The following is a 115343-nucleotide window of genomic DNA, read 5'->3' on the forward strand; positions in this document are numbered from 1 at the left end:
GGCGTCGTCCTGGCCTTCCGCTCCAGCCGGCGCGCCGCAGATAATCCGTGGGGTGAGGGTGCGACGACACTGGAGTGGACCCTGTCCTCTCCCCCGCCCTTCCATCAGTTCGAGACCCTGCCCCGGATCATCGACGAGCCGGGCCACCACTGAAGCTGCTTTAAGCTTCGAGGATTGCGAGGACCGCGCGAGCGGTCCTCGCTCTTTCCAGGAGGCCCCGGTCAAGCTCTCGGAGTTCGCTCTGCGTGTTTGCCCGAGGCCTCCCGCAAAGGGCGGCGCCAAGCGGCGCGATCCGAAGCCCCACCAAACACAAAACCGTATCGGGACCCCATGACGAGCCTGTCGAACAGCCTATCCGCTGGCGCCGAGCCGCAAGTTCTGTCGCCGGTCGGCGGCGAGGTGTCGGACTTCTTCGCCCTGCTGAAGCCGCGGGTGATGGTACTGGTCATCTTCACCGCCCTCGTCGGCATGCTGGTCTCGAACGTCCATATTCAACCGGTCGTCGGCTCCATCTCGCTACTGATGATCGCCGTAGGCGCAGGCGCCTCAGGCTGCCTGAACATGTGGTGGGATGCCGACATCGACGCCGTGATGACCCGGACCGCCAAGCGTCCGATCCCGGATGGTCGTATCCGCCCGGATGAGGCGCTGGCCTTCGGCATCGTCCTGTCGGTGGGCTCGGTGCTCGTCCTTGGCCTTGCCTCCAACTGGCTGGCCGCCGGACTCCTCGCCTTCACGATCGTCTTCTACGCCGTCGTCTATTCGATGTGGCTCAAGCGCGCGACGCCGCAGAACATCGTCATCGGCGGCGCCGCCGGCGCCCTCCCCCCGATGGTCGGCCAAGCGGCCGTCACCGGAACCGTCGGCGTCGAGTCGTTGGTGTTGTTCATGATCATTTTCATCTGGACGCCCCCGCATTTCTGGGCCCTGGCCCTCATCAAGTCCGCCGACTATGCCAAAGCGGGCATCCCGATGATGCCGAACGTTGCCGGGCCGGATTCAACTCGTCGCCAGATCATCGCCTACTCGATCCTGCTCTTCCCCCTGGGCCTCGCGCCCGTCGCCCTTGGTTTCGGTGGGTGGCTCTACGCGGTCACTGCGTTGCTGGGCGGTCTCGGGATGCTGGCCTTCAGCGTCCACGTGTTTCGCAATCGTGAGGGCGAGCCGGAGCGCAAGGCGGCGATGGGCATGTTCGGGTTCTCGATTCTGCACCTCTTCCTGATGTTTGCGGCCTTGCTCGCCGAGCAGAGCCTCGGCCTTTTCCGCGCGGTGAACCTGTGAGCGATCGCCCCGGCCCGCCGGGGACGCCCCGCCCGCTGACGCCCGAGGAGTCGCAGCGCCGGCGCAAGCGCTCCATCGCCATCGCGGCGGTCCTGTTCGCCCTGGTGACCATCTTTTACGTGCTCACGATCGCGAAGCTCGGGCCGCAGGTCCTTAACCGTCCGATCTGATCGCGCCGGACAACGGAGTACGCTTCTGATGGCCGACCCCAGACATGCGCCACCGCGTGAAACCGGCCGCAAGGCCGGCGTGACGGCCTTGGCCTGCGCAGGCCTCGCCTTCGGGATGATCGGCCTCGCCTTCGCGTCGGTGCCGCTCTACGACATGTTCTGCAAGGCGACCGGCTACGACGGGACGCCGCGTACGGGCCGGGCCCCGACCGCTGCGGCGATCGACGACAGCATGGTGGTCCACTTCGACACCAATGTGTCGTCGGCCCTGCCCTGGCGCTTCCAGGCCGAGTCGCCGAAGGTTGAGGCCCGGCTCGGCGAGACCAAGACCGTCTTTTTCCGCGTGAAGAACACCGGCAGCACGCCTTCCACCGGCATAGCGACCTTCAACGTTCAGCCGGGTCTGATGGGCAGCTTCTTCGTCAAGGTGCAGTGCTTCTGCTTCAACGAGCAGACCCTGCAGCCAGGCGAGACGATGGATTTCCCGGTGGTGTTCTACATCGACCCCGAGGTCCGCAAGGACTCGAACACCGCACATCTGTCGGAGATGACGCTCTCCTATACCTACTTCGCTTCGAAGAACGGGCAGCCCACGGCCGCGCTTGCGACAACGGGCGGCACGGGGACGAAGTCGAATTTTTGACGGCGCAAGCGTGACAACAGCGCGCGACCCTGGGTAAGGGTTTGCCACAACAATCCGGGGCAACCCGGTCAGGACGATGCATTCAGTGGATCGAGGGCCGGTGACGGTCCGGAGGTCGGGGGTAGGAGAAGAGTTCAATGGCCGAGGCGCACGCCAAAAATCACGACTTCCACATTCTGGCCCCGAGTCCCTGGCCGCTGATCGGCGCGTTCTCGGGCTTCCTGATGGCATTCGGCGCCGTGTTCTGGATGAAGAGCCTTCAGATTGGCACCCTGACCCCGGGCCCCTACATCTTCGGCGCAGGAACGCTCGGCGTTCTCTACACCATGTTTGCCTGGTGGAAGGACGTCGTGCACGAGGCCAACACGGGCGATCACACCCGTGTCGTGCAGCTGCACCACCGCTACGGTATGATCATGTTCATCGCCTCCGAGGTGATGTTCTTCGTCGCGTGGTTCTGGGCCTATTTCGAAGCGGCGCTCTACACCGCCGATCCGATCCAGGCCTCGCGCGTCGACTTCACGGGCGGCACCTGGCCGCCGAAGGGCATCGAGGCGTTCGACCCGTGGCATCTGCCCCTTCTCAATACCCTGATCCTGCTCACCTCCGGTACGACGATCACCTGGGCCCACCACGCATTGCTGCATGATGATCGGAAGGGCCTGAAGTACGGCCTCTGGCTGACGATCATCCTGGGCGTTCTGTTCTCCGCTTGCCAAGCCTACGAGTACGCACACGCCCATTTCGGCTTCTCCGGCAGCATTTACTCGTCAACCTTCTTCATGGCGACGGGCTTCCACGGCTTCCACGTCATCATCGGCACGATCTTCCTCGCGATCTGCCTCTACCGCGCCTATCTCGGTCAGTTCACCACCCGACAGCATCTCGGCTTCGAATTCGCTGCCTGGTACTGGCACTTCGTCGACGTGGTCTGGCTGTTCCTGTTCGCCTCGATCTACGTCTGGGGCGCCGGCGTCGGTCACGCGGCTCATTGAGCCCGGCTTGCACCGCATGCCAGTGTTGAAGAGGGCGGCGCGAGCCGCCCTTTTTCATGCTCGTGCCTGAAGCGCGCACCTTCCATGCCCATATGGATTGATACGGCGCAGCGCCGTACGAGGAGTTCTCCATCTTGGACGCATCGCGGCCGAAGCCTTCCCCCGTCTCCGCCGGCTTGCGCGGCCGTTGTCCCCGTTGTGGCGAGGGGCATATGTTCGACGGATTCCTCACATTCCGCCCCTCCTGCGAGGTCTGCGACCTCGACTACGGCAGTTTCAATTCCGGAGACGGCCCTGCTTTCTTCGTCATGTCGATCGTCGGCATCATCGTCGTCGGGCTGGCTCTCTGGATGGAGATCACCTACGAGCCGCCGATCTGGGTTCACGCCCTGGTGGCCAGCACCCTGTCGATCGGCCTCAGCCTTCTCCTGGTGCGGCCGTTGAAGGGCGTCCTCGCGGCCCTACAATTCACCAACAAGGCCGAGCAGGGACGCTTCCGTTAACCATGGCTTCGTCCCTCCGTCCCGGCGCTTGGCGCAGCATTTTGATGCCCAGCCTCGTTTCACTGATCTGCCTCGCGATTCTTCTCGGCCTCGGAGTCTGGCAGCTCGGGCGCAAGGGCGAGAAGGAAGCCCTAATCACGCGCATCCTGGCGCGATCGAAGGTCGTGCCGCCAGCCGCGCTTCCATTGCCGCAGGGTTGGGATCCAGCCCGGGACGAGTTCCGGCGTGTCCGCATCACCGGCCGGTTTCGGCACGAAGCCGAGACGCTGGTCCACGGTCTCGCCGCGGGCGAGGTTCCGGGGCGAGCCCTTCAGGGCTATTACCTCCTGACGCCCTTCCTGCTCGAGGATGGTGGCACCATCCTTATCAACCGCGGCTTCGTGCCCACCGAGTTGAAGGCGCCCGCAAACCGCGCGGCCGGGCAGGTCGAGGGCGTCACCACCGTCACCGGCATACTCCGGGGGTCCGAACCACGAACGATGTTCGTGCCAGCGCCGGACCCGGCACGGAACGAATGGTTTAACCGCGACATCGCCGGCATCAGCGCTTCACGCGGCCTCCCCGATCCCCGGCCCTACCTCGTCGAGGCGGATGCGACGCCGAACCCGGGCGGCTGGCCGAAGGGCGGTCAGCTCCGGGTCGATCTGCCGAACAACCACTTGCAATACGCCTTCACGTGGTTCGGGATCGCGGCGTGCCTCGTCGGCGTGTTCGGGGTCTTCGCTTGGCGCCGGCTCCACGAGGATCAGCCCCCCGCGCAATTGTGACGCGTGCGGCCGAAAACTTGCTTCGGCCGCTCAGTTGTTCCAGCTTATCTTCGGACGAGCGGTTACGTTACGGAGTGGGCCCCATGCGCACCATCCTCCTGATCCTGATAACGATGTGGATCCCTTCGACAGCCTTCGCGGTGGACGCAGCCGCCCGGGATGCCGCGAAGGCCACGGTGGAACGCCAGATCGAAGCATTCCGTCGAGACGATGCGGCTACGGCCTACGCCCAGGCCGCGCCCGCGATCCAGGGGCTCTTTCCCTCTCCCGAGACCTTCATCGCAATGGTCCGACAGGGCTACGGCGCCGTCTACCGAAATCGGCGCTACAGCGTGGATCGAATCGAGGATGCCGGGGACGACGGCGTGGCCCTCGGCGTCACCTTGCAGGATGAGGACGGGGCCGATTGGGCTGCTCTCTACAGCCTGGAGAAGCAGCCGGACGGCGCTTGGCGGATCACGGGATGCCGCCTGACGAGGGCCCCGGGCAGCAACGCCTGACGATGCCCAAGACTTTCGACACGCCCGCCGACATCGTGTAGACGGAGCGCCTTCCCGGAGGCCCCCTTGCTTCACGTCTCGACCCGCGGCGCCGCGGCGCCCCTCAGCTTTTCCGACGCCCTTCTCGCCGGCCTTGCGCGCGACGGCGGGCTCTACGTGCCCGAAAGCTGGCCGCAGATCACCAGACCGGCGATCGCCGGTCTGGCAGGCCTGCGCTATGCCGATGCCGCCAAGACCGTTCTACGCCCGCTCATCGACGGGGAGATTGCGGACGTGGACCTCGATCGCATGATCGAGGAGGCCTACGCCACCTTCCGGCACCCGGCGGTCTGCCCCCTTACCCAGCTCGACGACAACCTGTTCCTGCTGGAACTCTTCCACGGCCCGACGCTCGCGTTCAAGGACGTGGCGATGCAACTCCTTGGGCGCCTGATGGACCATGTCCTGCGCGCCCGCGGTGCAAGGGCTACCATCGTGGGCGCGACGTCGGGCGATACCGGCAGCGCCGCGGTGGAGGCCTTTCGCGGTCTCGATCAGGTCGACATCTTCATCCTGTTCCCAGAAGGGCGCGTGTCCGAAGTCCAGCGCCGGCAGATGACGTCGGTGGGGGCACACAACGTTCACGCCATCGCCATCGACGGCAACTTCGACGATTGTCAGAACATCGTCAAAGCCCTGTTTCAGCACGCTGATTTCGCCGACGACGTTCGGCTCTCGGGCGTCAATTCGATCAATTGGGCCCGGGTCGCCGCGCAGGCGGTCTACTACTTCACCTCGGCCGTGGCCCTGGGCGCCCCCCACCGGCCGATTTCCTTCGCAGTTCCAACCGGAAATTTCGGAGACATTCTCGCCGGCTGGGTCGCCAAGCGCATGGGACTGCCGATCGAGCGCCTGATGATCGGAACCAATGCCAACGACATCCTGGCCCGGACACTCGAGCATGGTGCTTACGAGGTCCGCGGCGTGCAGCCGACCACCTCGCCCTCGATGGACATCCAGATCTCGTCGAACTTCGAGCGCCTGCTGTTCGAAGCTCTGGGGCGCGATTCCACGAGCCTCGGCCGGCTAATGGCCGGGCTGAAGCAGTCGGGTGGCTTTCACCTCGATCCGTCGGTTCTGAAGACCGTGCGCAGCGAGTTCGACGCCACCGCCGTCGCCGAGCCGGAAGTCATGGCTGAGATCGCCCGCACCCATGCGGAGACCGGACACGTCATCGATCCCCACAGCGCCATCGGTGTGCATGCGGCACGCAAGCTCTTGCGCCAGGATCCGCGCACGCCGGTCGTCGCGCTCGCCACCGCGCACGCCGCCAAGTTCCCCGACGCCGTCGCGAAGGCGATCGGCGGGCGGCGTCCTGAGCTTCCGCCGCACCTCGCCGACTTGATGGACCGTAAGGAGACCTTCTCGCGCGTTGCCAACGATCAGGCGGCGGTCGAGACCTTCATCCGCGAGCGCGCCCGCATCACCAAGGGAGCGTAACGGCTCATGAACCAGCATTTCGCCACGCACGGTGCATCGCCCGATCTCAAGATCACCAAGCTCGACAATGGGGTCACCGTCGTCACCGAGGCGATGCCCGGCGTCGCGACGGCGACGCTCGGCGTCTGGGTCGGTGCCGGCTCGCGTCATGAGCGCACCGACGAGGGCGGTCTAAGCCACCTCATCGAACATATGGCTTTCAAGGGCACCAAGACCCGGTCCGCTCGCCGCATCGCCGAGGATATCGAGAATGTGGGCGGCGACATCAACGCCGCGACGAGTGCCGAGGGAACGAGTTACACCGCACGCGTGCTTGGCGAGGATGCGAGCGTCGCCCTCGACGTGATCGGAGACATCCTCACGGGTTCGGTCTTCGATGCCGGCGAGCTTGCCCGCGAGAAGAGCGTGATCTTGCAGGAATATGCGGCGATCGAGGATACGCCAGACGACGTCGTCTACGAGGCCTTCACCGAGGCGGCATTTCCGAACCAGCCAATGGGCCGTCCGATCATCGGCACGCCCGAGACGATCAACAGCTTCGACCGAGACGCGATCGAAGCCTACATCGCCCGGGAATACACGCCCGACCGCATCGTCCTGGCTGCGGCGGGCGCCATCGGACATGACCAGATCGTCGAATCGGCATCGCGCTATTTCGGCGACTTGAAGCCGATGCAGGCGCCCGAGACGGTGCCGGGGACCTATGGCGGCGGCGAGAAGCGGCTGCCGAAGAAACTCGAGCAGGCCAACGTCGTCCTCGGCCTGCCGGGCCTGTCGTTTCGCGACGACGATTACTACGCGCTCCACATCTTCGCGCAGGTGCTGGGCGGCGGCCTGACCTCGCGGCTGTGGCACGAGGTGCGCGAGACGCGTGGCCTTGCCTACGAAATCCAGTCCTTCCATTGGGCATTCTACGATTGCGGCCTGTTCGGCATCGGTGCCGGCACATCGGGGGGTGACCTCGCCGAGCTGATGGACGTGACGCTGGACGCAACGATCCGCGCCGCGGCGGATGCCGACACGATCGAAGTCGCTCGGGCAAAGGCGCAGCTCAAGGTTGCGCTGCTCTCCGCCCTGGAGACGCCCGGCGGCCGGATCGAGCGCAATGCCCGACAGATCCTGGCCTGGGGCCGCGTCATCCCGGCCAGCGAGGTGATCGCCAAGGTGGATGCGGTGACGGTCGAGGACGTCCGCCAGGCTGGTCGCCGCCTGCTGAAGGGCGCTCCGACCCTGGCCGCCATCGGTCCGATCAAGAAGCTTCCGACCCTCGATCGCATCGCGGCGGCGCTGCAGGCGGCGTGAGCTTGGCCGACGCGGCTTGTTTTGGCCGCAAAGGCAGGCGATCGAAATTCATCGGCGCCACGGTTCACAAACGGTGAACGCCGTCGCGCAAGGCGACCGTTCGCCTTGCTCGTCGAGGCCCCCACCGATACGACTGGATGCACAGCTGAGCCGTCTCCCGTCGCCTGTTTCCATCGATTATGCCTCGCCCGGCCGGAACACTCGCCCGTTGCGTAGATTCGCCCCCGTCCTGGCCGCCCTTGCTGCGGCACTGCTGAGTGCCCTGATCGTCGGAGGACCGGCGCAGGCCGTCGAGGCGGTCCGCGTCACCCTCGACGCGCCCGTCATCGATCTCACGCCGATGATCGAACGCTATCGCTCCGATGGCGACCTGATCCAGATCTCCACCGCACCAGGGAAGGACGGGATCGTCCGCCGCATCGTGGTGAAGGCCCGTGAGACCGGCGCCCGTCCCGACTGGATGGTGTTCGCCCTCACCAACGACACCGACGAGCAGGTGGACCGGGTCCTCGTCGCCCCGCATTTCCGCCTCGTGGGCTCGGGTGTTGTCTGGCCGGATCTCGGAGGCTCGCGCATCGCCGCCATCACGGCGAGCCAGGGTATTCGACCGGAGCGCGACGAGAACCCGGAAGCCGATCAGTTCGTCATCACCCTCGATCCCGGGGCGACCGTAACCTATGTGGCCGAGTTGCGAGGGCCGAACATCCCGCAAGTGTACCTTTGGGATCAGGAAGCTTACCGCAAGAAGGCCAACGGCCTGACCCTGTACAAGGGTATCATCATCGGCATTGCGGGTCTCCTCGCCCTGTTCCTGACGATCATCTTCGTCGTGAAGGGCGCGATCATCTTTCCCGCCGCCGCGTCCCTGGCTTGGGCCGTGCTGGCCTATGCCTCGATTGATTTCGGCTTCCTGCAGCGTGTGTTTCCCATCACCGAAGTTGCCGAGCGTGTCTATCGCGCCTCGACGGAGGCGGTTCTCGGCGCGACTCTCCTGGTCTTCCTGTTTGCCTATCTCAACCTCAGCCGGTGGCACGTGCGCTACAGCCACGTGGCGATCATCTGGCTCCTGTTCCTGGCGTGCCTGGTGGGCCTCGCGGTGTTCGATCCGCCCGTGGCGGCCGGCGTCGCCCGCATCTCCATCGCGGCGGTAGCCGGCGTCGGCCTGCTGCTGATCGTCTATCTCGCGGCGCATAACGGATATGACCGCGCCATCCTGCTGGTGCCCACCTGGTGCCTACTTCTCGTCTGGGTGGTGGCTGCCGGGTTCGCGATCACGGGGCAGATCAGCAGCGATCTGGTGCAGCCCGCCCTCATCGGCGGGCTCGTGCTGATCGTCATGCTGATCGGTTTTACCGTGATGCAGCACGCCTTCGCGGGCGGTGGCCTGACCCATGCTCTCGTCTCCGACACAGAGCGGCGCGCATTGGCCCTCACGGGCGCAGGGGACGTGGTATTCGACTGGGACGTACCGGGTGACCGGGTCTTCGCCGGTCAGGAGATCGAGGGACAGCTCGGTCTGAAACGCGGTGCCCTCGAAGGCCCAGCGGCCAACTGGCTCAACCTGGTCCACCCCTTCGACGTCGAGCGCTACTCGGCGGCCCTCGACACGGTCATCGAGGAGCGCCGTGGCCGCATCGTGCACGACTTCCGCCTGCGCTCCACCGCCGGCCCGTACTATTGGTATCGCCTGAAGGCGCGACCTGTAATCGGTTCCGACGGAGAGGTAATCCGGGTCGTCGGCACGATCAGCGACGTCACCGAGGTGAAGACGGCGGAGGAACGCCTCCTCCACGATGCAGTGCATGACAGTCTGACAGGTCTGCCGAACCGCGAACTCTTCTACGACCGCCTCGATGCGGGACTGGCGTTCGCCAGCCAGGACCCCCGACTTCGGCCGACGACGATCGTCCTCGACATCGACCGGTTCAAGGCCATCAACGACGCCATCGGTCTGTCGGCCGGTGACTCGATCCTGCTGACGCTGTCGCGCAGGCTCGGACGCCTCCTCCGACCGCAGGATACCCTGGCGCGCGTGGCCGGCGATGAGTTCGCCCTGATCCTGATCTCGGAGCGGGAGCCGGACCGCATCCTCGCCTTCGCGGAAATGATCCGCAAAGCGATCGCGACGCCGATCACCTATGCGGATCGCGAAATTTTCCTGACGGTCTCTGTTGGTCTCGCCCTCTACGAGGGTGGGGCGAACCTGAAACGGGAAGAGGTGTTCAAGAACGCCGAAATGGCGATGATCCAGGCCAAGCGCGGCGGTGGGGATCGCACGGAGGTGTTCCGTGCCACCATGCGCAACGAGCGTGGCGACCGCATGATGCTGGAGGCTGATCTGCGCCGGGCGCTGGATCGCAACGAGATGAAGGTGTTGTTCCAGCCGATCGTCCGCCTGGAGGACCGCACCGTCGCCGGCTTCGAGACCCTCCTGCGCTGGGACCATCCGAAGCTCGGCCGTATCGGTCCCGCGACCTTCCTGCCGATCGCGGAAGAGAGCGGCTTCATCGTCAATCTGGGTATCTTTGCCCTGGAGCGGACCGCCCTCGAGCTGGCGGCCTGGCAGCGCTCCCTCGACGTGGAACCGCCGATCTTCGCTTCCGTCAACATCTCCTCGCGGCAGCTCCTGCGCCACGATCTCCTGCATGACGTGAAGACGATCCTGGCCCGATCCGGCGTCATCCCCGGCTCACTGAAGCTGGAGATGACCGAGAGCCTGGTCATGGAGAATCCGGAATACGCAGCGCAGATGCTTCACCGCATCCACGACCTTGGCGCGGGCCTGTCCCTGGACGATTTCGGGACCGGCTACTCGGCCCTCTCCTACCTTCAGCGCTTCCCCTTCGACACGATCAAGATCGATCAGTCCTTCGTACGCCAGATCGCGACGGGCCAGACCGCCATTCTGCGATCGATCGTCAAGATGGCTCAGGAACTCGGACTGTCGATCATCGCCGAAGGCGCCGAGTCGGAAGTTGACACCCAAATTCTATTCGAATTGGGCTGTGAATATGCTCAGGGTTTCGCCTTCGGCGAACCGATGTCGATGCTTCAAGCTCGGCAGTTACTTGGCGCAGCGCCTGAAGCTGCCTGAGTGAAATCAGGCAGATGCGGGCAAACCAACGCATCGGGTTAAACCTCCCTTAACCATGATCCGGCATCCTCGGCTTCGAGTTGATGTGCGGGCGGCAAGGTGCGACGCGCCGGCCGAGGGAGATGGGGTCATGGCGCAGGCTGCGTTGCGAATCGTGGACGACGAGATCGACACCGGCCTCGTCCGACGCTTGATGGCGCGCCCACTTCGCGCGGTGCCCGACGTCGCGGCACCCCCCGAGGCCCCGGCTTCCGCACCGGTCGCGATCGCGACGACGGTTACGGCCGCGGCAGGTGAGGTATCGCGGCTCAAGGCCGAGGTCATGGTTATGAAAGCCGTGCTTGGGGCCGAGCGTCGCGAGGCCGAACGGCTCCGCGCCTGCATCAGCCGGATCGACGGCGCCGAGCCGCTGTCACCCGAGGCACAGGCGGTCCGTGACCGTTGGGCCGCCCTCGTCGATCATCTGCTCAACGAACCGCGCTGAGGCGAGGGTTCGCCCGGCGAGCCTTATGCGACGCGCCCACCCCATTCCCCACACCTGAAGGACGACCATGAGCGCCCGCTGCTCGCTCGTCGTCAACGGCAAGTCCGTGCGCGTTTCCACCGGCGACACCCCGCTGGAAGCCGCTCTCGCCGATGGGATGATCGCTGCCACCCCCGGAGCCGGTGGCCAGGGCATCGGCCCTGCTCCACGTCGGGCTCAAACTCGCGCGCATCGCGGTGAGGCCATCAAGCTCGCACTACCTCGCGCGGCTGCCATAGAGCCGCCCGCTCGCCTCGTGCTGCCGAGCCGGCCTACCGCCGTACAGAAGCGGACCGGTACGGTCACCGAGATCACCGCCCTCGGTTCGCATACCTTTCAGGTCGTCGTCACGATCACCCGTCGGCTCGCCCTGGAGCCGGGTCACGGGGTCGACGTCACCTTCGAGAATTTCGCGCCCGTCACCTTGAGCCCAACGCTGCGTGTCGACGGATCGGCCGAGCTCAACGAACTGGTGTTCCATCTGCGGCAGGATCGCGACGGATTCGGTCTCGGGCACGAATTGGTAGACGCTCTCGCTTGCGACCACCCGGTGAAGGTGAAGGGCCCTGTCGGCCGCGGCTACTACCGCGCCGGGGGCGGACGCCTCGTTCTTGTTGCGTCAGAGACCGGCTTCGCACCAATCTGGTCCATCGCCCATGCAGCGCGCTACATCGAACCGGCCCGCGAAATCATCCTGGTGGTGGGTGCGCGCAATCCCCTCGATCTCTACATGCGACCGGCCCTGGATTGGCTGCGCGCGACCGGCGTGACCCGAATCGTCACCGTATCGGATCGTGCCCGCCAGCGCCCGCCCGAAGTTCGTCCCGGTCCCCTCACCGCTCACCTGCCGTCGCTGCGCAGCACAGATGTGGTTCACGTTGCCGGGGATGCCTCGACGGTCGGGGCCGTCGAGGTGCTCGCTGCGACGACCGGTGCCCGGTGCCATCCGATCCTGATCGACGCCGGCATCTGACCCGGCATTCGCCCATGCTGAGGCGATCGAACGAGAATGAGCTGCATCCCCCCGGGAATGCAGCTCATCTGTTTTTCAAGATTGCGGCCGTGACCTGCCCGGTTCCCATCTTAAGAACCGGGCAGACCGGGCGGATCAGCCGAGCCGAACCCGCCAGATTTCCTCGGCATATTCCCGCATGGAACGATCGGAGGAGAACCATGCCATCCGGGCGGTGTTGAGGATGGCCGTCCGCCACCAGGTCTTCGGATCACTCCAAGCCCGATCCACCGAGCGCTGCACGCGCCAGTAATCGTCGAAGTCGACGGTGAGAAGATAACGGTCGTTGTGGCGCAGGTCGTCGATGATCGGTCGGAAGCGGTCCGGCTCCTCGGGCGAAAAGCCTCCAGCCTCGATGAGGTCGAGAGCGGCTTTCAGGCGGGGCGAAGCGGCGATGGCGACCTCGGCGTAGTTCGGCTCGGCCATCCGCGCCTGCACTCCGGCCGCATCCAGGCCGAAGATGAAGATGTTGTCCGCGCCGACATGGTCACGGATCTCAATATTGGCACCATCAAGAGTGCCGATGGTCAGCGCGCCGTTGAGGGCGAGCTTCATGTTCCCGGTGCCGGAGGCCTCCATGCCGGCCGTGGAGATCTGCTCGGAGAGGTCAGCGGCGGGGATGATCGCTTCCGCCAAGCTGACCGAGTAGTTCGGCAAGAAGACCACCTTCAGGCGGCCCGCCACGTCCGGATCGGCGTTGACCACCTTGGCGACGTCACAGGCGAGTTTGATGATGAGCTTGGCCTGGACGTAGCTTGGCGCAGCCTTGCCGCCAAAAATCTTCACGCGTGGCGTCCAAGCGGCCTTCGGATCAGCCTTGATTGCCTGATACAGGGCAACGGTCTCGATCACGTTGAGGAGCTGGCGTTTGTATTCGTGGATGCGCTTGATCTGGACGTCGAACAGGGCAGCCGGATCGACCGTGATACCGGTGCGATCGGCCACCACCTGCGCGAGAGCCGCCTTCCGCGCACGGCGCATGGCCGCGTAGCGGGACTGGAAGTTCGCGTCGGACGCGACGTCGGCCAAGCCGGCGAGCCGTTCCGGCGTATCGAGCACTTCCGGTCCGACCGCCTCGACGGCAAGGGCGGTGAGCTCCGGATTGGCGTTGTGGAGCCAGCGCCGGAAGGTGATGCCATTGGTCTTGTTCACGATCTTGTCGGTGTCGAGGGCGTGGAGCTCCTTGAACACCGTCGAGCGCATCAGATCGGTATGCAGGGCGGAAACGCCGTTGACCCTGCGCGCCCCCAGGAAAGCGAGATGGCCCATGCGGACCCGCTTGCCGTGGGTCTCGTCGATGAGCGACACGGCGGCGAGCTTCTCGGCGGAACCCCGGCCCTGCTTGCCCTGCTCTTCGAGGTGCATCCAGTTGATCAGGTAGATGATCTGCATGTGCCGCGGCAGCACGCGCTCCATCAGCTCGACCGGCCAGGTCTCCAGCGCCTCCGGCAGGAGCGTATGGTTCGTGTAGCCGAGGGTATGCGTAGTGACGTGCCAGGCATCCTCCCAGTTGAACCCGTGATCCTCGAGGAGAAGGCGCATAAGTTCCGGCACCGCGATAGCGGGATGCGTATCGTTGAGCTGGATCGCGGCATGGTCGGGGAGCGAGCGCAGATCGCCGCGCTCGGCCGCATGCCGGCGCACCAGATCCTGCAGCGACGCCGAGGTGAAGAAGTATTCCTGCCTAAGGCGCAGCTCCTGGCCCTCGGCGGACGAGTCGCTCGGGTAGAGTACGCGGGAGATCGCCTCGGCACGGGCACGCCCCGCGACGGCGCCCACATGATCGCCGCCATTGAACCGGGCCAGATCGACAGGCACCTGGGCCTCGGCCTTCCAGAGGCGCAGCGTATTCACATGGCGTCCCCGCCAACCGACCACCGGCACGTCATGGGCCACCGCCCGAACCGTTTCGGCCGGATGCCAATGGCGGCGGATCACGCCGTCAGAGACCGCCGACATCGTGACATGGCCACCGAAGCCGATGGTGTAGGTCGCGTCGGGCCGCGGAAATTCCCACGGGTTACCCTCCGCGAGCCAGGTCTCCGGGGCTTCCTTTTGCCAACCGTCCTCCAGGGACTGCCGGAAGAGGCCGTGATCGTAGCGAATGCCATAGCCGATAGCGGGAATCGATAGGCTCGCCATGCTTTCCATAAAGCAGGCGGCGAGGCGCCCGAGGCCGCCATTGCCCAGCGCAGCATCCGGCTCCGCCGCTTCCACGTCGCCGAGCTGCACGCCAAGTTCGCGCAGGGCCGCGCGGGTGGTCTCGACGAGGCCGAGATTGTTCATGGCATCGGAGAGGAGACGACCGATGAGGAACTCCAGGGACAGGTAATAGACCCGCTTGTTCGGGATCGACCCGTCGGCATCGTGGCAAGCATCGACGACCCGGTCGCGCAGGGCGAGTGCCGTCGCGGCGAACCAGTCGCGCTCACGTGCGGTCGAAGGCGCTTTTCCGATAGCGTAGACCAGCTTGGCCAGGATGGCCTCCCGCAGGTCCGCCACCGCATCGCCGGATGCCTTACGCACCGGTCGGGTGCGTTCTTGCGCCATCGGCGAAGGCGATCGCTGAGCCATGTCCGAGGCCTCCGAGGAAACGGTGACGTCGGAATTGTCTCGTCCGATGAGTTTGTCTTTCAGCACGTGTCAGTCCCCCTCTCGGCCGTGAAACTTGGACGCCGCTGACGAGATGACAACCCTGGGGCTATCATGCGCTCGGGCATTCCTGTTCTGCGTTCGGCCTCGTCCCCTCGTCTCGTCTCACGGACCGGTGCCGTATGGGCTGCACCGGACCCGCGATCGTCCTCTGGTCTGGTGTCCGATCGTCGCGCCGGAGCCGTTTTCCCGCACTCCACCCATCCTGAGAATTCGGTACCCCTTTAGGATGCGGAGCATTGCTTGTGCGAACGTGCCCTGTGGGGCCGCCATCGAGACCACAGTCCTGCACCAGCGTTCAAACCTGCGTCACGGTGTCCGACAGTCCCAGCCAAACCGTGCGGGAATGAGACCACACCACGTTCGAATATTGTCTGAACGCCCTCCGGATCGAACGGGTCGCGCAGGGTCGCGTCTGCGGCTAGGGTCCGGCCCGGACGCGATCGGGACGCGTCGCCGGAGGATTGCATGGCGGATACGGTCTGGTGGAAGAGCGGCACCGTCTATCAGGTCTACCCGCGCTCCTTCCAGGATAGCGACGGGGATGGAATCGGGGACCTGCGCGGTATTACCCGCCGCCTCGACTACCTAGCCTGGCTCGGCGTCGACGCCGTCTGGATCTCGCCGTTCTATCCCTCTCCGATGGCGGATTTCGGTTACGACGTCGCGGATTACTGCGGCGTCGACCCGTTGTTCGGAACACTGGAGGATTTCGACGCCCTGGTGGCGGAAGCCCATTTCAGGCGGCTCAAGGTGATCCTCGATTTCGTCCCGAACCACACCTCGATCGCCCATCCGTGGTTCGCGGACAGCCGCAGCGCACGCACGAGCGCCAAGCGGGACTGGTATATCTGGCGCGATCCCGCCCCCGATGGAGGCCCGCCGAACAACTGGATCAGCAATTTCGGCGGCCCTGCCTGGACCCTCGACGAAGCGACCGGGCAATACTACTACCATGCCTTCCTGCGCGAGCAGCCGGACCTGAACTGGCGCAACCCGAGCGTTCGCGCGGCGATGCACGACGTACTTCGCTTCTGGCTTGACCGCGGCGTGGACGGCTTCCGCGTCGATGTGATCTGGCACCTGATGAAGGATGAGGGATTCCGCGACAATCCCGAGAATCCGGGGTTCAGCTCCGGACAAGCTGAGATCAATCGATTCGCCCAGGTCTACTCCGCCGATCGTCCGGAGATCTTCGATGTCATCGCCGAGATGCGGGCCGTGCTGGCGCCCTACGGGGAGCGCGTTCTGATCGGCGAGATCTACCTGCCCGTCGAGCGCCTCGTAGCCTATTATGGTGCCGATCTGGCAGGCGTCGATCTGCCCTTCAACTTCCAGCTTATCCAGACGCCCTGGAAGGCCCGCTCGGTGGCCGAGCTCGTAATCGCCTACGAGAACGCCCTCCCCCCTGGCGGTTGGCCGAACTGGGTGCTCGGCAACCATGACCAGTCCAGGATCGCGGCACGGGTCGGCGCCGCGCAGGCCGGCATCGCGGCGATGCTTCTGCTGACCCTGCGCGGCACGCCCACCCTTTATTACGGCGACGAGATCGGTCTCGCCCACGTGACCATTCCACCGGACCGCGTCCAGGATCCCTGGGAGCGCAACGAGCCGGGCCATGGCCGCGACCCGGAACGCACGCCGATGCAGTGGGACGACTCGTTCCACGCTGGTTTCAGTGCAGGAGAGCCCTGGCTCCCGTTGAGCCCTGATGCGGCAACCCGGAACGTCGAGTGCCAGTGCGATGATGCCCGATCGCTTCTCACCCTCTATCGCCGCCTCCTGCGCCTGCGCCGGGATCATACCGCCCTCTCGACCGGAGGATTTCGCAGCCTTCCCTCCTCAACGGCGTTCGTCTTTGCCTATGAGCGGCACGACGGTGATGCGACGCTCCGCATATTGCTGAACTTCAGTGCATCGCGGCAAACCATCATCGATACCGCCGAAGACGGTAGCACCTGGGCCATTCTCCTTTCGACGCGCCCGGACCGGCCCATTAGCCGGTCCGATGACGCTATGGTCCTCGAAGCCGATGAGGGTTTGATCCTGCTCCGGGACCCTGCCGGGGCTTACCCCCGACATCACGTCACCGTGTAAAAAGCGGGCACATTCGTCGCAAAACGAGAAAGTTCCTGAACATGGCTTGAATTGTGCAACGCAACGGAACAATAGCCATCACGCTGCGTTCACGAGGTCGACGTCGATGCTGGGCTCTCGCTCTCCGTTCCCGCCCACCGCACGACGCGGGAACGAATTCACGAGCGTGGCGGACCAGCAAGACCCCATCGACCTCCACCACAGCCCCAGATCCCGTCATCAACTCCAGCCCCGTATCCTCTTCGCCACGCCGGAGATGGCCGACTTCGTGAAGACGGGCGGCCTCGGGGAAGTCGCAGGCTCCCTTCCGCGGGCCCTGCGCAGGCATTACGATGTCCGCGTCGTGATTCCGGGATATCGACAGGTCATCGAGCAGTTCGATCACATTCCGGTCGTCGCACAGTTGCCGGCCCAGGCCGGCATTCCACCCAGCGATCTCGGACTCGTGGAGACCAGCGACGGGCTCAAGGTCTATGTCATCCTCAACGCAGACCTCTATCAGCGGGATGGGACGCCCTACGGCAACGCTCAGGGCGACTTCGGGGACAATGACATCCGTTTCGCCCGCCTGAGCCTCGCGGCCGCGGAAATCGCGCGCGGCATCGACCCGACCTGGGCCGCGGATCTGCTACACCTGAACGACTGGCAAGCAGCCCTTGCCCCCGCCTACCTCGCATGGAGGGGGTTGCGGGTGCCGAGCATCCTCACGGTGCACAATCTCGCCTATCAGGGCGTCTTCCCGCGTGAGGCCCTCGGGCGTCTCGGCATCCCCGAGGATGCCTTCCGGATGGATGGCGTCGAGTTCTACGGGCAACTCTCCTTTCTCAAGGCCGGGCTCTATTACGCCTCGCACGTCACGACCGTCAGCGAGACCTACGCCCGGGAAATCATCACGCCGGAATCGGGCTGCGGCCTCGACGGCCTTCTGCGAACTCGAGCCGCGCAAGGTCGTCTCGCCGGCATCCTTAATGGCATCGACGAGAGCTGGGACTCACGCACCGATCCGCATCTCGCCGCACGCTTCGAGATCGACGACTGGAAGGGCAAGCGCGCCAACGCCGAGACCGTCCGCCGACAGTTCGGTCTGGCCGTGTCGCGCGGTCCCCTCTTTGCCGTTGTCTCCCGCCTCGTGCACCAGAAGGGCATCGATCTCAGCATCGGCGCGGCCGAGTCGATCGTAGCCGAGGGCGGCCAGTTGGTGGTGATCGGTCAGGGCGAGGGTCGGTTCGAGGGCGCGCTGCGCGACCTTGCCCGCCGTTACCCTTCCTCCGTCGGCGTGCATGTCGGCTTCGAGGAGCGCGATGCCCGCCGCATGTTCGCGGGGAGCGACTTTCTGCTGATGCCGTCCCGCTTTGAGCCTTGCGGCCTCGCCCAGATGTACGCCCAGCGTTTCGGGTCCCTGCCGATCGTTCACCGCACCGGCGGCCTCGCCGACACGGTCGAGGACGGCGTCACCGGCTTCACTTTCGGTGAGGCTTCCGCGCGGGGCTTCTCCGGCGCCATCCGGCGCGCTTTCGACACCTTCGCGCAAAAGAAGCGGCTGAACGCGATGCGTCGCCACGCCATGTCGCGTTCGTTCGGTTGGGATCAGGCCGCGATGAACTACGCTTCTCTCTACGCTCGCGCCTTCGGCAACACGGCCGGTCTGCGCCTTCGCGCCGCCTGATCTCGGTACGTTCACATCAATGACACGAATACAGCCGGCGGGGACACCCGCCGGCTGTATTCGTGTCTGCGGGTGCCACGTCCCATCCCGAAGGGCGGGACGCGCGGCATACGCTCCTATCCCTCTCGGAGAAAAATCGTCGTCGCGAGGGGCGGAATCGTCAGGGACACGGAATAGGGCTGGCCGTGGCTCGGCACGGCTTCGGCCTGAACGCCGCCCATGTTGCCGACGTTCGAACCGCCGTAACGCTCCGCATCCGAGTTGATCGCTTCCCGATAGAAGCCCTCGGCGGGAACGCCGACCCGGTATCCCTCGCGCGGCACTGGCGTGAAGTTGGACACCACGACCGCAATCTCATTGGGCTCGCGACCTTTCCGGGCCCAAGCGATGACGCTGTTGTCCTGATCGTCAGACACCAGCCACTGGAAGCCACCGGCCTCGGTGTCCCGGCTATGGAGGGCTGGCGTCGCCGTGTAGAGATGGTTCAAGTCGCGGATCAGATCCTTGACGCCCTGGTGCAGCCCGTCTTCCAGAAGGTGCCAGTCGAGGCTCTGGTTGTGGTTCCACTCCTTCTCCTGGCCGAACTCGCAGCCCATGAAGAGCAACTTCTTTCCAGGATGGCCCCACATGAAGCCGTAGTAGGCGCGAAGGTTCGCGAATTTCTGCCAGCGGTCGCCCGGCATCTTGCCGAGGAGCGAACCCTTCCCGTGCACCACCTCGTCGTGGGACAGCGGCAGGATGAAGTTCTCCGAGAAGGCATAGAGCAGACCGAAGGTCAGGTCGTGGTGGTGGTAGCGCCGGTGGATCGTCTCCTTCGAGACGAAGTTCAGGGTGTCGTGCATCCACCCCATGTTCCACTTGAACCCGAAGCCGAGGCCCCCCGTATAGGTCGGGTGCGAGACGCCCGGCCAGGAGGTGGACTCCTCAGCCACCGTCAGAGTGCCGGGTGCATGGGCGTAGGTTGCCTCGTTGGTCTTGCGCAGGAACTCGATGGCGTCGAGATTCTCGTTGCCACCGTAGCGGTTCGGAATCCACTCGCCCTGACGACGGGAGTAGTCGAGGTAAAGCATCGATGCGACGGCATCCACGCGCAGGCCATCGAGGTGGTAATGCTCGAGCCAGAACCGTGAATTGGCGGCCAGGAAGCTGGATACTTCCGTCCGGCCGAAATTGTAGATGTAGGTGCCCCAATCCTGGTGAAAGCCCTGCCTTGGGTCGGCGTGCTCGTAGAGGTGCGTACCGTCGAACTGGCCCAGGCCGTGTGCATCGAGGGGGAAGTGGCCCGGGACCCAGTCGAGCATGACGCCGATCCCAGCCGCGTGGGCCGCATCCACGAAGGCGGCGAAGTCGTCCGGCGTACCGAAGCGACTCGTCGGCGCGAACAACGACACGGGCTGGTAACCCCATGATCCGTCGAAGGGGTACTCCGTGATCGGCAGCATCTCGATATGGGTGAAGCCCATTTCCTTCACGTAGGGAATCAGGCGTTCACCCAGTTCCTGGTAGGTCAGGTAGCGGTTACCCTCCTCGGCGACGCGCGCCCAGGAACCGAGATGAACCTCGTAGATCGAGATGGGGATATGGCGCGGGTCCTTCGCCCCACGCGTCGCCATCCACTTCTCGTCGTGCCACGCAGGATCGTTCGTACCCTGGAGAACCGAGGCGGTCTCGGGCGGCTTCTGGGCCGCGAAGGCGACGGGATCGGCCTTAAGGGGCAGGAGCGATCCATCGGCGCCACGGATCTCATACTTGTAGTGCGCGCCGGCCTTCAGGCCGGGGATGAACAGCTCCCAGATCCCGCCATTCTGCCAGAGCCGCATGGGATGCCGACGGCCATCCCAGTTGTTGAAGTCGCCAACGACGCTGACACGGCGGGCATTCGGTGCCCAGACCGCGAAGCGGAAACCGTCGATGCCGTCGACGGGGCGATGCTGCGCACCGAGGATGCGGTAGGTGACGTTGCTGCCGACCTCGCGCAGGTTGTCGATGTCCTCCTGGCGCAGGGAAGAGCCGAATCCATAGGGGTCATGGCGCGAGCGCTCGACGCCATCCCAGGTCTCGACGGACAGTTCGTAGAGTGGGCGCCCCTCGCTCGGCAGGCGTGCGATGAAGAAGCCGTCCGGGTGCTTGCGCTCGAATGGGATGCGCCGGCCGCCCACGAGGAGACTGGCGGATTTTGCCTCGGGCAGGACGGCACGGATCTCCCACTGACCCGGACCGACCTGATGGGGGCCCAGCACCGAGAACGGATCGCCATGGTTCGCCGCCATGATGGCGGCGATCGCGTCCGGGTGTAGAGAACCGGTCTCGGGCGCCGCCGCCTGCGGCGCCCGGGTGGCAACGGGCGCAACGTCCGCCGATTTTGAGGTGCCGGACGCTTGGCCCGTCCTGCTCGCGAACGTCTCGTCGATGCCCATCATTCAAACGCCTTTCTTGATCTCGTCCAGAATGTTGAGAACCCCACGGGCGGGGATTTCGATCCAGTCCGGACGGTTGTTTGCTTCGTAATCGACCTCGTAGAGCGCCTTCGTCAGCAGGGAGAGTTTGAGGAGGCGGCTCTCGGTCTCGGGATCGGTCACGGCGGCCCGGCTCACCGAGACGGCCTCGCGGTAACCGTCGAGGAAGGCGGCATCGATCATGCCGCGCCACGCGATCGAGGCCCGACGGGCCCGCTCCTCGGAATCCGAGAAGCGGGCTGCGATTCCGCGAGTCACGGTCTCGGCGCCGTACGCGAAGGAGCGCAGCATGCCGGCGACGTCGCGCAGGGGCGTCGATTTGATCCGGCGCTCGTCGGCCGGCCGCGAAGGTTCGCCCTCGAAGTCGACGATGATGAGATCGGCCTCGGCCGCCAGCACCTGCCCGAGGTGATAGTCACCGTGGATGCGGGTCTTCATGGCGCCCTGAGGTGCCTTGGCGGTGAGGGTCTCGATCGCCGCCTCGACCTCGTGGCGGCGACCCGCCAATTCGGTGCTCGCCGCGTTGGAGGCGCGGCCCGCGAGGCCGTCGAGACCGCGGAAGGCCCGCTCCGCCTGGCGGCGGGTGTCATCGCCGAGGGCGTAGAGGTCGGCGTGGTCGAAGGGCTCGGCCGCGAAGGCCGGGTCGTCGGTCTCGACCGCGAATGCGTTGTGCATCTCGGCCGTGCGGCGACCGAGCAGGATTGCCCAGCGCAGATGTGTCTCGAAGGCCTCGGCCGGAGACGGGGCTTCGCTCTCCGGAGCCAGCACTACGGTGTCGAAGTCGCGGCGCAGGCCTTCCAGCATGAGCGTCCAGGCGTCGCCCTGGTTCGGCACAAACTTCTGCAGAACTGCGAGCGCCGTGCGGGTACCCCTTGCGTCGACGTGCTCGAGAACGCCAAGGAGCGCCGGCGTGTTATGGAAATGCGCGGTCTCGGTGAGGAAGCGACCGACCTCGATCTCCGGATGGATTCCGGTCTGCAGGCGGCGCAGCAGCTTGAGCATCATTTTCGATCCGATGGCGATCGAGGTGTTGCTTTGCTCGGCGTTGAGCGACCGGACTTCGCCGGCCTCGACGGTGACGTCGCTGTCGAAGGCGGAGGTGGTCGAGAACACGAGGCGCCCGGTCTCGGTGGGGATCTCGCGACCCTCGCGCATGCTCTCGATCATCGCGACCGCGAAGCTCGGCGAAGCCGCCGCGCCGAGCAGCAGGCCGGTGCGCGGACCGCGGCGTACGCGGGCGACGGCGTGCTGAAGCATCGCCTCGTCCTCGCGGCCCTCATCGACGGCCACCGGTACGAAGTAGTCCTGCCGCTCGCCGGTGGAGAGGTGGACCGCGACGCGGGGCAGAAGGAACTTCGCCTCGCCGGTGCTGTCCTTCAGCGCCGCGCTGTCGGTGACCTGCACCGACTTGATGCGCGAGCCCTTGGCGGCGAACCAACGGCGGGTGGCGATGAAGCGCGGAGCGACGGTCCGTTCGAACGCCGTGCGCTCGCGCCCGGCCATCAGGGTCTCGATGCCGCCGGTGAGAACGAGGGTGAAGAGTTCCGGCAGTTCCGGCTGCGGGCCGATGCTCCCGGCATTCGCCGCGCTGAGCGAGAACCAGTAGAAGCCGTAGGACGGCAGGGTGAGCAGGTAGGGTAGTTCGCCGATGGCCGGGAACTCCGAACCGCCGGTCAGCTCGATCGGCACGGCGCTGCGGAGTTCCGACAGGTCGAGCTGCACCGCCTGCGGCGCCCGCGACAGGTTGGCGACGCAGAGGACGCGCTCGCCCTCGAACTCGCGAATCCAGGCCAGGACCTTGCGGTTCGAGGGATACAGGAACTGCATGCCGCCGCGGCCCAAAGCCACCGAATTGTTGCGGATCGCGATCATCCGACGCGTCCAGTTCAGCAGGCTGGTCTGCGACTGGGTCTGTGCCTCGACGTTGATTGCGTCGAAGCCGTAGATCGGGTCCTGCACGGAAGGCAGGAACAGCTTCTGCGGGTTCGCCCGCGAGAAGCCGCCGTTGCGGTCCGGCGACCACTGCATGGGCGTGCGCACGCCGTCGCGGTCACCGAGGTAGATGTTGTCGCCCATGCCGATCTCGTCGCCGTAATAGAGCACCGGCGTACCGGGCATCGACAGGACGAGGGACTTCATCAACTCGATCTTGCGGCGGTCGTTCTCCAGCAGGGGTGCGAGGCGGCGCCGGATGCCGAGGTTGATGCGGGCGCGTCGCTCGGCGGCGTAGAACGACCAGAGGTAGTCGCGCTCCTCGGCCGTGACCATTTCGAGGGTCAGCTCGTCGTGGTTTCGCAGGAAGATCGCCCACTGACAGCCCTCGGGGATCTCCGGCGTCTGGCGCATGATGTCGGTGATCGGATGCCGGTCCTCCCGGGCGATCGCCATGTACATGCGCGGCATCAGCGGAAAGTGGAATGCCATGTGGCACTCGTCGCCGTCGCCGAAATACTGCGCGGTCTCCTCGGGCCACTGGTTGGCCTCGGCGAGCAGCATGCGGTCGGGATAGCTCGCGTCGAGCGCGGTGCGGATGGCCTTGATGACCGTGTGGGTCTCGGGAAGGTTCTCGCAGTTCGTACCATCCCGCTCGATCAGGTAGGGGATCGCGTCGAGACGCAGGCCGTCCACGCCCATGTCCAGCCAGTAGCGCATGACCTCAATGACCGCCTCGAGCACGGCCGGGTTGTCGAAGTTCAGGTCCGGCTGGTGGCTGTAGAAGCGGTGCCAGAAGTACTGCTTCGCCACTGGGTCCCAGGTCCAGTTCGAGACCTCGGTGTCTAGGAAGATGATGCGCGTGTCCGAGTACGGCGTGTCGGTGTCCGACCAGACGTAGAAGTCGCGCTCCGGCGAACCGGCCGGGGCCTCGCGGGCCCGCTGGAACCAGGGGTGCTGGTCCGAGGTGTGGTTGATGACGAGCTCGGTGATCACCCGCAGGCCGCGCTCGTGCGCGGCGTCCACGAACTTCCGGAACTCCTCCATCGTCCCGTAGGAGGGATTCACCTCGCGATAGTCGCCGATGTCGTAACCGTCGTCGCGCAGGGGCGACGGATAGAACGGCATCAGCCAGATGGCCGTGACACCGAGGTCGCGGACATAGTCGAGCTTCTGCGTCAGGCCCTCGAAATCGCCGATCCCGTCGTTGTTGGAGTCGAAGAACGACTTGACGTGGATCTGGTAGATGATGGCGTCACGGTACCATTGCGGATCGCTGCGATCGATCATCGCGTCGTTGCCTCATGCGTCGAGTTCAAGGGCGTGTCCGGGGCATCCGCACCACTCTCAGCGGTGAGACTGGCGAGCGCGGCGTCCGTCGGCGGGGTAGGCGCCGACAATCGGGCGACACGACGACGGCCCGCCTGGGCCGCCGGGTTTTTTGCTGACACGGGCACGCGGCTTACGCAACCCGGCTCGGGGCGCGAAGGCGCCAGATCACCGCCGAGCGCTCTGCGGGATCGAGAGCGATCCGGTGCGATTTCCCACGCAGCGCGAACTTGTAGCCGAGGAGCAGGTCCTCGACCTCGACCGCGCCGTCATCGGGCTGGCCGAGCAGCCAGAGCGGCACCTCGTAGGTGCATTCCTGGCGGTTGCGCGGGTCGAGGTTGACCAGCACGAAGATGCAGTTGTCCCCGTCCGGCGTCACCTTGGCGTAGCCGATGATCTGGTCGTTGTAGGCGCCGGTGAAGACGACGTTGCGGAAGTCCCATAGGGCCGGGTTGTCGCGCCGGATCTGATTCAGCTTGATGATGTGGTCGCGGATGTTGCCGGGGCGGTGGTAGTCCCAGGCCTTCAGCTCGTACTTCTCGGAGTTGAGGTATTCCTCCTTGCCCGGGTAGGGCTCGGCCTCGCACATCTCGAACCCGTTGTAGATGCCCCAGACGCTCGACAGCGTGGCGGCGAGGGTCGCACGCACGACGAAGCCCGCCCGTCCACTGGTCTGCAGGTAGATCGGATTGATGTCCGGCGTGTTGGCAAAGAAGTTAGGGCGATAATATTCGCCCATCTCTCCGGCTAGCTCGGTCGAATAAGCAATCAGATCCTGCTTGGTGTCGCGCCAGGTGAAGTAAGTGTAGCTCTGCTGATAGCCGGCCTTGGCAAGCTTCTTCATCATCTTCGGCCGGGTGAAGGCCTCCGCGAGGAAAATCACGTCCGGGTAGCGGGCATTCACCTCGGCGATCATCCACTCCCAGAACGGGATCGGCTTCGTATGCGGGTTGTCGACGCGGAAGATCCGGGCGCCGAGCTCGGCCCAGCCCATGACGATGTCGCGCAGCTCGATCCAAAGGGACGGCAGCGCGCCGCCGTAGAAGTGGACGTTGGAGATGTCCTCGTACTTCTTGGGCGGATTCTCGGCGAACTTCAGCGTGCCGTCGGGGCGCCACTCGAACCATTCGGGGTGGTTCTTGATCCAGGGATGGTCGGGCGAGCACTGGATCGCAAAGTCGAGGGCGATCTCCATCCCGTAGGCGTGGCTCGCCGCCACGAGGCGGCGGAAGTCGTCGAGGGTGCCGAGATCCGGGTGCACGGCCTCGTGCCCGCCCTCTTCGGAGCCGACCGCGTAGACCGAGCCCACATCCCCGGGCAGGGCCTTGAGGGTGTTGTTCTTGCCCTTGCGGTTGGTCTTTCCGACGGGGTGTATCGGCGTGAAGTACAGCACGTCGAAGCCGAGTTCGCGGATCTCCGGCAAGCGTCGGATCACGTCGTCGAAAGTGCCATGGCGGTCGACGTCCATCGACTGGGAGCGCGGGAAAATTTCGTACCAAGCCGAGAATCGGGCGGCGAGACGGTCGGCGATCACCGGCACCTTCACCGGATAGCGCGAGAGGTTGTTGCGCGGGGCATGCCGACGGATCAGGTGCGCGTTGGCGGGCGCAAGCATGAGGTCGAGCTGCGCCGACGAGCCAGTCGGCTGCGCCGCGAGTTCGCGCACGAGCGCCTTCAGTCGGTCGCCGTCCGAGCCCTCGGCGTTCTCCACCGCGCCCATCACGAAGTCCACGCCCTCGATGGTCTCCAGACGGACGTCGACCCCGGCGTCGCGCTTCTTCAGGGTGTCGCGGACCCAGGACGAATAGCCATCGCGCCAGGCCTGGATCGTGAACTCGTAGCGAGCGTTGCGAAGGAGCGGGAAGTGACCGCCCCAGCGATCGTTGTCCACGAAGATCATGCAATCGGCCCGCCATTCGGTCTCGCCGACCACCCGCGAGAGAATCTCGGCGTCGATGATCTCGTGGCCGTCGCTGAAGATGTCGGCAGTGACGTGGACGCTCTCGCCGACGACGCGTTTGACCGCCGACCGACCGCCGTCGAGTTCCGGCATCACCGCCTCGATCACCACCCGTCCCTCACCGGTGGGCGTGCTCGGCTTCGGCTCAACCTGTACGTCCGCGCGCTCCGCGGCGAAAATGCGGACTTCTCCCGACGCCAGAGTCAGGGCGACGCCCGGGCGAAAATCGATGGGCTCCGCCTCAGGGGTCCGATCGACGAAATCGCCGAGCATGCCACCGGTCCGGGCCAGAAGGACGCCGGGCTCCACCGGCACCGGAGCCTCCGTCGGATTGTACAGGACCAGCGTGGCGCTGCGCGCGGAGGCGCCATGTCCGGTGTCGAAGCGCAGCAGAGCCGCGTAGGGCGCGTCCGGCGAGGAGATGCGCGCCTGGGCGCCCTCGACGTTGGCAGCCGGAAGTTCGGCCCGCAGTGCGTTAATCGCTGCGATCGAAGCCGAGATGTCGATTCCGGTGTTCGATTCCCGCGCTTCCGGCGTCGTGTCGACCACGTGCAGGGCACGCTGGTAGCCCCATTCGTACCCGATCGGTATCAGCACACCGGCCGAGAAGAACGCCGACAGCGCATAGCGCGCCGTAAGATGACGGGCGATGGCCGCCGCGTCGCCGTCGAGGTCAGCCGCCAAGCGGGCCATGTCGTGGTTCTCGGGGAAAGCGATCGAGGGCGCGATGACGCGCAGGCGCTCGTACTGGTCCAGCGCCCAGGATGCCTTCAAGTCCCACCAGGCGAAACTGTTGAAGAGGTAATCGAACCCGGCGCCGGCGGTGGATTGCGCCTCCTCGAAGGTGCAGCCGAGTGTCTCGGCCGCGAACAGGCAATCCGGCTCCAGCGCCTTGGCAGCACCGATGAGGTCGCGCCACACCGTAGCCGGGACCTTGTAGGCGGCGTCGCAACGGAAGCCCTGGACGCCGAGATCCTGCAGCCGATTGACGTAGCCCGACCAGAAGGCGGTGAGTTCGCGACGCGCACTGTCCGAATGATAGTCAAGTTCGGCAAGATCGCCCCAGACCGTGCGTATCGACGGATCGTCGGGGTCGACCGCGTAGGGGCTCTCGATCTGGCCTTCGGCATCCCGCACGAACAGGTCCGGACGCTGGCTGGCAAGGGGGCCATCCATCGCAGTGTGGTTGATCACGAGGTCCGTCATCACGCTGAGACCGTGCGCCGCAGCAGCGGCGCAGAACCGACGGATCTGCTCGTCGTCCGAAGTTCCGTCCTGGTCGCGGAAGCGCTCGTCCAGACGGTCCGGATCGGCCACGGCGTAGAGGCTGCGCGACCCACCGGTCTGGTGGAAGGGATTGAGATAGACCCAGTTGAAACCGAGGGCGGCGATCCGAGGCAGTTCGGCGGTCCAGGCGGACACCCGGCCGACGAGAAGCGGGAAGAGGTTGTAGATGCGGGGCCCCTCGGCCCGGGGCGCGAGGGCGGCGGGAAGCGGCACCTGACCGGCGGCGGTCCGCTGGGCGGCGGTCGTTGCGGGACTGGGTGCGTTCATGCGTGCTCCATTTCGTCTCTGCGTGCACGGCTCTGGACCCCGGCAGGGACCGCTTGAACCGGCGAGCGGCTGTCCCGAGAAGGCGAAGCCGTGACGGGGAAGGCCGATCCCTCCCCCGTGTCGATCGTGTCGGTGCGCCCTCGCCATGCGAGACGCGTTCGACGCGCCGTCAGCGGATCCGCTTCAAGACGGCATAGGGCAGACGCGCGAAGGCCCGTCCGAGTTCGATCCGGCCATCCTCGGCAGCAATCTCGTCGCCGGTGACGAGATCGATCCAGGCCGAGGCCGGCGTCACCGCCACGCCCGTGCCCGCAAAAGCCTCACTCGACCAGAGGTCCTCGCCAACGAGGCCCGAGACAAGGCGCGGGACCGCCACGACGAGATCGCCCTCGCCCGTCGTCGCATCGGACCGTGTGAATGCGATGACATGCTCCGCCTGGGGACCGGACGCCGGAAGTGCCTGATAATCGGCGTCGGCGTAGAAGCTCGGGCGAGCGGCGCGATCGGCCAGAAGTCTGGCAAGAGTCGCCTGCTTGACGCGCCCGTCCGTCCAGTGTGCCAGCAGGTCGGCGGCGGGCAGGCCCTCCTCGAGCGCACGGGCCAGGGCCGGATAGTTCACGGGGCGCCGGTTGTCGGGATCGACGAACGAGAAATCCCAGAACTCGGTCCCCTGGTACGTGTCGGGCAGGCCCGGCAGGGTCGCCTTCAGCACGGTTCGGCCAAGACCGGCAATCATGCCGAGATGGGCAAGGCGCTTCGCGAAGGGGCGCAACTGAGCCAGGAACGCCGACCCCGGCGCGATGAGCTGAGCGAAGAGGGCGTGGACCGCGCCCTCGTAGTCCTCGTCGACGTTGACCCAGCTCGACCGGCGCTTCGATTCACGCAGGGCCTTCTCGGCATAGGCGTCGAGGCGATGACGGAAATCCTCGATCGCCACGGGATCGTCCGCGTCCAGAAGCTCCAGCGGCCACGCACCGAGGATGGCCTGGAAGAACATCCACTGGTCGTTGGCGTCCGGCACCGGCTCCTTGTCGATCACCGTCAGGTGAGGCTGGGCGAGGTTCGTCCAGGTCTCCCAGGCGGCGGCCCAATCCTGCGGGATTTCCGACAGGGCGAGCAGACGGGAGCGGGCATCCTCACCGCGCTTGGTGTCGTGGGTCGCGGTTGTGATCATCGCGTTCGGCCAGTCGCGCGCCCGCGCCGCCTGGAGCGCATGGAAGTGCTCCGCGTCAAGGCCGTACTCGCCCGGATCGCCACCGACCTCGTTGAGGGCGAGGAGCTCCGCGAAACGGTAGAACAGCGTATCCTCAAGGCTCTTGGCCATCACCGGGCCAGTGAGCTGCTGGAAGCGGCGGCGGAAACGCAGGATCACCTCCGGGTCCGGCCTGCCGGGGCCCGTCACGTCGATGCGGCCGAGCATGGCGTCGGCGGCGAAGTCGTGCACGGAGCGGTCCGGCAGCGCGCTCCAGCGCTTGGCCTTCTTCACCGCCGTCTCGATGAGGCGGATATCCTCGTCCTCGACATCGCTCTCGTCGAGGTCGCCCGGCAGGTAGCTGCGATAGGTCGGGAAGCGGGCGATGGTCTCGATGAGCGCCCGCCGGATGGCGTTCACCGAGAAGTCACGCGTCCGCCGGTCGGCATCGGCCACCGCCTTGAGGTCGGAGGTCATCACCTCGAGCTCGGAGGCGAAGCTGATCTCCAGGATCTCGGCCTTGGCGGCACGAAGCATGAACTTGTAGGGCTCGTCGAACTGAGTTCGGCTCTCGTAGAGCTTGCGGATCTCCGCGCGCTTACCCTTATCGACGAGAATACCGTCGAGCTGATTCAGGACGTCGTAGCCGGTGGTGCCCGCCACGGGCCAGGGCCGCAGACGCTCGCCGGGTTCGAGGATCTTCTCCACCACCACGTAGAAGCCCGGGCCGATGGCGGCCTGAAGAGCGCGCGCGTAGCCAAGGGGATCGGCGAGCCCGTCGATGTGGTCGATGCGCAGCCCATCGATCCGCCCGGCCGCGATGTGGTGGAAGATCGTCTCGTGCGATCGCCGGAACACGTCGGACTTCTCGACGCGCAGGCCAGCGAGGCCGTTCACGTCGAAGAACCGGCGATAGTTGATGTCGCTCGCGGCGATCCGCCAATGGGCGAGGCGGTAGGATTGCTGCTCCAGCAGGCGGTGCAGCGGGCCGAAGCTGTCGGGGTGCCCCTTGGCGCCGTTGAGAAGCTTCAGCGTGCGGCCGATCGCGGCCGCGATGGCCGGCGAGGCCTCGACGGCCTCCACGAGGCGATCCTTCAATTCCTCGGCCTCCGCCGGGAAGGCGCGACGGCGCTCGTCGGTCGTTTCCTCGCCCATGAGGCGCAGGCGCTCGGAGATGCCCAAGACTTCCAGTGCAGCTGCGTCCTCGATGTCGCCGAGGGCCGCAAGCGAGCGGTTCAGGATCGTCGGATACTGCAACGGGCAGATCGGGAATTCGTGCTCGTAGTGCCAGATGCTAAAGGCCCCCTTCTCCGGGTCGAACTTCAGCGCCAAAGTCCCCTTTTCCAGGGCCTCGCCGTAGCGATCGCCGAGGAAGGGCACCACAAGCTTGTTCTTGGCGCCGAGCCGTGACCAGTCGATGTCGAAGGCCTCGGCCGAGGGGGAGAGGCCACCCCATTCGAGCACGGAGAGCCACCAGGGATTGTCGGCGCCGCCCACGCCCATATGGTTCGGCACGATGTCGAGGAGGAGCTTCAGTCCGGCACCGTGCAGCGCGTCCGAGAAGCGAACGAAGTCCTCCTCGCCGCCGAGCTCCGGGTTGATCGTGGAGTGGTCGACGATGTCGTAGCCGTGCGTCGAGCCAGGCCGGGCCTTCTGGATCGGCGAGGCGTAAACGTGGCTGATGCTGAGCTTGGCAAGGTAGGGTACGATCTTCTCCGCATCCGCGAAGGTGAAATCCTTGTGGAACTGAAGGCGGTAGGTTGATCGGGGGGGAGCCGATGCGAGGCGCGCGGCGCCCGAGCGCGGCCCGCGATCCTCGGCGGCAAGGGAGGCGGCGAGCTTGGCGAGGGGCCCCCCTGGGGCGGCGATACTCTCCAGGGTGCGATCGAGCTTACGCCGCCAGTTCGGATAGCCTTCCGTCGAGCCTGGGACGTTGGCTTGGGACAGCTCGGACACGACGTCTTCGTACTGGACCGCCGTCAGCATGGACGGCGCGCGCCCAAGATAACGGGCAGCAGCCTCGAACGGCGCGGCCTCGGGCGGATCATAGCTCGGCAGCAGCTGTTCAGCAGCCAGCGCCCCGGTGAGGCGGGCGCGCTCCTCGACGCGCTCGCGGCGCTCCGCATCGGCCCGCTCGGAATCGTAGAGGCCCAGCGCCTGACGCGTGTCGGTGTCGACGCCCCGCCACCATCCGACGAACGTCGGCAGGTCGTGCGTGGTGATGGCCGTAAGGGCATCGCGGGGATAGGCTGCCGGGGGCTTGAAGCGGGCGCCCTGCTCGCGCTCGAAGGCGAGGATCCGGTAGCTCAGGATGCCGGCCTGCATCAGGGCGTCTGAGAAGCCCTCCGGCGCAGTGCCAAGATCTTCCGCGATCACGAGGCACTTGGCGCGGTGGCTTTCCAGGCGCAGGACCGCGAGCATCGGCTCGAAAGGCATCGCGACGTAAGCCCCCTCCTTGGCAGAGCGGCCGACCGGGATCAGGAATAGGCGCGCGAGCTGGAAGGCGTGGTCGATCCGGATCGCGCCGGCGTGGCGCATGTTCGCCACCACCAGGGCGCGGAAGGCCGCGAGCCCGTCGCGCTCCATCTCCAGGGGATGGAAGGCTGGCAGGCCCCAATCCTGACCCTTCGGCGCCAGAAGATCCGGCGGTGCCCCGATGGAGACGCCGTTCGCGAACCGCTCGGGATGCGACCAGATCTCCGAGCCGCCGCGGTCGGCGCCGACGGCGAGATCGCGGTAGAGCCCGAGACGCATGCCTGTGGCGAGCGCGGTGTTGGATGCGTCCTCCAGTTGGCGATCCGCAAGGTACTGCAGCCAGATGTGGTAGGTCACGGTCTCGGCGTGGGCCTCGGCGAAGGCGCGCACGGCGGGCGTCCCGTTGCAGCGCATCTCCTCCGGCCAGTCACCGAGCCACTGGGCGCCCTGTGCCTGATAATGCTCGGCGAGCGCCTCGAAGGTGCCGTGGGCTTCGAGATCCGGGCCGCCGGCGGCCCGGAAGGCGGCAAAGCCCGCGTCCATCCCGTCGCGCGCCGCGGATTCCTGCCAGAGGGCCTGAAGCACCGGCGAGAGCACGGCCCAGATGCCAGCATGCTCGACGAGCTTGGCCTCGCGCAGGCTCTCCACGCGATCCGCCATGGAGGCGAGGAGAGCGGCCGCCTTCGAGCCAACGAAGCCCGGCAGGACACCGGGCTCGATGAAGAGAGTTTCGAGAAAGAGCCGTGACGACGGCGAGTAGGGCGAGATCTTTGTGCGGTCGGTGGCGAACAGCGCGTGGACGGGGCTGAGGCCCAGGAAGGACGCACCGCGCAGGCCCGCAGCACGCGCTGCCCGCCCCGCATCGGCGTAAGAGCCGATCCCGAGGTTGTCGGGTGAGCGCAGGCCATAGAGTTGTGCCGCGAGCCCCCAATCGCGGGCTCCCTCATCGGCGTAGGCCCGCGGGCGCCAACAGCGCTGCGGCGCCGAGATCACCCAAGCATCCGAGCGATGCTCACCAAGTGCGACGGAGAGGCGGTGATAGCCGGGAGTGAGTGGCGGCAACTCGAAGCTGGAGCCCGTGACCGCGACACGACCCTCGCGGTGATGTCCACGCTCGTCGACCAGACGCCAGGACAAGGTCCCGCCGGCGCCTGCCACCTGGATCGGGACACTCGTGGCGCGGCGGGCCTCGGCTGGCAGCAGCGGCGGGATCAACCCGCTCCGCACGGCCGAGACTTCGGAGAGGCTCGCGGCGATATCCGCATCGGTCTCGGCGGGATAGCCGAGGGCGGTGATCATCCCGCGCCGGACGTCAAGAGCGGTCTCCACCGGCTGCCCGAAGGCGTCGGTGTAGCCGGCGGCGACGCCAAGGAGGTCGGCGAGGCGTTCGAGGTCGCGGCTCATCAGTTCACACCCGTCAGGAAAACACCCGTCCAAGACGGAAGTACGATCGATCCGTTGCCCGACCCGCTCGACCAGATGACGTGACCGCTCCCACGCTCGACGGTAAAATCCTCGCTGCCGACATTGGCCACGAAGCGAAGCCAGCCGCCCGCGTAGGTCCAAGTGCAGTCGACGATGTCGGGCCGCGGGAGGGTCGTCTTCGCGCCGAGGTAGCGGGTCTTCGTCAGCGGCACCACGCTCTGATGACGGATCTGAAGCAGGTTGCGCGTATCGGCGAGCACCGCGCGGTGCGGCGCATCCGAGCGCTCGGACCAGTCGATCCGCGAATCCGTAAACGTCTTCGCTTCGGTGGGGTCCGGGATCACCGACGTGTCGTCGGCGAAGGCGGCGAAGCTCTTGAACTCCCGGCGGCGGCCCTCACGAACGGCCTTGTTCAATTCCCCGTCCGGCGCGAAATCGACGAAAAACAGGAACGGCGCGGTCGCCGACCACTCCTCGCCCATCCACAGCATCGGGATCTGCGGGCTCAGGATCAGCCCGGCCCGGGCAAGCGCAAGCTTCTGCGGATCGCAGAGGTCGCTCAGTCGCTCACCCAACGCCCGGTTTCCGACCTGATCGTGGTTCTGCAGGAAGGTGACGAAGGCCGAGGGCGGCAGGTGGGCTGAAGGCTCGCCGCGCGGATGGTTGTCGAGGGTCGGGAACGGCTCGCCCTGATAGGCGAAGCCTTCCGACAGGCAGCGAGCCAGATGCTCAACCGGCTTGTCGGCGAAGCTAGCATAGTATCCGGCATCCTCGCCGGTCAGCAGCACATGCCAGCAATGATGCAGATCGTCGGCCCATTGTGCGTTGTGCTGGATCGCCTCACCCTGCGGATCGCGCTCAAGCCAGCGGGCTTGGTTCGCTTCGTTCTCAAGAACAAGGTGAATGTGGCGGCCGGGCAGTCTTGCGCGGATCGTCTCAGCGAGTTCTCCAATGAAGTGCTTCTCGGAATCGTCGAGAATCGCATGGACCGCGTCGAAGCGGAGACCGTCGAAATGAAACTCCTCAAGCCAGTACAGGGAATTCTCGATGAAAAAGTCGCGGACAACGCGTCCGCTGGTCTCGCCGTCGAAATTGATTCCGGCGCCCCAGGGCGTCTGGTGTCGTTCGGTGAAGAAGGTCTTGGCGTAAGCGTTGAGGTAATTCCCAGCCGGGCCGAAATGGTTGTAGACGGCGTCGAGGAATACCATCAACCCGAGGGCGTGCGCCTTGTCGATGAGGCGCTTCAGGTCGTCCGGTCGGCCGTAGACGCTGTCCGGCGCGTAGGGCAGCACCCCGTCGTAGCCCCAGTTGCGGGTGCCCTTGAAGTCGGCCAGCGGCAATAGTTCGATGGCCGTGATGCCGAGGTCGCGCAGATCCTCGAGCTTGCCCTCCAGCGCCGCGTAGGTGCCTTGCGGCGTTGCCGTCCCGACATGGAGTTCGTAGAGCACGACCTCCTCCCAGGGGCGTCCGGTCCAGGCGCTGTCGGTCCATTCGTAGGCGCGCGGATCGATCACCTCGCTGAAGCCGGAGACGTCGTCGGGCTGAAACCGCGATGCCGGATCCGGTACGACGAGATCGCCGTCGATGCGATAGCCGTAGCGCGCACCACCGCCGGCGTTCGGAACCGTGAGCCGGCGCCAGCCTGCACCGGCTTCCGGCATCGGATGGTCGGCCCCGTCGAGGACCAGGCTCACTTCCTGGGCCGTCGGCGCCCAGAAAGCGAAGCGAACCCCGTCCTTCGTCACTTCGCTGCCGAAAGCCATGCTGTGGGCGCGCCGCATCAAGCTACCATCTTCCGTCTCTCGCACGCTTCGGGGGACATGAGCGTCCGTTGCACCTTGCAGAAGCCGGCGCGCACCGTGTTGTTCCCTGCGTGATCACCGTCGAGGTAAGGCGTGGCTCGGCAGCGACAACCACCGGCCGAAAGAGTTTTGTGCACCGCACCGGCTTCTCGGCGTCAATACGGGCACGGTCCGACATTTGCCTCATGCGCGACGGACACGCTCGCCCCTGCTCTGAGATCCGAAATGAAAGAAACTGTTGCAGTCCTGGTCCTGGCGAGGGCCAAGCTCTATTTCGCCCGGAACGGTCACGCAGAGCGATGATGCGACGCCGACGGCGCCGACGCCCACCCGACCTCCGAATGCGCTTTGCTACCGCTTTCGAATTCCGAACGCGAAGAGTTCCTCGAACAAGCGCGTCATGAGCTGTGCCTTGAGGGATCGGCGGGATGAGCCCTCGTCCGAGCCCCGGCGACGATTTCGATCCGCCCTGCGCTTATCCCCGATAGGCCGAAGCCGGCCTCGCGCGCAGGACGTAAATTGCCTGCGCATCAAGGCGGATCCCGGCCCCTGGCGGAAACAGAGCCTGTCCGGCCGGTACCGCACCGGTCTGTTTGGTGGTGTCGAAAACGAGCGTCCAGGCGCCGCCGATGATCGGCGCCAGGGTGAAGTCGCAGGGCTCCTCAGCCGCGTTGACGAGGATCAGCAGGCGATCCGCCTGCGGTAGGTCATTCCCGATCTGCATGCCGAAGGCTTGCCGCTCGGAATCCGCCCAATCGCCATCCGCCATCTCAGTCCCGCCCGGGGCAAGCCAATGAACGTCCCGTAGAGGCCCGTCATCGACCAGTGCTCCAGTGAGATAGTCGCGCCGACGAAGGGCGGGCTGTTCGCGGCGAAGGCGTGTCAGGTTGCCGACGAAGGTCGTGAGGCTGAGATCGGGATCGTTCTCCCAGTCCATCCAGCTGGTTTGATTGTCCTGCGCGTAGGCATTGTTGTTGCCGCGTTGGCTGCGCGAGCGCTCATCGCCCATGAGCAGCATCGGCACGCCCTGCGCGAGGAACACTGTCGCCAGGAGATTGCGCTTCTGACGGGCCCGCAGGTTAAGGATGACTGGATCGGTGGTCTCGCCCTCGACGCCGTAATTACGCGAGAGATTGTGTCCATGGCCGTCGCGATTGTCCTCACCATTCGCGAGGTTGTGCTTCTCCTCGTAGGCTACGACGTCGGCCAGGGTGAAGCCATCATGAGAGGCGGCGAAGTTGATGCTCGACAGCGGCCACCGCCCGGAGGCCGCGAAGATTTCGCGTGAGCCGGAGAGACCCTGCGTGACCTTGGCCAGGGTGCCGCGATCGCCGCGCCAGAAGCCCCGGATGCTATCGCGGAACTGATCGTTCCACTCGCTCCAGCCGCGGGGATAGCCTCCGAGCTGATACCCCCCTGCGCCGATGTCCCAGGGTTCGGCGATCATCTTCACCTGGGCGAGGACGGGATCCTGCGCGACGGCCTGAAAGAAGGCCGCCTTGGGGCTGAAATCATACGGGTTGCGACCGAGACTCGTCGCCAGATCGAAGCGGAAACCCGCGACGCCGTAGGCGGTCACCCAGTGCCGCAGGGAGTCGAGGACCATCTGCATGACGCGCGGATGGTCGAGGTCGAGGGTGTTGCCACAGCCGGTACAGTCGATTTCCTCGCGGCGATTGTCCGCTTTCAGCTTGTAATAACTGGCGTTGTCGATGCCGCGGAACGACAGGGTTGGTCCGGTGTGATCGGCCTCCGCCGTATGATTGTAGACGACGTCGAGGATCACTTCGATCTCGGCGGCGGCGAGCTCGCGGATAGCCGCCCGCAGGCCGCCGATGCCGGCCGGGCCGCGGTAGCGTGGATCGGCGGCGAAGTAGTTCAGGGGCGAGTAGCCCCAGAAATTCACGAGGTTCTTCTCGACGAGGAAACGGTCGTCGGCGAAGGATTGAATCGGTAGGAGCTCAATGGCGGTGACGCCGAGTTTCAGAAGATGCTCGATGATCGCCGGATGGGCGAGCGCCGCATAGGTCCCGCGTGCCGCCTCCGGCACGTCCGGATGGGTCTGCGTGAGTGCCTTGACGTGCGCCTCATAGATCACCGTCTGCGACAGCGGTCGTCGAACCGGGCTCACCGCGAGGTCGGGCACCTCCGGCGGCGCCACGATGCCACGTGGCATGAATGCGGCACTGTCGCGCCGGTCGATCTGGTCCGCGCGCTGGAGTCCGCGGCGGTGACCGTAGAGCGAATCATGCCAACGGATGCGGCCTTGAATGTCTCGGGCATAGGGGTCGAGCAGCAGTTTGGCTGGATTGAAGCGGTGGCCCTGAGCCGGATCCCAGGGACCGTGGACGCGGTAGCCATAGAGCTGGCCCGGGAATACGCCGCGCAGGTAACCGTGCCAGACGTCGTCGGTGCGACAGGGTAGCCGGATTCGACGAGTTTCGTGGCGCTCGCCAGGAGCGAACAGGCACAGGTCGACGGCCGTGGCATTCTGCGAAAACAAGGCGAAGTTGACACCGCGCCCGTCGAAATGCGCGCCGAGCGGCGCCGGCACGCCGTCATCGACGCCGATCATGTGGTCAGTTGCGATCAAGAATCTGGTGTCGTCCCGGGTTTAGGCGTCGCCGGACGACGCCGACAGATCATTCCGCAGCGGCGGCGGTACGGGGCGGCTCACGCTCGATCGTTCGAAAGTTCTCGAGTTCCGCCATGAAATTACGCGCCCACCAGTCAACATCCTCGCGCGTCATACGCTCGACCATGGGCTTCCAGCGCTCGAGGCGCTCACCGCGTGGCATGTAGAGCGCGGTACGAATCGCCTCCGCGACTTCGAAGCGGTCATAGGGATTGACGAGAAGCGCCTCGGGCAACTGTCGGGCCGAGCCAGCGAATTTCGACAGCACAAGAACACCGGGATCCTCTTCCGTCTGCGCGACGACGTACTCCTTGGCGACAAGGTTCATCCCGTCGCGCATCGGCGTAACGAGACCGACGCGTGCAGCCCGATAGAGGCCGGCGAGGACAGGACGGGGATAGGCCTTGGTGACGTACTGGATCGGCGTCCAGTTCGGCTCGCCGAGTGTTCCGTTGATGTGTCCGACGGTCTCGTTCACCTCGCGGCTGAGGTCCTCGTATTCCGGAACTTCGGTCCGGGATTTCGGGGTGATCTGAAGATAGACCACGTTCCCGCGCTGGTCCGGGTTGGAGGCGAAGAAACGGTCCACCGCCTCCATCCGCTCCGGCACACCCTTGGAATAATCCAGGCGGTCGACGCCGATCAGCAGCTTGCGCGTCCGCAGGCCCGCCATCGTCTCGCGGACGGTACGGTTAGACCCGGCATTCTCGGCCGCTTCCTTGAAGCCGGCCACATCGATCCCGATCGGGAAGCTGCGGATGCGCGTGCGGCGGCCGTCCACCATCAGGGAGCCACCGCCGAGGGGAATCGCTCGAAGCTCGTCGATGAGATTGCGTGTCAGGTTGTGGACGTCCGGATCGGTCTGCAGACCGATCAGATCGTAATCTGCGATGCCGCGCAGAAGATCGCCACTGGCGGGGAGCGTGTTGAACACGTCTGCCGCCGGCCACGGGATGTGATGGAAGTATCCGATCGGATTGGCGATCCCGAGCCCGCGAAGCTCGGAAGCCAGGGGCAACAGGTGGTAGTCGTGCACCCAAATGATGTCGTCGGGTTCGACGAGGTTCGCGAGAGCTCGGGCGAAGATGCGGTTCACACGCTGATAACCGGCATAATCGGAGCGCGAGAAGGCTCCAAGCCCGAGCCGGTAATGCATGATCGGCCAGAGGGCGCGGTTGGCGAAGCCGCTATAATACTCCCGATGGTCCTGCGGTGACAGATCGACCACGGCGTAACTGATATGCCCCCGATCGATCAGGGTCGGTTCGCTGGATGGATTCTCGACGACATTGCCGCTCCAGCCGAACCAGAGGCCTTCATAGGCGGTGAACGCCTCTTTGACGGCCACCGCGAGGCCACCTGCCGCAACGGCTTTTCCCCCTTCCTCGGGGATTGCAACGCGGTTCGATACGATGACGAGACGTGCCACGAAGCCGGCTCCGGTCCTCACGGGTCCCGCGCAGAATTGCGCGCGACCAGACTGATACATTGGGTGAACGCGCGGAAGCCGAGCGCGATCCGTCGGTGCAGCCAAGCGCGTTCGATGGACCCGGGTCAAGACCTGAATGCGTGGGGTTCACGGCAAACAAACCCACTTCAAAACCCGTCCTGTCTCATTCCGGCGCCCAGCGTTGCATGTCGCAGACATCGCCGAACACCCTACCGAACACCGCAAAGCTCAAGCTTTCGCGCCTTGCCAGACCGCGGCTGAACGGAGCCTGACGCCGGTCGTCCCAGGCCTCGTCCGAGACGCGGTACCCCAAGGCGGAACCCTGTCTCTTCCGCTGCTGTTTAACCGTCGCAAATGCCGTTTCTTTTCAACTCGTGCCGAGGAGTATCACCGTGACCGCAAACCAACCCCCAGGCCCCATGGGCGCGGAGCCGGCGAACCAGGCGGCCGATTGGAAGGCTCTGCGCGGCGATGTCGAGGGGATCACGGATGTTGCGGCGGAGCGTGGCCGCAGCTTCGTCGAAGCGGCTCGTTCGCACGCAACCGACTACATCGACCAGCGCAAGGGCGACGCCGCGCGCTCCGTGACCGACCTCGCGACGTCCGTCCGGGAGTCCAGCAAGACCTTCGAGGCGCAGCCTAACATCAGGGCCTTCTTCGATAGTGCCGCCGATGGTCTCGAGCATCTCGGCACTTCGATCGAGGAACGCAGCTTCTCGGAATTCTACGAGGATGCAGAAGCGTTCGCACGGCGCGCTCCCGTGGCGGTTGCGGTCGCGACTTTCCTTACCGGCTTCGTGGTGGCCCGCTTCATCAAGTCGACGAGTGCCGCACCTCTGAACAGTACCCATCCGACCTCCCATCGCCTCTGAGGACCGTTCGATGACCACCGGTCCGCAATCCAGTATCCAGGGCCTGATCGGCGACGCCCTGCGGGAAACCAACGAACTTGCGCGGAAGGAGATTGCCCTCTTCCGCAATGAGATGACCAGCAACGTCCGAGCGCTGTTCATCGGCCTTGGGCTCCTCGTCGGCGCCGCCGTCTTCGGCGTCGTTGCTCTCTTCGTCCTCGTCGACGCCTTGGTGAAATGGCTTGCCACCATGGTTCACTCGGAGGCCCTCGCCGCCTTGATCGTCGGCGGCGTCCTCCTCGTCGTCGCTGTGGCGCTTGCCTTGATCGGGCGAAATGCCATGTCGCTCTCGACCCTCGCCCCCGTGCGCACGACCCGCCAAGTCCGCGAGGACGCCCGTACATTGTCTGAGAGGGTCTCGGGATGACCGAATCGTTGAACGATCTGGAGAAGGACATCGAAGCGAGCCGTGCCCGTCTCGACCAGACCATTGACCAAATTCAAGAGCGGCTTTCAGTCTCCAGCATCGTCGACGAGATGCTAGGCAACGCTCGGCGTACGCCGCTCAGCGGCGCCTATGATGGGGCTCTGGAGGCGGTGCGGCGCAATCCGGTTCCGGTGCTCCTCATCGCCGCCGGAGTCGGCTGGCTTATCCACCGCATGTCGACCAACCAGACGACGCCGGGAATCCGCCGGCGCGCGCGCCTCGCGGTCGACGGCCTTCCGGTGACGAAGACGGGCGCCGACCGCGTCTACGATCCGGATCTTCCGACGCAGCATCCTGTCAACCATCTCGCCAGCGAAACCCAGATTTAGGCCCTCGCGGACAACCGCACGTGACCCGATCCAGCCCATACGGCCTTCGGCGACTCTCAGGAGCAACCCATGAGTTCGACCCAGAAACCCGGTGACGAGCACCGCTCGCTCCCCGACGATATCGCTCTCGCCGCCGGAATGCCGCGCGGCCATCAGGCCGAAGGCTCCCTGCACGATGTGCCGAGCCCGGGCTCCCACCACTCCGGCACCGAGGCACACAGCATCTACACGACGGAGGGCAGCCATGGTTCCTCGACCACCGACGAGGTGAAGGCCCGCGCCAGCGACCTCCGCGACCGCGCGGCTGAGACCGCAGGCGACGTCCGCGACCGCGTTTCCGACACGGTTCAGGACCTGCGTGAACGGGCTTCGGATGTTTACGACGACGCCCGAGGCTGGGCATCGGACACCCGCCAGGAGGGGCGCCGCCGCATCGACGATCTTAGCGAGCGCAGCAGTGCGCGTCTCCAAGATGGCCGCTCGGCCGTCGAGGACTTCGTATCTGAAAACCCACTCCTCGTTGGCGTCGTTGGACTCGCGGCCGGTCTCCTCATCGGCGCCCTGCTTCCACGGACCCGCACCGAGGACGAGAATGTCGGTCCCTGGGCGGACGAAGTGCGTGACCAGGGCCTTCGCTACGCCCGCGACGTTACCCATCGCGGACGGGACTTCGTCGCGAGCGCCCTCGATCCAGAGAACCTCAACGCCGCCGTTCAACGGGCCGCTGGCAACGAGCAGCCGGAGACCGGCGCTCCCGCACAAGCTCGGTCACCGTCCTCCGCGCCCAAGGCGCACTGATCGATCACGCGGATCTTTCGCGTCAGGCACGAAAGGGGCGGCACACAATCGTGCGGCCCCTTTCCACATCGAGAATTTCGAACGACTCGACGACGCGGAGCCCCGCCGGTATCGCAGAGCCATGAAGATTGCCGACTGCGAGATCCTAATTTTGCCGGGCTATGCCGGCTCTGAAGACGAGCATTGGCAGGCTCGCTGGGCCGATCGGCTTTCCACGGGTCGAATCGTTGTACAAGACGACTGGCATCACCCTGATGCTCAAGCTTGGCGCGCGCGGATCGTCGGGGCTGTGAACGGCGCGACCCGCCCCGTGATCCTGATCGCGCACAGCCTCGGCGTTGTGGCCGCGGTGCAGGCCGCCTCGGACTTCGCGCCGGGCGTTGTGCGCGGTGCGCTTCTCGTCGCCTTCCCGGACGTGGAGACGACGCCGAACCTGCCCGCCAGCGTCACCGCCTTCGCACCGGTACCGCGGTCTCCCTTGCCCTTCCCGTCCCTGGTGGTCGCCAGCCGCAACGATCCCTATTGCAGCTACGCCCGTGCCGAGGACTTCGCTTATGCCTGGGGTGCCGTCGTGGTCGATGCGGGGGAGGCCGGGCACATCAACGTGGCGAGCGGGCACGGTCCCTGGCCGGAAGGCCTGATGCGCCTCGCCGGCTTCATGAAGACCCTGTAGCGATCAGCCCTTCGCCTCATCCGTCAGCGGCTTAAGCAGTTCGCCCGCCACGTCCGAAAGTCGCGGCGGCGCCTCACGCACGAACGGCAGCGGCCGGCAGACCGCCAGCGCGGCAAGGCCGAAGCGAGCCGTCATTAGGCCGTTAAGGACACCCTCGCCCAGCTTCGCCGAGACGCGGGCGGCAAGGCCGAGGCCGAGCACCTGCTGGATCATACTCTCGCCGACCGCCATGCCCCCCGTCACGGTGAGATGGGCGAAAGCGGCACGCGCCAAGCGCAGGAAGCCGAAAAAGCCCGGGCGTCCGCCATAGATCGTGGCGATCCGGCGCAACAGGCGCACGGCGGCAAAGATCACGAAGGCGACATCGACGATGGCACGTGGGCTCAGGGCGGTCACCGCCGACACCTGCTTGGCCGAGGCCGCGATGGCGTTGCGAGCCTGGCGATCGAGGGGCGCGAGCAACTCGTGCTCGGCGAGGCCGATGCGGTCGTCCACATCGAGGATCGCGTCGCCGAGGGTGGCGAGACGAGCACGGCCCGCCGCCAACGCGGTACGCTCGGCGTAGAGACCCGTCAGGTCACGCACAACGGCCTGCGCGGCGGAATGGTCGCGGGTGGCAATCGCCTCGATCGCCTTGGCGCGGACCCGCTCGATCTGGCGCTCGTGCCAGATCCCCGACAACTCCCGGGCGACGAGGGCTAGGAATGCGACTGCCGCGACGGCCAGCAGGACCAGGGCGACGGTGCCGAGCCAGGGGGCGGCGCTGAACAGGTCTGCGATCAGGCGCTCCACCGACAACCCGACGCCGAGGGATACGAGACCTCCGAGAGCGATAAGAAGCAGGCTGAGCCACGGAGCGCGCGCCTTGGGGGCGACAGGCACCGCAACACCGTCGGCCGCATCGACGACCTCGAAGGGCTCCTCGACGATTCGGACATGGGCCGCTGCCGCGGGAGACGGCGCAATGCCGTCGGTGATCTCCTCGGATCCGCTCGGCGGAATGCGAAAGGCACGGGGGCGGTTGCTCGAGCTCATGACTGGGACATCCCGGAGGTCTTAGGCGAGTTTGTCGCCGATGAGGAACTGCATGGCGCGGTCGAGCCGGATCTGCGGCAGGTTACCAGGCCGGCCGAGGGCATCGGGTTTCACGAGGGGCGGTCGGAAGCGGGGAAACCGTAAGGACCCGGGAGGGACGGCTCCTTCCAATACCAATTCCGGGCGCTGCGGCAGCTCACCGGGGAAGATCGCCGCCTCGCTCAAGCCGTCGAAGATCTCGTCCCCGACGCGCTCAGCCGCTTCCGGCGTACCGGATACGGCACGGAGAATCTCGTCTCCGTCATGCACGGTGGTCTCACGCGTTGCCCGGACCGAGGCCAGGGCGACGGTGCCGACCCGTGCGCCCGCCGCCTCCGTCCGCCGCATCGCCCGCGAAACGAGCAGCCGTAGCAGGGCGTCGAGGCGATCGTGGCTCGTCTGGTGCAAATGGTCAGCCTTGGTGGCGGCGAAAAGGATCCGCTCGGCGCGTGGCGCAAACAGCCGGGACAGAATCGTGTTGCGCCCGATGCGGAAGCTGAGAAGCACGGCATCGAGCGCCTCCTCAAGCTCGGCCAGCGCGGCCGGTCCGGCATCCACCGCCGCCAGGACATCGACGAGGACGATCTGCCGATCGACTCGCTGGAAGTGGTTGCGGAAGAACGGCTCGACGACCTTCGCTTTGTAGGCCTCGAAGCGGCGTTCCATCAGTCCGGCGAGACTGTCCGGCACCAGGATCTCAGGCAGGTTGTCGAGAGGCGCGAAGGTCAGGGCCGGCGAGCCGGCGAGATCGCCAGGCATCAGGAAGCGTCCGGGCGGCGTGGTCGCCACGGCTTCGGGACCGGCGCGTAGGGCCGAGAGATAGGTCTTGAAACCGGTGCTGGCGCGCTCGGCCACCACCTCATCAAGGGGGCCGTGCGGGTCGAGACCCCTCAGCATCTCGAGCCAGGGCGCGGCCATCGCTCCGCGGCCACTTCGGCGCGTGCCCGCGATGGTGGCGCGCGACCAGGCGGTGTAACTCTGATCGATCAGTGCGAGGTCGAGAAGCCACTCACCCGGATAGTCCACGACATCGAGCATCAATGTGCCCGGACCGGAGCGCCAGCCTCCGGATCTCTCATACTCGATGGCGAGGCGGAACTGGCTGATCCGGTCGGTCGAGCGTGGCCAAAGTCGCTGCTCGGTCAGGGCAGCGTAGTGGTCCTCATAGGGAAAGCGCGGAATGTCGTCGTCCGGCTGCGGCACGAGGCGCGCCCGGCGCAGGCGGCCCTCGTGGGCCGGCGCAAAGGCCGGAAGGGCATGGGCTTCGACGAGGTGATGGATCAGGGCCGTCGTGAAGACGGTCTTGCCCGATCGCGCGAGACCGGTGACGCCGAGCCGCAGGGTGGGCTGGATCAGCAGGTCGCTCGATGCCTCGGCGAAGGCCTTGACCGCGGAACCCGCACGCGCGGCGAAGCTGTTCATGGCAACCTTCTCATGGGGCGGGTTGGGAAAGGCGAGGCTGGACGCCGCAGCGATGTCGCTGAGGTGGCGCGACCACGACGCCGCTGCAAGACGTGCGGGTCAAGCCTCGCTGCTCAGGGTGCCGTGACCGGTGCGTTGGCGGCGGCAAGGGTGTTGGCATCGAGACGCTCAATGGCGGTCTCCACCAGAACCGGGGCAGCGCGCAGGGCCCCGAGCTCCACGCTCGACATCGCTTGCATGACCGGGCGCAGGTTCGGCAATGGACGTCCGTCGGGTCCGAACAGCTCGAGGTCGTCTTCGACTTTCAGGCCGACGCTGGCGGCGATCCGCGTGGCATAGTTACGGATGCGGGTCTCATCGTTGCCGCAGACCGGCGCCGGCACGCTCAGATCGAGAAGCGGCAGGCTCGACGCGCCCGCCGCAATCGCCGGCAGAGCGGCGGACTCCGCCACGAAACGCTCCTGAAGACGCGCCACCGACCCGGCTTTCGGGGGCGGCACACGCCGTTGGCCCGTCGATGCGGCGCTCAGAACAGCGCTCGGCTCGACGAGAAGCACGGATGGCCTGGCGATCATCGTCGAGGGCTTCACCAAAATTTCGGAAGGGCGGACCAGCAGTGCCGATTTCGATGGGGTCGCCGCTGCCAACTTCGTGAAAGCTGGACCTTTGGCTGTCTCGCGCACCGGGCTCGGACGCCCCCGTAGGCGCGCCAGGGGCGACCAAGGCTGAATCCGCAGAGGGCCGCCCCGTCCCACAATGGCCGCGCGGGAGATGCCGCCGCGCGAATGGCGAGCCAGGAAGCGGGCCCGGAGCGTGCCGCCGATCCCGCGGGGCGCGATCTCCGGAGAAATCCTCGTGCCCGTTCGACGGCTCGCGAGGGGTGCGACCGACCCGCCGATCCGGCACTCTGCGGGAGCCCAGCGCCGCACGATGGCGAGGGCCGACCGGCGGCCGAATTCGCGATAGTAGCGCCGGAGCAGCTGCGCCGCCGCATCGGCGCCATCGGCCGCGGTGGCGAATCCGGTATGACCCTCGCTGTCCGCGCCGATCTCTCCGTTCCAGCGGGCCTTCTTGATGCACCAGTAATTGTTCAGCTTGACGCAACGGGCGACGAAGGCCGGGGCGCCGGACGTGTAGCGGGCCACCAGAGCGAGTGAGGCGGGGCGCAGGCTTTCGGCTGCCTCATAGCGCCAGTTCGAGACGGCCCGGCCCTCGGATTCGAAGACCGGGAAGGGCGCAGAATTCCTTTCGGATGCCGCAGATGCCATCCGCCAGCGCGTCGCGTCCGGTCGAAGATCTTCGATCGTCCCCTCCAGGCGCGGCAGCAGCGTCGAGAGGACGAGGAGCGTGGTCAGGAGCACGGGATCTGCGAAGCTTGTTCGGGATCAGGGCAACGGCGTCCGGGCCAGAAGGGTTCAATCCGCGATGTCGATGTCCCTCGGGGCGACGAACCGCTCCAGCCGTCCCATCCCGGCAGCGACCGCATTCCAGGCGTCCCCGTCGAAATCCAGGACCACCACGGAAGCGGTGGGAAACTCCAGCGCCAGCCGCTTGCGTCCGTCCTTGTCGCCGGAGCCGGCCAGCCGCATCGCCAGATCCTGCAGGCCGGGATTGTGACCAATCATCAGGAGGCTCCCCACGATATCCGGCGTCGACCGAACGACGGCGAGCAAGGCCGTTTCCGGCGCCTCGTAAATCGATGGGACGATCTCGGCCTCGGGCCCCTGCAGGGCGCTCTGTATCGCATCCCAGGTCTCGCGGGTGCGCTGTGCCGGAGACACGACGACCGCCTCGGGAATCAAGCCTTCGACCGAAAGGTACGCCCCCATCTGCGGAGCAGCGCGCTTGCCGCGGTTGTTCAGCGGGCGATCGAGATCGGCGATGCCGGGCGGACGGTCGGACTTGGCGTGACGCAGGAGGATCAGGCGACGCATGCGGGCTTGGACTTTCAGGTGAATCCGACGACGGGATGCGGGATATAGGGCGCTTCGAGGGCACTCACCTCCTCGCTCGTAAGGTCGAGATCGAGAGCCGCGACGGCATCCGCGAGATGGCTCGGCTTCGACGCGCCGATGATCGGCGCGGTCACCACCGATTTCTGGAGCAACCAGGCCAGGGCGACCTGGGCGCGCGGCACGCCCCGCGTGGTGGCGATGGTCGAGACCTGGGCGACGATGGCCCGATCGGCCGCATCCGCGGAGGCGTAGAGATGCCGGCCGACCTCGTCGCTATCCTGACGCGCGCTGCGCACATCCCAGTCGCGGGTCAGCCGACCCCGGGCCAGAGGGCTCCAGGGCAGCACCGCGATGTCCTGATCCAGACAGAGCGGCAGCATCTCGCGCTCCTCTTCCCGGTGCAGCAGGTTGTAGTGGTCCTGCATCGTGGCGAAGCGGGTCCAGCCGTAGCGGTCGGCCGTGAAGAGCGCCTTGGCGAACTGCCAAGCGTACATCGATGAGGCGCCGATGTAGCGGGCTTTTCCGGCCTTCACCACGTCGTGGAGCGCTTCCAGCGTGACCTCGATCGGCGTCCCGTAATCCCAGCGGTGGATCTGGAAGAGGTCGACATAGTCGGTGCCGAGGCGCTTGAGACTGGCATCGATGGAGGCGAAGATCGCCTTGCGCGAGAGTCCACCGGCATTGGGCTGGCTCTTCAGAGGAAAGAAACACTTGGTGGCGAGCACGACGGCGTCGCGGTCGGCATAGTCGTCCAGGGCGCGCCCGACGATCTCCTCACTGGTGCCGTCCGAATAGGCATTGGCGGTGTCGAAGAAGTTGATGCCGAGATCGAGCGCCCGCTTGATCATCGGCCGGCTCTCGTCCTCGCGCAGGGTCCAGGGATGGGGACCGCGCTCGGGAACCCCGTAGGTCATGCAGCCGAGGCAGAGAGGCGAGACGTCGAGGCCGGTGCGGCCGAGCTTCTTCAGATTCATCGGAAGCGTTCCACTGGAGACGAACCTTGCGCGGGCCGCCCGATCTATCTGGGTTCCGCCGATGCGCCGGGCCAGGGGCCGACGCCGATGGTGCGGCTTAGTTACCGCGCTGCTCGCGCCGCATGAGGAAGGCGAGCTTCTCGAACAGCCCGACATCCTGCTCGTTCTTCAGGAGCGCACCGTGCAGCGGCGGGATCAGCTTGCGGCCATCGCGCTCGCGCAGGGTCTCGGGCGCCACGTCTTCGGAGACGAGAAGCTTGAGCCAGTCGAGTAGCTCGGAGGTCGAGGGCTTCTTCTTCAGACCCGGGACCTCGCGGGTCTCGAGGAAGACGCGCAGGGCCTCCTCGACCAGACGGTGCTTGATGCCCGGATAGTGTACCTCGACGATGGCCTTCAGAGTCTCGGCGTCGGGGAACTGGATGTAGTGGAAGAAGCAGCGCCGCAGGAAGGCGTCCGGCAGCTCCTTCTCGTTGTTCGAGGTGATGATGACGATCGGGCGCCGTTCGGCCCGAACCGTCTCGCCGGTTTCGTAGACGTGGAATTCCATCCGATCGAGTTCGGTCAGGAGGTCGTTCGGAAATTCGATGTCGGCCTTGTCGATCTCGTCGATGAGCAGCACCGGGCGCTCGGGGGCGGTGAAGGCCTCCCACAGCTTGCCGCGCCGGATGTAGTTGCCGATATCCGAGACGCGCGGGTCGCCGAGCTGGCTGTCGCGCAGGCGCGAGACTGCGTCGTATTCGTAGAGGCCCTGCTGCGCCTTGGTGGTCGACTTGACGTTCCAGGTGAGGAGTGGCGCACCGAGGCCCTTGGCGATTTCCTCGGCCAGCACCGTCTTGCCGGTACCGGGTTCCCCCTTCACCAGCAGCGGTCGCTCCAGCACGATGGCGGCGTTCACCGCCGTGGTCAGGTCGGAGGTCGCGACGTAGTCGGCGGTACCGGTGAAGCGCATGGCGGAACTCGCGGGATGGGGACGCTGAGACATCCGGGGTTAGAGCGCGGCCGGGATCCCCGCAAGGCACCGTCCGCGGCCGACGAAGACCGGTCGTGCTAGAGCGTCTTTCCGTCGTGCCAGACGCAGTTCGATGCCAGGATGCCGAGGTTGACGTCGGATTTCTGCGGTTGGGGCAGCGTCTTTCCGTCCATAGCGAGATCAATCTTGATCTCGACCTGCCCCTTCGCCTCGTTCTGGCGCCGGGAGAAGTAGCAGTATTGCTGGAACGGCTGGTCTTCGTTCGCACGAAAGTTCCAGCCGGTGACGATTTGGCCGTCCATGTAGGGCACCTGCTTGAACACGGTGAAGGTGGTGTTCACGGGGGCCTTCGAGGCCGGCGCGGCGTCGTTGCCGAGCTGCGCCTTCGTCGGAATCGGCGCTCCACCCGCCTTCGGCACCCCGCCCTCGAGCTTGAGGACGTTATCCGTCAGTGTGACCTCGCCCTTGGTCTTCAGGGTCACGTCGGACAGGGCCGCCTGCATCGCGGCCGCAATCTTCTCCGCCGCCGAATCGAACTGGTTCATGTAGGCATAGCCGTAGGACGCCGCGCCGAGTCCGGCGCCGGCGAGAAGCAGGAAGGCGCCTGCCCCGATGGAGCGGAACAGGAAAGCGCGCGCGGCGATGATCCGCGCCTCGGCCCGAAGGCGTCCGTTCACGCTCTGAGCGAGGACGACATTCTCGGGGGTGCCGGAGGTATGGATGCTCACGCGCCGGCTCCTGCGCTCGCGGCCTGTGCGGAGCCACGTCGATCGATCGGGATCACCGCGCCGCCGGCCGCGGCCGTTGCCGGAGCCGCGGGTGTCGCGGCGGCCGGCGCCTGGGCAGCGACGGAAGGCTCATCCGGCGCGCCTCGAGGCTGGCTCAAGGCCATTTCCTGGCGCAGGGCGTCGGTGATCGAGTCGAGCATGTAAGGGGTCGCGGCCGGGTCGACGGTGGCACCGAGGTCATCCTCGTCCATAAAGGTCTTGCGCACCGACACGGCGCAGAGGGCGAGGATCGTCGACGCGAAAGCGGCACAGACCGCCGGCACGAACACGAAGATCCGCAGGAAGGCGTGGACCTGCGCCTCGCTCACGTCGATCGGGTCGACGCCGTAGACCATGGCGGTGAAGGAGTGCAGCTGCGAGCGATTGACCGAGTTGCGATAGGCCTGCTCGGCGTCGGCGACCTTGCGCTCCGCCGCGCCCCGATCGAGGTCGCCGCGGGCCTTGCGTGCCTCTTCGAGCATCTTCGTCACGGCGCCCCGGTCGGAGCCGGCCTTCGCGACGCTCGCATTGAGGGTCGCCGTGCGCGGATCGGTAACGCACTTCATGTTCGAGTAGCGCTGACCACGGCTGTTGGTGCCGTAGACGCGTTCGCAGCGCTGCGCCGGCAAGCCGGCGAGCTGGCTGGCGTTCTCGGCAGCGCGCTTCTCGATCTGATCGAGCTCGGTCGTGTACTGCGCGACCCGCGCATCCGCCGTGGCGATGCGGTTGTCGATGGTGCCGCGATCAGCCTGTGCGTCCTTCAGGGCGGTCTTCGCCTTGGCGGCGTCCATCAGGCGCGGATGAAACATCATTTCGCCGAGCTGGGACACCGACTTGGTGGTAACGCCGGCCGCGAAGATGATGCCGACGATCGCCAGCGCGCGGATGAAATAGGAGCGCTGCGTGCGGGCCAGAATCCCGAGGGGGACGCGGCACAGCTCCACCGCCGCGTAGACCAGCGGGGCGAGGAGCATGAAGTAGAACGCCTGCGAGTCGCCGTCGCTGTAGACGCCAGCGAACAGCCACGCTCCCCAGAGCGAGGCACCGATGACCATGAACTCGACGAGATAGGCGATCGCGACGTAGCCCCACTTGATGCGGTAGCCCCTCTCGATATGTCGTTCGTGAGTCCAGCGGTCGGACTCCCGGCGCCAGTCTCGGGCTTCACGTTGCACGTCGCGGTTGGGCGGCGTCTTTCGCATGGGGCACTCGTGTCTCGAAACGCGACGCTGCGCGCTTAACCGTCCGTTAAGGCTTTGCCTTATGCGCATATTGTGCCGTTTTTGCGCCGCATCAGCGGTGCTGACCAGCACGGTCTCCCCATCCGAATGGTCGCAGCCGACCATTTTGTTGTTTCCGCGTGTGTGCGCTGTTGCGCCGGGATGGCCCCGGTGCCCATGGTCATGGACGGACTGGGCCGGGGCGCGCCCGTCCATAGCTCCGGCCGCTGGAGACATCCCCGACTGATGACGGACGTGCACGCCGGCTCCTACAAGGAAGCGATCCTATTCCTCGTCACCGCGGGCGTGGTGGTGCCGTTGTTCCATCGGCTGCGCATCAGTCCGGTGCTGGGCTTCATCGGGGCGGGCGCACTCCTCGGTCCCTTCGGTCTCGGACGCTTCGCCGAGACGCACCACTGGGTCTCGACCTTCACCATCGCCAACCGGGCGGAGATCGCGCACCTCGCCGAGTTCGGCGTGATCTTCCTCATGTTCATGATCGGCGTCGAGCTCTCGTGGGAGCGTCTGCGAACGCTCCGCCGCCTCGTCTTCGGCCTCGGCTCCATCCAGGTCCTTGCCTCCTCGGTCGTGATCGGCCTGATCCTCCTGTCCCTGTCAGTGCCGCTCGCCGCCGCGATCATCGTCGGACTGGCCCTCGCTCTGTCCTCGACCGCGATCGTGCTGCCGGTCCTTGCGGACCAGAAGCGACTGAATACCCCGGCGGGCCGCGCAAGCTTCGCGGTCTTGCTGTTCCAGGACCTCGCGGTGGCCCCGGTCCTGTTTGCCATCGCGGTGCTCGGCAGGAACGACGGCTCGGATGTGGGGGGCGCCCTCGCCCTCGCGCTCGGTCAGGCGGCTGTCGCCATCGTGGTAATCGTCGTGGTGGGACGTGTGGCGCTGCGGCCGCTGTTCCAGCTGGTGGCCCGAACGCGCTCGCCCGAGCTGTTCATGGCGGCCTGCCTCCTGGTCATCATCGGCACCGCCGTGACGGCTGCCGCCGCCGGGCTCTCGATGACCCTCGGCGCCTTCGTGGCCGGGCTGTTGCTGGCGGAGACCGAGTATCGCCGCGCGATCGAGGCGACGATCGACCCGTTCAAGGGCCTGCTGCTGGGGGTATTCTTCGTCTCCGTGGGCATGAATCTCGATCCAGCCCACCTCATGTCGGCCCCGGGCGCGGTGCTGGGGCTCGCCCTGGCCCTGATCCTCATCAAGGGCGCCGTCATCGTCATCGCCGCGCGTTTCCTGAAGCTGTCCCGGGCAGTGGCCGTCGAAGCAGCCCTTTTGCTGGGTCCCGGCGGCGAGTTCGCCTTCGTGCTGATCGGTGGCGCCTTGGCGGGCGGGCTCGTGCCCGAGGAGGTCGGGCAGGCCGCCCTGGTCGTGACCACGGTGACCATGATCGCGATCCCGGCCCTCGCCGTGCTGGCGCGCCGCGTCGGCAGGCGACTCTCGACCGCGCAGCTCGGCCGGGCGCGGGCCGAGCCGGTGCCGGATCGTCAGCAGAACCGGGTCATCATCGCGGGATACGGCCGCGTCGGGCGGCTCGTTGGCGAGATGCTGGTCCGGCACAAGATCCCGTATCTCGCCCTCGACGCGGATGCGGCCCGAGTCTCGGAACATCGCCGTCTGGGCAATCCGGTCTATTTCGGAGATTCGGCCAATCCCGAGCTGCTGCGCCGCTGCGACATCGCCAATGCCCGGGCCCTCGTCGTTACCCTGGACAATCCCAGGGCCGTCGAGGCGGTGGTGGAAGCAGCCCGGGCCGAGCGGCGCGACATCACCATCGTGGCGCGGGCGCGCGATGCCCGACACGCCACCGCGCTCTACGAGATGGGCGTCGATGATGCAGTTCCCGAAACCATCGAGGCGTCGCTCCAGCTCTCGGAAGCCGTCCTCGTCGATGTCGGCGTGCCGATGGGGCTCGTGATCGCTTCGATCCACGAACGACGCGACGAGTATCGGGCGATGCTGAAGCGGAAGGAGACCGAGGTCCGGCCGGCCTTTCGGGCTCGCCGCACCGTCGGCAAGGTCGTGGAAGTCCGGGACGCGACGCCTGCGGACGAGGCCAAACCGGTCAGCAAGACCGCCTGAGGAACGAACCCGAGCGCTTCAGAGCAGCCGGCCCTGGCCACGGGGGGGCATCATGGGCACGGACAGGGAGTTCGAAGCGGATGGTTTGGATGGACCGGGGACCGTGCCGCTCCGCCCGGCCTTGAGCCCCGCTGGCGGCTTCGGAGATGCCGGCTTGAGGGCATCGGGCGGCTTCGGCGTTCGGGGTTTGGCCCGACGGACGGACGAATGGGCTGCCGGATCCATGCCGGGCGCGTAGCTGCAGCGATAGACGATCTCGTCCGGCGGACCGAGGCCGGTGTCGAGCGGGATCGTCACCGTATCGTCGTTGAAGCGCCATTTGCGCGTGCCCTTGTCCCAGTAAAGCCAGATCGTCGTCGGATGCCCCTGGATCGAGAAGATCGCCGCCTTCTTGGAGACCGCCCGGATGGTGCGCGGCTCGTACATTCCCTTGGCCCGGTAGGCGTCCGCGAAGGAGGCGGGTTGCCGGTCAATGAAGGTGTTGCGCACCACCTGAATCGTCGCGCCCGGCTCCGAAAGGAACCGCTTGAAATCGCTCAACGAGCGCAACGCGAGCGCCATGTCGGTCACTCCCAACTCAACCCGAAGACCATGCGCCCTGACGACTTGCCCTGACTTGCACGAGACCGTGGGGCCAAGATGTTCGATTCAGATGACAAGTCCCGTTCGCTGGAATAACGTCCGCTTGGCACTATCAACAGAAATCCTGGGTTATACCCAGCTTAACGTATGTGACTCGGCCAGGCGTCGGGCGCGGGTCGGGTCTTGACCACGACACCGGCTTCCCGCGTTGTCACCCCATGCTGCTCCAGTTCTTCACCGCCCTGCGCGACACCAAGGTCCCCGTCACGCTGCGGGAGTTCCTGACGCTCCTGGGTGCGCTCGACCGGGACCTCGCCGAGAAGCGGATCGAGGAGTTCTACCTCCTGGCCCGTACGACCCTGGTGAAGGACGAGCGCAACCTCGACCGTTTCGACCGCGTGTTCGGCACCGTGTTCAAGGGCATCGAGACCCTGGGCGCGGCATCCGAACCGACGCCGATCCCGGAGGAATGGCTGCGCAAGCTCGCCGAGAAGTACCTCACCGATGCCGAGAAGGCAGAATTGCAGGCGCTCGGCTGGGATAATCTGTTCGAGACCCTGAAACAGCGCCTCGCCGAACAGCGGGAGCGCCACCAGGGCGGCAACAAGTGGATCGGCACCGGCGGCACCTCGCCGTTCGGGGCCTACGGCTACAATCCGGAGGGCATCCGGATCGGCCAGGACGGCAACCGCAACTTCCGCGCCGTGAAGGTCTGGGACAAGCGAGAATTCCGGGACCTGGACGACACGGTCGAGCTCGGCACCCGCAACATGCGGGTGGCTCTGCGACGCCTGCGCCGCTTCGCCCGCAGCGGCGCGGCGGACGAACTCGACCTCGACGGCACCATCCGCGAGACCGCCGCCAAGGGCTACCTCGACGTGAGGCTCCGGCCGGAGCGGCGCAATGCCGTGAAGGTCTTACTGTTCCTCGACGTGGGCGGCTCGATGGACTTCCACGTGGCTTTGGCCGAGGAGTTGTTCTCCGCTGCCCGCTCGGAGTTCAAGCACTTCGAGCACTTTTACTTCCACAACTGCCCCTACGAGCGCGTCTGGCGCGAGAACCGGCGCCGGCACGACGAGACACTGCCACTCCTCGACGTGCTGCGGACCTATCCGCCGGACTATCGCGTGGTGTTCGTCGGCGACGCCTCCATGAGCCCGTACGAGATCGCCATGGCGGGCGGATCGGTGGAGCACTGGAACGAGGAACCTGGCGAGGTCTGGCTGAACCGCATCCTCGAGCGGTTTCCGAAGACGGTCTGGCTGAACCCCGTTCCGGCGGAACACTGGGCCTACACCCAGTCGATCGGGATGATCCGCCGGCTGATGGGAGAGCGCATGTTCCCGCTCAACCTCGAAGGCATTGATGCGGCGATGCGGACTTTGGTCCGGTAAATTACTCTACCGCCATCGGAAATCCGGCGCCGGGCTCGGGCGGCCTCGCGCGATGGCGGGCTCCGAGCGCCCCTTCAGCCCTGACGCGCCGGCGTCGTGACGCTGAGCCCGTCCAGCTCCGGGGTGATGCGAATCTGGCAGCACAGCCGCGAGGTCGCGCGCACGTCGGAGGCGAAATCGAGCATGTCCTGCTCCATCGCCTCGGCGGGACCCACGACCTCGGCCCAGGCCGCATCGACGTAGACGTGGCAGGTGGCGCAGGCACAGGCGCCGCCGCATTCCGCATCAATCCCCGGTACGTTGTTGCGGATCGCCGCTTCCATCACGGTCGATCCCACGTCGCCCTCCACGGTCCTGGCCGTTCCGGCGTGGTCGACGTAGGTGATCTTGGGCATCGGGGGCTCCGGGCTCGGACAACGCGTAGTACGGCCGGTTGTGCGGCGCAGAGCCTGCCTTGAAGGGGCAGGCCTCCGAATGCAAGCGCGCTCGCCGACCGGGCGATGTTTCCTGCGCTTACGCCGCAGCGGCCGCGCCGTTCCATCGACGATCCGCGACGCGACGTCCGGGCTCGGTATTTCAGAGGGGTCGCGTCGAGGTCGCGAGGGTTTCGGCGATTGCGGCGGCGAGCGTTTCGGCGGGGACGTCCGTCCCACCGACGCGCAGCGCGTCCTCGATCGCCCCCGAGATCCGGGCGACGCGGACCGCACCGATCCCGAGAGCCGAGCCCTTCAGGGTGTGGGCGAGGTCGGCCCGCTCGGCCGGCTCCCGGTCCGGATCGACGATTCCCGGCAGGAGGCGGTGGCACTGGGCCGCGAAGAGCCCGAGGAGCTCCGCGGCCAGCGCGGCGTCGCCGAAGGTCTGGCGCGACAGGTGGTCGGCATCGAGGAGCACCGCCGCCGACGGGTCTGGGAAATCCGGTTCTCGCACTGCATCCTCGCGCGCCTGCGGCGGCGGCCATCCTGGCTATCCACAGCTGAGCCCCGCCGTCGTTCGCTTCCGTCTACGCGTTGAGGCATCATGCAGAAAGACGACGGCGCGGTACCGGCCCTCGGCTTGGTAACCATTCCGTTAAGGTTTTTTGGGCGCTGCGGCCGGCTCGGGTATCCGAGCCCTGTGCCGAAGTCTAAAGTTCCTTGGTAAATTGGTAAAAGTAACCTTGATCGACGGGCGCGGCCGCCGATCGGGATACGCGTAACGAGGCGTTGAATGGCCACGGAAAAGAAGCTCAAGGACCCGGCCGAGGCGGCTCTGTCGGCGATCGAGCAGGCTCTCAACCTCGACGCTTTCGCTCAGGGCGACGAGGCATCCCGGGTGGAACCCCGCCTGCCGGATGTCGGCGACGGCGATCCCTTGCGCGATCCCAGCGGTCGCCTCGCGCCGCCCCGCCTCAACCTCGACCAGCCCCTCGCCTCGGACCTGCCGCCGCCGGACCGCAACCGGCCGCGCCGCGAGGGCGGCCTCCTGCCGCCCGACCGTTCCATGGTGGCCAACGACGATCGCCAGAACATCGGCATCCTGCAGCAGACCCTGCGCGTGCGCCCCTCGCGCACCCCCTACCTCATCGCCGCCGCGGCGGGCGCCCTCTGGATCGCCGGCCTCCTCGCCCTGGCCTGGGTGCAGTCCTCCGGCGACCTGCGCGGCTTCTTCCAGGGCCTGACCGCGCTTCAGGGCGCCGTGGCGGCGACCGCCCTCGTGGGCCCCGTGGTGCTGTTCGCCATCATGGGGATGCTCGCCGTGCGCGCCCAGGAGATGCGCCTCGTCGCCCGCGCCGTGGGCGAGGTGGCGATCCGTCTGGCCGAGCCCGAGAACTTCTCCACCGACGCGGTGCTCACCATGTCGCAGACCGTCCGGCGCGAGGTCGCGGCGGTCGGCGACGGCGTCGAGCGGGCCCTGGCCCGGGCGGGCGAGCTCGAGACCCTGGTGCGCGGCGAGATCGCGACCCTGGAGCGGGCCTATTCCGACAACGAGATCCGCATCCGCTCCCTCGTCGAGGAGCTCGTCGCTCAGCGCGAGTCGATCATCGCCAATGCCGAGCGCGTGCGCGGGGCCATCACGGGCACCCACCAGAGCCTGACGGCGGAGCTCGACGGCGCCGCCGAGCGCATCGTCTCCGCGGTGAACGGCGCCGGCGACCGGGTCACCAGCGCCCTCGATGCCCGCGGCGAGGCCATCACCTCGGCCCTCGGCGACCGCGGCGACGCCATCACCGCCGCCCTCGGCGAGGCCGGCGACCGGGTGGTCGAGCTGGTCTCCGGCCGCGGCGACGACCTCGTGCAGCGCCTCGCCTCCACCAGCGAGGGGGTGCGCGGCAGCCTCGCGGAGGTCGGCAGCGCCCTCACCCTGTCCCTGGAGACCCGGGCCGACGAGGTCACCCGGGCCTTCGAGCGCACCGGCGGCATCCTCACCACCACCCTGGCGGAGAATGCCGGGCAGGTGGCGCGGACCCTGGCCCAGACCGGTTCCGAGGTCATCGAGGCCCTGAACCGCCAGGGCGGCGAAGTCCGCCAGACCTTCGAACTGTCCACGCGCGGCCTCGAAGAGGCCTTCCTGGCTCGCGGCTCCGAGCTGACGGCTCAGTTCTCCTCCACGGGCGGCGAGATCACCGCGCGCTTCGCCGAGACGGGCGATGCCCTGCGCGCCCACTTCGCCGAGACCGGCGCCGCCCTCACCCACGACATCTCCGTGCGCGGCGATGCCCTGCGCAGCGAGATCGAGACCGCCGGCACCGGCGTGTCCGCCCTCATCGAGGCCCGGGCCCGCGAGGCCCAGACGGGTCTGGCCGCCGCCGCCGGCAGCATCATCGAGACCTTCACGGCCCGCGCCGACGGCGTGCGGGAGGACCTCGTCCGCTCCGTCGACGGCATCGCCTCCGGCCTCGACACCCAGGGCGGCGCCCTGGCCGATCGCATCGAGACCGCCGCGGCCCGCCTGCACGAGACCATCACGGTCCACGGCTCGGAGGTCTCGAACCTGTTCGAGACCCGCGGCCGCGACACTCAGGCCGGCCTGGCGCTGGCCGCCAGCGCGATCATCGAGAGCTTCGGCGCCCGCGCGGACGCCCTCCGGGAGACCCTGATCGGCTCGGTGGAGGACGCGACGACCCGCCTCGACGAGCGCGGCGGCACCCTGGCCGAGCGCATCGAGGCCGCAGCCACCCGCCTGCGGGAGACGATCGACGTGCATGGCGGTTCGGTCTCCGAGCGCATCGACGCGTCGGGCCGCGAAGCCCAGGCCGCCCTGGCCCTCGCCGCCAGCGCCATCGTGGAGACCTTCGGCAACCGGGCCGGCGGCGTGCGCGACGACCTCCTCCGCTCGGTGGAAGGCCTCGCCAACGGTCTGGACCAGCACGGCGCGGCCCTGGCCGAGCGCATCGAGACGGTGGCGAACCAGCTGCATCGGACCGTCACGGTCGAGGGCGCGACCCTGGAATCCACCCTCGGGGCGACCGGCGATCGCGTCGGCGAACTCGTGCGCCTGCGGACGCAGGAAGCCACGCAAACGCTCGAGGGCGCCCTGTCGGCCCTCGGCTACACCTTCGAGACCCGGGCCCTGGAGGCGGTGGACAGCCTGCGCGCCACGGCCGCGACCCTCGAATCCGAGATCGGCAACCGGACGTCCGAGGCCGCCGACACCTTCCGCCGCAGCGCGGAGGAGACCACCGTGGCCCTCGGCGCCAGCACCACCGAGGCCGCGCAGTCCCTGCGCCGCGCCTCCGCCAGCGCCACCGGCGAGCTGGAGGCCCGCACCGTCGAGGCGGTGCAGATCTTCGAGACCCGGCTGGCCGCCACCTCGGCCGATCTCGCGGCCCGGACCGCCGAGGCGGCCGAGCTCCTGCGCAACGCCGCCGACGGCCTCGGCGGCACGGTGGGCAGCAGGGCCAGCGCCTCCATCGAGGCCCTGCGCAGCACCCTGGATGCCGTCAACGACGAGCTGGCCCGGCGCGCCGAGGAGGCCGCCGGCACCATCGCCCGCGCGGCCGACGGCCTCGGCGGCGATCTCATCGCCCGCATCCGCGACGTCGAGACGGTCTTCGACAACCACGGCCGGACCCTGGGCAACCTCATCGCCTCCCAGGCGCAGGACGCCCAGACCCAGCTCGCCAATACCGGGCGCGACATCGTGCTGGCCGTCACCGCGCAGGGCGCGCGGGTGAACGACGCCCTCAACCAGACCGGCGCCAGCTTCGCCGACACCACCGAGACTCGCGTCCAGGCGATCGACCGCGTGCTCAACGACCGCCTCGCGACCCTCCAGGAAACCATCGCCCGCGGCGACATCCTGGCCGAGCGCATCGCCCGCGACACCGCCGCCCTCACGGAATCCGTGTCCGGTCGCCTCGAGGAGATGGACCGCGTCATCACGGTGCAGGGCAAGGTGGTGGCCGACAGCATCGCCGCCCGCACCCGGGAGGCCCAGGAGACCGTCGAGAGCCAGCTCGGCGCCCTCGAGGAGCGCTCCGCCCGTCGTTCGACCGAGATCGGCGAGACCTTCGCCAACCTGGTCGCCCAGATCGACGGCCATCTCGGCGGCCGCGCCACCGCCCTGAACGAAGCGCTGATCGTGCGGACCGCCGAGATGGCCCGCGTCATGGCCGAGGGCGGCCGCGACCTGGTCCAGGCCCTCGACACGCGGGCGGACACCATGGCCCTCGACATCGCCCAGCGCGGCGCCAGCCTCGGCGACGTCCTCGGCGAGCGCTCGGCGGACATCGCCCGCCGCCTCGACGAGCAGACCCTGGAGCTGTCCCGCCGCCTCGACGAGGGCGCCGGCCGCTTCGATGCCGGCGTGCTCGGTCGCCTGGAAGCGATCGGCACCGCCCTCGAGGAGCGCAGCCGCCTCATCGAGGAGTCGTTCGGAGCCCAGGCCTTCGAGGCGATCCGCCTGATCGAGAGCCGCACCCGCGCGGTGGACGAGGATCTGGCGACCCGCACCCGCGAGCTCGTCGACATGATCGTCGAGCGCACCGGGAGCGCCAACCAGGCCCTCGACACCCAGGCCGTGGCCATCCGCGAGGCGTTCTCGCAGCGCGCCGACGAGCTCGTCCGCCTCATCGATGCCCGCACCGCCGCGATGGGCACCGAGCTCGACGAGAAGGGGCGCGCCGTGTTCGGCGCCCTCGGCGGCCGCATCACCGAGCTCGCCCGGCTGTTCGACCTCGGCAGCAATTCCCTCGGCGCGGTGCTGGAGCAGCGCGGCGAGACGATCCTCGCTCGCCTGCGCGACATGGTCACGGAGGCCGATCGCCAGCTCAGCGAGGGAGAGGGCCGCCTCGGCACCACCCTCGACCGCCGGACTTCCGACATCAGCTCGCTCCTCGACGAGGGCGTGCGCACGGTCCACCAGCTGCTCGACGACCGCACGGGGGAGATCCGCGCGCTGCTCGACAACCACGCCAGCTCCCTGGGCTCCAACTTCAGCGACCACATCGCGCCGCTGCACGACACGCTCGACCAGCGCGGCCGGGCGTTCGTGGACACCATCGCGGCCAGCCTCGGCAGTGCCGCCGAGGCGGTCGAGGCGCGGACGCAGGCCCTGGCCACCCTCTTCGAGGAGCGCATCGAGCACCTCGACGAGGTGGTCGACCGTCGCGGCGGCAGCCTCGCGGACTCGGTCGAGGCCAGGACCCGCGCCCTCGCGGAGACCTTCGACCAGCGCATCGGTGTCCTCGACGAGCTCGTGGACACCCGCGGCAGGCGCCTCACCGAGACGCTGGGGGCCCAGGCCCAGAGCCTGGTCGAGCAGTTCGACCAGCGCCTCGGAAGCCTGGACGACGTGGTCGAGCGCCGGAGCGGCGAGATGGCCCAGGCCGTGGACGAGCGCACCCGCGCGCTCGCCAACCTGTTCGACCATCGCATCAACATCCTGGGCCAGCTCGTCGACCATCGCGGCGCGCAGCTGACCGAGACCCTCGAGGGCCGGACCGAGGCCCTGACGGCCCTCCTCGACCAGCGCATCGGCGCCCTCGACGCGATCGTCGACGGCCGCGGCAACCACCTGACCCAGTCGCTCGACGCCCGGGCCCAGGGCCTGCGCGGCCTGTTCGACGAAGTCCTGAGTGCCCTCGACGGCCTGATCGACGGCCGCGCCGAGGCCCTGACCGACCGGGTCGAGACCCAGACGCGCGGCCTCACCACCCTGTTCGACGAGCGGCTCGGCGCCCTCGACCGCCTCGTCGACCACCGCACCGGCACCCTGTCCGACGAAGTCGATGCCCGCGCCCAGGCACTGGTCTCGCTCATCGACACGCGGGTCGGTGCCCTCGACCAGGTGGTGGATGAACGGGCGGGCGCCCTGCGCCAGCAGGCCGAGGCCATGGCGCAGGCCCTGGTCTCCCTCTTCGAGGAGCGCGCCACCGGCCTCGCCGCACAGGCGGACGACCGGACCCGCGCCCTCGTGGCGATCTTCGACGAGCGCCTGGGGGCCCTGGAGGGCCTGGTGGACGGGCGCGCCGGCACCCTGGCCGACCGCGTCGAGGAGCGGACCCGCACCCTCGCCTCGGTGTTCGACACCCAGCTCCGGACCCTCGACGAGACGGTCGAGCACCGGGCCGACAGCCTCTCCCGCCAGACCGAGGAGCGCGGCCTCGCGCTCGCGGCGATCTTCGACGAGCGCCTGCGTGCCCTCGAGAGCCTGGTGGATGGACGCGCCGGCGCCCTGGCCGACCGCGTCGCGGAGCGGACCCACACCCTCGCCTCGGTCTTCGACAGCCAGCTGCGGACCCTCGACGAGACCGTGGATCACCGCGCCAACGTCCTGGCCCAGCAGGCCGAGGACCGCGGCAGCGCCCTCGCGGCGATGTTCGACGAGCGGCTCACGGCCCTCGGCGGCCTCGTGGAGGCCAGCGCGGCGGAGTTCGCCCGCACCATCGACACGCAGGGCCAGGCCCTGACGGAGGCGGTGGACAGCCGGTCGGAGGCCTTCACGAGCCGCATCGACACCCGGATGAAGGTGTTCGCCACCCTCGTCGCCTCGCGCGGCGACGCCCTGGCCACGGCCTTCGATGACCGCCAGGACGCCTACGCGTCCCTGGTCGACCAGCGCACCGCGGCGATGCTGGCGGCCTTCGACGCGCGGGTCGACCGCCACGCGGCCCTCGCCGAGGCGCACAGCCAGGCCCTGGCCGCGGCCCTCGACCAGCGCAACGAGGCCGTGGCGGCCCTGCTCGACACCGGCACCGGCGCCATGACCGAGGCGTTCGACCGTCGCTCGACGGCCCTGGCCGGACTCATGGAGGCCCGTGGCCAGGCCCTCGCCCGCCGGCTGGCGGAGAGCGCCGAGACCATCACCCGCGCCATCGAGACGGGGGGCGGTGCCCTGGTCGAGACCCTCGACGGACGCGGGAACGCGGTGGTCGCCCAGCTGACGGACCAGTCCGAGCGCCTGCGCGAGATCGTGGACGGACCGGCGGCCCAGCTCGTGGAAGCCCTGGCGCTGCGCGGCGACGCCATCGAGCGCGCCCTGCAGGAGAGCGGCGCGCCGCTGGTCGCCGCCATCCGCGAGCGCACCGAAGCCCTGGCCGCCCAGTCCCGCGCCTCCGCCGAGACGCTGCTCTCGGCCATCGACGGCGGTGCGACCCGGGCCATCGCTTCCCTGAACGACGCCAACGCCCAGATGCGCGGCGAACTCGCAGCCATCCTTGAGCGGATCGACGGGGCCAACGACGCCCTGCGCGAGCTCCTGGCGGGAACCGGCCAGAACCTCGGCCACATCGAGGCGGGCCTCTCGCACCGGGTCGCCGACATCCGCGACGGCCTGGCGGCCGTGGCCAGCGAGACGGATCGGGCCAGCGCGGGCGTGTCCGAGCAGGTCCACCTTCTCCGGAACGTGGCCGAGGGCGCCCTGCGGGACGCCGCCGAGCTGGCGGCCTCCCTCGACGAGCGCGGCCGTGCCCTCGACGAGATCGGCCGCACCCATGCGGGGACCCTGCGGCAGGCCGTCGGCCACCTCGAAGGCGCCGCCGGGCAGCTGCAGGGCGCGGCCGGCCAGATCCAGGGCGCCGAGAGTCGCCTCGCGGACCGTCTGGGCGAGCGCGAGGCCGCCATCGCCAGCGTGCTGTCGCGGATCGAGGAGCGCTCCGGCACCCTCGACGCGCAGACCGCGCGCTTCGACGCGATGATCGGCGAGACCCTGCGCGCCGCCGAGGAGCGGGCGCGGGCCCTGGGCACCAGCCTGTCCGAGACCGCCGCGGGCGCCGGGACCACCGTCGCCGCGGCGTTCGAGGGCCTGCGCGCCAGCGCCGACAGCGAGAGCGGACGCACCGCCGAGGCCGTGCGCACCGCCATCGAGGCGGCGTCACAGCAGATGATGGGCGTCCTCGAAACCGCCTCCGGCCGCTTCGGGGACTCCGTCTCCGGCCTGCGCGAGATGGCGGCCGAGATCCGGCGCGAGCTCGATGCCACCCGGGCCGACCTCCAGCGCGGGGTGCTGGAGATCCCGCGCGAGACGCAGGACGCCACCGGCGAGATGCGCCGGGTGGTCTCCGAGCAGCTCAAGGCCCTGACTGAGCTTTCCGGCCTGGTCCAGAGCGCGGGCCGCGCGGTGGACGCGGCGGTTCCGCAGGTGTCGGAGCCGAAGCGCCCCGCCGCCCCGGCGCCGGCCCCCGCTCCCGCCGCGACCGCTCCGGCGAAGGCCGCCCCGGCCAAGCCGGCCGCGGCCCCGGCCAAGACGGTCGCGGCAACGGCGGCGAAGGCCGCGGCTCCGGCGGGCCGCCCCGGCACCTCGATGAACCTCGTCTCCGCCCCCGCGGCGGGACGGACCGGCCCGGCGTCCCGCGCCGAGGCCCGGCCGGGCGAAGGCCGCGGCTGGCTCTCCGACCTGCTGACGCGGGCCTCCCTCGACGAGGATGCGGACCCGGCGCCGGACGCGCCGGCTGCGGCCACGACGCAGCAGGCGGAAGCCCAGAAGAACGCCGCCGAGCGCGGGCGCACCGCCCTCGAGACGATCTCCAGCGACATCGCCAAGATGATCGACCACCAGACGGCGGTGGAGCTGTGGGAGCGCTATCGCCGGGGCGAGCCGAACCTGTTCGACCGGCGGATCTACACGGCGCAGGGCCGGCAGACCTTCGAGGAGGTGCGCCGCCGCTACGCCGCGGACGCCGATTTCCAGCGCACGGTCGACCGCTACGTGGGCGAGTTCGAGCGCCTGCTCGGCGACGTCTCGAAGAACGACCGCGACTCCTCGCGGGCGGATGCCTACCTGACCTCGGAGACCGGCAAGGTCTACACCATGCTGGCCCATGCCAGCGGCCGCTTCGACGGGGCGTAGGGCCCCGCACGCCCCGGACCGGACGAACGGACCCCCCGCCCTCCCCCCGGAGGGCGGGGGTTTTTCCGTCGCGGACCGGCGCGCGTCAGATCAGGCCGAGGCCGGCGAGTTCGCGGCGCAGGGATTCCGGCATCTCGGCGAGCCCGCCCGCCGTGCGGGCGTCGAGGTCGGCCGGCGCATCCTCCGCCTTCAGGTAGCGCCAGCCCTGGAACGGCCGGCAGGGACGCGGCGACACGGCGGTGACGTCGGGCTGCAGGATCAGCCGGCAGCGGCCGATCCCGTCCGCATCCCTGAACGGCGTGATGGCGGTGATGGACTGGCGGCACAGCAGCGTGCCCTTGATGACCCAGTAGATCGAGCCGCGCCCGACGATCTCGGCGGCGCGGGTCGGCACCATGCGGGTGGTGTGCATCGGGGCGGGATCGCGCCCCTCCCGCAGGGCCGCCGCGCGGGTGTGGGCGATGCGCGCCTCGAGATCGCCGATGCTGGCGGGACCGACGCAGAGCTTCAGCAGGTGCAGGGTTTGGGCGGCGGGCATGACGGCGGACATGGCGGCGTTGTAGCAGCCGCGCCGCAGCCGCGCGCCTCCTTCCGTGGACGGCGCGACCCCGCGCCGCTCTCGGGTTCGGTCCTTATGAGAAGAGCGCGCGCTTCTCGTCCTCGGACAGCGCATCGATCTCGGCGAAGGCCGTCGCGATATCGGTCTGCGCCTGCTCCGAGACCCGGATCGTCGCCGTCGGCAGCGTCTCGGGCAGATCCCCGGCCGGAGCGTCCTCGTCTTCACCCGTCGGGCTCGGCTCGGCCTCGGGCTCCTCCGGCGCGACCATCGCCTCGGCCGCATCCGGGGCCGCGGGCTCGGCCGCTTCGGAGACAGCGAAGGCGGCCTCGCCGGGCGAGGGTGCGTCCTCGGCGTGCGGGTCGTCCGCACGCGCGGACGCCTCCGGGGGCGCCGTCGCGGAGGCGCTGTCCGCCAGGGCGTCGGTCGCCTCCAGGAAGACGATGTCGTCCTCGGCGGACGGGTCGTCCGACAGCGGCGCCCGGGCGAAGGCCACGGGCGGCACCGGCTCCGCGGACGATCCGTCCATGTCGATGTAGCGGTCGACGTCGCTCTGGCAGAGGTCGGCCTGAACCTCCGGCGCGCTCGACCCCCCGGGGCCCGCCGGGACCGGATCGAGGGCATCGCCCCAGATCGCCATCATGGCGGCGAGGCGCTCCTCGAGGTAGCGCAGGGTGTGGATGATGCGCGCCGTGCGCTGGGCGGTGAGGTCCTGGAACGAGCAGGCGGTGTAGATGGCGGTGGCGCGCCGGTCGAGCTCGTCGCAGATCGCGGCGTCGGAGCCGAATTCCCGCAGGGTCCAGGCGGCCTCCTGCACGTGCTCGGCGGCGCTGAGGATATCGGAGGTCGCGTTCTCGGTGGAGCGCACGATGGCGTCGAGGGCCGCGGAGGCGCCGCCGAGCCGGCTCTGATCCTGCTCGGGTGCGTTGATGGCGGCGATCTCGGCCTTCGTGCGGGCGATGGCGTGGGCCATGTCCATGAGGTCGCCGCGCACGCGCCCCATCTGGCTGCTCTCGCGATCGCGGGTGACCACGCTCTCCAGGCGGGCGATCGCGTCGAGGAGGATCCCGGTGTCGCTGGTGCGGTTGCGGCGGAGATAGGCGTCGAGGAACCAGCGACCGCGCTCGCTCTCGGTCATCGCCGCTTCGATGCGATCGTATTCCGAGATGTCGAGGGACGTCAGCGAATGGGAACTCGACATCAAGTACGTGTCCTTGGCCGCGGGGGCCGGCACGCGATGGCCGGGTCCAAGCCGTCTCAGGTTGACAGGATCGTTTTAACGCCGGCTTTACGCAGCGTCCGCCTGACGCGACGTTCCCACAGGCCCCCCTCGTCCCAGTCCGGTCGCTGTGTCTGACCCTTCTCCTGCTCCCCCGGAGCCGAACGCCTTTCGGCTGTCGGTGCTCTACGCCGTCGTCTTCGTCGAGATCGGCATCGCCATGCCGTTCATGCCGGTCTGGCTCAACGCCCTCGGGCTCGACGCGGCCGTCATCGGCGCCCTGCTGGCCCTGCCGATCGCGATCCGCATCGTCGCCACCGCCCCCCTGGTCGGGCTGATCGACCGGGGGATCGCCGCGCCGCGGATCCTGCTCGCCGGCAGCTTGGTCCTGGCCGGAACCTACGGGCTGATGCCCACGGGCGCCGCCCTCGGCTGGCCCGTGCTCGCCCTCCTCATCGCGCTGAATGCCGTCGCGGCCGCCCCCCTGGTGCCCAGCATCGACTACCTCACCCTGGGGGCCGTGCGCCGGAGCCGCCGGCTCGACTACGCGCGGATCCGGATGGCCGGCTCCATCGGCTTCCTCCTCGCCAACTTCGCCGGCGGCGCCGCCCTCGGGGCGATGGGCGAGCGCCTCGCCGTGCCCCTCCTCCTCACCGTGCTGGCGCTGATCGCCGCCGGGGTCGTGGCGGCGGCCCGCATCGACGCGCCCCCGGTCCCGCCCCGCCACCCCGAGGCCGGCCGGCCCGCCCTGCCCCGCGTCCTGTGGTTCTCGATCGGGGCGGCGGCCCTGATCCAGTCGAGCCACGCGGCGATCTACGCCTTCGGGAGCATCCACTGGAGCACCCACGGCATCGCCCCTGCGTGGATCGGCACCCTCTGGGCCATCGGCGTCGCCTCCGAGATCCTGCTCTTCGCCCTGGTCGGCCGCCTGCCTGCGCACTGGCACAACCCCTTCGTCCTGCTCGGCCTCGGCGGCGGTGCCGCCATCCTGCGGGCGTTCGGCATGGCCGCGTTCGGGGATCGCCTCGGGGCGGTGATCGTCCTCCAGGTCCTGCACGGCCTCACCTTCGGGGCGACGCAGCTCGGCGCCATGGCGGCGGTGTCGCGCTTCGCCCCGGACGGCGCCCGCGGGCGGGCCCAGGGCACGGTCAGCTCCGCGGGCGCCCTCGCCTCGGCCAGCGCCACGCTGATGACCGGCGCCGCCTACCAGGCCGGGGGCGGGCCTCTCGCCTTCGTGTTGATGGTGCCCCCGGCCGGCCTCGGCTTGTGCCTCGCGGCACGCGCCGCGCAGGCCGCCCGCGCGTTCAGCCTTCACAGCACCACGATTGTGGGTCAGGGGGCAGGACAAGCCGATTAACCTTGACCGTCCGGTAACCCGGATCGGTGTACCGTGACCGCGGCATGGAGTGCGGCGTCATTGGCTAGAGCCGAGATCAGGACCCTTCCGGAAGCTGCCGACGCCGCGATCCTCGCGGGCGGTCGCGTCGGCCTGTCCGGACGCTGGACCGCCGACCAGGGCGCGGCCGTGGAGGTCGCCGCCGCGCGCATCGCCGGCAGCGCCGCCGGCACGGCCCTCCTCGTCGATCTCAGCGGGGTCGCCCGCCTGGACACCCTCGGCGCCTGGGTGCTGGAGCGGACCCGCGCGGAGATCGAGGCCGCCGGCGGGCGCCTGGCCTATGCGGGCGCGACGCCCGAGCACCGCATCCTTCTGAGCGAGGTGAAGCTGCACCCCGCCGAACCGCCGCCGCCCCGGCGCGGCCGCCTCTTCGACTTCCTCGACGATCTCGGGCGGCGCGTGGTCGGCGCGAAGTCGGATTTCGTCACGGGGCTCGCCTTCTTCGGCGAGGTCGTCACCGCCTGCATCCGGGTCGCGGCCCGCCCCGGCACCTTCCGGGGAACCGCCCTCGTCAACCAGATCGAGCAGGTCGCCTTCCGGGGCGTGCCGATCATCGTGCTGATCTCGTTCCTCGTGGGCGGCATCGTCGCCCAGCAGGGCATCTTCCAGCTCCAGCGCTTCGGCGCCCAGAGCTTCGTCGTGAACCTGATCGGGCTCCTGATCCTGCGCGAACTCGGCGTGCTGCTCACCTCGATCATGGTGGCGGGGCGCTCCGGCTCGGCCTTCACGGCCGAGATCGGCTCGATGCGGATGCGCGAGGAGGTCGACGCCCTGCGGGTCATGGGCCTCGATCCCATCGAGATCCTGATCGTCCCGCGCATCCTCGCCCTGGTGATCGGCCTGCCGATCCTGACCTTCCTCGCCTCCCTGGCGGCCCTGGCCGGCGGCGGCCTCACCGCCTCGCTCTACGGCGGCATGACCGTCGACGCCTTCCTGGCGCGCCTGCAGGCCGCGGTCTCGCTGCACCACGTGGCGGTGGGGCTGATCAAGGCGCCGTTCATGGCGCTCATCATCGGCATCATCGCGACCATCGAGGGCTTCGCCGTGGAGGGCTCGGCCGAGTCCCTGGGCCGCCACGTCACGGCCTCAGTCGTCAAGTCTATCTTCATGGTGATCGTCCTCGACGGATTGTTCGCCGTCTTCTTCGCTGCGATCGATTTCTGAGGCTCGGCCCGAACGTGTCCGCCCCGCACCCGCAGACGAGCCTCAGCCATCCGGCGCCCGCGGTCGCGCCGGAGCCGATCATCCGCGTGCGCGATCTCGTGGTCGGCTTCGGCAGCAAGATCGTGATGAAGGGGCTGAACCTCGACATCCGGCGCGGCGAGATCCTGGGCTTCGTCGGCCCCTCCGGCCAGGGCAAGTCGGTCCTGACCCGGACGATCCTCGGCCTCGTGCCGAAGCGGGCCGGCACCATCGAGGTGTTCGGCGAGGACGTGGACGGCCTCACGGTGACCCGGCGGCGCCAGATCGAGCAGCGCTGGGGCGTGCTCTTCCAGCAGGGCGCTCTGTTCTCGGCGCTCACCGTCAAGCAGAACATCCAGATGCCGATGCGCGAGCATCTGAACCTGTCCGACCGCCTCCTCGACGAGTTCGCCCGCCTGAAGATCGAGATGGTCGGGCTGAAGCCGGATGCCGCCGACAAGCTGCCCTCCGAACTCTCCGGCGGCATGATCAAGCGCGCGGCCCTCGCCCGCTCCCTCGCCCTCGACCCCGAGATCCTGTTCCTCGACGAGCCGACCTCGGGCCTCGACCCGATCGGCGCCGGGGAGTTCGACGAGCTCGTGGCGACCCTGAAGCAGACGCTGGGCCTCACCGTCTTCATGGTCACCCACGACCTCGACAGCCTCTACACCGCCTGCGACCGCATCGCGGCCCTGGGCGACGGCCAGATCATCGCGCAGGGCACGATCGCGGAGATGCTCGCGAGCGACCATCCCTGGCTGCGCGCCTACTTCCACGGCAAGCGCGGGCGCGCGGTCGTCTCGCCCGGCACGCCTCATGCGCCGGCCTGACGCCCGCCGCCCATGGCGTGCCGCCGCGCACCGCCCGTGCCCCACCCCGTCAAGGTATTGCTGATCCGATGGAGACTCGTGCGAATTACGCGCTGATCGGCGCCTTCACCCTCGCGGTCCTGGTGGCGGCCTTCGGCTTCGTGTTCTGGCTGCAGGGCGGGTCCCGGAGCCAGGTCCGGCAGGCCGTGCGCATCGTGTTCTCCGGCAGCGTCGGCGGGCTCGCCAAGGGCTCCACGGTGGCCTTCAACGGCATCAAGGTCGGCGAGGTCATGGACGTGCGCCTGCTGCCGCAGGACCCGCGCCGCGTCGTAGCCATCGTGGAGGTCGAGCGCACCACGCCCCTGCGCGCCGACACCCGCGCCCGCCTCGATTCGGCGATGCTCACCGGCGTCTCGACGATCTCCCTGTCGGGCGGCAACGCCGACGCCCCGGCCCTGACGCCGGGCTCGGGCGACCAGATGCCGACGATCTTCGCCGACAGCTCCGACATCCAGGACATGATGGCGGCGGCCAAGCAGATCGCCCAGCGGGCCGACGACGTGCTCCAGCGCCTCGACAAGGTGGTGGCCGGCAACGAAGGCGCGATCACCCGGACCCTGGCCAACGTGGAAACCTTCTCGAAGACCCTCGCGGAGGCCGGGCCGGCGGTGAGCGGCCTCGTGAAGGCGATCGACGGCCAGAAGCTGAATCGCGTGATCGACAATGCCGAGCGGTTTTCGAGCGCCCTCGCCGCCGGGAGCCCGGACATCGAGGGCGCCCTCAAGGACGCCCGGTCCCTGGCGGCAAAGCTCAACGCCTCCGCCGACCGCGTCGATGCCGTCCTGAAGGGGGCCGAGGGCTTCCTCGGCTCGGCCTCCGGCTCGGCCGGCACCAGCACCTTCACCGAGGTGCGCGAGGCGGCGATCTCCGTTCGCGACGCCGGGCGGGCCTTCCGGACCCTCTCCGAGAACCTCGACAAGCGGACCTCGAACATCGCCACCAGCTTCAACCGCCTCAGCGGCACCGGACGGCGCGAGGTGGAGGCGCTCTCGACCGACGGCCAGCGTACGCTCAACACCCTGAACCGCACGGTGAAGAGCCTCGAGCGGGATCCGTCGCAGGTCATCTTCGGCGGCAAGCCATCGTTGCCGGAATACAACGGTGGTCGTTGAAGCAACCGCTCTCCGGCCATGCGTGCTGCGGCGCACGGCAACATTCCGGACTTGAGTTAGTTTACCGCCACGCTGTGCGTCAGTGCGGCGACGGGTTTCCGGAATGCGTATGACACTTCACCAGACGGCCCCCGCGCTCGTCGCGATGCTTCTCGCCACCGGCCTCGGCGGCTGCGGCGGCGGCGCGGTGCCGCTCACCTTCGATCTCGCCGCGCTGCCCCCCAGCGGGCGGGCCGTCGGCGCGGCTCGGTCGTTCAGCGTGGCCGAGCCCGTGGGCATCCAGCCCTTCGAGGCGGACCGCATCATCGTGCGCGAGCCGGGCGGAGCCCTGTCCTTCCTCGGCGGCGGCCAATGGGCCGACCGCCTGCCGCGCCTGATCCAGACGCGGCTGATCCAGAGCCTGGAGAATTCCGGCCGCCTGAAGTCGGTGAGCCGCCCGGGCGACAAGATCGTGTCCGACTACCAGCTCATCAGCGAGATCCGGGCCTTCGACATCGCCGCCGGCTCCGGCGAGGCGGTGGTCGACATCTCCGCCAAGATCATTGCGGAGGGCACGGGCAAGGTGATCGCGGCGCGGATCTTCACCGCCCGCGTGCCGGTGCAGAAGGTCGATGCCGGCACCGCCGCCGTGGGCCTCGATGCCGCGCTGGCGCGGGTGCTGGGCGAGATGGTGGCCTGGGTGAATTCCGGCCGCTGAGGCTCGCGGGGCCGACGCCCTCCCGGCCTCATTCCATCACGGCCGCCTTCATGATGACGACCATGATGGCCTTGGCCGGCTCCGGCCCGATGCAGCGCACGGTGTGCGGCCGGTCGCAGCGGTAGCGCAGGGTCTCGCCGGCCCGGGCGCGCTGGACGGTGCCGGCGACCTCGACCTCGAGCAGCCCCGACGTCACCGTCAGCGATTCCACCGAGCCGCGCTGGTGCGGGTCGGAATCGAGCACGCCGCCCGGATCGGCGGTGAGGTCGTACCATTGCAGCCACTCGACGGTCTTGATCCAGCCGATGATGGCGAGGCGGACCCTGCCGTCGTCCGAGACCAGGATCGGCGTATCGGCGCGGGAGGTCTTCTCGATGAAGGGCTCCTCGTCGCTCGTCGCGAGCACCCGCTCGATCGAGACGTCGAGGGCCTGGCTCAGGCGCCAGATGGTGGCCAGGGTCGGGTTGGTTTCGTTGCGCTCGATCTGGCTGATGATCGACTTGGCCACCCCGGACTGCTCGGCCAGCTCCGACAGCGACAGGTTGTAGGCCTTGCGCAGGCGCTGGATCGTCTTGCCGAGCTGCCCGGAGAGCACCTGCGCCCCTGTGAGTATGTCCCGCTGCCGCCCGCGCTCGGGCGTCGTCACCTGGTCGTCCATCTGTTCCGAGATCCGCGCGTCCGTTCCGTTAACCGGACGCTTGTGCGGTACTTCAAACGCAAACGGCGGGGCGACGCAAGGCGCGGTCAGACCCAGAGGGCATGGAAATGGTGCACCGGGCCGTGGCCGTGCCCGACGGGAACACCGTCCGCCCCCGCGATGGCGGCGGAGACGTAGCGCTTGGCCTGCGCGACCGCCTCGACCATCGGCAGGCCCCGGGCGAGGCCTGCCGCCACGGCCGACGACAGGGTGCAGCCGGTTCCGTGAGTGTTGCGGGTGCGGATGCGCGGGGCGGCGAAGCGCCGGAGCGTGCCGTCGCCGCGCATCAGGTGGTCGACGCTCTCGTCGCCCTCGCCGTGGCCGCCCTTCACCAGGACGGCCCTGGCCCCGATGGCGAGGAGGCGGCGCCCCTGGGCCACGGCGGCGTTCTCGGTCTCGGCGGTGAATTCGCCGATCAGGGTCGCGGTCTCCGGCAGGTTGGGGGTGACGAGGTCGGCCAGCGGCAGGAGGTGGCGGCGCAGGGCCTCCACTGCGGCCTCCGAGATCAGCCGGTCGCCCGAGGTCGCCACCATCACGGGATCGAGCACGATCGGGATCCGGCCCGCGTGGCGGGCGAGGCCGGCCGCCACCGCCTCGATGGTGGCCACATGCGACAGCATCCCGATCTTCACCGCCCCGACGGCGAGGTCGGAGAACACGCTGTCGATCTGCGCCGTCACGAAATCGGCCGGCACGTCGTGGATGGCCTGGACGCCGCGGGTGTTCTGCGCGGTCAGGGCGGTGATGACGCTCGCCCCGTAGACCCGCAGGGCCGCGAAGGTCTTCAGGTCGGCCTGGATGCCGGCCCCGCCGCTCGAATCGGATCCCGCGATGGTGACGGCGATGAAGGTCATGGCTTGGAGATCCTGGCGTTTTCCGCAGCTTAGGCCGCGACGCCCCGCGCGGCGAGGGCCGAATCGACCCGGAAGCGCAGGTCGCGGGCGCGCCCGGCCACCGACTCGCCGGAAAAGAGCGAGGAGATCACCGCGATCCCGTCGGCCCCGGCCTCGATGACGGCCGCCGCGTTGCTGGAATCGATGCCGGCGATCGCCCCGAGGGGGAAGGCGGCGCCGCGGGCGAGGCGCCCCCGGAAGACGATGCGGGCGAGGCCGTCGAGCCCCACCGGCGGGTCGGGATTGTCCTTGCTCGTCGTCGCGAACACCCCGCCGATGCAGGCGTAGTCCACCGGCAGGCGGTAGAGCTCGTCGGCCTGGGTGCCGGTCTTCAGGGTGAGGCCGATGAGCGCCGCGCGGCCGAGGAGGCGGCGGGCCTCGGCCGGGTGCAGGTCGCTCTGCCCGAGATGCACGCCCTCCACGCCGGCGGCGAGGGCGAGGTCGACCCGGTCGTTGATCAGGAGCGGCACCCCCGTGCCCGCCAGCGCCGCCTGGATCGCCCGGATGCGGGCCAGGGCCGCCCGGGCATCCGCGATCGCCTTCTCCCGGTACTGCAGGAGCGTGCACCCGCCCTGCACGGCCTCCGCGGCCATCGCGGCGAGGCGCGCGCCGTCGGTGCCGGAGACGCCGGTATCGAGGAGGCCGTAGAGCCGCAGATCGACCGGCCGGCCCCGTCCGATGGCTTCGTCCCGTCCGATCACGCTGCGTTTCCCCGGTTCCGTCGCTGGTGTGCCGCACTGTAGGGCTGCGCCGCCGCGATCGGAAGCGCCGGCACGGGCGGAGCTTTCCGGCGCGGTGTCGCGTTGCCACCCCCGAACCCGACCGTCAGCCAGACAGGGACACGCTCCGCGCATGGACCGCACGCAGAAGCAGAAGATGCTCGCCGGCGAGATCTACGATCCCGACGACCCGGAGCTTCACGCCGACAGCCATGCCTGCAAGGTCTGGATGCAGCGCTACAACGCGGCCCTGGCGGAGACCCCCGCGATCCGCCGCGACCTCCTGCGCGAACGCCTCGCCGCGGTGGGCGACGGCGCGGTGATCCGGCCGCCGTTCCACTGCGATTACGGGCTGCACATCAGCCTGGGCGCCCACGTCTTCCTGAACTTCGGCTGCGTCATCCTCGATTGCGCTCCGGTCAGCATCGGCGACCGCACCCAGATCGGGCCCGGCGTTCAGATTCTCACGCCGGACCATCCGCGCGAGCCCGGTCCGCGGGAGGCCGGCCTCGAATTCGCCCGCCCGATCCGGATCGGCCGCAACGTCTGGATCGGCGGCGGCGCGATCCTGCTCCCCGGCATCACCGTGGGCGACCACGCCATCATCGGCGCTGGCAGCGTCGTCACCCGCGACGTTCCCGAGGGCGCCACGGTGGTGGGCAACCCCGCCCGCGCCCTGCCCCGCAGCCAGCCCTGAGGCGTCCGCCCCGATCCCGACTGGGGGCGCATGCACCGATACCCCCCTTGGGACGAATGCGCCGCGGCGGTTTTTCCACATTCATCACGCCGCCGCGATGTGCCATGAGCAGGGGTAGGCAAGGCGGACCAGACGGATAGCGGCGGGGATCGGGGCGCGTGACCACGGCGGAGGAGACCCAGCGGGATTCGGAGGGGGAGCTCTCCAATCCCTCCGCCGTCGGGCTCGTGGCCGTCATCGTCGCCGCCACCGACGGCGAGCCGCGCGCCCTCACGGTCCAGGTCGGAGGCCAGGCCAGGGGCCGCTCGGACGGCCTCCCGGCGGGGCCACTGGTGCCCGAGCACCCGACACTGGAGCGCGGCCTGCGCGCATGGGTCGAGCGCCAGACCCACCAGCGCCTCGGCTACGTCGAGCAGCTCTACACCTTCGGCGACCGCGACAGGCAGGGCGACGATGCCGGCGGCCTGCACTCCCTGTCGGTGGCCTATCTCGCCCTGGTGCGCGAGGTACGTCCCGGCGGACTGGCGGAGGCCTCCTGGCGCAACTGGTACCGCTACCTGCCCTGGGAGGATTGGCGGGAGGGCCGGCCCGAATCCCTCGGCGAGATCGAGACCCAGCTCCTGGCCTGGGCCGAGCAGGCCCCCGACCCGAAGCTGCGCCGCCGGCGGGAGGACCGCCTCGGCCTGACCTTCGGCCTCTGCGGCGGCGCCTGGAACGAGGAGCGGGTGCTGGAGCGCTACGAGCTGCTGTTCGAGGCCGGGTTGATCCCGGAAGCGCAGGGCCAGTCCGGCGAGGCCCGCGAAGACGACCTCGCGATCACCGGCCAGCCCATGGCCCTCGACCATCGCCGGGTGCTCGCCACCGCGATTGGCCGCCTGCGGGGCAAGATCAAGTACCGCCCGGTGGTGTTCGAGCTGATGCCCCCGACCTTCACGCTCTTCCAGCTGCAGCGCACGGTGGAGGCCCTGTCCGGCACCAACCTGCACAAGCAGAACTTCCGCCGCCTCGTGGCGCAGCAGGGTCTGGTGGAGGAAACCGACGACGTCACCAGCGGCGCGACCGGCCGCCCGGCCCGCCTGGTGCGCTTCCGCCGCGAGGTTCTGCTGGAGCGCCCGGCCCCGGGCTTCCGCCTGCGCCCGGTCCGCCGCCCCGCCTGACCCCCCTGCCGGACCCGAATGACATTCGCGGTGCAGCGTCATTTTCGCATCGCAAAAACGTTATGCTCAAACCCTGTATATCTGGACAAGGCGATCGGGGCCGCCTACGTTAGTCGGCACAATGCTCAGTTTGAGCATAAGTGAGGACGCGTCAATGGCGGCGACCAGTCTCCCGATCGGCCCGGCTTCCCAAGGCCTTCCCGCGGGCTTTCCCCTGCCGGACATCTACGCCCGCGTGAGCCGTCACGTGCCGGCGATCGAGTGGCCCGCCCTGGCCGAGGACGTCGCCGCGATCCTCGAACTGAAGAAGACCCGCAACGCCGTCATCCTGGCCCACAACTACCAGGCGCCGGAGATCTTCCACACGGTGGCGGACATCGTCGGCGACAGCCTGGCGCTGGCCCGCGAGGCCGTGACCGTGGATGCCGACGTCATCGTGCTCGCCGGCGTCCACTTCATGGCGGAGACGGCCAAGCTCCTGAACCCGGGCAAGACGGTGCTGATCCCCGACAGCCGGGCCGGCTGCTCCCTGGCCGACTCGATCACGGCGGCGGACGTACGCGGCCTGCGGGCGAAGTACCCGGGCGTTCCGATCGTCACCTACGTCAACACCTCGGCGGCGGTGAAGGCCGAATCCGACCTGTGCTGCACCTCCGGCAACGCCGTCGAGGTGGTGCGCTCGCTGAACGCGCCGCGCGTGCTGATGATCCCGGACGAGTTCCTGGCGCAGAACGTCCAGGCGATGGTGCCCGAGGTCGAGATCCTGACCTGGGCCGGCCATTGCGAGGTGCACGAGCAGTTCACCCCCGCCGACATCCGCGAGGTGCGCGAGAGCTATCCGGGCGTCACCGTCATCACGCACCCGGAATGCCCGCCGGAGGTCGTCGCCGAGGCCGACTTCTCGGGCTCGACCGCGATGATGATGAACTTCGTCCTGGAGAAGCGGCCCAAGCAGGTGGTGCTCGTGACCGAGTGCTCCATGGGCGACAACATCGCGGCGGCCAATCCGGACATCGAGTTCATCAAGCCCTGCAACCTGTGTCCGCACATGAAGCGCATGAGCCTGAAGAACATCCGTCACGCCCTGGAGACCATGACGGAGGAGGTCACGGTGGAGCCCGCCCTCGCCGAGCGCGCCCGGATGGCGGTGGAGCGCATGCTCGCGGTGCGGACGCGATGAACGCGCACGCCCCGATCTCCTTCGCGCTTCCGGGCTCGGACCGGATCATCGTGGTCGGCGCCGGCATCGCCGGCCTCGCAACGGCCCTGCGCCTCGCGCCGCGCGCCGTCACCCTGGTCACCGCCGCGCCCCTCGGGTTCGGCACCGCCACCGGCTGGGCGCAAGGCGGCATCGCCGCCGCCATGGGGAGCGACGACGCTCCGGCCCTGCACGCCGCCGACACGGTGGCGGCGGGGGCCGGGCTGACCGAGGCCGACGTGGCCCTGCGCGTCGCCGAGGCCGGCCCCGGCCTGATCGACTGGCTCGTCGGCCTCGCGGCCCCCTTCGACCGGGACGCCGCCGGCGGCCTCGCCCTCGGCCTCGAGGCGGCACACTCCCGCCGCCGCATCGTCCGGGCCGGCGGGGATTCCACCGGCCGGATGGTGCTCGAAACACTGGTCCGGGTTGTCGCGCGCACGCCCTCCGTCACCATCCTCGTGGCCTCGGCCCGCGACCTGATGCGGGATGCCCGCGGCGCCGTGGCCGGCGTGGTCTGCGAGCGCGACGGCGTGCGCTTCTCCCTGCCGGGCCGCGCCGTCGTTCTGGCCACGGGCGGGGTCGGGGCGCTCTATGCCTCGACCACCAACCCGCGGGGGGCCACCGGGCGCGGCCTCGCCCTAGCGGTCCGGGCCGGCGCCGTGCTGCGCGACATGGAGTTCGTGCAGTTCCACCCCACCGCCATCGCCACCGGCGCCGATCCGATGCCCCTGGCCACCGAAGCCCTGCGCGGCGAGGGGGCGCGGCTGATCGACGAGACCGGCGCGCCCGTCATGGCGGGCATCGCCGGGGGCGATCTCGCCCCGCGGGACGTGGTGGCGCGGGGCATCTTCCAGGCGCAGGCCCGCGGCGCGCGGGTCTTCCTCGATTGTCGCGGCGATCTCGGCGCCCGCATGGCCACGCGGTTTCCCACGGTTGCCGGCCTCTGCGCCGCGGCCGGCATCGATCCGCGAATCCAGGCGATCCCGGTCCGGCCGGCCGCGCACTACCACATGGGCGGCGTGAAGGTGGACGCGACCGGCGCCAGCACCGTGCCGGGCCTGTTCGCCTGCGGCGAGGTCGCCTCGACCGGGCTGCACGGCGCCAACCGGCTCGCCAGCAACTCGCTGCTCGAAGCGATGGCCTTCGCCCCGGCGATCGCCGAGGCCGCCTCCGCGGTCCCGGCCCCGGGCCAGGCCCGCGCCGAGGCCGCGACGCCCCGGAGCGAGGGCGACCCCGACGCCCTGCGCACCGTGATGGAGCGGCAGGTGGGCGTTGTGCGCGCGGCGGACGGTCTCGCCGAGGCCGTGCGCCACCTCGCCCCGGCGGCGCGGGGCGGCTGCGACGTCGCCCTGACCAGCCTCGCCATCGCGGCCTCGGCCCTGTCGCGGCGGGAGAGCCGCGGCGCGCACTGGCGCACCGATCATCCCGCCCAGGAGGCGCCGGTGCATACCGAGCTGGCGCTGTCCGACCTCTGGGCGATGGCCGAGGCGGTCGCGCCCGGCCGGGCCGTCGTCGCCGCCTGAGCCTCGCGAACCCGGTCCGGTCCCCAGGGGCGGGGCCGGCCCTCGTCCTCCATCCCGGAAGCTGGACCATGTCCGATCCCTCAGAGCTGCCTCCCCTGCCCCGCCTGATGGTGGAGCCCATCGTCCGCGCGGCGTTGCTGGAAGACCTCGGACGGGCCGGCGACATCACCACCGACGCCATCGTGCCGGCCAGCGCCCGCCTGGAGGGCGTCATCGCCGCCCGCCAGGACGGGGTGATCTCCGGGGTCGACACCGCGATGATCGCCTTCGGGCTGATCGATCCGAGCGTCGCCGTCACGGTGGAGCGGGGCGACGGCACCCGGGTGAAGCCGGGCGACGTGGTGATCCGCCTCGCCGGCCCGGCCCGGGCCATCCTCACGGCCGAGCGCGTCGCCCTCAACCTGCTGTGCCGCCTATCCGGCGTCGCCACCGCGACCGCCTCCCTCGTCGAGGCGGCCCGGCCCCACGGCAAGGCCCGCATCGTCTGCACGCGCAAGACGACCCCGGGCCTGCGCGCCCTGGAGAAGCACGCGGTGCGCGCCGGGGGCGGCTCGAACCACCGCTACGGTCTCGACGATGCCGTGCTGATCAAGGACAACCACGTCGCCGTCGCCGGCGGCATCGTGCCGGCGATCATGCGCGCCCGGGCCTATGCCGGCCACCTCGTGAAGATCGAGGTGGAGGTCGATACCCTGGAGCAGCTCGCGCAGGCGCTCTCGGTGAAGGCCGACGCGGTGCTCCTCGACAACATGTCCCCGCAGCAGCTCACGGAGGCGGTGGCGATGATCGACGGGCGGGCCATCGCGGAGGCCTCGGGCCGGATCAACCGCGACACCGTGGGCGCGGTGGCGGCTTCCGGCGTCGACCTGATCTCGTGCGGCTGGATCACCCACAGCGCGCCGATCATCGACCTCGGCCTCGACGCCGTCTGAGGGACGCCCGCACGGCCAAGGTGCCACGGTGTTGCCATGAAATCACGACGCGGCGGCAAGCGTCGTTGCAGTGCAAATTCGGCTTGGCTTTGAAGCGTGAGCGTTTACGTCTTGGGCACACTTCGCACCGTAACGTGCGTCAAGTTTTCCAAGTCGTTTCCACAGACTACGTTCGCCTTTGAGAGGCTCCGATGCGCCGTTTCGCCCCCGCCCTGACCGGGCTCGTCTGCGCGCTGGGCGCGTGGGCGTCGCCCGCCGCCGCCTACGAGATCGACCCGCTCACCCGTCAGCCGCTGGATAACGCCCTGGTCATCCGGGTGCGGCCGCAGAACGAGCCCGTCGCGCTCCCCACCGCCAACGCCTCCCTGCCCGTCGCCGACCCGATGGCTCCGTCCTCGGCCGTGCCGCAGATGTCGGCGATCCAGCGCGAGGAAGTCGCCTATGCCGGCGGCTACGCCCCGGGCACCATCGTGGTCTCCACCGGCGAGCGGCGCCTCTACTACGTGCTCGGCGACGGCAAGGCCCTGCGTTACGGCGTCGGCGTCGGCCGCCCGGGCTTCACCTGGGGTGGCGTGCAGACCATCACCATGAAGCGCGAGTGGCCCGATTGGCGTCCCCCGGCCGAGATGCTGCGCCGCCGCCCCGATCTGCCGCGCTTCATGAAGGGCGGCATCGAGAACCCGCTCGGCGCCCGCGCCATGTATCTCGGCAACTCGATCTACCGCATCCACGGCTCGAACGAGCCGGAGACGATCGGCACCGCCGTGTCCTCGGGCTGCATCCGCATGACCAACGACGACGTGGCCGACCTCTACACCCGCGCCAAGGTCGGCGCGAAGGTCATCGTCCAGCGCTGAACGCGCCGTACGCGTCCTGACTTTCCCGAGGGGCCGGTGGACACACCGGCCCCTTTCTCGTGGGCGACGCGCTACTTCGACACCGCGAAGAAGCGCGACAGGAGCCAGAGGGGCACCACCACGACCGCGCCGGCCAGGATCCAGCGGCCGAAATCGTGGAAGGTGGCGAGACCGAGGTCGATCAGGGTCCGCACCGCGTCGTAGGCGTGCCAGAACAGCAGGCCGGGGGTGACGCCGAGGGTCGCCATCACGGCGCCGACCAGCACCGACAGGAACAGGAGCTTCATGAAGACGGCAGCGGGCGAGCCGCCGAGGAAGCGCCGCAGGGCCGAGCGCCGGCCCGGCTCCGGGATCGGTGCGCCGGCATAGGGCTGCCCCCCGTAGGGGGGCGGGCGGCGCGGATCGTGGTCGAGCGTCATCGGGTCCTATCCTTGGCCATGTTCTTCGCCGTGTCCTTGGCCGGGTTCTTGGTGGTGTTCTTGGCGGTGTTCTTGGCGGTGTTCTTGACCGTGCTCTGGGCCGGGTCTTCGGGCCGTGCCCTCGGGCCGGGCGGTGCCGCCTCTCAACCCGGCGAACCCGGCGGAACCGTGACGCGGGCGACACAGTTTGCACGAAACACGACACATGCGAGAGCGTTCGGCGTTTTCGCACGGGGGACGGATGGCACCGTCGCGTGCAGGGTCCCATCTTAACGATGCGATCTGCGTCGTCCCCGACCGACCCTCGCCCCGCAGACTGACCCGTCCATGAAACGAACCGCTCCATGATCGACCACGCCCTGTTCGATCCGGCGATGATCGACCCCGAGACCCAGCGCCTGAACGCCGAGATCGTGGCCGCGCATGCCGCGCAGGCGGATCCCTGGTCGATCCCCATCACCGAGGTCCGGGCGCGCCGCCGCCAGGGCACGCAGGCCTCGCCGGCCATGCCGCGCAGCGCCCGGGCCGAGATCCTGACCATCGACGGGCCCGCCGGCCCCCTGCAGCTGCGCGTCATCCGCCCCGATGCGCGGAAATGGTCGAAGCTGCGCGGCGCCTACCTGCACATCCATCGCGGGGGCTGGGTCTGGGGCTCGGCCGACGAGCAGGACCCGTGGCTGGAGCGCATCGCGGACGTCTGCGGCTTCGTCTGCCTGTCGGTGGAGTATCGCCTCGCGCCCGAGCACCCCTACCCGGCGGCCCTCGAGGATTGCGAGGCCGCCGCCCTCTGGCTCGCGGGTCCCGGTCGGGCCGAGTTCGGCATCTCCGCCCTGACCATCGGAGGCGAATCGGCCGGCGCGCAGCTCGCCGTGATGGTACTCCTGCGGCTGCGCGACAGGCACGGCCTGCCCCGCGCCTTCCGGGGGGCGAACCTCAATGCCGGCTTCTTCGACCTCGGCCTCACCCCGAGCGTGCGCAACTGGGGCGACGAGCGCCTGGTGGTGAACACCCGGGATCTCACCAACTTCGCCAACGACTACGTCCGCGAGGGCATCGACCGGCGCCGGCCCGACGTCTCCCCGGTCTATGCCGACCTGAAGGGCCTGCCGCCGGCCCTGTTCACCGTGGGCACCCACGATCCGCTCCTCGACGACACGCTGTACATGTCGGCCCGCTGGGCGGCCGCCGGCAACGGCGGACACACGGCGATCTATCCGGGCGGCTGCCACATCTTCGTGCGCTATCCCGGGGCGATGACCGAGCGGGCGCTGGAGCTGATCGACCGCTTCCTGATGGCCCTGGCCTGAGCAAGCGCGCGGCCGCATCCCCCCTGCCGGAACGCTTCGCCGCGTGGTTCGCCGCGCGCGGCTGGACGCCCCGGCCCCACCAGCTCGAACTCCTCGACATCGTCGGGGGCGGCCGCTCGGCGCTCCTCGTGGCGCCGACGGGCGCGGGCAAGACGCTGGCGGGCTTCCTGCCGAGCCTCACGGCCCTGGCGGCGCGGCCGGCGTCGGCGAAGCCGCGGGGCCTACACACCCTCTATGTCTCGCCCCTGAAGGCGCTGGCCGTCGACATCGCCCGCAACCTCGATGCGCCCATCGCCGAGATGGGCCTTCCCGTCCGCGTCGAGACCCGCACCGGCGACACGCCCTCGCACAAGCGCACCCGCCAGATCGCGCGACCGCCCGACATCCTGCTGACCACGCCGGAGCAGCTCGCCCTGCTCATCGCCCATCGCGAGGCGGCGGACCTGTTCGCCGGCCTGTCCTGCGTCGTCCTCGACGAGCTGCACGCCCTCGTCACCTCGAAGCGCGGCGACCTCCTGTCCCTGGCGCTCGCGCGCCTGCACCGCCTCAGCCCCGGGCTCACGGCCATCGGCCTCTCCGCCACCGTGCGCGAGCCGGACGAGCTGCGCCGGTATCTCGTTCCGCAACACCCCCCCTCCTCCACCGAAACGGAAGACGGCAGGCCGGCCATGGCCGAGCTCGTGGTGGTGAAGGGCGGCGCCGCCCCCGACCTCCACATGCTGGAGACCGGCCTCACCCTGCCCCTGGCCGGCCATACCGCCTGGCAGGCGATGCCGGCGATCTACGACCTCATCGGGCGGCACCGCACCGTGCTGGTCTTCGTCAACACCCGGCTCCAGGCCGAGTACACCTTCCAGGAACTCTGGCGCATCAACGACGCCAACTATCCCATCGCCCTGCATCACGGCTCGCTCGATGCCACCCAGCGCCGGCGGGTCGAGGCCGCCATGGCGGCGGGCCAGCTGCGGGCGATCGTCTGCACCGCCACCCTCGACCTCGGCATCGATTGGGGCGACGTCGACCTCGTGGTGAATATCGGCGCCCCCAAGGGGGCGAGCCGGATTATGCAGCGCATCGGCCGCGCCAACCACCGCATGGACGAGCCGTCGAAGGCCTATCTCGTGCCGGCCAACCGGTTCGAGATGCTCGAGTGCCAGGCCGCCCTCGACGCCGTGGAGGCCGCCGCCCAGGACACGCCCGACGCCCGCCTCGGCGCCCCCGACGTGCTGGCCCAGCACGTCCTCGGCATGGCCTGTGCCGATGCCTTCGACGCGGTGCAGCTCTACGCCGAGATCGTCTCGGCCGCCCCCTACGCCACCCTGTCCTGGCAGGATTTCGAGGCGGTGGTCGATTACGTCGCCACCGGCGGCTACGCCCTGCGGGCCTACGAGCGCTTCGCCAAGATCCTGCGCGGGCCGGACGGCCTGTGGCGGGTGCGCGATGCCCGCATCGCCCAGCAATACCGGATGAACGTCGGCACCATCGTCGAATCCGCTAAGGTGAAGGTCCGGCTCGCCCGCGGCGTGCGCGGCAAGCCGGGCGCGATCCTGCCCCGCGGTGGCCGGGTGCTGGGCGAGATCGAGGAAGACTTCGCCGACACCCTGACGCCGGGCGACACGTTCCTGTTCGCCGGCGATGTGCTGCGCTTCGAGGGCCTGTCCGAGGACGAGGCCCTGGCGACCCGCGCGGGGCCGGGCACCGACCCGGCGATCCCGTCCTATGCGGGGGCGAAGTTCCCGATCTCGACCTTCCTGGCGGCGCGGGTGCGTGCCCTGATCGCCGATCCGTTCGAATGGGACCGGCTGCCGCGCCAGGTTTCGGACTACCTCCTGCAGCAGCGGACCCGCTCGGTCCTGCCCGGTCCCACGGGACTGCTGGTGGAGACCTTTCCCCGCGCCGGGCGCTACTACCTGACGGCCTTTCCCTTCGAGGGGCGGCTCGCGCACCAGACCCTCGGCATGCTGCTCACCCGCCGCCTGGAACGGGCGCGGATGCGGCCCCTGGGCTTTGCCGCCAACGATTACGGCATCGCCATCTGGCTCAACCGCGATGTCGGCGAACGCATCGGCCAGGAACCGGACTTCCTCGAGACCCTGTTCGCCGAGGACATGCTGGGCGACGACCTCGAGGCCTGGCTCGACGAATCCGCCATGATGAAACGCACCTTCCGGCAATGCGCCGTGATCGCCGGGCTGATCGAGCGGCGCTATCCCGGTCAGGCCAAGACCGGCCGGCAGGTCACGATCTCCACCGATCTGGTCTACGACGTGCTGCGCAAGCACCAGCCGGACCACCTCCTGCTCAAGGCGGCGCGGCAGGATGCGGCAACCGGACTCCTCGACGTGAAGCGCCTCGGTATGATGTTGAGGCGCATCCAGGGGCGAATCATCCACAAGGCGCTCGATCGCGTCTCGCCGCTCTCCGTCTCCGTGATGCTCGAGATCGGGCGCGAACGGGTCTACGGCGAGGGCGCCGACGAGATTCTGGCCGAAGCCGAGGCGCAGCTGCTCGAAGAAGCGCTGGCCTGAGCGCGTGGTGAAACGCCCTGCCCCGAACGCAGAGGACGCGGTTTTGGCGCTCGGCCAGAGACTTGAGAAGACCATCCGGGCCCCCGGCCTGACCCTCGCCGGCGAAACCCTCGCCCTCGACCTCTGCGGCGGCCTCTGGCTCGCCCCGCACCGCACCCTGGTGGTGTCCGACCTCCATCTGGAGAAGGGCTCGGCCTATGCGGCCCGCTCCGGGCAGTTTCTGCCGCCCTACGACACCCGCGAGACCCTGGCCTGCCTGCACGAGGTGATCGCGCGGCTCGACCCCGCTTGCGTCGTCGCGCTGGGCGATTCCTTCCACGATTCCCGCGGACCGGAGCGCATGGAGCCGGGCGACCGCGCCATGGTGGCGGCCTTGCAGGAGGGGCGCGACTGGGTCTGGATCGCCGGCAACCACGACCATGCGGTCAGCGAGGGCGTCGGCGGCCGCTACGCCGAGACGTTGACGGTGGGCGCCCTGACCCTGCGGCACGAACCGACCGTCGATGCGCCCGAGGGCGAAGTCTCCGGCCACCTGCATCCCTGCGGAAAGGTCGCGATGCGCGGGCGGGCCGTGCGCCGGCGCTGCTTCGTCACCGACGGGCGCCGGCTGATCATGCCGGCCTTCGGCGCCTATGCGGGGGGGCTCAACGTGCGCAACGCCGCCTTCGAGCCGCTGTTTCCGGCCGGCTTCACGGCACACCTCCTCGGCGACGGCCGCGTCTTCGCCATCGGCAAGGCGATGCTGAGCAAGGACTGAGCCTCTCTCCGGCCGAGACCTCCGGCGTTTTCAGTGCGCCGGTCCCCTCTCCTTTCGGGAGACGGGGCCCGTTCCGAGCGAGCCAACCGAAGCGATCGACCGGACACGGTGCGAGGAGCCAAACGGGATTCAGGCCGCGATGAGCAGCGAGACCCCGGCGACCCCCGACAGGGCCAGGCGCAGGCGGCCGAGCCAGACCGGGACGAGGCCGCGGCGCGGCAGGTCCTGGTCGATGAGGCCCCAGGCCAGCACAAGGATGCCGAGGATGCGCAGATCCCAGGGCATCGGGGCGGCGAGGGCCGCCCAGGCGATCAGCGAGGGCAGGATCGCGATGGCGTAGTCCGCGCCGCCCGAATTGCGCGCGGCCGCCGCGCCCCAGCGGATGCCGCCGAGGAACGATGCGATGACGGCGCCGTAGGTGGAGAGCATGAGGCGGGGGCTGAGGCCGATGGTGCCGAGGCCGCCATCGGAGCCGCTATAGGCGAGGAGGGCGAAGCCCAGGAACGGAATCAGCCCGGCGATCCCCAGGATCAGGGCGGCCGGTGGAACCGTCGTCACGCGCGCCATCGGCTCTCCGCTTGTCGGGCCGCCCGATGGAGGCGACCTGCGCTTCGAAATGGGTCACCCGACCACGATGGTCCGGCGATCACCGTTGCGACAACGCCGGGAACCGGGGGTTCGGCGCAAAAGCGGGAGGGCGTCAGAAGCTCGCATCCCCCGCGCGGCCGCTCAGATCCGGCGGGCCGGCGGAACGTTGCCGGAGGGCGGCGCCGCACCGAGCAGGCTCATCGAGTTCTCCGTGGGCAGCGGGGCCGGGATCTCGTTGGCCGCGGGCTCCGGCACCTTAGGCTTGAAGGCCGTGACCTGCGCCCGCGCGGCACCCAGGGCTTTCGCGTCGAGCTTCGAGGCGACGTCGTCGCGCTTCTTCGCGGCGTCCTCGTCGCCCTGCGCGGCGGCGGCCGAGAACCACAGGAAGGACTGTCCGAGATCCTGCTGCACGCCCATCCCCCGGGCGTAGAGAACCGCGAGGTTGTACTGGCTGTCGCGGACGCCGAGCTCGGCCGCGCGCTTGAACCAGAGGGAGGCGGTGGCGAAGTCGGGCTTGCCGCCAGCCACCGGGTTCTCGGCGTAGATCACCGCGAGGTTGTGCATGGCGCGGGCATTGCCGAGTTCGGCGGCACGGCCGTACCAGAGTTTCGCCTGAGCCAGGTCGCGGGTCACGCCGACGCCCTTCTCGTACAGGCTCCCGAGCTTGTACTGCGCCGGCGCGAAGCCGCTGGCGGCGATCTGCTCGAACACCTTCACGGCGAGCGCCGGGTCGCGCGTCATGCCGCGCCCTTCGGCCGCCCGCATGCCGAGGTCGTAGGCGGCGGCGCCGTCGCCGCCGAGGGCGGCCTGGCGCAGCTTCACCAGGTTCGGCGGCACCGCCGCGAGGTCCGCGGTCAGTCCGGCCATCGTCGTCACGCGCGGCACCGCGGACCGAGCGGCCACGGCCGGCACCGTGCCCTTGGCGGGCGGGCTTTCGGAGAGACTCTGCGTCGTCTGCGGATCGGCCGGGGCGGGCGTCGCGCCCTTCGCATCCGGCGCTTTGGCGTCCTGGGTCTTGGCGTCCGGCTGTTTGGCGGCCGCCTCGGCTGCGGGGCCGGCATCGGGTGCCGCCGCCGCGATGTCGGCGGGCGCCGAGCGCGTCGCGACCGGCTCGGTCCCCGATGACGCGGTGTCCGCGGTCCGGCGGGCGGTCACGGCCTGGAGAGCGCCGAGCAGGAGCACCACTGCGGCGAGGCCGAGGAGGAGCGGTTTGCGGCGGCGGTCGATGCCGTCGCGGAAGCGCGCGAGGCGACCGTCGCGGCGCGCGGCGTCGGGACCGGTGCGGACAGCGTCGCCCTCCTGCGCCTCGGCCTGCCCGGCGGCCTCTGCCTGCGCCGCCTGCGCGGCACGTCGGGCGGCGGCGATGAAGCTGGTCTTGATGTCGCTGTCGGCCGCGCCCGCGGCCTCGCTCGCCTCGACCCGGCTGCCCGGGCGCTCACGGCCGGGGCGTCCGGCGCCCGGCTCCAGCGGAAGATCGGGACCCGAGACCAGGGGGCGTTCGGTCCGGGCCGCATCCGGCCGGCGCGACGGTGCCCCCCCGGCGAGATGCTCGGCGCCCGGCTCCCGGAGGGACTCGTTGGCCGTGTCCCGCGACGCCAGATCCCGCGCCAGCATCTCCCGGGCCAGGATGTCCTTCGCGGACGCGTCCCGCGGGGTCCGGGCGCCGGTCAGGAGGGCGGCATCCGTGTCGCCGGTGCCGATCCGGCCGACCAGGCGCTCCAGGGCGGAGTAGACCCCGGTCAGCGTCGATTGCATCCGCTGCTCGGAGGCGACCTGATGCGCGCGCAGATCCGCGAGGCTGGCCCGCAGGAGGGCCACTTCGCCGGTCTCGGCGGCCGCGCCCATGGTCTCGGCGACCGCGTTTCGGGCGGCGCGCTCGACGGCGGCCTCCATCGGCGCCTCGGCCCGCAGGGCCGAGACCTGGTCGAGGAGGTCGGTCATGGTGCGCTCGAGGCCGGCCAGGGCCGGATCGGCGTCTCGGGTGTCGATGCGCTCGGCCAGCGCCAGGACCTGCTGCTCCAGGGCGTCGAGACCCTCGTCGCGGGGGCCCTCGCCCGTGCCGATGCGATCGAGCTTGACCGTCAGCTCGTGCAGCATGCCGTGGATCGAGGCGAGGTTCTCGTCGGGCAGTGCCGGCCGGCGCAGGGTCGCGCCGATGTCTTCGAGGCGTCCGATCAGGTCGCCCACGGGATTGATGCTGACCCGGTCGACCTTCTCCGACAGGGCATCGATCCGGTGCAGAATGACGTCCGAATCCTGGTGGGCGGCCATGGGGCCCGCGCCGCGCAGGGCGTCGAGCTTGGCGCCCATCTCCTGGATCTGCTCGCCGATGCCGGCCTCGGCGTTCGAACGCAGGCCGATCCGGATCTCCTCCAGCAGGGGGCGGAGCTCCGCCATGCTGGCGGTCTCGCCGGGCATGCCGGCCTGGAGCTGCGAGATCTGGGTGCTGATGGCCTGGAGGCCGTTGGCGAGGCTCTGGATCCGCTCGGGTCCGGCGAGGGCGCCGATCAGGCGGCGGATCTCGTCGAGTTCCCGGAACAGCCCCGCGACCACGTCCTGCTCGGCGATGCCGGAGGGCGCGCCCTGGAACGTGCCGTTCATCTTGGCGGCCAGGCGCTCGACATCGGCGGCGACGCGGGCGTGAACGTTGTCGGCGACGTCCTCGGCCAGGCGCTCGACCTGCACACGGATCGCCTCGATGGGGGCCGCGATGGCGGCGAGGTCGCCGGGGGCCTGCGCCTTCTCGACACCGGCCGCCAGGGTCTGCATCGCCGTCTCCAGCGCGCCGACGTCGCGGCTGCTGGCGAGGCTGCCGATCGATTCGCGCAGCCGCACCGTCTCGCTCTGGAGCTCGGCGATGACGGGGGCGGCCAGGGTCGGGGCGGCGTTCGAGACCGGGGCCGGGGCGGCGGCCTGGGCGGGCGCGGCGGGCGTACCGTCCAGTTCGCGCTGGCGCTGGCGGATCTCCGTGACCGCGTCGCGGATCTCGGTCACGACCGGGCGGCCGCGGCGTCCGAGGGGACGGGGCGCGGCCAGTTGCGCGCCGATCTCCGTCATCCGGCGCTCGATCTCCGCGAGGCGCTGGGCCATCTCGGAGGGCGGCGGGCTGGCCGGCTCGACCTTCGGGGCGGCGGGCGCCGGCGGCACGGGCGCCTCGGCGCCGATGCGCTGGTCGATGCCGTCCAGGCGACGCATCATCTCGGTGAGGGCCGCGTTCTTGCCGGTCGGCCCGGTGGGCGCGGCGCTCGAAGACCGGACCTCGACCGGCGCCGGTGCGGCGGCGACGGGGGTCGGCTCGGCCGGTGCGACCGGAGCCGGCTGCGGTTGCGCGCTCCGTGATTCGGGCTCAGCCTTGTCCGCGAGCGCCCGGGGATCGACGATGGAGGCGATCCAGGTCTCGACCGGAATGCCGGCGCGGCGGGCGACATCCCGTGCCGCTTCGAGAACGTCCGGATCGAAGCCTTCGAGGTCGAGCGTCGCGTTGCGTGTCATCGTCCAACCTGACCCGGCGAAGTCCATGGTTCGATCCGCGAGCGCCCCCCGCCACACGAGAAGCGAGGGAGGGGTTAACGGCAGATCCGTCCGCCCCGACATTTGGTAGTCTTGGTAAACAGGCGGTTAAGGCCTGACCGATTGGTGGCGGATGACCGATTCCCGTTGGCACCCCGCGCGCCCCCCTTTCGTCCGCTGCGGATTAGTTTATGTGTGAACCATCAGGTGCGCCGGCGGCCGGAAGTCCGACCAGGAACGCAACCGTTTCCGGGAGATGATGCGCGATGCCCAGCTACAAGGCACCGGTCGAGGACGTCCTGTTCCTGCTGAACGACGTGCTCGGGTTCCACCGCTACGACAACCTGCGCGGCTTCTCGGACGCCTCTCCCGACGTGATGGAGGCGGTGCTCAACGAGGGCGCCAAGCTCGCCGAGACCGTCCTGGCCCCCCTGAACGCCGCCGGCGATCGGGAAGGCTGCACCCGGCATCCGGACGGCAGCGTCACGACCCCGCAGGGCTTCAAGGCCGCCTACGACGCCTATGCGGGCGGCGGCTGGATGGGCCTGTCGATGCCTGAGGCCTATGGCGGGCAGGCCCTGCCGCACACCCTGAACACCGCGATCCAGGAATTCGCCTCCGGGGCCAACCTCGCCCTCGGCATGTATCCCGGCCTGACCCAGGGCGCGATGGCGGCCCTCCTGGTGCACGGGTCGGAAGAGCAGAAGGCGCTCTACCTGCCGAAGATGGTGGAAGGGGCCTGGACCGGCACCATGAACCTGACCGAGCCCCATTGCGGCACGGATCTCGGCCTCCTCAAGACCAAGGCGGTGCCCAACGGCGACGGCTCCTACAGCCTGACCGGCACCAAGATCTTCATCTCGGCCGGCGAGCACGACCTCTCCGAGAACATCATCCACCTCGTCATCGCCCGCATCGAGGGCGCGCCGGCCGGCACCAAGGGCATCTCGCTCTTCGTGGTGCCGAAGGTCCTGGTGAACGCCGACGGCTCGCTGGGCGCACGCAATCCCGTCTCCTGCGGCTCCCTCGAGCACAAGATGGGCATCCACGGCAATTCCACCTGCGTGATGAACTACGACGGGGCGAAGGGCTGGCTCGTCGGGCAGGAGAATCGCGGCCTGAACGCGATGTTCGTGATGATGAACGAGGCCCGCCTCGCGGTGGGCGTCCAGGGTCTCGGACAATCCGAGGTCGCCTACCAGAACGCCGTCGCCTACGCGAAGGACCGGCTTCAGGGCCGCGCCCTCACCGGCGCCAAGGCGCCCGAGAGGGCCGCCGACCCGATCATCGTCCATCCCGACGTGCGCCGGACCCTGATGGGCATCCGCGCCTTCAACGAGGCCGCCCGCGCCCTCGTGCTCTGGACCGCCCTCCAGGCGGATATCGGCCACCGGTCCGACGACGCGACCGAACGGCAGGCCGCCGAGGACCACATGGGCCTGATGACCCCGGTGGTAAAGGGCGTGCTGACCGACCGGGGCTTCGCCAACGCGGTCGAGGCCCAGCAGATGTTCGGCGGCCACGGCTACATCGAGGAATGGGGCATGTCGCAGTTCGTGCGCGATGCCCGCATCGCGATGATCTACGAGGGCGCCAACGGCATCCAGGCCATGGACCTCATCGGGCGCAAGCTGCCCAAGGACGGCGGCCGGGCCATGATGAGCTTCCTCGGCGAGGTGCAGACCTTCCTCAAGGACCACGGCGAGGACGAAGGCATGACGCCCTACGTCGCCCCCCTCCAGGCCGGGCTCAACGACCTGCAGGGCGCCACCATGTGGTTCATGCAGAACGCCTTCACGAAGCCCGACAATGCGGGGGCCGGCGCCACCGACTACATGCACCTCCTCGGCCTCGTGGCCATGGGCTACATGTGGGCGCGCATCGCCAAGGCCGCCCTGGCCCGCCAAGCCGAAGCCGCCTCGGACGCCATGGCCGCCAAGCTGGTGGTGGGCCGCTTCTACATGGAGCGGATGCTGCCCGAGACCGCGACCCGGCTGGTGCGGATCAAGGCCGGCGCCGAGACGACGATGGCGCTCGGCGCCGAGGCGTTTTAGACCGGGACGACCGCGATCCGAAGACGCCGCGTCGGTCCGGGGCGCCCATAGGGCGAACCCGGAATCCGGAACTGCCGGCGCGGGCGACCTCGCCACGACCTGCGGTTCTGGCTTCCGGGCTCCGCGTCGCGGCCCCGGACTGACGGATCCGGACCGGATTTTTGAACGCCGTCGCCCCGAACGGGCGGACAACAGGGAAACGCGCATGCCCGAGGCCTTCATCTACGACCACGTCCGCACCCCGCGGGGCCGCGGCAAGCCCGATGGGTCGCTGCACGAGGTGACGGCCTTGCGCCTCGCCGAGGTGGCGCTGCGCGCCCTCAAGGAGCGCAACGACCTCGACACGCGCCGCGTCGACGACGTGGTGCTCGGCTGCGTCGATCCGGTGGGCGAGGCCGGCGGCGACATCGCCCGGGCGGCGGCCCTGGTGGCCGATTACGGCACGCACGTGCCGGGCGTGCAGATTAACCGCTTCTGCGCCTCGGGCCTCGACGCGGTGAACTTCGCCGCCGCGCAGGTGATGGCCGGGCAGCACGACCTGACGGTGGGCGGCGGCGTCGAATCCATGAGCCGCGTCGGCCTCGGCGCCTCCGGCGGCGCCTGGCCCGTGGATCCCGCCATCGCGATCAAGTCGTACTTCATGCCCCAGGGCGTGTCGGCCGACCTCATCGCCTCGAAATACGGCTTCAGCCGCGACGATTGCGACGCCTACGCGGTCGAATCGCAGAAGCGCTCGGCCACCGCTTGGGCCGAGGGCCGCTTCGCCGACGCGGTCGTGCCGGTGCGCGACATCAACGGCATCACGCTCCTGGCCAACGACGAGCACATGCGGCCCGCCACCGACATGCAGTCGCTTGGCCAGCTCAAGGCCTCCTTCGTCCAGATGGGCCAGATGGGTGGCTTCGACGCCGTGGCGATCGACGCCCATCCGGACGTCGAGACCGTCAACCACGTCCACCACGCCGGCAACTCGTCGGGCATCGTCGATGGGGCCGCCGCCGTGCTGATCGGATCGCGCGAGGCCGGCAGCGCCGCGGGCCTGAAGCCCCGCGCCCGCATCCGCGCCTTCGCCAATATCGGCTCGGACCCGGCCCTCATGCTCACCGGCCCGGTGGACGTGACGCGGAAGGTCCTGGCGCGGGCCGGCATGAGCCTGTCCGACATCGACCTGTTCGAGGTCAACGAGGCCTTCGCCGCGGTGGTGCTGCGCTTCCAGCAGGCCTTCGACGTGGACCCGGCCCGGATCAACGTCTGCGGCGGCGCCATCGCCATGGGCCATCCGCTGGGCGCCACCGGCGCGATGATCCTCGGCACCGTGCTCGACGAGTTGGAGCGCACCGGCAAGGAGCGCGCCCTGGTGACCCTGTGCATCGGCGCCGGTATGGGCACCGCCACCATCATCGAACGGGTGTGAGCCTGCGCCGCCTCCCAAACGCGGGCCAAGTGGGGTAGAGGGCGGCGCCCGCCGCCGCCCGGCGCCGGGCTCACGACAAGAATCTCTGAGGACACGCCAAGATGACGCGCCTGCTCGCCACCCTCTGCCTGACCACGGCCCTCTGCCTGCCGATGGCCGCCCGCGCCGACGATGCCGCCGAGCGCATCGCCGTCGCCAAGGACTTGGTGCAGAAGACCACGATCAAGAACCTGGAGGTCGGCTTCACGGGCGCCCTCGAGAAGACCGTGGCGCCGATGAAGGAGGACAAGGCCGAGGCCGTGCGCAAGGAGATCCGCGCCGAGTTCGACAAGCAGCGCGAGACGATGCTCGACGGCCTGTCGAAGGCCTATGCCGAGAAGTTCAGCCTCGACGAACTGAAGCACCTCACCGAAATCTACGGCGACAAGACCTACCAGAAGTTCCAGGCGGTCAATGCCGATCCAGCCTCCACCGTGACCACGATTTCGCAGGCCTCGGTGACCAAGCTCCTGAACATGCTGGCGATCGCCTCGGCCGGCGATTCCGCGGCCAACGGTGCGGCGGGTGCCCCCGGTGCGCCGATGCCGATGCCGGCGCGCTGAGGCGGACCGGCGGGGATCCCGATGGCCGGCTCACGCCACATGCGCGCGGGGGAACCCGCCCGCCGGAGAGCCGGCCACCGGGAAGCCGCGGACCGGGGGCAGCGCCTCCAGGTGGGGCTTGGCGAAGTGGTAGCCCTGGAACAGGTTCGCACCGAGGTCGCGCAGGGTGTCCAGCTCGGACGCCGTCTCGACCCCCTCGGCGATCACCGCGATGTCCAGGGAGCGGGCGATGCCGATGATGCCCGCCACGATGATCTGACGACGCTGGTCGGTGTCGATGCCGCGCAGCAGATCCATGTCGATCTTGATGAGGTCGGGTTGGAAGTTCGCCAGCAGGCTGAGGCCGGCGAAGCCCGCGCCGAAATCGTCCAGGGCGGTCAGGAAGCCCTGGCGGCGATACTCGGCGACGATGCGCGAGACGTGGGCAGTGTCGCGGAACTTCTCGTTCTCGGTGAACTCGAACATGATCCGGTCGTGGGCGAACCCCGCCTTGCGGGCCGCTTCCAGGGACGAGCGGATGCAGGCCGCCGGTTCGTAGACGGCGTTCGGCATGAAGTTGATCGACAGACGGGTCGCGTCGTCGGTGGGAAACAGCCGGCCGGCGAGCTCGATCGCCTTGACCCGCGCCGCCTGGTCGAACCGGTAGACGGTCTCGGGCGTCACGCGGCCGAGGATCGAGGCGGCGGATTCACCCCCCGGGCCACGCACGAGGGCCTCGTACCCCCAGACGCGCTGGGCGGCGAGGTCGAGAATCGGCTGGAACGCCATCGTGAACGTGAAGTCGAGTTCGGCTCCCTCGCGGCAGCCCTGGCAGCCGATCCGAGCAGTCATGGTCTTGTCCTGTCGCAGCAACATGCCCCCCGGCAATTCGAGATGCCACTGCAAGTTTTGACAAGAGCTTAAGCTTGCCCACCGAAGCCGCTCACCCGCCGCACATTCGAGGATCAGCGATGAATCTCACCAACTTCCGACTGGAAACCGACGCCGACGGGATCGCATTGGCGACCTGGGACATGCCCGGCCGCTCCATGAACGTCTTCACCGACGCGGTGATGGACGAGCTGAGCCAGGTGGTGGACGCCGTCGTGGCGGATCCCGCCATCAAGGGCTGCGTCATCGTCTCGGGCAAGGACAACTTCTCGGGCGGCGCCGACCTGACGATGCTCCAGGGCCTCGGCCGCGCCTACGAGGCCTTGAAGGCCGAGCGCGGCGAGGAAGAGGCGATGCGCCACTTCTTCGCGGAGTCGCGCAAGCTCAGCCTCGTCTTCCGCAAGCTCGAGACCTGCGGCAAGCCCTTCGCGGCGGCGGTGAACGGCATCTGCCTCGGCGGGGCCTTCGAGCTCGCCCTTGCCTGCCACTACCGGGTGCTGTCCGATGATCCGAAGACCCGCGTCGGCCTGCCCGAGATCAAGGTCGGCCTGTTCCCGGGCGGCGGTGGCACCCAGCGCGTCGCGCGCCTGATGCAGACCGGCGACGCCCTGCAGATGCTGTTCAAGGGCGAGCAGATCCGTCCGCTGATGGCCCGCAACATGGGCCTCGCCCAGGAGGTCGCGGCCAAGGACGAGATCGTCGCCAAGGCCAAGGCCTGGATCGCCGCCGGCGGCTCGGCCGTCGCGCCCTGGGACCAGCCGAAGTTCAAGGCGCCCTCCGGCAAGGTCTACTCGCCCGCCGGGATGATGATCTGGCCGCCGGCCAACGCCATCTACCGGCGCGAGACGCACGACAACTACCCTGCCGCCAAGGCGATCCTGGCCTCCGTCTACGAGGGTCTGCAGCTGCCGATGGACCAGGCCCTGCGCGTCGAGAGCCGGTACTTCGCCCACATCCTGCGGACCAAGGAGGCGGCCGCGATGATCCGGACGCTGTTCCTCTCCATGGGCGAATTGAACAAGGGCGCGCGCCGCCCGAAGGGCGTGCCGGCCACCCAGGTCGGCCGCGTCGGCGTCGTCGGCGCGGGCTTCATGGGCGCGGGCGTCGCCTACGTCACCGCCCAGGCGGGCATGGAGGTCGTCCTCGTCGACCAGTCGGTGGAGGCGGCCGAGAAGGGCAAGGCCTACGCCCACAAGCTCGTCACCGACCAGATCAACAAGGGCCGGGCCAAGACCGCCGACCGCGATGCCCTCCTCGCCCGCATCCGCACCAGCGCCGACTACGCCGACCTCGCCGCCTGCGACCTCGTGATCGAGGCGGTGTTCGAGGACCCGGCGGTGAAGGCCGAGGTCATCGCCAAGGTCGAGACCGTGATCCGGCCGGAGACGATCTTCGCCTCCAACACCTCCACGCTGCCGATCACCGGGCTCGCCAAGACCTCGGCCCGGCCGGAACAGTTCGTTGGCATCCACTTCTTCTCGCCGGTGGAGAAGATGATGCTGGTCGAGATCATCAGGGGCGACCAGACCGGCGACGCGGCGCTGGCCACCGCCCTGGACTACGTCCGTGCGATCAAGAAGACCCCGATCGTCGTCAACGATGCGCGCGGGTTCTTCGCCAACCGCTGCGTCGGCGCCTACCTGCTGGAAGGCCACAAGATGCTCAACGAGGGCATCCCGGCGGCGATGATCGAGAATGCCGGCCGCCAGGCGGGCATGCCGGTCGGCCCGCTCTCCCTGACCGACGAGGTCGCGGTCGACCTCGCCCTGAAGATCGTCAAGGCGACGGAGGCGCAGCTCGGGGCCGACGGCATCGACCCGGCGCAGAAGGCGCTGCTCACCACCCTCGTCGAGGGCGAGGGTCGGCTCGGCCGCAAGAACCGGAAGGGGTTCTACGATTACCCCGAGGGCGCGCCCAAGCGCCTGTGGCCGGGCCTCGCCGCCCTGCAGGCGACCCGAATCGATCCGGACGCGGTCGACTTCTCGGAACTGAAGCAGCGCCTTCTCGTGGTGCAGGCCCTGGAAGCCGCACGCACCGTCGGCGAGGGCGTAGTCACCGATCCGCGCGAGGCGGATGTGGGCTCGATCCTGGGCTTCGGGTTCGCCCCCTTCACGGGCGGCGCCCTGTCCTACATCGACTTCATGGGCGCCCAGGCCTTCGTGACGCTGGCGCAGGGGCTGGAAGCCAAGCACGGGCCGCGCTTCGCCGTGCCGCAGAACCTCCTCGACATGGCTGCCCGCGGCGGCACGTTCTACGGCGACGCGGCGGCGAAGAAGGCGGCGTAAGGCGGGGGCGCCGCCCGGCGCGACTCCGGGCGGACCTCACGACGGGTGCGGCGGCGACCGCCTCACCCCACCGACGCGGCCGTCATCCGGACCCGCAGCACCGCGACGTCGTCGTGGTTGCTCGAGAGCAGGTCGGTGATGTCGCCGGCGAGCAGCGCCTTCACGTGGCGGCACCGGTTGCCGTAGCGGCCCGCCATGCAGGTGCAGCGCAGGTGAGGCCCGCCGGTGCGATCCTCCAGGGTCACGGCGTAGCGGTTGCCGCTGCTGCCGCGCACCGCGAAGTGCAGGCCCGGCGCCGAGGCCGGACGGGCGCCCGCGGCGAGGCGGGCCCGCTCGGTCAGGGAGCCAGGCCGGCCGCGCGGAGGCAGGGCGAGATCGGGACCCGCCGGGATCGTGGTGATCGGCAGGCGGAGGGCCTGCGACAGCCCGGGCACGTCCGGCGCGCCGGTCTCCCGCACGGCTGCCAGGGCGATCTCCGCGCAGGCATAGGCATCCTCGCCCGCATCGTGGTGCGCGAAGCGGATGCCGAGGCGCGCCGCCACCTTGCCGAGGCCGCAGCCCTCCTCCGCCGGAAACACCCGCCGGGCGATCTGCAGGGTGCAGAGATAGGCGAAGGCCGGCGGCCGGTGCCCGTGCGCGGCCAGGGAGGCCCGCAGCACCCCGAGGTCGAAGCCGGCATTGTGCGCGAGGATCAGCCCGGAGGCGAGGTCGGGCAGGAACTCCGCCATCACGGTGGGGAAGTCGGGCTGGCCGCGCACGTCCGCCGGGAGGATGCCGTGGACCCGGATGTTGCCCGGCGAGAAGCGCAGCTCCGGCGGGCGGATCAGCCGGGATTCCCGCCGGACCACCCGGCCGCCGGCGATCCAGGCGAGCCCGACGGCACAGGCGCTGTCGCGCCGCTCGTTGGCGGTCTCGAAGTCGAGGGCGATGACGGTCATGCGGGAATCGCGGGGCCCTGTCCCGGCCGGACGCGGCCAAGCGCCCGCGGATGCGGGCACCCCCGAGTCTAGGCGCCCACGAATCCCGGCTCAAGCACCGGCGACGAGCGCCAGCCATGCCTCCTCGCTGACGACCTCGACGCCGTGCTTCTGGGCGTCCGTCAGCTTGGAGCCCGCGCCCGGCCCGGCCACGACGAGGTCGGTCTTGGCCGAGACCGAACCCGAGACCTTGGCGCCGAGGCGCTCGGCGGTGGCCTTGGCCTCGGACCGGGTCATCCGCTCGAGGCTGCCGGTGAACACCACCGTCTTGCCCGCGAAGGCCGTGGCGGTGGCCGGGGCCGCCATCGGCTCAGTCTTCACTTCGGCGAGCAGGGCCCGGACCGCCGCGTCGTTGTGCGGTTCGGCGAAGAAGGCGATGAGCGAGTCGGTCGCCACCGGGCCGATCTCGCCGTCGTCGGCGAAGTGGCGATAGGCATCCCCCGGGCGCTGCTCGGCCGCCCGCGCGAGGGCCGCCACGATGGCGTCCGCGTCGCCGTAGTGGCTCAGGAGGCTGGCGCGCTGGGGGGCCGACAGGCGCACCCGCCCCTGCGGCTGGGTCTCCGCCTCCTCGTCCTCTCCGGCCTCCGGCTCGCCACCCGCGCGGGGATAGCCCAGCTCCAGCAGGCGGTCGCGGGTGGTCGGTCCGATGCGGGACAGGGCGGAGAGTTCGATCCAGTCCGCTCCGGCCTGGTCGCCCGCCGCGGCGGCGACGCCCGCCATCAGGGCGGGCATGTCGGGAAAGCGCTTGGCCAGGGCCTTGGCGGTGGATTCGCCGATCTCCGGAATGCCGAGGGCGAAGAGGAAGCGGTTCAGGGGCAGGCTGCGGCGATCCTCCACCGAGGCGAGGAGGTTCTTGATCGCCTTGTCCTCCTCCTCGCCCTTCTTCTTGGTCGGCTTCTTGGGGGCGGGAGTGCCCTCCGCCCGGCGCTCGGCGGAGAGCGCCTCGCGCCGCGCCACGATGGCGGCCTTGAGCGGCGCGAAGTCGAGGCGGAACAGGTCGGCGGGCTGGCGCACCAGCCCGGCCTCGAACAAGACCTCGATATAGGTCTGGCCGAAGCCTTCGAGGTCGAAACCGTTGCGGGAGACGAAGTGCTTCAGGCGCTCGACTCCCTGCGCCGGGCAGATCAAGCCCCCGGTGCAGCGGCGCACGGCGTCGGGCTTGCCCGTGCGCGGGTTGATCTCGCGCACCGCCCGGCTGCCGCAGGCGGGGCAGTGGTTCGGGAAGGCGTAGGGCTTCGACCCGGCCGGGCGCTTCTCCAACACCACGTCCATCACCTTCGGGATCACGTCTCCGGCCCGTTGCACCACGACGGTGTCGCCGACCCGGATGTCGCGCCCGTCGCGGATCGGCTCGCCGTCGGCCCCGACGCCCTGGACGTAACCCTCGTTGTGCAGGGTGGCGTTCGACACCACGACGCCGCCCACCGTGACCGGACGCAGCTTGGCCAGCGGATTCAGGGAGCCGGTGCGCCCGACATTGATCTCGATGTCCTCGACCACCGTGAGCGCCTTCTGGGCCGCGAACTTGTGGGCGAGCGCCCAGCGGGGCGAGCGGGAGACGAAGCCGAGGCGGCGCTGCAGGGCGAGGTCGTCGACCTTGTAGACGACGCCGTCGATGTCGTAGCCGAGGTCGGCGCGCTCGGCCTCGATGCTCCGGTAATGCGCGATCATCGCGTCCGAATCGGCACAGAGCTTCGTCCGGTCGTTGACCGGCAGGCCCCAGTCCGAAAACCGCGCCAGCACCCCGTGCTGCGTGCCGTCGAAGGCCGGCACCACCTCGCCCCAGGCATAGGCGAAGAACTTGAGCGGGCGCGAACGGGTGATCTCGGGGTCGAGCTGGCGCAGCGACCCGGCCGCCGCGTTGCGGGGGTTGGCGAACAGGGCCTTCCCGGCGGCTTCCTGGCGCGCGTTGATGGCGGCGAAATCCGCGTGGCTGAGATAGACCTCGCCGCGCACCTCGCAGACCGGCGGCACGTCCGTCCCGGCGAGCCGCTGCGGGATGTCCGACACCGTGCGGGCATTGGCCGTGACGTCCTCGCCGACCTCGCCGTCGCCCCGGGTCGCCGCCGTGACGAGGCGCCCGTCCTCGTAGCGCAGGGCCAGGGAGAGGCCGTCGATCTTCGGCTCGGCGGTGAAGGCCAGGGGATCGCCCTCCGGCCAGTTCAGGAAGCGCCGGACGCGGGCCACGAACTCCGCCACCTCCTCGTCCGCGAAGGCGTTGCCCAGCGAGAGCATCGGCACCGCGTGGCGCACCTTGGCGAATTTCTCGGAGGGCTTGGCGCCCACCGAAGCGCTGGCGGCCCCCGTTCCGGCGAGATCCGGAAACCGTGCCTCGATCTGCTCCAGGCGCCGGCGCAGGGCGTCGTACGCCGCATCCGTGATCTCAGGCGCATCCTCCTGGTGATAGAGCCGATCGGCCTCGGCGATCCGTTCGGAGAGGTCCGCGTGCTCGGTCCGCGCCGTCTCGGCGGTCATGGTCTCGAGGCTGTCGGCGGGGCTGTCTGCGGGCATGGGGGGCTTCGTGAGCGTTGGCGCGGCGTCGGCTTATAGCAATCGTCAACCGTCGCAGCACCGGCCAAGGTTCCGGGCTGCCCGAAGCTCTGCACAGGCCTGTAACCCCCGCGGCCGCCGAGCGAATACATCGCGACACCCCGACGCCCCGGTGGCTCGTCGAGGCCGGCTGCGACCCCGCGCCGCCTCACGGATCCTCCCCGGCCCCTATCTTTCGATTCAACCGCTTCCCCGATCCCGGATCGCCATGCCAGCCCTGCCCGCCTTCTCCGCGCCCTGGCGCGACCGCGCCGGACGCGTCTCCGGCCTGAAGCTCGCCACCTTCCTGTTCGCCCTGGCCCCGGGCCTGTGGCTCGCCGGCGCCTACGCGGCCGATGCCCTCGGGGCGAAGCCCATCACGGCGCTGCTTCATGGTACCGGCGAGTGGGCGGTGCGCTTCCTCATGCTGTCGCTGGCGGTGACGCCCCTGCGCCGCATCGCCCACGCGCCGAAGCTCATCCTGGTCCGGCGCATGCTTGGCCTGACGGTGCTGGCCTACGGGCTGATCCACCTGTTGCTCTACGTCGTCGACCAGAACTTCGTGCTGACCAAGGTCGTCACCGAGATCGCGTCGCGGATCTATCTCACCATCGGCTTCGTGGCGCTTCTCGGCCTCGTGGTGCTCGGCGTAACCTCCACGGACGGGATGATCCGGCGCCTCGGCAAGGCTTGGCCGCGCCTTCACAAGTCCGTCTACCTCATCGCGATCCTGGGCGTGATCCACTACTACCTGCAGGCCAAGATCGACGTGTCCGATCCGGTCTTCTGGACCGGCGCCTTCCTGCTGCTGATGGGTCACCGCGCCATGCAGCGCTTCGGCTGGCCGACCAACCCGCTCACCCTGGCGGGCCTCGCTCTAGGGGCCGCCCTTGTGACCGCACTGCTCGAAGCGGCCTGGTACGGCGTGGCGAGCGGCATCCCGGCGAGCCTCGTCCTCTCGGCCAATCTCGACATGCCGGACACCATCCGGCCGGCCTGGTGGGTGCTGGCCCTCGGCCTCGCGGTGCCGGTGCTCAATGCCGTCCGGGCGCGGATGGACAAGAGCGGACGCGGCAAGCCGAAGCGCACACCGGCTTCACGCCCCGCCCCGGCATCGGCACAGGTAGCGGCACGGGAGGCCGTGGCCGCGCGCTGACGGCCGCCGGCACGGACTTGCTCCCGGTCGATCGCACGCGCATGTAGCGCCTGTCGTCACGGAGGGGAAAGCCCGCATGCGGACACGGATCTTGCGGGCTGCGGCCCTCGGCCTCGGAACCCTGCTGTCGATGAACGCGGCCCGCGCCGCCTGTACCCTGCCGGAGCCGCCCCCGGCGACGTCCCGTCCGACCAAGCCCCCGCTGCCGGTCAAGCCCACCTGCCTCGACGCCAAAGGCGGCTGCCCGGGCTGGGAAGCCTACAGCTACAACGACGCGATCAAGGCCTACAACGAGCAGGCCGCCGCGTTCCGGCCCCTGGCGGAAGCCTACGTCAAGGCGCTGAACGCCTACGTGAAGGCGAGCAGCGACTACGCGCAGTGCGAGGTGAAGACGCTGCAGTAGGAACGCGCGGCGCCTTCGGCACGGTCACATCGCAGGGTGCGCGGTCATTCCGGGGCGCCGCAGGCGAGCCCGGAATCCTGAAACGCCGAATGCGGAAGGTTTTGCACCACCTATGGTTCTGGATCCCGGCCTCCGCTGCGCGGCCCCAGGATGACGGGGCGGTGCGAGGGGAGTTCCGCCGTGACGCTTCGAACAGGTGATCGCATTGGCGGCGGCCGTCGCTTGACCCCCGCCAGGGGCGGTGCCACAGCCCGGCGCAGTTTCCGCTCACCGCCAGACTGGACGGCCCGATGCCCGAATCCCTCGACCTCCTCGTTCTCGGCAACGCCATCGTCGACCTCATCGCCCGCACCGAGGAGGATTTCCTCGCGGCGCAGGGCGTGCCGAAGGGCGCGATGCAGCTGATCGACGAGGCGCGGGCCGAGTCGCTCTTCGCCGCCATGGGTCCGGCCACCATCGTGTCGGGTGGCTCGGGCGCCAACACGGCCGTGGGTGCGGCGATGCTCGGGGCGAAGACCGGCTTCGTCGGCAAGGTCCGCGACGACGAGCTCGGCGGCCTCTTCGCCCACGATCTCAAGGCCACCGGCGTCCGCTTCCCCGTGGCCGCCGCCACCGACGGACCGGCCACCGCCCGCTGCTTCATCCTGGTGACGCCCGATGGCGAGCGCACCATGAACACCTATCTCGGCGCCTGCCAGGGCCTGTCGCCGGCCGACGTCGACGCGGCCACCGTGGCCGCCGCCCGCGTGGTCTACCTCGAGGGCTACCTCTGGGACCCGCCGGCCGCCAAGGACGCGTTCCGCAAGGCCGTGACCATCGCCCACGACGCCGGCAACGCCGCGGCCCTGACCCTGTCGGACGCGTTCTGCGTCGGGCGCTACCGGGAGGAGTTCCTGGGCCTGATCCGCGACGGCAGCATCGACATCCTGTTCGCGAATATCGGCGAGCTGCAGAGCCTCTACGAGACCGACGACGCCGAGGCCGCGATCCGCGCCCTGCGCGAGGAGAGCGCGGCCCGCGGTCGGGATCTGCTCGGCCTCGTCACCCGCTCGGCGGACGGTGCGCTCGTGATCCAGGGGGGCGCCGTGCAGGCCGTGTCCGCGTCGCCGGTCCACGAGCTCGTCGACACCACGGGCGCGGGCGACCTGTTCGCGGCGGGCTTCCTCGCCGGCCATGCCCGCGGCCTCGACCACCGCGACAGCGCCCGCCTCGGAGCGCTCGCCGCCGCAGAGGTGATCCAGCACATCGGCGCCCGGCCCCAGCACGACCTCGTCGCCCTCGCCAAGGCGCAGGGCCTGCTCTGAGGCGGGGCTTCCGGCAGACGGTCCTTCTGTCTGCCTTCAATGGAAGAGGGCGGCGGGCCGCTGAATCGCTCGGGCGCCCCCCTCACAGCCGCAGCAGCACCTTGCCGACGGCCTCGCGCCGCTTGAGGATGCCGAGGGCCTCCTCGTAATCGGCGAGGGGGTATTCGCCGTGGACCTTCGCGGTGAGGCGCCCCTCCGCCACCCAGGCGAGAAGCTGCTCCTGGTTGGCCCGGTGCGCCTCCGGCTCGCGCTCGACGAAGACGCCCCAGTGCACGCCCTGGATGTCGATGCCCTTCAGGAGCGCCAAGTTGAGCGGAATCCGCGGAATGTCGCCGGCCGCGAAGCCGATGACGAGGTAGCGGCCCTTCCAGCCGAGCGACCGCAGGGCCGGCTCGGCGTAGTCGCCGCCGATCGGGTCGTAGATCACGTCCACGCCCGCCCCCGCGGTCAGCGTCCGAAGGGCCTCGCGCAGGTTCTCGGCGGCGTAATCCACCGCCATCGTGGCGCCATGGGCCTGCGCCGTCGCCAGCTTCTCGGGCGAGGACGCGCAGGCGATGACACGGGCGCCCATGATCGCCCCGAGTTCCACCGCCGCGAGCCCGACGCCGCCGGAGGCGCCGAGCACCGCGAGGGTCTCGCCGGGCTGCAGGCGAGCCCGGTCGCGCAGGGCATGCAGCGAGGTGCCGTAGGTGATGGTGAGCCCGGCGGCCTGCGCGTCCGAGACCCCGGCCGGCACCGGCGTGAGGTGCCGGGTGGCGACGGCGATCAACTCGCGGCAGGTGCCGTATTTCTGGTGAACGATGACGCGGTCGCCCACCGCGAAGCCCTCGGCGCCCTCGCCCAGGGCCTCGATGACGCCGCAGGCTTCGCCGCCCGGCGAGAACGGCAACTCGGGCTTCACCTGGTAGCGCCCGGCGATGATCAGGGTGTCGAAGAAGTTGAGCGCCGCCAGGGTGATGCGTACCACGGCCTCGCCGGGACCGGCCACCGGGTCCGGCAGGTCGGCGAGGTCCAGATCCTCCGGACCTCCGAGATGGGTACACAGCAGCGCCTTCATGCTCAAACCTCCCCTGGTCGTCGTATCGGCGCTTGCACCGACGGAGCCGCCCGCGCAAGCGCTCGACGCCGTCAGGGGCGTTCGTAGGTCCCGACGAGGCAGCCCTTGGCGAGGACGCGCCCCGCCATGGCCTCCAGCAGCGCGCCGCGGCCGGGATGTTCGGGCAGCGCCAGCGCCCCGTCGAGGGCGTAGGCCTGGAACAGGTAGGCGTGCGGACCGTGGCCGGTGGGCGGGTCGGGCGGCAGCCAGCCCGGCTTGAGAAAGCTGTTCTTGCCGAGGTCGAGGCCGGATTCGGCCTGGCTCGCCGCGCCCTCCGCCAGGGGTGCGCCTGGATCGCAATTCCAGGCGATCAGGTGGACCAACGGGTTCGGCGTGGGGCTGCCGGCATCCTCGCACAGGAGGACGATTCGCGCCGTGCCGGGGGGCAGGCCGGTCCAGGCCAGGGGCGGTGACGCGCCGGCTCCGTCGGCGGTGAAGCGCGCCGGCATCGCCGTCCCGTCCGCGAAGGCGAGGCTGGTGAGGCCGAGGCCTTCGGGCACGGTGGCGAAGGTGGTCCGGTAGGCGGTCTTGTCGAGCCCGGCCTTCAGGCCGGACAGGGCGGCGCCCACGGCGTGCGGAATCTTTTCGAGCAAGGTCGGTCTCCCACGGGGTACGCCGACCAACCGCGTGCGCGCCCGAAGGTTCAGGCCGAATGCCCACCTGCGGCCGGGGGCCCGGATGCGCCGGGGCGCTGCGCCGTGATCATGTAGTTGACGGCCGTGTCGCGGCTCGCCCGCCACGAGCCGTCCAGGGGATTGAGCACCACCCCGGTCGTGTCGGTGACGATGAGGCCGCCGGCCTCGACGGCGCGGGCGAGCTCGTCGGGCCGCACGAACTTCTCCCAGTCATGGGTGCCCCTGGGCAACCAGCCGAGGACGTACTCGGCCCCGACGATCGCCAGTGCGAAGGAGCGCAGGGTCCGGTTGAGGGTGGCGGCGAACAGGAGGCCGCCGGGCTTCACCGCCCGGGCCGCCTGCGCCACGAAGGCCGGCATGTCCACCACATGCTCCACCACCTCCATGGCGAGCACGATGTCGAAGCGCTCGCCCCCGGCCACCACATCCTCGATGGTGCGGGCGCGGTAATCCACCGGCACGCCCTCGGCATCGGCATGGGCCTGCGCCACCTTGACGTTGGTCGGCGCCGGATCGAGTCCGGTGACCCGGGCGCCGAGGCGCGCCAGGGGCTCGGACAGGACGCCGCCGCCGCAGCCGATATCCACCAGGGTCAGCCCCTCCAGGGCGAAGGGCGCGTTGCGGTCCCGTCCGAAATGCCGGCAGGCCGTGTCGCGGATATAGGCGAGGCGGACGGGGTTGAAGCGGTGGAGCACCCGCATCGGTCCGGCCTCGTCCCACCAGGTCGCCGCGATGGCTTCGAAGCGGGCGACCTCGTCGCGGTCGATGGAGGCGCCTGTGGGTCCGGTCATCGTCTCGGCATGTCTCGTGCGAGGTGGGCGCGTCCCATTGTTGACACGCCCGGGCGGCCCTTGTACCCGCCGAAGCCCTGTCCGGTACAGCAGCCAAGCGACGCGGCAGGCCGTGCGGGTTCCGGGAAATCCGTCCCGCGGCCCGCCGAATCCCGAGGTCACGCTCGATCCCCGGCTCAAGCGATGCGTCGCGGGCGCGACAGGCTCCGTCTGGTGAGAACATGCCCCGTCTGGTGATGAAGTTCGGCGGTACGTCCGTCGCCAATGTCGAGCGCATCCGCAACGTGGCGGCCCACGTGGCGCGCGAGGTCGCCGCCGGCTACGACGTGGCCGTCGTGGTCTCGGCCATGTCCGGCAAGACCAACGAACTCGTCGCCTGGGTCAAGGACGCGAACCCGATCTACGACGAGGCCGAGTACGACGCGGTGGTCGCCTCCGGCGAGCTCGTCACCGCCGGGCTGCTCGCCATCGCCCTGCAGAAGAACGGCATCAAGGCCCGTTCCTGGCAGGGCTGGCAGATCCCGATCCTGACCTCGGACGCCCACGGCTCCGCCCGGATCGAGGGCATCGACGGCGCCCGCCTCGATGCCGGTTTCCGGCGCGGGGAGGTCGCGGTCATCGCCGGCTTCCAGGGCATGCACGAGGCCAGCGGCCGGGTGACCACCCTGGGCCGCGGCGGCTCCGACACCAGCGCGGTGGCCATCGCCGCCGCCATCGGCGCCGAGCGCTGCGACATCTACACCGACGTCGACGGCGTCTACACCACCGATCCGCGCGTGGTGCAGAAGGCCCAGCGCATGGAGCGCGTGACCTTCGAGGAAATGCTGGAGATGGCGTCGCTGGGCGCCAAGGTCCTGCAGGTCCGCTCGGTCGAGCTCGCCATGGTCCATCGCGTGCCCACCACGGTGCGCTCCAGCTTCGATTCGCCGGACAACGCCCGGCCCGGCACCCTCATCTGCGACGAGGACGACATCGTGGAACAGCAGATCATCACCGGGATCGCCTTCTCCCGGGACGAGGCGCAGATCACGCTTCGTCGCGTGAAGGACAGCCCCGGCATCGCCGCCGCGATCTTCGGACCGCTGGCCGATGCCAACATCAACGTCGACATGATCATCCAGACCGTGTCGGGCGACCAATCGACCACCGACATGACCTTCACGGTCCCGTCGGCCGATTACGATCGGGCGCGCAAGATCCTCGACGCGCAGAGCGGCGCGATCGAATTCGCGCAGATCGAGGGTGCCACCGACGTGGTGAAGGTCTCGGCCATCGGCGTCGGCATGCGCAGCCACGCGGGCGTCGCCGCCAAGGCGTTCCGGGCCCTGGCGCAGAAGGGGATCAACATCCGGGCCATCACCACCTCGGAGATCAAGTTCTCCGTGCTGATCGATGCCGCCTACACGGAGCTTGCCGTTCGCACGCTCCACTCGCTATACGGCCTCGACCAGGCCTGAAGACCCGGGGCGCGCGAACGCCTGCGCGCCAACCGGACACGAGGCCGAAGCCGGATCGAGGAGACCATGCCCGCTGCGCCCGGAGGCCCGCGCCTGCTTCTGCGCCGCCTCCGCGAAGCGATGGCGGAGCCGGTCAGTCCACAGGCTCGTCTCGACCGCATCGTCACGCTGATCGCCGCCAACGTGATCGCGGAGGTGTGCTCGGTCTATGTGCTCAGCGATGACAACATTCTCGAACTGTTTGCAACCGAGGGTTTGAACCGCGAGGCGGTCCACCTGACCCGGCTGCGGGCCGACGAGGGCCTCGTCGGCCTCATCGCCAAGACCGCCGAGCCGCTGTCGCTCTCCGACGCCCAGTCCCACCCGGCCTTCTCCTATCGGCCGGAGACGGGCGAGGAGGCCTATCACGCCTTCCTGGGCGTGCCGCTCCTGCGCGCCGGCAACACCCTCGGCGTCCTCGTCGTCCAGAACAAGACCTACCGGGTCTATTCCGAGGAGGAGATCGAGGCGCTCCAGACCACCGCGATGGTGCTCTCGGAGATGATCGCCTCGGGCGAGCTGCAGGCGCTGGCGCCGGGGGCCGGCTCGGCCGCGCGCCGCCCGGTGAGCCAGCGCGGCGTGGCCCTCGCCGACGGCATCGGACTCGGACACGTGGTGCTGCACGAGCCGCGTATCGTCATCAAGCAGCTCATCGCCGAGAACGTCGAGCGCGAGGTCGAGCGCCTGGAACAGGCCATCGGCGAGGTGCGCTCGGCCATCGACGACCTCGTCGAACGCGGCGACAGCATCGGCACCGGCGAATCCCGCGAGGTGCTGGAGACGGTGCGCATGTTCGCGCACGACAAGGGCTGGCTGCGCCGGATGCGCGAGGCCGTGCATTCGGGCCTCACCGCCGAGGCCGCCGTCGAGCGCGTCCAGTCGGACAACCGCGCCCGGATGATGCGCCAGAGCGACCCGTACCTGCGCGACCGCCTGCACGACCTCGACGACCTGGCGAACCGCCTGCTGCGCACGCTGATCGGCGCCGAGGGCAACGGCGCGCAGCGCGTCCTGCCCGAGAACGCGATCCTGGTGGCGCGCTCGATGGGTCCGGCCGCCCTCCTCGACTACGACCGCACGGCGCTCCGGGGCGTCGTGCTGGAGGAAGGCGGGCCGACGAGCCACATCGCCATCGTGGCCCGGGCGCTGGGCATCCCGGCGGTGGGCGAGATCGCCAACGCCACCGCCCTCTGCGATGCCGGGGACGCGATCATCGTCGACGGCGCCACCGGCGAGATCCAGGTCCGGCCCGGTCCGGAGATCGAGGCGGCCTATGCCGAGATGGTGCGCCTGCGCGCCCGCCGGCAGGAGCAGTACCGGGCGCTCCGCGACGTGCCGGCCGTCACCCTCGACGGGACGACGATCGGCCTGCAGCTGAACGCCGGCCTCCTCATCGACCTGACCCACCTGCACGAGACGGGCGCGGACGGCATCGGCCTCTTCCGCACCGAGCTGCAGTTCATGGTGGCCCAGCGCATGCCCTCGGCCGCCGAGCAGCAGGCGCTCTACGAGGCCGTCTTCGCGGCCACCGGCGACCTGCCCGTCACGATCCGCACCCTCGACATCGGCGGCGACAAGATCCTGCCCTACATGCCGGCCCTCGAGGAGGAGAACCCGGCCCTGGGCTGGCGGGCGATCCGGATCGGCCTCGACCGGCCGGCCCTGCTGCGGGTGCAGCTCCGCGCCCTTCTCAAGGCCTCCGGCGGCCGACCCCTGAAGATCATGTTCCCGATGGTGGCGACGGTGGACGAGTTCACCCGCGCCAAGGCCATCGTCGAGCGCGAGAAGGCGCATCTGCGCCGGCACGGCCATGCCCTGCCGAGCGACTGCAAGCTCGGCGTGATGGTGGAGGTCCCCTCCCTCCTGTTCCAGATCGACGAGATCGCCAGGGCCGCCGACTTCCTGTCGGTGGGCTCCAACGACCTGATGCAGTTCCTGTTCGCCGTCGACCGCGAGAACCGCCGGGTCGCGGACCGCTTCGACACCCTGAGCGTCCCGGCCCTGCGCGCCTTCCGCGTCATCGCCGAGCGCGCCGCCGCCGCCGGCTGCCCCGTCACCGTCTGCGGCGAGATCGGCGGGCGTCCCCTCGAGGCCATGGCGCTGATCGGCCTCGGATTCCGGGCCCTCTCGATGTCGCCGGCCGCCATCGGCCCCGTGAAGGCCATGGTGCTGGGCCTCGACGTCAAGGCGGTGGCGGCGCTGCTCGACACCGAACTGACCCGCGCCGGAGACGGCGCCACCCTCCGCCCCGCCCTCGCGGCCTTCGCGAAGGCGCAGGGTGTGCCCATCTAGCGTCGGCGTGCCTATCTCCATGGGTCGTGCCGCGGCCCCGTCGTCGACCCGGCTTCCGGCCCGACGAGCCCTTGTTCAGATGAGAGTTTTCCACGGGCGATGACCCCCATTCCTGCAGAGCGTCTCGACGCGATCCTGACGCGCCACGACATCGTCACCGCCACGCTGAGCGCCGGCTCGGCGGATTCCGACACCTTCGTGCAGCTGTCGCGCGAACTGTCGGAGCTGGAGGGCGTCGTCGCCGCCATCCACGCCTATCGCGCGGCGGCGCAGAACCTCGCCGACATCGAGGCGCTGATCGACGAGCCTGGTAGCGATTCCGAGATGCGGGCGCTCGCGGCCGACGAGAAGCCGGAGGCCGAGGCCGGGCTGGAGGCGGCGCACCGGGCGCTTCAGCTCATCCTGCTGCCGAAGGATTCCGCCGACGAGAAGAGCGCCATCCTGGAAATCCGCGCCGGCACCGGCGGCGACGAGGCGGCCCTGTTCGCGGGCGACCTCTTCCGCATGTACGGCCGGTACGCCGACGCCAAGGGCTGGAAGGTCGAGGTGATCTCCGAGAGCGAGGGCACCGTCGGGGGCTATCGCGAGGTGATCGCCGAGGTGAAGGGCAAGGGCGTGTTCGCGCGCCTCAAGTTCGAGAGCGGCGCCCACCGGGTGCAGCGCGTGCCGGATACCGAGACCCAGGGGCGCATCCACACCTCCGCCGCCACCGTGGCGGTGCTGCCCGAGGCCGAGGAGGTCGACATCGTCATCAACGATGCGGACCTGAAGATCGACACCATGCGCTCGCAGGGCGCCGGCGGACAGCACGTCAACAAGACGGAATCAGCCATCCGCATCACCCACATGCCGAGCGGCATCGTGATCTTCGTCCAGGAGGAGCGCTCGCAGCACAAGAACCGCGCCCGGGCGATGTCGCTGCTGCGCTCCAAGCTCTACGACGCCGAGCGCACCGCCAAGGACGCGGCCCGGGCCGCCGACCGCAAGTCGCAGGTCGGCTCCGGCGACCGCTCGGAGCGCATCCGCACCTACAACTTCCCCCAGGCCCGCGTCACCGACCACCGCATCAACCTGACCCTGTACAAGCTCGAGGAGGTCCTGGCCGGCGTGGCGCTGGACGAGCTCGTGGACGCCCTCGTCACCGAGCACCAGGCGGAGCTGCTGGCCGCCGAGGGCATGGCCTGAGCCCCGTGGACGAGCCGGAGCCGATGCGCCTCGACCCGGGGCTCAGCCGCACCGACGCCCTGCGGCGCATGAGCGAGGCGCTCGCCGCCCACGGCCTGCCGGCGCGCGACGCCCGCTTCCTCCTGCTCGACCTCCTCGGGCTCAGCGCGACCGACCTGATCCTGCGGGGGCACCGGCCCCTCGGCCCGGAGGGGGCCGCGACGCTCGAAGGGGCCGTCGCGCGACGCGTCGCCGGCGAGCCTGTGGCCCGGATCGTCGGCGCCTGGGAATTCTGGGGCCTGCCCTTCGGGCTGGCACCCGAGACCCTCGTGCCGCGGGCGGACACCGAGACCCTGGTGGAGGCCGCCCTCGCCCTGTATCCCGACCGCGGGCGCCCGCTGCGGGTGCTCGACCTCGGCACCGGCTCCGGCTGCATCCTCGTGGCGCTGCTGAGCGAGTTGCCGAACGCCACCGGCATCGGCCTCGACCGCTCCCACGCGGCCCTCGTCCAGGCCCGCGCGAATGCGGTGCGGAACGGCGTCGGAACCCGGGCGGCCTTCGTCTGCGCGGACTGGACCGCGGGTCTCGGCGGGGCCTTCGACCTCATCGTGTCGAACCCGCCCTACATCGCCCGCGACACGATCCGTGGGCTCGACATCGAAGTCAGGGGTCACGACCCGATGGCGGCCCTCGACGGCGGCCCGGATGGACTCGGGGCCTATCGGAGCATCGTGGAGGCCCTCAGCGTCGGGCCGGTCCGCCTCGCCCCCGGCGGCGCGCTCGCCTTCGAGGTGGGTTACGATCAGGCCGAGGCCGTCGGGATGCTCGGGACGCAGGCCGGGCTCGCCCCCGCCGTGCGTCATCACGATCTCGCCGGGCACGCCCGCGTCGTCCGCTTCGGACCGGTCTGAGCGGACGTCGACCCGAAAATCCTGCGGGAAACGCGAAAAAACTGCGCCCGTTGGATGTATCGAGGCAGAAAACGCTTGTTGCCCCCTCGGCGAGCCGCTAATGTCCAAGGCAGATCGCGAACGATCCATTAAGATGGGTCGTGGTAAGACGGGTGGCGGCTTTGGTCCGCGACGCTCTTAGACGGTCCCCCCACGATCAGGCTGGCGCGCGCGGGCAGAGGCGCAGGAGCTTGGTCAACTTCGTGCCTGAAAACCGAAGGACGCCTGGACGCTCAGAGCGCGCCTTGGTCAACGGACAGAGACGGCAAGCACGGCGAAATCGATCACGGACACACCGGACCCGGATCACGCGGCGCCAGCGACGAGCCTGAGGACAGGCCGCGTCATGGCCGCCTGGAACCCGCCGCATCATCAGACGCTCCGAGACGAACGAGGGTCAATCGAGACCGATGAGACCAAACCAGAATAGACGGATGCGCGGTCGCAACCGCCCCAAAGGTCCCAATCCGCTTACGCGTTCCTACGAGTCCAACGGACCGGACGTCAAGATTCGCGGCACCGCCCAACACATCGCCGACAAGTATGCCCAGCTCGCGCGCGATGCGCAGGCCAGCGGCGACCCGGTGGCGGCAGAGAACTACTTCCAGCACGGCGAGCATTATTTCCGGATCATCTCCGGCGCCCAGGAACAGACCCGTCAGCAGGTCGGCGGTTACGCCCGCGGCTTCGACGACGAGGGCGACGAGGGGGACGACGAGGGCCAGGGCGCCCCGCAGGGCTACGCGGCCTCGAGCTACGGCGCGAATGCCTACAACGAGGATTACGGCGACCCGAGCCAGCAGCCTCAGCCGACGGCGTACGAGCCCCGGCAGGACGCACGCCCGGAGTCCCGCCCCGAGAACGCCCGCTCGGACTACAACCGGCAGGATTCGAACCGGCAAGATTCGAACAGGCAGGATTCGAACAGGCAGGATTCGGGTTCGGACGGCAACCGTCAGAACCGCCGTGACCGCTTCGCCAATCGCGGCGACCGTCCGCAGCGCTTCGACAATCAGCGCGACGGCAACCGGCCCGACTACAACAACCGTCGCGACGACTTCAGTCGCCCGGACGGCAACCGGCAAGACAACAGCCGACAAGACAGCAACCGGCAGGATTACACGCGACAGGATTCGAACCGGCAGGACTCGAACCGACAAGACGGCAACCGCCAGGATTTCCGGGCGGACCAGAATCGCCAGGAAAGCCCTCGCCAGGAAAGCCCTCGCCAGGAAAGCCCTCGCCAGGAGAGTTCTCGTCAGGAGAGCCCTCGCCAGGACTACAATCGTCAGGATCAGCCGCGACAGGATTTCCGTCCCGCCCCGGCCCGCTCCGACGCGCCCCGTTACGAGAACGGGCGCACGGAGAGTCCGGTGAACGAGGCCCCGCGCGGTGAGTTCGGTAGCCAGGATTCCGGACGACAGGAATCTGGTCGCCAGGACGCGCCCCGGGCCGCCCGCGCGAACGAGGCGCCGCCCCGGCGCAGCCGACGCCGCGACGAGCGGGATGCCGCCGGTCCGGCCGAGGACGTGGCCGCCCTGCCCGCCTTCCTGATGACGCCGCCGCGTCCGGTTCCCGTCGCCGAGCCGGCGGGGCAGCACGACGCTCCCGAGGACTCGACCTCGGCGGCACAGGATGACGGTGCACCGGCCCCCAAGCCCCGCCGCCGCCGCCGCGCCCGGTTCGAGGGTTCGGACGGTGTCGTCGGCGCCGACGATCCGACACCGGTCACCGAGTAAGCGCGGTCCCACCGCGCGAACCGACTGGAAGCCGCCCCATCGGGCGGCTTCTTCGCTTTTCTAGGGGCCGCGCCAGTCGAGGGAGGCCTCGACCCGATGGATCAGCCGACGGTGGCGCGTCGCCTCGCCGAAGGGCGCGAGGTCCCAGGTCCAGCGCCGGTCGGGCGTCCCCAGGCGCACCCCGTGCAGCAGGTCGAGCCGCTCGGTCACGCGTCCGGTCCGGTCCTCCTCGATCTGTTCCACGTCCGTGACCAGGCAGACCCGGGCCCGCAAACCCGCGAGGCCGTCGAGATGGGCCCGGACGATCCGGTTTCCGAGATCCGGCGGCACGAAGCCGGGCCGGTCCAGGGGCAGGATCGGCAACTGCGACAGGAGATTGGCCGAGACCACGAAGTCGACGTCCGCACCGCCGCACAGGGCGGCCAAAGGATCGGGCCGATCGGTTCGGAGGGCGAGGTCCGCGGTGACAAGCCGGACGTTGGGATGAGCCCGCGCCCGAAGGCGGGCCGGCCAGAGATGCACGGCATCCACAAGGTCGACGCGCGCGAAGCGCGCCGCGAGGTCCGCAAGCGGGACATCCTGGAGGAGGCCCGAGCCGAGCACCACGGCGACGCGCCGCTGCGGAAGCCCGTCGCAGGCATCCAGGATCGCGGCCCGCGCCGCGGCGAGATGGGGGGCCCAGGCGCTGCGGCAGCGGCGCCCCCGGGACATCAGCAGGACGCTCTCGCGCAGGTGGCCCCTCCGGCGATGGGCGAAGGGCACCGGCGTGACGAGGAGGTGGAGGAGCTCGACGAGCACTTGGGCCCCCGGATCAGCGGCCCGGGCCCGACGGATCCCGCGCGTCCGGCGCGCCGCCCGCCTGCGCCGAGAGGCGGACCACGCGCTGCGCCGTGGTCACCGACAGGGCCTGAAACGCGCTCTGGATCCCGGTCCAGGCCTCGGGCGGCCGCACCGGGCCGGATTTCGTCCGCAGGAACAGCTTCAGGGTTCCGAACCCGAGGCGGATCGAGCGCAGGAGAAACAGCAGGGGATCGTGGTCCACCGCATCGTAGGCGCGCCGGGCGAAGGCGGGCGACACCGCGGCGAGGCGCGCGACCTCGGCCAAAGCCGTGTCGAGGTCGCCGGCCCGGACCAGATCGTCGATGCGCCGTTCATCCGCATCCGTCGCGCGCGGAAGGGTCTGGCTCCCCCGCAGGCCGGCCGCCAACGCCGCAGGCTGTCCCCGCGGCGCGGCGCGGGTCACCAGCATGGCCCGCAGGACGGCGTCGCCACGGGCCCGTTCCCCGAGCGTGGTGTAGGCCGCGCCGGAGAATTGCGCGCCGGCATTGCCCGCGACCACGTGCACCGTCTGCCGGTCGCCGCGGGCCACCAAGACGTCGGTGACCCGCTCGCCGAGCGTCGGCCGCTGCGCAACGGCCCGCAGGTGCTCCTGCCCCCGCGATTCGGAGACGGTGACGAGGTCGGCCTCGTCGAGGCGCGGCGAGCGCTGAAGGACGGGCCGGGCCACCGCGATATCCGGATCGAAGGCCAGGTCGCGCACCACGGCACGCGGTGCGTTGCGCACATCCGCCAAGCCGTCCGCCAGGAGGACGCGGGCGGCCCCATCGACCGCGCGGGCCAGGGGCAGCATCGCCGCGTCGAACACCTCCACCTGCGCCTCGCGCAGCCCGGCGGCCCGCTCCGTGAAGAGCATCGACAGCCGTTGCAGCACCCGTCCGCGCTGGAGCAGGCCGCCGGAGCGGACCACCTGCTCGATATCGCGCATGAGGGTTTCGATCATACGCGGAATTCCTGCGCGGTCCGTCCTTCGGCAATGTCCAGACCATCCTGGGGACGCAGAGATTAAGAAACTGAAATTCCCGTCGGCCCGGCGGGGGAACCTGGCCGCGACGATCCCGTTGCGGTTGGGCGGTTGCGATCGCATTCCCGCGCGCGCCGCCTACCCGGAGTGACCGTGTCGAACCTCATCCGCATCATCCTCGCGATCTTCCTGCCGCCGATCGCGGTCCTCATGACCACGGGCATCGGCCTGCAGTTCCTTCTCAACATCCTTCTGACGCTGATGGGCGTGCTGCCGGGCACCATTCACGCCCTGTGGCTGGTGCTGCGCGATCGCTGAGGGAATGCTAGCCTGCCGCGCGGGCTGATCGTCGAGCCACGGTCGCCGCGAACGGTCCGACGAGCGCGAGGGGAGCATGAGCACACGAGGTTTCACGGGGCGCAAGCCGCCCGAGGCGACCCGCGAGCGTCTGCCCCCCGGCCAGTACCTCACGGAGGACTTCCCCGTGCTCCAGATCGGCCCCAACCCGCGCATCGACCTCGCGACCTGGTCGTTCACCCTGCGCGAGGGGTCGCGGCCCCTGAAGAGCTGGAGCTGGGACGCCTTCAACGCCCTGCCCCGCACCCGCTGGGGCGGCGACATTCATTGCGTGACGAAGTGGTCGAAGTTCGACACCGCCTGGGAGGGCGTGCGCTTCGACGACCTCCTGGCCGATGCCGGCATCGCGGCGCCGAGCGCCTTCCTGCTCGCCGAAGGCTACGACGACTACACCACCAACGTGCCCGTCGCCGACCTGACGGGCGGCAAGGGCATGGTGGCGACCCACTACGACGGCGCGCCGATCCCGGTGGACCATGGGGGCCCGGCCCGGCTCCTGGTGCCGCACCTGTATTTCTGGAAGAGCGCCAAGTGGGTGAATGGCCTGCGCTTCACCCAGCGGGACGAGGGCGGTTTCTGGGAGCTGCGCGGCTACCACATGTACGGCGATCCCTGGCGCGAACAGCGCTTCACTGGTGATTGATCCCGCCCCGGGCCCCCTCCCCTGGCAGACCGCGATCCTCACGGCCATCCGGCCGGTGACGCGGCGGGTGAAGAGCTACCGCTTCCGGGTCGCCTTCGATCGGCCTATGCTGGCCGGGCAGCACGTCGACGTGCGCCTCACCGCCCCGGACGGCTACCAGGCTCAGCGCAGCTACTCGATCGCCTCGCCACCGGACGGCGACGGCACCATCGAACTGCTGATCGAGG

Annotated in this window: 87 protein-coding genes (2 of these 87 cut by a window edge); 52 read left to right on the forward strand and 35 right to left on the reverse strand. The window is 69.2% G+C overall.

All coding sequences use genetic code 11. The features are described 5' to 3' along the window. The 13 genes from ctaD to ASF41_RS00285 form a co-directional block, all read left to right on the forward strand. Positions 1-153, forward strand: the 3' portion of a protein-coding gene (ctaD, locus tag ASF41_RS00225) for a cytochrome c oxidase subunit I (RefSeq protein ID WP_056350335.1). Its footprint begins 1479 nt before the window's first position; 153 of the gene's 1632 nt are visible here — the last part of the coding sequence; the start codon falls outside the window, past its left edge; its stop codon occupies positions 151-153. 177 nt (positions 154-330) lie between these two features. After that, positions 331-1281, forward strand: a complete 951-nt coding sequence (locus tag ASF41_RS00230) for a heme o synthase (RefSeq protein ID WP_056217316.1) — start codon at positions 331-333, stop codon at positions 1279-1281. Then, a complete protein-coding gene (locus ASF41_RS25520; protein ID WP_056217313.1) occupies positions 1278-1451 on the forward strand; it encodes a hypothetical protein in 174 nt (57 codons plus the stop codon). Before ASF41_RS00230 ends, ASF41_RS25520 begins: the two co-directional genes overlap by 4 nt. Positions 1452-1479: 28 nt before the next feature. Beyond that, entirely contained in the window at positions 1480-2094 is a 615-nt protein-coding gene (locus ASF41_RS00240) for a cytochrome c oxidase assembly protein (protein WP_056380089.1), read from the forward strand. 137 nt (positions 2095-2231) lie between these two features. After that, positions 2232-3089, forward strand: coding sequence for a cytochrome c oxidase subunit 3 (locus tag ASF41_RS00245; RefSeq protein WP_056217308.1), 858 nt, complete (start codon positions 2232-2234; stop codon positions 3087-3089). 134 nt (positions 3090-3223) lie between these two features. After that, positions 3224-3592, forward strand: coding sequence for a DUF983 domain-containing protein (locus tag ASF41_RS00250; protein ID WP_056489848.1), 369 nt, complete (start codon positions 3224-3226; stop codon positions 3590-3592). 2 nt (positions 3593-3594) lie between these two features. Continuing rightward, on the forward strand, positions 3595-4359 hold the full coding sequence (locus ASF41_RS00255) for an SURF1 family protein (RefSeq protein ID WP_056489850.1): 765 nt from the start codon (positions 3595-3597) through the stop codon (positions 4357-4359). Between the two features lie 83 nt (positions 4360-4442). Beyond that, a complete protein-coding gene (locus tag ASF41_RS00260; RefSeq protein WP_056380094.1) occupies positions 4443-4859 on the forward strand; it encodes a DUF4864 domain-containing protein in 417 nt (138 codons plus the stop codon). A gap of 66 nt (positions 4860-4925) precedes the next feature. Then, positions 4926-6338, forward strand: coding sequence for a threonine synthase (gene thrC / locus ASF41_RS00265; RefSeq protein ID WP_056489853.1), 1413 nt, complete (start codon positions 4926-4928; stop codon positions 6336-6338). A 6-nt stretch (positions 6339-6344) separates the two neighbouring features. Continuing rightward, positions 6345-7640: a pitrilysin family protein gene (locus ASF41_RS00270; protein WP_056489856.1), complete on the forward strand. Its 1296-nt coding sequence runs from the start codon at positions 6345-6347 to the stop codon at positions 7638-7640. Between the two features lie 208 nt (positions 7641-7848). Further along, positions 7849-10734: an EAL domain-containing protein gene (locus tag ASF41_RS00275; protein WP_056269593.1), complete on the forward strand. Its 2886-nt coding sequence runs from the start codon at positions 7849-7851 to the stop codon at positions 10732-10734. Positions 10735-10864: 130 nt separating this feature from the next. Next, complete coding sequence (locus ASF41_RS00280; RefSeq protein WP_056217286.1) at positions 10865-11218, forward strand: hypothetical protein; 354 nt, start codon at positions 10865-10867, stop codon at positions 11216-11218. 67 nt (positions 11219-11285) lie between these two features. Further along, positions 11286-12230, forward strand: a complete 945-nt coding sequence (locus ASF41_RS00285; RefSeq protein WP_056489859.1) for a ferredoxin--NAD(+) reductase — start codon at positions 11286-11288, stop codon at positions 12228-12230. 135 nt (positions 12231-12365) lie between these two features. On the opposite strand, the gene ASF41_RS00290 is transcribed toward ASF41_RS00285, so the two are convergent. Next, positions 12366-14819 (reverse strand): glycogen/starch/alpha-glucan phosphorylase, encoded by a 2454-nt coding sequence (locus ASF41_RS00290; RefSeq protein WP_244479547.1) that lies wholly within the window; start codon positions 14817-14819, stop codon positions 12366-12368. 570 nt (positions 14820-15389) lie between these two features. Between ASF41_RS00290 and ASF41_RS00295 the strand changes: the two genes are divergently transcribed. Together ASF41_RS00295 and glgA are read left to right on the forward strand one after the other, a co-directional pair. Further along, a complete protein-coding gene (locus ASF41_RS00295; protein ID WP_056489868.1) occupies positions 15390-17018 on the forward strand; it encodes an alpha-amylase family glycosyl hydrolase in 1629 nt (542 codons plus the stop codon). 106 nt (positions 17019-17124) lie between these two features. After that, positions 17125-18684: a glycogen synthase GlgA gene (gene glgA / locus ASF41_RS00300; RefSeq protein ID WP_082503872.1), complete on the forward strand. Its 1560-nt coding sequence runs from the start codon at positions 17125-17127 to the stop codon at positions 18682-18684. A 116-nt stretch (positions 18685-18800) separates the two neighbouring features. On the opposite strand, the gene glgB is transcribed toward glgA, so the two are convergent. From glgB to ASF41_RS00335, 7 genes are all read right to left on the reverse strand, one after another. Beyond that, positions 18801-21104 carry a 1,4-alpha-glucan branching protein GlgB gene (glgB, locus tag ASF41_RS00305; RefSeq protein WP_056489874.1) on the reverse strand — a complete coding sequence of 768 codons (2304 nt, stop codon included), beginning with the start codon at positions 21102-21104 and terminating at the stop codon, positions 18801-18803. Next, positions 21105-24362, reverse strand: coding sequence for a maltose alpha-D-glucosyltransferase (treS, locus tag ASF41_RS00310; RefSeq protein WP_056269609.1), 3258 nt, complete (start codon positions 24360-24362; stop codon positions 21105-21107). Between the two features lie 172 nt (positions 24363-24534). Further along, positions 24535-27915 carry a maltotransferase domain-containing protein gene (locus ASF41_RS00315; protein WP_056489877.1) on the reverse strand — a complete coding sequence of 1127 codons (3381 nt, stop codon included), beginning with the start codon at positions 27913-27915 and terminating at the stop codon, positions 24535-24537. 169 nt (positions 27916-28084) lie between these two features. After that, positions 28085-32986, reverse strand: a complete 4902-nt coding sequence (locus tag ASF41_RS00320; protein WP_056489879.1) for a malto-oligosyltrehalose synthase — start codon at positions 32984-32986, stop codon at positions 28085-28087. Beyond that, entirely contained in the window at positions 32986-34788 is a 1803-nt protein-coding gene (gene treZ / locus ASF41_RS00325; RefSeq protein WP_056489882.1) for a malto-oligosyltrehalose trehalohydrolase, read from the reverse strand. Before treZ ends, ASF41_RS00320 begins: the two co-directional genes overlap by 1 nt. Before the next feature lie 496 nt (positions 34789-35284). Then, the gene (gene glgX / locus ASF41_RS00330; protein WP_056489884.1) at positions 35285-37384 is read right to left on the reverse strand and encodes a glycogen debranching protein GlgX; all 2100 of its coding nucleotides are present in this window, start codon (positions 37382-37384) and stop codon (positions 35285-35287) included. 67 nt (positions 37385-37451) lie between these two features. Then, positions 37452-38873 carry a trehalose-6-phosphate synthase gene (locus ASF41_RS00335; RefSeq protein ID WP_055954941.1) on the reverse strand — a complete coding sequence of 474 codons (1422 nt, stop codon included), beginning with the start codon at positions 38871-38873 and terminating at the stop codon, positions 37452-37454. Between the two features lie 440 nt (positions 38874-39313). On the opposite strand from ASF41_RS00335, the gene ASF41_RS00340 reads away from it, so the two are divergent. From ASF41_RS00340 to ASF41_RS00360, 5 genes are all read left to right on the forward strand, one after another. Next, positions 39314-39766, forward strand: coding sequence for a hypothetical protein (locus ASF41_RS00340; protein WP_056489887.1), 453 nt, complete (start codon positions 39314-39316; stop codon positions 39764-39766). A gap of 10 nt (positions 39767-39776) precedes the next feature. After that, positions 39777-40172 (forward strand): phage holin family protein, encoded by a 396-nt coding sequence (locus ASF41_RS00345; protein WP_056217248.1) that lies wholly within the window; start codon positions 39777-39779, stop codon positions 40170-40172. Then, positions 40169-40561, forward strand: coding sequence for a DUF3618 domain-containing protein (locus tag ASF41_RS00350; protein WP_056489890.1), 393 nt, complete (start codon positions 40169-40171; stop codon positions 40559-40561). The genes ASF41_RS00345 and ASF41_RS00350 overlap by 4 nt, the downstream gene beginning before the upstream one ends. 69 nt (positions 40562-40630) lie before the next feature. Next, the gene (locus ASF41_RS00355) at positions 40631-41359 is read left to right on the forward strand and encodes a YqjD family protein (protein ID WP_082503874.1); all 729 of its coding nucleotides are present in this window, start codon (positions 40631-40633) and stop codon (positions 41357-41359) included. A gap of 121 nt (positions 41360-41480) precedes the next feature. Next, complete coding sequence (locus ASF41_RS00360; RefSeq protein WP_056217242.1) at positions 41481-42032, forward strand: alpha/beta hydrolase; 552 nt, start codon at positions 41481-41483, stop codon at positions 42030-42032. Positions 42033-42035: 3 nt separating this feature from the next. On the opposite strand, the gene ASF41_RS00365 is transcribed toward ASF41_RS00360, so the two are convergent. From ASF41_RS00365 to ASF41_RS00400, 8 genes are all read right to left on the reverse strand, one after another. Beyond that, positions 42036-43067, reverse strand: coding sequence for a YcjF family protein (locus tag ASF41_RS00365; protein ID WP_056217237.1), 1032 nt, complete (start codon positions 43065-43067; stop codon positions 42036-42038). Between the two features lie 21 nt (positions 43068-43088). Then, positions 43089-44528: a YcjX family protein gene (locus tag ASF41_RS00370; protein ID WP_056489893.1), complete on the reverse strand. Its 1440-nt coding sequence runs from the start codon at positions 44526-44528 to the stop codon at positions 43089-43091. 113 nt (positions 44529-44641) lie between these two features. Next, positions 44642-45889, reverse strand: coding sequence for a hypothetical protein (locus ASF41_RS00375; RefSeq protein WP_056489896.1), 1248 nt, complete (start codon positions 45887-45889; stop codon positions 44642-44644). Positions 45890-45943: 54 nt separating this feature from the next. Further along, the gene (locus tag ASF41_RS00380) at positions 45944-46462 is read right to left on the reverse strand and encodes a histidine phosphatase family protein (RefSeq protein ID WP_056489899.1); all 519 of its coding nucleotides are present in this window, start codon (positions 46460-46462) and stop codon (positions 45944-45946) included. 14 nt (positions 46463-46476) lie between these two features. After that, complete coding sequence (locus ASF41_RS00385; protein WP_056489902.1) at positions 46477-47457, reverse strand: aldo/keto reductase; 981 nt, start codon at positions 47455-47457, stop codon at positions 46477-46479. Positions 47458-47554: 97 nt separating this feature from the next. Continuing rightward, positions 47555-48406: a MoxR family ATPase gene (locus ASF41_RS00390; protein WP_056489905.1), complete on the reverse strand. Its 852-nt coding sequence runs from the start codon at positions 48404-48406 to the stop codon at positions 47555-47557. Positions 48407-48504: 98 nt separating this feature from the next. After that, on the reverse strand, positions 48505-49155 hold the full coding sequence (locus ASF41_RS00395; protein ID WP_056269654.1) for a hypothetical protein: 651 nt from the start codon (positions 49153-49155) through the stop codon (positions 48505-48507). Next, entirely contained in the window at positions 49152-50396 is a 1245-nt protein-coding gene (locus ASF41_RS00400) for a hypothetical protein (RefSeq protein ID WP_056489908.1), read from the reverse strand. Before ASF41_RS00400 ends, ASF41_RS00395 begins: the two co-directional genes overlap by 4 nt. Positions 50397-50660: 264 nt before the next feature. Between ASF41_RS00400 and ASF41_RS00405 the strand changes: the two genes are divergently transcribed. Next, positions 50661-52502: a cation:proton antiporter gene (locus ASF41_RS00405; protein ID WP_056489911.1), complete on the forward strand. Its 1842-nt coding sequence runs from the start codon at positions 50661-50663 to the stop codon at positions 52500-52502. An 18-nt stretch (positions 52503-52520) separates the two neighbouring features. Here the strand turns inward: ASF41_RS00405 and ASF41_RS26560 are convergent, their stop codons facing one another. Beyond that, positions 52521-53063 (reverse strand): hypothetical protein, encoded by a 543-nt coding sequence (locus ASF41_RS26560; protein WP_244479507.1) that lies wholly within the window; start codon positions 53061-53063, stop codon positions 52521-52523. A 239-nt stretch (positions 53064-53302) separates the two neighbouring features. Here ASF41_RS26560 and ASF41_RS00415 point away from each other — a divergent pair, with 239 nt between their 5' ends. Further along, a complete protein-coding gene (locus ASF41_RS00415) occupies positions 53303-54478 on the forward strand; it encodes a VWA domain-containing protein (RefSeq protein ID WP_056489914.1) in 1176 nt (391 codons plus the stop codon). A gap of 74 nt (positions 54479-54552) precedes the next feature. On the opposite strand, the gene ASF41_RS00420 is transcribed toward ASF41_RS00415, so the two are convergent. Both ASF41_RS00420 and ASF41_RS00425 read right to left on the reverse strand, forming a co-directional pair. After that, the gene (locus ASF41_RS00420) at positions 54553-54873 is read right to left on the reverse strand and encodes a 2Fe-2S iron-sulfur cluster-binding protein (protein ID WP_055954982.1); all 321 of its coding nucleotides are present in this window, start codon (positions 54871-54873) and stop codon (positions 54553-54555) included. A 181-nt stretch (positions 54874-55054) separates the two neighbouring features. Beyond that, on the reverse strand, positions 55055-55405 hold the full coding sequence (locus ASF41_RS00425; protein ID WP_082503876.1) for an Hpt domain-containing protein: 351 nt from the start codon (positions 55403-55405) through the stop codon (positions 55055-55057). 279 nt (positions 55406-55684) lie between these two features. On the opposite strand from ASF41_RS00425, the gene ASF41_RS00430 reads away from it, so the two are divergent. Next, complete coding sequence (locus tag ASF41_RS00430; protein WP_056489920.1) at positions 55685-63745, forward strand: hypothetical protein; 8061 nt, start codon at positions 55685-55687, stop codon at positions 63743-63745. An 85-nt stretch (positions 63746-63830) separates the two neighbouring features. On the opposite strand, the gene ASF41_RS00435 is transcribed toward ASF41_RS00430, so the two are convergent. Together ASF41_RS00435 and ASF41_RS00440 are read right to left on the reverse strand one after the other, a co-directional pair. Next, positions 63831-64295 (reverse strand): DUF1489 family protein, encoded by a 465-nt coding sequence (locus ASF41_RS00435; RefSeq protein ID WP_244479508.1) that lies wholly within the window; start codon positions 64293-64295, stop codon positions 63831-63833. A gap of 82 nt (positions 64296-64377) precedes the next feature. After that, positions 64378-65502 carry a hypothetical protein gene (locus ASF41_RS00440; protein WP_056489923.1) on the reverse strand — a complete coding sequence of 375 codons (1125 nt, stop codon included), beginning with the start codon at positions 65500-65502 and terminating at the stop codon, positions 64378-64380. Positions 65503-65701: 199 nt separating this feature from the next. On the opposite strand from ASF41_RS00440, the gene ASF41_RS00445 reads away from it, so the two are divergent. The 5 genes from ASF41_RS00445 to ASF41_RS00465 all read left to right on the forward strand — a co-directional run bounded on the left by ASF41_RS00445 (position 65702) and on the right by ASF41_RS00465 (position 70776). After that, complete coding sequence (locus tag ASF41_RS00445) at positions 65702-66877, forward strand: MFS transporter (protein WP_244479509.1); 1176 nt, start codon at positions 65702-65704, stop codon at positions 66875-66877. Positions 66878-66937: 60 nt separating this feature from the next. Further along, complete coding sequence (locus ASF41_RS00450; RefSeq protein WP_056489926.1) at positions 66938-68080, forward strand: MlaE family lipid ABC transporter permease subunit; 1143 nt, start codon at positions 66938-66940, stop codon at positions 68078-68080. 125 nt (positions 68081-68205) lie between these two features. After that, complete coding sequence (locus ASF41_RS00455; protein WP_244479549.1) at positions 68206-68928, forward strand: ABC transporter ATP-binding protein; 723 nt, start codon at positions 68206-68208, stop codon at positions 68926-68928. A 68-nt stretch (positions 68929-68996) separates the two neighbouring features. Next, the gene (locus ASF41_RS00460) at positions 68997-70079 is read left to right on the forward strand and encodes an MlaD family protein (protein ID WP_056217193.1); all 1083 of its coding nucleotides are present in this window, start codon (positions 68997-68999) and stop codon (positions 70077-70079) included. A 103-nt stretch (positions 70080-70182) separates the two neighbouring features. Further along, positions 70183-70776, forward strand: coding sequence for an ABC-type transport auxiliary lipoprotein family protein (locus ASF41_RS00465; RefSeq protein WP_056269677.1), 594 nt, complete (start codon positions 70183-70185; stop codon positions 70774-70776). 28 nt (positions 70777-70804) lie between these two features. Here the strand turns inward: ASF41_RS00465 and ASF41_RS00470 are convergent, their stop codons facing one another. The 3 genes from ASF41_RS00470 to thiE all read right to left on the reverse strand — a co-directional run bounded on the left by ASF41_RS00470 (position 70805) and on the right by thiE (position 73067). Continuing rightward, positions 70805-71434 (reverse strand): helix-turn-helix domain-containing protein, encoded by a 630-nt coding sequence (locus tag ASF41_RS00470; protein ID WP_056217184.1) that lies wholly within the window; start codon positions 71432-71434, stop codon positions 70805-70807. An 86-nt stretch (positions 71435-71520) separates the two neighbouring features. Beyond that, entirely contained in the window at positions 71521-72327 is an 807-nt protein-coding gene (gene thiD, locus ASF41_RS00475) for a bifunctional hydroxymethylpyrimidine kinase/phosphomethylpyrimidine kinase (protein WP_056489929.1), read from the reverse strand. A 29-nt stretch (positions 72328-72356) separates the two neighbouring features. Then, entirely contained in the window at positions 72357-73067 is a 711-nt protein-coding gene (gene thiE, locus ASF41_RS00480) for a thiamine phosphate synthase (RefSeq protein ID WP_056489931.1), read from the reverse strand. A 151-nt stretch (positions 73068-73218) separates the two neighbouring features. Between thiE and ASF41_RS00485 the strand changes: the two genes are divergently transcribed. The 6 genes from ASF41_RS00485 to ASF41_RS00510 all read left to right on the forward strand — a co-directional run bounded on the left by ASF41_RS00485 (position 73219) and on the right by ASF41_RS00510 (position 79449). Further along, entirely contained in the window at positions 73219-73782 is a 564-nt protein-coding gene (locus tag ASF41_RS00485; protein ID WP_056269684.1) for a sugar O-acetyltransferase, read from the forward strand. Between the two features lie 158 nt (positions 73783-73940). Beyond that, the gene (locus ASF41_RS00490) at positions 73941-74939 is read left to right on the forward strand and encodes an NrtR DNA-binding winged helix domain-containing protein (RefSeq protein WP_056489934.1); all 999 of its coding nucleotides are present in this window, start codon (positions 73941-73943) and stop codon (positions 74937-74939) included. 154 nt (positions 74940-75093) lie between these two features. Further along, positions 75094-76119: a quinolinate synthase NadA gene (nadA, locus tag ASF41_RS00495; protein ID WP_056489938.1), complete on the forward strand. Its 1026-nt coding sequence runs from the start codon at positions 75094-75096 to the stop codon at positions 76117-76119. After that, positions 76116-77660 (forward strand): L-aspartate oxidase, encoded by a 1545-nt coding sequence (locus ASF41_RS00500; RefSeq protein WP_056489941.1) that lies wholly within the window; start codon positions 76116-76118, stop codon positions 77658-77660. Before nadA ends, ASF41_RS00500 begins: the two co-directional genes overlap by 4 nt. 68 nt (positions 77661-77728) lie before the next feature. Then, positions 77729-78592 carry a carboxylating nicotinate-nucleotide diphosphorylase gene (gene nadC / locus ASF41_RS00505; protein WP_056489944.1) on the forward strand — a complete coding sequence of 288 codons (864 nt, stop codon included), beginning with the start codon at positions 77729-77731 and terminating at the stop codon, positions 78590-78592. A gap of 191 nt (positions 78593-78783) precedes the next feature. Beyond that, on the forward strand, positions 78784-79449 hold the full coding sequence (locus ASF41_RS00510) for a L,D-transpeptidase (protein ID WP_056217160.1): 666 nt from the start codon (positions 78784-78786) through the stop codon (positions 79447-79449). Between the two features lie 71 nt (positions 79450-79520). Here ASF41_RS00510 and ASF41_RS00515 read toward each other — a convergent pair whose 3' ends face one another. Further along, complete coding sequence (locus tag ASF41_RS00515; protein ID WP_056217156.1) at positions 79521-79868, reverse strand: DUF6460 domain-containing protein; 348 nt, start codon at positions 79866-79868, stop codon at positions 79521-79523. A gap of 344 nt (positions 79869-80212) precedes the next feature. Here ASF41_RS00515 and ASF41_RS00525 point away from each other — a divergent pair, with 344 nt between their 5' ends. The 3 genes from ASF41_RS00525 to pdeM are packed head-to-tail and all read left to right on the forward strand — an operon-like array spanning position 80213 to position 84460. Then, positions 80213-81175: an alpha/beta hydrolase gene (locus ASF41_RS00525; protein ID WP_056350586.1), complete on the forward strand. Its 963-nt coding sequence runs from the start codon at positions 80213-80215 to the stop codon at positions 81173-81175. After that, entirely contained in the window at positions 81172-83703 is a 2532-nt protein-coding gene (locus ASF41_RS00530; protein WP_056491170.1) for a ligase-associated DNA damage response DEXH box helicase, read from the forward strand. The genes ASF41_RS00525 and ASF41_RS00530 overlap by 4 nt, the downstream gene beginning before the upstream one ends. A 43-nt stretch (positions 83704-83746) precedes the next feature. Next, the gene (gene pdeM, locus ASF41_RS00535) at positions 83747-84460 is read left to right on the forward strand and encodes a ligase-associated DNA damage response endonuclease PdeM (protein ID WP_056350395.1); all 714 of its coding nucleotides are present in this window, start codon (positions 83747-83749) and stop codon (positions 84458-84460) included. Positions 84461-84589: 129 nt separating this feature from the next. On the opposite strand, the gene ASF41_RS00540 is transcribed toward pdeM, so the two are convergent. After that, a complete protein-coding gene (locus ASF41_RS00540) occupies positions 84590-85027 on the reverse strand; it encodes a DUF3429 domain-containing protein (protein ID WP_056217143.1) in 438 nt (145 codons plus the stop codon). Between the two features lie 162 nt (positions 85028-85189). Continuing rightward, positions 85190-88540 (reverse strand): tetratricopeptide repeat protein, encoded by a 3351-nt coding sequence (locus tag ASF41_RS00545; RefSeq protein ID WP_056491173.1) that lies wholly within the window; start codon positions 88538-88540, stop codon positions 85190-85192. A 284-nt stretch (positions 88541-88824) separates the two neighbouring features. Between ASF41_RS00545 and ASF41_RS00550 the strand changes: the two genes are divergently transcribed. The 3 genes from ASF41_RS00550 (at position 88825) to ASF41_RS00560 (ending at position 92628) form a co-directional block, all read left to right on the forward strand. Next, a complete protein-coding gene (locus tag ASF41_RS00550; protein ID WP_056489950.1) occupies positions 88825-90612 on the forward strand; it encodes an acyl-CoA dehydrogenase C-terminal domain-containing protein in 1788 nt (595 codons plus the stop codon). A gap of 205 nt (positions 90613-90817) precedes the next feature. Further along, positions 90818-92026, forward strand: coding sequence for an acetyl-CoA C-acetyltransferase (locus tag ASF41_RS00555; protein WP_056489953.1), 1209 nt, complete (start codon positions 90818-90820; stop codon positions 92024-92026). Positions 92027-92127: 101 nt separating this feature from the next. Then, positions 92128-92628, forward strand: a complete 501-nt coding sequence (locus ASF41_RS00560; RefSeq protein WP_056217132.1) for a hypothetical protein — start codon at positions 92128-92130, stop codon at positions 92626-92628. A gap of 30 nt (positions 92629-92658) precedes the next feature. Here the strand turns inward: ASF41_RS00560 and ASF41_RS00565 are convergent, their stop codons facing one another. Then, positions 92659-93459: an EAL domain-containing protein gene (locus ASF41_RS00565; RefSeq protein WP_056217457.1), complete on the reverse strand. Its 801-nt coding sequence runs from the start codon at positions 93457-93459 to the stop codon at positions 92659-92661. A 119-nt stretch (positions 93460-93578) separates the two neighbouring features. Here ASF41_RS00565 and ASF41_RS00570 point away from each other — a divergent pair, with 119 nt between their 5' ends. Continuing rightward, entirely contained in the window at positions 93579-95783 is a 2205-nt protein-coding gene (locus ASF41_RS00570; RefSeq protein ID WP_056489956.1) for a 3-hydroxyacyl-CoA dehydrogenase NAD-binding domain-containing protein, read from the forward strand. Positions 95784-95845: 62 nt separating this feature from the next. Here the strand turns inward: ASF41_RS00570 and ASF41_RS00575 are convergent, their stop codons facing one another. Together ASF41_RS00575 and ligA are read right to left on the reverse strand one after the other, a co-directional pair. After that, positions 95846-96721, reverse strand: a complete 876-nt coding sequence (locus ASF41_RS00575; RefSeq protein WP_056489959.1) for a 3'-5' exonuclease — start codon at positions 96719-96721, stop codon at positions 95846-95848. Positions 96722-96811: 90 nt separating this feature from the next. Then, entirely contained in the window at positions 96812-99271 is a 2460-nt protein-coding gene (gene ligA, locus ASF41_RS00580; protein ID WP_056489963.1) for an NAD-dependent DNA ligase LigA, read from the reverse strand. Positions 99272-99518: 247 nt separating this feature from the next. Here ligA and ASF41_RS00585 point away from each other — a divergent pair, with 247 nt between their 5' ends. The 3 genes from ASF41_RS00585 (at position 99519) to ASF41_RS00595 (ending at position 102152) form a co-directional block, all read left to right on the forward strand. Then, complete coding sequence (locus ASF41_RS00585) at positions 99519-100445, forward strand: sulfite oxidase heme-binding subunit YedZ (protein WP_056489966.1); 927 nt, start codon at positions 99519-99521, stop codon at positions 100443-100445. A gap of 76 nt (positions 100446-100521) precedes the next feature. Then, complete coding sequence (locus tag ASF41_RS00590; protein WP_056350410.1) at positions 100522-100848, forward strand: hypothetical protein; 327 nt, start codon at positions 100522-100524, stop codon at positions 100846-100848. 290 nt (positions 100849-101138) lie between these two features. Next, complete coding sequence (locus ASF41_RS00595; protein WP_056217114.1) at positions 101139-102152, forward strand: adenosine kinase; 1014 nt, start codon at positions 101139-101141, stop codon at positions 102150-102152. An 82-nt stretch (positions 102153-102234) separates the two neighbouring features. Here ASF41_RS00595 and ASF41_RS00600 read toward each other — a convergent pair whose 3' ends face one another. The 3 genes from ASF41_RS00600 to ubiG form a co-directional block, all read right to left on the reverse strand. Then, on the reverse strand, positions 102235-103209 hold the full coding sequence (locus ASF41_RS00600) for an NADPH:quinone oxidoreductase family protein (protein ID WP_056489969.1): 975 nt from the start codon (positions 103207-103209) through the stop codon (positions 102235-102237). A 71-nt stretch (positions 103210-103280) separates the two neighbouring features. Then, the gene (locus tag ASF41_RS00605) at positions 103281-103841 is read right to left on the reverse strand and encodes a YbhB/YbcL family Raf kinase inhibitor-like protein (protein ID WP_056489972.1); all 561 of its coding nucleotides are present in this window, start codon (positions 103839-103841) and stop codon (positions 103281-103283) included. A gap of 50 nt (positions 103842-103891) precedes the next feature. After that, positions 103892-104674, reverse strand: a complete 783-nt coding sequence (gene ubiG / locus ASF41_RS00610; protein WP_056269735.1) for a bifunctional 2-polyprenyl-6-hydroxyphenol methylase/3-demethylubiquinol 3-O-methyltransferase UbiG — start codon at positions 104672-104674, stop codon at positions 103892-103894. Positions 104675-104895: 221 nt separating this feature from the next. Here ubiG and ASF41_RS00615 point away from each other — a divergent pair, with 221 nt between their 5' ends. From ASF41_RS00615 to ASF41_RS00635, 5 genes are all read left to right on the forward strand, one after another. Next, complete coding sequence (locus ASF41_RS00615) at positions 104896-106131, forward strand: aspartate kinase (RefSeq protein ID WP_056489975.1); 1236 nt, start codon at positions 104896-104898, stop codon at positions 106129-106131. A 66-nt stretch (positions 106132-106197) separates the two neighbouring features. Continuing rightward, complete coding sequence (ptsP, locus tag ASF41_RS00620) at positions 106198-108462, forward strand: phosphoenolpyruvate--protein phosphotransferase (protein ID WP_056350418.1); 2265 nt, start codon at positions 106198-106200, stop codon at positions 108460-108462. A 99-nt stretch (positions 108463-108561) separates the two neighbouring features. Beyond that, positions 108562-109647 carry a peptide chain release factor 1 gene (gene prfA, locus ASF41_RS00625; RefSeq protein WP_056217096.1) on the forward strand — a complete coding sequence of 362 codons (1086 nt, stop codon included), beginning with the start codon at positions 108562-108564 and terminating at the stop codon, positions 109645-109647. A gap of 23 nt (positions 109648-109670) precedes the next feature. Then, positions 109671-110537: a peptide chain release factor N(5)-glutamine methyltransferase gene (prmC, locus tag ASF41_RS00630; RefSeq protein WP_056491176.1), complete on the forward strand. Its 867-nt coding sequence runs from the start codon at positions 109671-109673 to the stop codon at positions 110535-110537. A gap of 473 nt (positions 110538-111010) precedes the next feature. After that, positions 111011-112315 carry a DUF4167 domain-containing protein gene (locus ASF41_RS00635; protein WP_056489978.1) on the forward strand — a complete coding sequence of 435 codons (1305 nt, stop codon included), beginning with the start codon at positions 111011-111013 and terminating at the stop codon, positions 112313-112315. A 60-nt stretch (positions 112316-112375) separates the two neighbouring features. Here ASF41_RS00635 and ASF41_RS00640 read toward each other — a convergent pair whose 3' ends face one another. Together ASF41_RS00640 and ASF41_RS00645 are read right to left on the reverse strand one after the other, a co-directional pair. Continuing rightward, the gene (locus tag ASF41_RS00640) at positions 112376-113113 is read right to left on the reverse strand and encodes a hypothetical protein (RefSeq protein WP_056489981.1); all 738 of its coding nucleotides are present in this window, start codon (positions 113111-113113) and stop codon (positions 112376-112378) included. 13 nt (positions 113114-113126) lie between these two features. After that, entirely contained in the window at positions 113127-114095 is a 969-nt protein-coding gene (locus ASF41_RS00645) for a DUF2336 domain-containing protein (RefSeq protein WP_056489984.1), read from the reverse strand. Positions 114096-114269: 174 nt separating this feature from the next. On the opposite strand from ASF41_RS00645, the gene ASF41_RS23430 reads away from it, so the two are divergent. The 3 genes from ASF41_RS23430 to ASF41_RS00655 all read left to right on the forward strand — a co-directional run. Next, positions 114270-114434, forward strand: coding sequence for a YqaE/Pmp3 family membrane protein (locus ASF41_RS23430; RefSeq protein WP_082503991.1), 165 nt, complete (start codon positions 114270-114272; stop codon positions 114432-114434). Between the two features lie 76 nt (positions 114435-114510). Next, a complete protein-coding gene (locus tag ASF41_RS00650; protein WP_056489989.1) occupies positions 114511-115116 on the forward strand; it encodes a sulfite oxidase-like oxidoreductase in 606 nt (201 codons plus the stop codon). Further along, on the forward strand, positions 115109-115343 hold the 5' end (the start) of the coding sequence (locus ASF41_RS00655) for an FAD-binding oxidoreductase (protein WP_056490002.1). It continues 488 nt past the right edge of the window; 235 of the gene's 723 nt are visible here — the first part of the coding sequence; its start codon is at positions 115109-115111; its stop codon lies beyond the right edge, outside the window. Before ASF41_RS00650 ends, ASF41_RS00655 begins: the two co-directional genes overlap by 8 nt.

The sequence above is a fragment of the Methylobacterium sp. Leaf111 genome, assembly GCF_001423285.1.
In the GTDB taxonomy this organism is placed as follows: Bacteria; Pseudomonadota; Alphaproteobacteria; order Rhizobiales; family Beijerinckiaceae; genus Methylobacterium.

Bases quoted from the DNA above. Each gene is read 5' to 3' on its own strand.
- ASF41_RS00240 (WP_056380089.1), top strand. From the start codon at position 1,480: ATGGCCGACCCCAGACATGCGCCACCGCGTGAAACCGGCCGCAAGGCC.
- prfA (WP_056217096.1), top strand. From the start codon at position 108,562: ATGACCCCCATTCCTGCAGAGCGTCTCGACGCGATCCTGACGCGCCAC.
- ASF41_RS00340 (WP_056489887.1), top strand. From the start codon at position 39,314: ATGGGCGCGGAGCCGGCGAACCAGGCGGCCGATTGGAAGGCTCTGCGC.
- ASF41_RS00245 (WP_056217308.1), top strand. From the start codon at position 2,232: ATGGCCGAGGCGCACGCCAAAAATCACGACTTCCACATTCTGGCCCCG.
- ASF41_RS00315 (WP_056489877.1), bottom strand. From the start codon at position 27,915: ATGAACGCACCCAGTCCCGCAACGACCGCCGCCCAGCGGACCGCCGCC.
- ASF41_RS00370 (WP_056489893.1), bottom strand. From the start codon at position 44,528: ATGAACAGCTTCGCCGCGCGTGCGGGTTCCGCGGTCAAGGCCTTCGCC.
- ASF41_RS00440 (WP_056489923.1), bottom strand. From the start codon at position 65,502: ATGTCGAGTTCCCATTCGCTGACGTCCCTCGACATCTCGGAATACGAT.
- ASF41_RS00515 (WP_056217156.1), bottom strand. From the start codon at position 79,868: ATGACGCTCGACCACGATCCGCGCCGCCCGCCCCCCTACGGGGGGCAG.
- nadA (WP_056489938.1), top strand. From the start codon at position 75,094: ATGGCGGCGACCAGTCTCCCGATCGGCCCGGCTTCCCAAGGCCTTCCC.
- ASF41_RS00295 (WP_056489868.1), top strand. From the start codon at position 15,390: ATGGCGGATACGGTCTGGTGGAAGAGCGGCACCGTCTATCAGGTCTAC.
- ASF41_RS00455 (WP_244479549.1), top strand. From the start codon at position 68,206: ATGAAGGGGCTGAACCTCGACATCCGGCGCGGCGAGATCCTGGGCTTC.
- ASF41_RS00430 (WP_056489920.1), top strand. From the start codon at position 55,685: ATGGCCACGGAAAAGAAGCTCAAGGACCCGGCCGAGGCGGCTCTGTCG.
- ASF41_RS00390 (WP_056489905.1), bottom strand. From the start codon at position 48,406: ATGCGCTTCACCGGTACCGCCGACTACGTCGCGACCTCCGACCTGACC.
- ASF41_RS00350 (WP_056489890.1), top strand. From the start codon at position 40,169: ATGACCGAATCGTTGAACGATCTGGAGAAGGACATCGAAGCGAGCCGT.
- ASF41_RS00230 (WP_056217316.1), top strand. From the start codon at position 331: ATGACGAGCCTGTCGAACAGCCTATCCGCTGGCGCCGAGCCGCAAGTT.
- ASF41_RS00345 (WP_056217248.1), top strand. From the start codon at position 39,777: ATGACCACCGGTCCGCAATCCAGTATCCAGGGCCTGATCGGCGACGCC.
- ASF41_RS00405 (WP_056489911.1), top strand. From the start codon at position 50,661: ATGACGGACGTGCACGCCGGCTCCTACAAGGAAGCGATCCTATTCCTC.
- ASF41_RS00280 (WP_056217286.1), top strand. From the start codon at position 10,865: ATGGCGCAGGCTGCGTTGCGAATCGTGGACGACGAGATCGACACCGGC.
- ASF41_RS00420 (WP_055954982.1), bottom strand. From the start codon at position 54,873: ATGCCCAAGATCACCTACGTCGACCACGCCGGAACGGCCAGGACCGTG.
- ASF41_RS00565 (WP_056217457.1), bottom strand. From the start codon at position 93,459: ATGACTGCTCGGATCGGCTGCCAGGGCTGCCGCGAGGGAGCCGAACTC.
- ASF41_RS00560 (WP_056217132.1), top strand. From the start codon at position 92,128: ATGACGCGCCTGCTCGCCACCCTCTGCCTGACCACGGCCCTCTGCCTG.
- prmC (WP_056491176.1), top strand. From the start codon at position 109,671: ATGCGCCTCGACCCGGGGCTCAGCCGCACCGACGCCCTGCGGCGCATG.
- ASF41_RS00360 (WP_056217242.1), top strand. From the start codon at position 41,481: ATGAAGATTGCCGACTGCGAGATCCTAATTTTGCCGGGCTATGCCGGC.
- thiD (WP_056489929.1), bottom strand. From the start codon at position 72,327: ATGACCTTCATCGCCGTCACCATCGCGGGATCCGATTCGAGCGGCGGG.
- ASF41_RS00635 (WP_056489978.1), top strand. From the start codon at position 111,011: ATGCGCGGTCGCAACCGCCCCAAAGGTCCCAATCCGCTTACGCGTTCC.
- ASF41_RS00575 (WP_056489959.1), bottom strand. From the start codon at position 96,721: ATGACCGTCATCGCCCTCGACTTCGAGACCGCCAACGAGCGGCGCGAC.
- ASF41_RS00270 (WP_056489856.1), top strand. From the start codon at position 6,345: ATGAACCAGCATTTCGCCACGCACGGTGCATCGCCCGATCTCAAGATC.
- ASF41_RS00500 (WP_056489941.1), top strand. From the start codon at position 76,116: ATGAACGCGCACGCCCCGATCTCCTTCGCGCTTCCGGGCTCGGACCGG.
- ASF41_RS00545 (WP_056491173.1), bottom strand. From the start codon at position 88,540: ATGACACGCAACGCGACGCTCGACCTCGAAGGCTTCGATCCGGACGTT.
- treZ (WP_056489882.1), bottom strand. From the start codon at position 34,788: ATGCGGCGCGCCCACAGCATGGCTTTCGGCAGCGAAGTGACGAAGGAC.
- ASF41_RS00555 (WP_056489953.1), top strand. From the start codon at position 90,818: ATGCCCGAGGCCTTCATCTACGACCACGTCCGCACCCCGCGGGGCCGC.
- glgX (WP_056489884.1), bottom strand. From the start codon at position 37,384: ATGATCGGCGTCGATGACGGCGTGCCGGCGCCGCTCGGCGCGCATTTC.
- ASF41_RS00650 (WP_056489989.1), top strand. From the start codon at position 114,511: ATGAGCACACGAGGTTTCACGGGGCGCAAGCCGCCCGAGGCGACCCGC.
- ASF41_RS00460 (WP_056217193.1), top strand. From the start codon at position 68,997: ATGGAGACTCGTGCGAATTACGCGCTGATCGGCGCCTTCACCCTCGCG.
- ASF41_RS00615 (WP_056489975.1), top strand. From the start codon at position 104,896: ATGCCCCGTCTGGTGATGAAGTTCGGCGGTACGTCCGTCGCCAATGTC.
- ASF41_RS00525 (WP_056350586.1), top strand. From the start codon at position 80,213: ATGATCGACCACGCCCTGTTCGATCCGGCGATGATCGACCCCGAGACC.
- ASF41_RS00570 (WP_056489956.1), top strand. From the start codon at position 93,579: ATGAATCTCACCAACTTCCGACTGGAAACCGACGCCGACGGGATCGCA.
- ASF41_RS00645 (WP_056489984.1), bottom strand. From the start codon at position 114,095: ATGATCGAAACCCTCATGCGCGATATCGAGCAGGTGGTCCGCTCCGGC.
- ASF41_RS00320 (WP_056489879.1), bottom strand. From the start codon at position 32,986: ATGAGCCGCGACCTCGAACGCCTCGCCGACCTCCTTGGCGTCGCCGCC.
- ASF41_RS00585 (WP_056489966.1), top strand. From the start codon at position 99,519: ATGCCAGCCCTGCCCGCCTTCTCCGCGCCCTGGCGCGACCGCGCCGGA.
- ASF41_RS00380 (WP_056489899.1), bottom strand. From the start codon at position 46,462: ATGCGTCGCCTGATCCTCCTGCGTCACGCCAAGTCCGACCGTCCGCCC.
- ASF41_RS00470 (WP_056217184.1), bottom strand. From the start codon at position 71,434: ATGGACGACCAGGTGACGACGCCCGAGCGCGGGCGGCAGCGGGACATA.
- ASF41_RS00435 (WP_244479508.1), bottom strand. From the start codon at position 64,295: ATGTCCGCCGTCATGCCCGCCGCCCAAACCCTGCACCTGCTGAAGCTC.
- ASF41_RS00385 (WP_056489902.1), bottom strand. From the start codon at position 47,457: ATGAATCTGAAGAAGCTCGGCCGCACCGGCCTCGACGTCTCGCCTCTC.
- ASF41_RS00260 (WP_056380094.1), top strand. From the start codon at position 4,443: ATGCGCACCATCCTCCTGATCCTGATAACGATGTGGATCCCTTCGACA.
- nadC (WP_056489944.1), top strand. From the start codon at position 77,729: ATGTCCGATCCCTCAGAGCTGCCTCCCCTGCCCCGCCTGATGGTGGAG.
- glgA (WP_082503872.1), top strand. From the start codon at position 17,125: ATGCTGGGCTCTCGCTCTCCGTTCCCGCCCACCGCACGACGCGGGAAC.
- ASF41_RS26560 (WP_244479507.1), bottom strand. From the start codon at position 53,063: ATGGCGCTCGCGTTGCGCTCGTTGAGCGATTTCAAGCGGTTCCTTTCG.
- ASF41_RS00400 (WP_056489908.1), bottom strand. From the start codon at position 50,396: ATGCGAAAGACGCCGCCCAACCGCGACGTGCAACGTGAAGCCCGAGAC.
- ASF41_RS00255 (WP_056489850.1), top strand. From the start codon at position 3,595: ATGGCTTCGTCCCTCCGTCCCGGCGCTTGGCGCAGCATTTTGATGCCC.
- ASF41_RS00365 (WP_056217237.1), bottom strand. From the start codon at position 43,067: ATGAGCTCGAGCAACCGCCCCCGTGCCTTTCGCATTCCGCCGAGCGGA.
- ASF41_RS00285 (WP_056489859.1), top strand. From the start codon at position 11,286: ATGAGCGCCCGCTGCTCGCTCGTCGTCAACGGCAAGTCCGTGCGCGTT.
- ASF41_RS00510 (WP_056217160.1), top strand. From the start codon at position 78,784: ATGCGCCGTTTCGCCCCCGCCCTGACCGGGCTCGTCTGCGCGCTGGGC.
- glgB (WP_056489874.1), bottom strand. From the start codon at position 21,104: ATGATGGGCATCGACGAGACGTTCGCGAGCAGGACGGGCCAAGCGTCC.
- ASF41_RS00595 (WP_056217114.1), top strand. From the start codon at position 101,139: ATGCCCGAATCCCTCGACCTCCTCGTTCTCGGCAACGCCATCGTCGAC.
- ASF41_RS00590 (WP_056350410.1), top strand. From the start codon at position 100,522: ATGCGGACACGGATCTTGCGGGCTGCGGCCCTCGGCCTCGGAACCCTG.
- ASF41_RS00485 (WP_056269684.1), top strand. From the start codon at position 73,219: ATGGACCGCACGCAGAAGCAGAAGATGCTCGCCGGCGAGATCTACGAT.
- ptsP (WP_056350418.1), top strand. From the start codon at position 106,198: ATGCCCGCTGCGCCCGGAGGCCCGCGCCTGCTTCTGCGCCGCCTCCGC.
- ASF41_RS00290 (WP_244479547.1), bottom strand. From the start codon at position 14,819: ATGGCGCAAGAACGCACCCGACCGGTGCGTAAGGCATCCGGCGATGCG.
- ASF41_RS00355 (WP_082503874.1), top strand. From the start codon at position 40,631: ATGAGTTCGACCCAGAAACCCGGTGACGAGCACCGCTCGCTCCCCGAC.
- ASF41_RS00540 (WP_056217143.1), bottom strand. From the start codon at position 85,027: ATGGCGCGCGTGACGACGGTTCCACCGGCCGCCCTGATCCTGGGGATC.
- ASF41_RS00550 (WP_056489950.1), top strand. From the start codon at position 88,825: ATGCCCAGCTACAAGGCACCGGTCGAGGACGTCCTGTTCCTGCTGAAC.
- ASF41_RS00600 (WP_056489969.1), bottom strand. From the start codon at position 103,209: ATGAAGGCGCTGCTGTGTACCCATCTCGGAGGTCCGGAGGATCTGGAC.
- treS (WP_056269609.1), bottom strand. From the start codon at position 24,362: ATGATCGATCGCAGCGATCCGCAATGGTACCGTGACGCCATCATCTAC.
- ASF41_RS00415 (WP_056489914.1), top strand. From the start codon at position 53,303: ATGCTGCTCCAGTTCTTCACCGCCCTGCGCGACACCAAGGTCCCCGTC.
- ASF41_RS00465 (WP_056269677.1), top strand. From the start codon at position 70,183: ATGCGTATGACACTTCACCAGACGGCCCCCGCGCTCGTCGCGATGCTT.
- ubiG (WP_056269735.1), bottom strand. From the start codon at position 104,674: ATGACCGGACCCACAGGCGCCTCCATCGACCGCGACGAGGTCGCCCGC.
- ligA (WP_056489963.1), bottom strand. From the start codon at position 99,271: ATGCCCGCAGACAGCCCCGCCGACAGCCTCGAGACCATGACCGCCGAG.